The sequence below is a fragment of the Cryptosporangium phraense genome (genome assembly GCF_006912135.1).
In the GTDB taxonomy this organism is placed as follows: Bacteria; Actinomycetota; Actinomycetes; order Mycobacteriales; family Cryptosporangiaceae; genus Cryptosporangium; species Cryptosporangium phraense.
Genome location: NZ_VIRS01000002.1, coordinates 171,848 through 287,190, shown reverse-complemented (window position 1 = coordinate 287,190; position 115,343 = coordinate 171,848). Strand labels below are relative to the sequence as shown.

Below are 115,343 nucleotides of genomic sequence, written 5' to 3'. Positions count from 1 at the left end.
CGACCGCACCGCACCTCAACCGGGCTACCGTCGCGCCGATCCGCCGCTACGAATACGACCGCCCGGCGCGTCGGTCGACGTCGGCACGAAGGACCTCAGCACGATTCCCGACGGCGGCCACCGCGCGCCCAACCGTCAGAAGACCGCCAACGCCCGCCACCGCGATGCTCCCCCGCGCCTGGCTGGCACCCGGCCACCCGGCACCCGGCACCCGGCACCCGGCACCCGGCACCCGGCCGGGCCTACAGGACGTGGGTGGCGTTCTCCTCGGCGCGGAGGTCGGTCAGACGGTTCCGGTCGAGATTGGCACAGACCACTACCGAGGCCCCCACCGCCAACGGGGTCAACAACCAGTGGATCGGCTGCTCGAACGACGCCGCATCGACCAGCAAGCGGTCGCCGGCGCGCAGGCCGATCTGGTCGGCCACGCCGGCCGCGATGCTGCCCAGCTCGCGATAGGTCGTACCGCCGACGCTCGCCTCGTCGGTCCAGCGCAGCGGCGCGTAGGAGGGCAGGTCGGGGCTGTACCGCAGCACCTCGACGTCGTAGTCGAGATCGTCGACGACCTCGCGCCCCATCCCCAGCACGAAACAGTGGGTGGCCTCGGGAAGGTTCTCGAGGAAGCTCCGCCGCCGCTCCGCGCTGACGAACCGCGCATCCACCGGAGCGCCGTCGAGCAGGCCCGCGGTGGACCAGCCCTGGTACGACACCGACACCCCGGCGGCCCAGGCCCCGAGCAGCACACCGGCGGTCTGCCAGTGCGGCGGGAGCAGCACGGCCGCGGTGTCACCGACCTGCATCCGGCAGTCTTCGTGCAGCAGGCGGGCAGTGCGGGCGGCCCAGCCGGACAGCTCGCGGACCGACAGCTCGACCCGCTCACCGGTCGCGTCGTCGCGGTAGATCAGCATCGGTTGATCGACGGAAGCGGGTAAGACGGCGTCCGGCACCGCGAGCTCGTTCACGCCAGCAAGTTAGCGCAACGAGCGACGCTCGGCCGCGATATCCACAGCCGTCCGGACGAACGACGCGAGCGCCTTCGAGCGGTGCTGTTCGGGCCAGGCGAGTAGCACCGGCAGCTCGGGGGCGTCCGAGACCGGGACCGCGGCCACGTCCCGGCGCAGGTGGTGACCGGCCGAGATCGGCGCCAGGTGGATCCATCGGCCCAGGGCGACGAGCTGCGGCAACTCCCCCTGGCGAGGCACGGAGCCGTCGCCCGTCCACAGCGGGGTCGGTTGCGCGTGGACCTCGTCCATCGTGATCGACGGGCGTGCGGCCAGCGGGTGATCCTGCGCCACGACGAGGATCTGGCCCTCCCGGAACAGCTCCTCGCTGTCGAGGCCGGCCAGGTCCGGATCCTTCCCGTAGATCAGGGCGACGTCGCCGACGCCCGCGCGCAGCAGCCCGGCGTGCTCGCGGAAGCCGCAGGTGTGGAGGTCGACCGGGACGGCGTCGGGGGCGTGCTCGTACTCGCGGAGGACCTCGGCGAGCATCCCGCCGTCGGCGCCCGGCTTCAATACGAGTACCAGCCGAGGCTGGTCCGATCCGGCGCGACGGGCGCGGGCCACCGCCGCGGTCGACGCCTCGAGCAGCCGGCGCGCGTCCTCCAGCAGCACCTCGCCGGCCGCGGTGAGCAGGACGCCCCGGCTGGTGCGCTCGAACAACGGCACGCCGACGCGGTGCTCGATCGCCTTGATGGCCCGGGACAACGGCGGCTGCGCGATCCCGAGCCGAGCGGCCGCCCGCCCGAAATGACGCTCCTCCGCGACCGCGACGAAGTACGTCAGCTCGCGAACCTCCAGCGTCTCCATACCCCCACGGTAAGCGCCCCTGACCCGCCGTACTAGCGGCTGCTCGCCGACGAGCGTCGAGGCCGGCCCGGCTGCTGCCCGGTAACTCGCGATCTCCGCCGACCCGGTCGACCGCGCTGCTGCTCGGTGACTCCGATGGGCAGCCGGCCGCGACGGCGTCTCAGTCGCCGATCGATGTCAATCCTCCGGTGATGCGCTGGCCGCGGATCAGGCTCGACTGGCGCAGATCCCCAACGACATCGCCACCTAGCCACCCACCGGACTGCGCCAACGGCACAGACGTACCGAACGACCAGTTCACGCCGAGCTGATACCCGTACGGTATCGGCGCAGACCGAGAGTGGCATGGCGTCACCGGCGGCCCCGCACGAGGCTCGACGGCATGACGATCGCACTCATCACCGGCGGCAACAAGGGCCTCGGTAAAGCCGTCGCGGAGCAGTTGGGGCAGCAGAAGATCACCGTGATCCTCGGCTCCCGGGATGCCCGCCGCGGCGAAGAAGCCGCCGCCGACCTACGAACGAACGGCCTCGACGCCCACACCGTCGCGCTCGACGTCACCGACGAGTCCACGGTCCAGAGGGCCGCCGAGCACATCGACCAGACCTTCGGCGTGCTCGACGTCCTGATCAACAACGCCGGCATCTCCGGCTTCCGGGCCGGCCCGCCCAGCCAGGCCGACATGAAAACAGTCCGCGAGGTCTTCGACACGAACTTCCTCGGCGTCATCACGGTCACCAACGCGATGTTGCCGCTGCTGCGCCGCTCCGAGGCCGCCCGCATCGTCAACGTCAGCAGCCGGGTCGGCTCACTGACCCGGCATGCCGATCTGACCGACTACTTCGCCCGCTCCCCCGCCTCGTCGGCGTACGCCCCCTCGAAGACCGCGCTCAACATGCTGACCCTGCAGTACGCCAAGGAGCTGTTCAGCGAGGGCATCCTGGTCAACGCGGCCAACCCGGGCGCGATCGCGACGGATTTCGCGTCCGCCATGGGCTTGAAGCTGGACCGGACCGCCGCGGACGGCGCGCGGGTGATCGTGAAGCTCGCGACCCTCGGTCGCGACGGCTCCACCGGAGCCGTCTGGGACGACGACGGCCGGGTCCCGTGGTGACTCCTCAGCCGGTGAAGCCGGCCAGCGTCCGGAGCGCGGTCAGGAACGCCTCGCGCTGATCCGGCGGCAGGACCGCGAGGTACCGCTCCTCCTGCGCCTGGATCTCGGTCTGGACGGCATCCCGCAGCGACCGGCCGGCCGCGGTGATCGACAGCACCCGCGCCCGCCGGTCAGCGGGGTCCGGGGTCCTCTCGATCAGCCCGGCCGCCTGCAGCTCGTCGAGCACCGGGATCAGCCGGGTCTTGTCCGCGCCGATCGACTCGGCCAGCGCCGCCTGCGCCCGCACCGGCTCGTCGGCCAGGCGCAGCAGCACCGCGTACCCCCACATCGAGACGCCGTGCGCGGCCAGGATCGGCCGCTCGAGGGCGAGCAACCTCCGCCCGAGCGGCCCGAGCATCGCGGCGAGATCCGGGCGAGGCATGCGCCGAACATACCCGTTGACAAATCGTAATCGTCCGTAGATCGTAGGCGCGTGCCTATTAATCTCGAGAACGCCCGCGACTACGACTCCCACGCCGTCCACCTCAGCGTCGAGGTCGTCGACCGCGTCACCGCGGCCGACCTCGGCCGGAAGACCCCGTGCACCGACTGGGACCTCGGCGACCTGCTCGCCCACATGGCCACCCAGCACCGCGGGTTCGCCGCGTCCGTCCAGGGCGTCCCGGCCGACTGGACCGTGAGGCCGATCGGGAGCGACCCGGCCCGCGCCTACCGCACCGCCTCCGGCCAGGTCCTCGCGGCCTTCGCCGCCGTCTCCGACGGCGACCGGCCGTGCTCGCTTCCCGAGGTCTCCCCCGGCCCGCTCCCGGCCGCGCTCGCGATCGCGATCCACGCCGTCGACTACTTCGCCCACTCCTGGGACGTCGCCGCGACGCTGGGCCTCCCCTTCACGCCCGATGAGGACGTGGCCGACGCGCTCCTGCCGTTCGTCTCGTCCATTCCGGACGGCGAGCAGCGCACCGAAGCGGGCAGCGCCTTCGCTCCGGGGCTTCCGCCCGTCGAGGGCGACGCCCCGAGCGACCGCATTCTCCGCCTACTCGGACGCGACCCCGCTTGGCGCCCGTAGCGCTCGGTGGCGCCGGACGGGCTCAGATCCAGGAGTCGAACCACATCCGCGAGTGCCAGGACTCGTACGTGAGCTGCTCGCCGGTGTAGATCGGGTAGAAGTACGCGAACGTGACCGCGACGACCAGCAGATAGCTGGCCACCGCGACCGCGCCGACCAGGCGTCGGTCGCGGTCGGTGACCGGCTCCATCAGACGCACGCGGTCGGGCACCGCCTCGGTGCGCGGCAGCGCGCCCGGGCCGAGCACCATGCCCAGCCCCAGCGTGACCGCGAGTACCAGGAACGGCAGCGCGGGCAGCGTGTAGAAGAAGAACATCGTGCGGGTCGGGTAGAACGTCCACGGGATGATGCCGGCGCCCAGGCTCATCAGCAGGATCGCGCCCGCGCGCCAGTCGCGCCGGGCCAGCCAGCGCCAGCCGGTCATCACCAGCGCCGGGATGAACGCCCACCAGATCAGCGGGTTGCCCAGCGCGAGCACCTCGGCCGAGCAGTTCTCGGCGCCGCAGCCGCCGTCGCTGGAGTAGTAGTACGCGACCGGGCGACCGAGGAACAGCCAGCTCCACGGCGTGGACTGGTAGTCGTGCTTGGCGTGCAGGCCGGTGTGGAACTCGTACGCGTGCTTGTGGTACTCCCACAGGTTCCCGAGCGCCGACGGGAGCCAGGCCGGGCCGGGCCACGGGTCGCCGTGCCGGTTCCAGCCGTCGTCGGACAGGAACCAGCCGGTCCAGGTCGAGAGGTAGATCCCCAGCAGCAGCACGCCGCAGAGCACGAACCAGCCGGTCTCGCGGGCCAGCGTGTCGACGAACGGCCGCTCGACCCCGGCGGTGCGCCGCGCCTGCACGGCCCACCAGAACGCGATGCCGAACAGCGCGACGATGTACCAGGTCGCGCTCCACTTGACGCCGAGCGCGCAGGCCGCGCTGACCGCCATCGCGATCCGCCACCAGGGGACGCGGGTGCCCGCGGTGGCGGTGAGATCGGCGCCGGTTTCGGCCTTCCGCAGCAGCCAGGTGCGGGTCGAGTCGCGGTCGAGCAGCGCGCAGCCGAACGCGACGAGCAGCCAGAACATCAGGAAGATGTCGAGCAGCGCGACCCGGCTCATGACGAAGTGCAGCCCGTCGAGCGCCAGCAGCAGACCGGCGACGCAGCCGAGCAGCGTCGAGCCGAACATCCGCCGGGCGATGCGGGCCAGCAGCAGGACCGAGAGCGCTCCGATCAGCGCGGCCGAGATCCGCCAGCCGAGCGCGTTGTAGCCGTAGACGTGCTCACCCAGCGCGATCATCCACTTGCCCAGCGGCGGGTGGACGACGTACCCGGGGCCGTCGCCCTCCTTGTTGAGCTCGACGCCCGCCTGGAGCAGGTCGTGCGCCTCCTTGGCGTAGTAGACCTCGTCGAAGATCTTCGTGCCCGGCGTGCCCAGGCCGACCAGCCGCAACACCAGCGCGAGCAGCGCGACCAGCCCGGTCCACAGCCAGGACCAGGCCTGATCGGTGGGCAGACCCGTCGCCAATCGGTACCGCAGCGACGGCCGGGCAGCGGGCTTCTCGGCTGGCGGGTCAAGCGTTTCGGTCACGGCCACCCGCCGATCGTAGAGCGGCCGTACGACCGGGACGCGTACGGACCGAATACGGCGGGTACCCCAGGCGCTAGAACGGAACGCGATGAAGAGGTCACTAGGAGGAATCGGGTACGTTCTCCGTGAACAACGGCGGCCCGGAAGGGACGGTGCCATGCGGCGTCGCTTGACAGCGTTGATCGTGACGATCGGCGCGCTACTCGCCGTTGCTGCTCCGGCTCACGCCGCACCCGTTGCCGGCGTCAACGCCCAGGATCAGTCGTACTTACGCGGTGCCCACCAGGCCAACCTGGCCGCGATCGCGGCCGCGCGGATCGCGATCCGGAAGGCCACCGAGCAGGACACGCGTGATCTCGCCAACCGCTGGCTGACCGATCACACCAAGCTCGACAACGACCTGCGCCCGGTGGCCAAGAAACTCGGCGTCGACCTGCCCGCCCGTCCCGACACCACCCAGCAGGCGACGCTCAACCGCTATGAGCAGACCAGCGGTTCGTCGTTCGACGGGCTCTGGGTCACCACTCAGCGGCAGGGTCAGGCGTCCTATCGGCGGCTGATCGAGGCCGAGGTCACCAGCGGCCAGAACGCCGAGGTCAAGGCCCTGGCCCGGCAGGCGTCGCCGGTCGTGGCGGCCCACGCCGCTTCGCTCGACGACTCGGCGCCGGCCGTGGGTGCGGCTCCCGGGCAGGTCGACAGTGGGCGGGGCATCTCACCGGGCAACCGGCCGACGATCGCAGCGACGTTGGCGGCGATCGGGCTGGCTTTCCTGGTCGGCTCGGCCTGGCTCTGGCGTCGGCGCTCGGCCGGGCATCTCGAGTGAACGAGCTGCCCTCCCGGCGCTTCGTGTTACCGGAGCGCCCGCGGTTCCGGCTGCCCCGGCGGTTCCGGATTCCCAAGCCCGACCGGACCAGCCGCTGGCCCGCGTACCTGGGCCTCGGCACGGGCGTGGTGTGCCTGGCCGCGGCCGCGATCTACGCGCTCGTCCCGCCGCCGGCGCCGGCTCTGCCGTCCGAGGTCGGCGTCGTGCCCGGCCAGACCGCCGAGGCGCGGCCCGCCCCGTCGCCGCGGAAGGCGTCCGGGCCGGCCGTCGTCGTCCCGGCTGCGCCGGACGTCGCGCACCCCAAGCGTCTGGTGATCCCGGTGCTCGGGGTCGAGGCGAGCGTCGAGTCGGAGAAGCTCGACCCGGTCGGCGGGCTCACGTTGCCCGACAACCCGAAGCGGGTCGGTTGGTGGTCGGCCGGCGCCGGGCCGGGCTCCGGTTTCGGTTCGGTCGTTCTGGCCGGTCATGTGGACGATCGGGAGCTGGGGCCGGGGGCGCTCTACAAGATCGGATCGCTGTCGATCGGGGATCTGATCTGGGTCGACAGCACGGCCGGACGGCGGGCGTACCGCGTGGCGGCGCGGCGCGTCTACAAGAAGGCGCAGTTGCCGGGGGACGTGTTCGCTCAGTCGGTACCGGAGCGGTTGGTGCTGGTCACGTGCACCAGCCCGTACGACCGGAAGACCCAGACGTACGAGGCGAACGTGGTCGTGTACGCGTCCCCGGCGACGCTCTGACGTCGCCCCGCTGAGAGCAGCGAAGGCTTCAGCAGGCCATCGCCACCCTCCCTCGCGCGTTCTACGACTTGCGGTACCGGGCGTCGAAGAAGCAGTAGACGCCATAGCAGACGAACCCCAGCGCAACCAGCCACAGCAACACCGAACCGAACGGCTGCGAGGCGATCGTCTTCATCGCACCGTCCAACCCCGACGCCTTGTCCGGGTCGTAGCTCACCGCCGCCGCCACGACCAACGCCCCCACCACCGCATAAGCCGCCCCGATACCCATGTACCCGACCTGCCCGAACCGCTCGGCGGCGGTGCGCGCCTTGGCGTCGGCGTGGGTCAGATCCAGGTCCTCGCGGAACTTCTTCTTGAAGCCGTGCCAGATCACGAACGCCGCCCCGACGATGATCGCCACGCCGACGATGCCGACCAGCACCTGCCCGAACGGCTCGCCGAGCAGCTTCGCGGTGAAGGACTGCGTCTTGCTGCCGGTCTTGCCGCTACCCATCGCGAACTTGATCGCGTTGAAGGCCAGGAACGCGAACAGCACGCCCTCACCGGCGCTGATCACCCGCTTCTTCAGCCGACGCTTCCCGGCCGACGAGTGTCCCCAGATCGCCTCGGCGAACTGCCAGATCGCCAGCCCGATCAGCGCGACCGCGATGATCCACAGCAGAGCCGGACCGAACGGCTTCTCGGCCACCTCCTGCAGGGCGCCGTTCTTGTTCGCCTGCTCGCCGGAGTCACCGGTCGCGACCTGGATCGCCAGGAACGCGATCAACAGGTTCACGACGCCGTACGCGACCAGTCCGACACGACCGATCCGGGTGATCCAGTCGTTGCGGGCGGCGCGGCGTGCGGTATTGCTGGCGCGGTCTGCGGCTCCGCTCACCGACGCGGTCATGGGGGCCCTCCATCCGTGGCTGATACACAGATCAGTCACCGCTGGGAGCCTGCTCCAAACGCTCGTACACCGGGGGCGTCTCGTTCAACTGCCCCACTAGTTCCTCGAGGAGGTCCTCGAGCGCGACCACGGCCTCGCCCCGTTCGATCCGGACGAGCCCCAGGTGGGCCCCGTCCCGGCGCAGCGCCTCGACCGCGTCGGCGAGCGGCGCGTCGGCCGCGATCTCCGGCATCGTGCGCACGAGACGCTCCGGCAAGGTGCCGTCGAGCTCGTCGCGCGTAGCGTCCAAAAGGTCTTTGGCATGGACGTAGCCGGAGAATCCGGCCTCGCCCTCGACCGGGAACCGGGAGTAACCGGACGTGGCCACCAGTCGCTCGACCTCCCGGACGGTCGCGCCGTTCGGCACGACCTGCACCTGGTCGCCGACGAGCGCCACGTCGCCCGCGGTGCGGGCCTCCGACGAGAGGGTCCGGCTGAGCCGGGCCTCGGCGTCCTCGTCCAGGTATCCCTCGGCGCGCGACTCCGCGACCAGCTCCGTCACCTCTTCTCCGGTGTAGACGGTCTCGATCTCGTCGCGCGGGGTGATGCCGACGAGCCTGAGGACGCCGTTCGCGGTGGCGTTGAGTGCGACGACGAACGGCTTGGTGATCCGGCACCAGCCGACCATCGGCGGGCCGAGGATCAGCGCGGCGCGCACCGGACCGGCCAGCGCGATGTTCTTCGGCACCAGCTCGCCCAGCACCAGGTGCAGGTACGACACGATCGTCAGCGCGATCACGAACGCGATCGGGTGCACCATGCCCTCGGCCAGGCCGACCGCCTCCAGCGGCCCCTCGATGAGGTGCGCGACCGCCGGTTCGCCGGCCGCGCCGAGCCCGAGCGAGCAGAGCGAGACGCCGAGCTGCGCTCCGGCGAGCATCAGCGAGAGGTGTTCGACGCCGTAGAGCGCGGTCTTGGCCGGGCGCGAGCCGCGTTGGGCGAGCGGCTCGAGCTGGTCGCGCCGGGTCGTCACCAGCGCGAACTCGCCGCCGACGAAGAACGCGTTGCCGAGCACCAACGCGAGGGTCAGGAAGACCAGGCCGATGTCCATCGCGTCAGTCCTCCGTCGGCTCGTGCTCGGTTCGGGCCAGCCGCAGGGTGGCGATGCGGTGGGCGTCCATCTTCTCGACGGTCAGTTCCCAGCTCGCCGGGTCGATCGCGTCCTCGACCGTGACCGAGTCGCCCTGGGTCGGCACCTTGCCCGCGCGGTCGAGGAAGAGCCCGGCCAGCGTCTCGTACGGGCCGGACGGGACGTTGAAGCAGATCCGGGCCGCGGCCGCGTCGTCGCGCAGCAGGCCGGAGACCCGCCAGACGTCGTTGCCCAGCTTCACCAGGTCCGGCTCGGCCGGCCGGTCGTGCTCGTCGCGGACCTCGCCGACCAGTTCCTCGATCAGGTCCTCCAGCGTCACCACGCCGGCCAGCCCGCCGTACTCGTCGATCACGCCCGCGACCTGCAGCGGTTCCCGCCGGATCTGGCCCAGCGCCTCGTCCAGCTCCAGGGTCTCGGGGAGGACGCCGAGCGGCTCGATCACCTCCCGGATCGGCGTGTTGGCCCGCTCCTCCTCCGGGTAGCGGAAGACCGATTTCACATGGACGACGCCCAGCAGGTTGTCGAGCTGGTGCTCGAACACCGGGAAGCGCGAGAAGCCCGTGCTCCTGGAGCGTTCGACCAGGTCCTTGACGGTGCTGGTGACCGGGAGGGCCTCGATCTTCGTCCGCGGGGTGAGGACGTCGGCGACCGTGCGGTCGTCGAACGCGAGGGAACGGCGGACCAGCCGGGCCGTGCCGGGCGCGAGCGCACCGCGCTCGGCCGACGTGGTGACCAGCGAGCCGAGCTCGGCCCGGGAGCGGCCGGCGCCGAGTTCGTCGGTGGGTTCGATGCCGACCTTGCGCATCACCCAGTTCGCGGAGCCGTTCAGGGCCAGGATGATCGGCCGGAACGTGGCGCTGAACGCCCGCATGATCGGCGCGATGTAGTGCGCGGTGCGCAGCGGGGTCGCGACGGCCGCGTTCTTGGGGACGAGCTCGCCGAAGACGGTCTGGATCGCGGTGGCCAGGATGAGCGCGATGCCGTAGGAGACCGAGCTCCGCGTGCCTTCGGGCAGGCCGCCGAGCGCGGGCTCGACCAGCGCGCCGATCGCGGGCTCAGCCAGGTAGCCGAGCACCAGCGACGAGACCGTGATGCCGAGCTGGGAGCCCGAGAGCTGGAAGGAGAGCGTGCGCAGCGCCTTGAGAACGCGAACGTCCCGTTCGCTTCCGCCGTCGGCCAGCCGCTGGACGCGGGGCCGGTCGACGCTGGTGAGCGAGAACTCGGCCGCGACGAACACCGCGTTGGCGGCCAGGAAGACCAGAGCGGCGACCAGGGCGAGCGCGGTCACCGGCGGAAGTTTTCGGGGCTCATGGCTTCAGATGTTGCCGCATCCTGCGGTTCCACACCCGGGACGATGCGGGTCACAGTGACGCGGGACAACCTGTGCGCCACCTAGCCTGCCGACACGCCGGTCGGCCTGAGAGACTTGTTCGGTGGCCGCTGTCAGTTCGTTCTCCGATCGAGGAGGCAACCCGCAGGACGTGTTCGTCCGGCTCGGCGTCGCACTCCCCGGACTCGACCTGTTGTTCCGGACCGGCACCGGGGTGCCGGTGTGGTCGTACCCGGTGGATGCCGGCGAGGGTTTCGACCACTGGTTACGGCTGCGCCGCCTGCACGAACGCACCGGGCTCTACCCGTTCCTGGTCGGCCCGGGCGACGAGACCGCGGATCTGGCCTTCATGGCCGAGAACGACTGCGACCCCACCGCGGTGGAGCGGGGCCTGGCCATGGACGCCGGCCGCCGGCTCGCCGAACTGGCCGCGATGCAGAACACGATGTCGGTCGACGACGTAGTGAACTCGCCCGATCTCGACACGCAGCCGGCCGCGGAGCCCGAGTTCGTCTGGGACAAGCAGGAGACGCTGGTCGGCCTGATCCCGGCCCGGGCCGGGTACGAGGTGCCGGGTCTGCTGTCCTGGCAGGGTGCGGTGAACTGTGACCTGGACGGCGCCGATCACGTGGCCGTCCTGAAGCGTTGGCATGATCTGTTCGGGGCCCAGCTGGTGACGTTGTCGTTCGACATGCTGGAGCTGCTGGTGCCGTCGCCGCCGATGGATCCCCGGCAGGCGGCGGAGACGGCAGTGGAGCAGTACGCGTATTGCCCGGATGCCGTCGACCAGGGCGTGGGCTCGTTAGCGGCCCTGGCCGCGGGCCAGGTGCGCAGCCCGAGCTGGTACTTCTGGTGGGACTGACGCCCGCCTGTGGATGACACGGACGGGGCCGGTGAGCTCGGTTGTCCGGTGGTGGCGATAGCGCCGCCCGGAACCCGGAGCAGCGCGGTGCCTGGCCTTCGGCTACGTCGGGCGGAGGTGGCGGCGGACGAGATTCGTCCGGACCGGATCCCGACGACCGTGCCTCTCCGCACGGCCTGGGAGATCGCTCGCGAGCCGGAGCTCGTCGAGGCGGTCGTAGGCCTGGACGTTCTGCTCAGGCACCGCTACGTGCGTGCGTTGGATCTGGCGGCGCTGGCCGCCCGCCGGCCACGCAGCCGCGGGGCTCGCGCGATCGGGCTCGCCGACGGGCGGGCCGAGTCGCCCCAGGAGACCCGGACCCGGGTGCGGCTCGTTCTGGCCGGCCTGCCGAAGCCCGTCTCCCAATGCGTGATCCGCCGCGGAGGCACCTTCCTCGACAAACGGCGTTCAGGCTACTCGGCGGCGGAGGTTCCACCAGGTCATCAGCGGGTCCAGGGCGGCCAGCACGTTCGGGTACGTGCGCGACCAGGGCAGGATCTCGCCCACCGGTAGCACTCGCCACTCGTCGGAGTGGAGCCAGGTCAACTCACCGACGAGCACGGCCGACGCACGGGACGGGCCTCGCTCCCGGTGCGGGCCGTAGAGCAGCCAGCGGTCGTGGGCGACGCGCAGCGTCATCCAGCCCGGGGGCAGGAAGCCCGAGAACGGATCGGGCGGAGGGCTGGCCGACTCGGGGACAGGGAGGAAGTTGGCCGCGACGTCCATGCCCCTGATACGGACGCGGAACGTCCGCGGATCGACCAACCATCGCACAGTGGCACGAACCTCGAAGTCAGTCGAGCCAGTCCAGGATCACCGCCGCGGTCCACGACTGCTTGCGCGAGCCCAGGGCCTCGCCGGTCACCGGCTCGTAGTACTCGCTGAACGCGCCGTCGCCGACCAGCTTCAGCGTCTCGGCCCGCAGCCGCTCGGACTCGGCCGCGTACCCGTGCCGGGCGTGCGCCCAGCCGAACAGCCACGAGACGACCGGCCACTGCGGCCCGCGCCAGTACTCGCGCGACTTGAAGCCCTCGGAGTCCGGCGACACGGTCGGCGGCACCTTCGCCACCAGCGACGGGTGCCCGGCCCAGCGCGGCCCGTGCAGCTCGTCCAACAGCGCTCGCTCAGCGTCCGGAGAAAGACCGCCGGAGATCAACGGCGCGAAACCGGCGAGGGTCTCGACGTCGATCCAGGTGTTGGTGCGCCGGTCGAAGTCCCGGGCCAGCCCGGTCTCCGGCGAGCAGGACGCGGCGACGGCCGCGCGGGAGCGGGCCGCCCACATCCGCAGGTCAGCAACCTCGGATGCAGGCGCGCCGAAATCCGACCCGAGGTCCGCGAGCACGTCGGACGCGACCGCGAAGATCGCGCTGACGAACACGTCCGCGACCAGGAAGCTGCACGTGTCGTACACCTTGGCCGGGTCGTAGGACGCGCGGCGCATCTCCTCGATCAGCCACAGGTACCGGTCGTACTCGACATCCGTAGGACGCTCGGCGCCGTCCCGGACCAGCTCGCGGTCCAGGCGGACGTACGACGGCAGGTCGGGGCCGGGGACGACCGCGGAGTACGGGCGGTCCCAGCGCGGCGAGTTGTCCATCCCGGACTCCCAGCCGTGCACGACACCGATCAGCCCGGTGCCGGACGGGTCGCGGTACTCCGACAGCCAGGCGTGCCAGCGGTAGAGCGAGTCCCAGCAGTCGCGCACCAGCTGCTCACCGGCGAGACGGTCGGCCTCCGAGCCGCGACGCGCGACCTCGAGGATGCGCCCGACCGCGATCGCGTGCACCGGCGGCTGGCAGATGCCCGACGTGAGCGGGGCCGACGGCGCGGCCGACGACAGCTCAGCGGTCCCCCACCGGCCCGGACCGGGGAAGTACCCGCCCCGGTCGCCGTAGACGATGTGCGGGATCATGCCGTCGGCCCACTGGGCGGCCAGCAGCGTCCGGATCTCCTGGCCCGCCCGCTCGACGCCGAGGTGCGCGAGGCCGATCGAGATGAACGCGGCGTCCCAGCTCCACATGTGCGGGTAGAGCGCCGGCGCGGCGGTGACCATCGTGCCGATGTCGTTGCCGCGGAGCACGTCGGCGGCGCCCATGGCCAGGTCGGCTACGTCGAACGAGCGAGGGCGACGGAGGACTCGGGCCGTCGAGGCGGCGTCCGCTACGCCGAGGTTCTCGAGGGTGCCGCCCGCCCGGTTGTGGGCAGACAGCAGGGCAGGCAGGGCAGAAGGCCCGGCGGTCATGACAATCTCCAACGCGACGTCGATCGTTGTGGGCATCCCGGCCGACCCGGCGCATGGTTCGCGCAGGCACGGGGCAGCGGGCGTCGCGAACGACGCCGTGGCCGGATGTCGGGGGGCTCGTCCGGGGTTAGCCGGCTGCGGATGGAGCCACTCCCTTGCGTCGACGCGCAAGCCACTTGGTTGACATGTGGTGTTCGCGGTCGAGCAACAAGAACGTTACAGAGTTCGGGGCGCGCATGGCACGTCGGGCGTGTCCGTCAGCAGGTCGGACCGCACCAGCCTTTTTCCGTCGCGGGTTCGTCCGGCTGGTCATCTCCGCTGGACGGTCGGGTGGCTACCCGACGCCGTCCGCGTCGCCGGCGTTGCGCGGACGTGTCGCAGATCACTGTCATTCGACCGACCGCGTTCCACGCAGTGGACCGATCCGTCCTCGGACGGGGCCGCTGATCAGGACGAAGACCGTGGTCATGATCGCCAGGCAGTGGACGAACACCCACAGCGGGTGATCCGGCGCGGTGCCCGCGTCGAGGACCTGTTTGACGCAGTAGGCCTCGTAGCCGCTGATGCTGACCAGCAGCACGACCGGGACGAGGTTCGCGCCCCGCCAGATCCGGTAGACCAGGAACATCTGGAGCAGGTAACAGACCAGGGCGACGACCGAGTCGCGGGTGTCGGACGCGTAGTAGGCCAGCGAGTCGGCGCCGACGATGAGCAGGAGCAGCGTCCCGGGGCGCCGGAGCACCGCCATTGGTGCCGTCTGCATCGTCATGTCCTGCTTATCGGGGCGGGACGGGTGGATCAGAGGAACTCGCGCCGCTCGCAACGGTTCCGCAACCAGGCCGTCGCGATGGCCGCCTCGGCGAGCTGGAACCGCCGCACCTCGGGCGCGTACCACGGGGGCTCCTCGAGCCCGACCGTCACCAGGAACCCGGCGATCGCGGCCACCGTCGCGGTGATCGTCGCTGGGGCGACGTCCCTGGTCAGGGGATGTTTGCCGACGACGACGTCGAGGTCGGCGCCGGTCACCGTCGGGAGGAAGAAGAGGACGTCGAGCCAGGGCGCGCCGACGCTGGCGGACGGCCAGTCGACGAACCACACCCGGTCGTCGGTGAGCAGGATGTTGTCGGCGCGCAGGTCGCCGTGGAGCAGCGAGTCGCCGTCGGCGGCCACCGACCAGCCGGCCTCCAGGTTGGCGATCTCGTCCAGGTGTTCGATCGCCCAGTCGGCGAGATCGGCCGGGAGCGCGGCTCGAATACCCTCGCCGGCCCCGGCGGCCAGCGTTCGCCAGCCGGTGAGGTCGAACGCCCAGTCGGTCACGAACCGAGGTTCGCTCAGCGGGCTGGGGATGTCGGTCAGGGCGGCCAGCACCCGGTCGAGCTCGGGGCGCTTCCACGGCAGTGACGGCGGCCGGCCGCCCACGTCCGTGCTCGCCACCGCGACCCATCGGCCGTCGTCGTAGAAGCCGAGCAGACGCGGGGCCGGGACGCTCTCCGGAAGCACCGCGAGCACGCGGGCCTCGCGGCGCAACTTCTCGACCGTCCCGGCGCCGCGGTGAGCCCCGGCGGCCTTCAGGAACACCCGCCGGCCGTCGTCGAGCTGGACCCGGGACGCGAGCCCGGGCGTCAGTCCGAGCGGCGCGCTCCGGGCCTGCACGACGCGGGCACCGAGCGTCGCCTCGATGCCGGCCCGCACGTCGGCGGGGAGTTCGGACCAGGTCGGTCGCGGGCGGCTACGGCTGCCGGGGCCGGTGGCGGTCACCGCGCCATTCTCGCTGTAATACGGTTCGAGGGTGCCTCCCACCGGGACCGTCCCCCGCGCCCCGCAGATCGAGCCCGACGACCTCGAGCCGGCCGACAGCGCGCTCGACGACGAGATCGATCTCTACCGCAACCGCGTGACCGGCTCGTACGTCGGTGCGGCGGGCCGCGGCGAGATCGCCCAGGTGCACGCCGACGGCGCCGACTTCACCGGGACGAAGTTCGAGCCGATCGACCTGTCCGACGTCCGGATCGAGCGGTCGGACCTGGCCGGGGCGCGCTGGGAAGGCGCCTCGGCGCGCCGGGTCGAGATCAGCGATTCGCGGCTGATGGGGTTCCGGCTGATCGCGACGTTCGTCGAGGACGTGCTGATCACCGGCTGCCGGTGGGACGATGGCGGGCTGTACGTCCGGCGGGGCAAGGGCTCGGTGGTGTTCCGCGACTGCACGTTCTCCGGCACGACGCTGCGCGGAGACCTGTCCGGGGTCGTGTTCGACGGGTGCGACCTGAACGGCGCCGAGTTCGGCGCGGACGCGGCCCGCAAATGCGACCTGCGCACGTCCCGGATGATGGGCGCCCGCGGCCTGACCACGCTGCGGGGCGCGATCATCACCCCTGATCAGGCGCTGTCGATCGCCGACCTCCTGGCCGCCGAGCTGGGCTTCACGTTGGCCTAGGTCGCTAGGGTGTGCTGGTGACACAGCGAGGGCTCGTCATCGGGGAGGCCGTCGAGGTCGAGCTCCCGGTCGCCCGGCTGGCCACCCGGGCGGCCGCGATCGCGATCGACGCGACGATCCAGATCGTGATGGTGTTCTCGCTGGCCACGTTGCTCAGCGCCACCACGTCCCGGGCCAACGCGGCGGTGCAGGACACGCTCTCGGTGCTCCTGGTCGTGTTCGTCTTCGTGTTCTGGCCGATCGCGTTCGAGACGTTCAGCCGTGGTCGCAGCCCGGGCAAGTTCGCGCTCGGCCTGCGGGTGGTGCGCGACGACGGCGGCCCGATCCGGTTCCGGCACGCGGTGACCCGCGGGCTGATCGGCGTCGCGATCGAGTGGCCAGGGCTGTTGCTGCCGCCGCTGACCTGGATCTTCGGGTCGACGTGCATGCTGTTCTCGGCCCGCGGGAAGCGTCTGGGCGACCTCGCGGCCGGCACGATCGTCCTGGTGGAACGGCTGCCCGACCTGAGCAGGCGGCCGATCTTCATGCCCCCGGAGCTCGAGCGCTGGGCCCGCGACCTCGATCTGGCCGGCGTCGACGACGCGCTCGCGATGACGCTGCGCCAGTTCATCACCCGGGCACCGGGGATGCGCGCCGAGGCCCGGACCTCGCTCGAGCGGCGGCTGGCCGCCGAGGTGTACCGCAGCACGACGCCACCGCCTCCGCCGGGCACCCAGCCGCCGGCCTACCTGAAGGCGGTCGTCGCCGAGCGGCGCCGTCGCGAGGCCGAGCGCCTGGCCGCCCGCCGGGCGCTCGTCGCGCTCGGCGCCCCGGGCCTGCCGACGGGTGTGCCCGGTCAGGCGAACAGCGTGTCGCCCCAGTAACCGTCCCGGCTCAGCCCCGGCGGGCAGGCGAAGACCGCGCTGCCGACATGCTTCACGTACTCGTTCATCGCGTCGACGCGGGCCAGGTTCTGCTGGATCGGGATGAACTGCTTGCGCGGATCGCGCTGGTAGGCCAGGAAGAACAGCCCGGCGTCCAGGCGGCCGAGCCCGTCCGACCCGTCGACGAAGTTGTAGCCCCGGCGCAGCAGCCGGGCGCCCTGGTTGAAGTCCGGGTGAGCCAGGCGGGTGTGGGCGTTGTCGGCGATGACCGGCTCGGACGCGCCGGTCACGGTGTCGAACTCGAAGTCGTCGAATTCGGCGCTGTCGGCGTCCGCGCTCGTCTTGGGGGCGCCGGTGCCCTTGAAGCGGCCGAAGATCGCCTGCTGTTCGTCGAGCGAGGTGCGGTCCCAGGTCTCGATGTGCATCCGGATGCGCCGGGCGACCAGGTACGAGCCGTTGGCCATCCACGGCGTGCCGTCGGCGGCCCCGGCCCAGAGCTGCTGCTCGAGGAGCGAGGCGTCTTCTGCCTTCAGGTTCGCGGTGCCGTCCTTGAAGCCGAACAGGTTCCGCGGGGTGGCCTGGCCGCGGCTGGTGGAGGACGTGCGTCCGAAGCCCAGCTGGGACCAGCGGACGGCGACCGCGCCGAACCCGATCCGGGCCAGGTTGCGGACCGCGTGCACGGCCACCTGCGGGTCGTTCGCGCAGGCCTGGATCGCGATGTCCCCGCCCGACCGGGCCGCTTCCAGGTCGTCGCCCGGGAAGGCCGGAAGGTCGACGAGGGCGGCCGGACGCTTGGCGGCCAGGCCGAACCGGCGGTCGAACAGCGAGGGGCCGAACCCGATCGTCAGCGTCAGCTGGGAGGCGGGCAGGCCGAGCGCCTCGCCGGTGTCCTGCGGCGGCGCCTCGATCGGCCCGTCCACCGCGCCGAGCGCGCCCGCGGCTTCACCCGCGGTCATCCGCTCCGCGGCCTTCGTCCACTCCCGGAGCAGGTCGACGAGGTCCGCGCGGCTCTCGGTCGTGACGTCGAAGCTGACGAAGTGCAGCCGGTCCTGCGCCGGGGTGACGATGCCGGCCTGGTGGGTGCCCCGGAACGGGATCGCCGCGGCCGTGTCGCTGCCGCCCGACCGTGCGCCGGAGCGGGCGTCCGACACGACGTAGCCACCGGCCGCGGCCGCGCCGAGACCGGCGATTCCCACCGCACCGGCGCCCAGCAACCGTCGCCGGGAGAAGCCGCGCCGCGGCGGAGCGTCCGCAGGAGGCTTGATCGGGGGCGCCTCCGACGGCGGGGCCGCCGCCTCGCTGACCTCAGCGGCCGGACCGGCCGCACCGCGGCCTTCGGACGCGTCCATGCGCTCAGCCTCCGTTCGATCAGGCCGACGCCCCGGGCCGGTGGCCCGGGGCGTCGTGGTTCCTACTTCTGGGCGACGACCGCCGCGACCTGGCTCAGCGGCTCACTCAGCGCGTCGACCGCGGTCGCGAACTGCTTGATCTCGGCCTGGGTCAGGTCGGTGTAGAGCTTGAACCCGTCGTCGGTCGTCTGGGCGTCCAGGAGCTTCTGCACCGCGGCGAACCGGGTGTCGAGCTCCTTCACCAACGCGGGGTTCCGGTCCTCCAGCGTAGGCCGGAGCGCGGCGATCGCCGCCTTCGAGCCCTCGACGTTGGCCTGGAAGTCCCACAGGTCGGTGTGCGAGTAGCGGTCCTCCTCGCCGGTGATCTTGCCGGTCGCGACCTCGTCCAGCAGGCCCTTGGCGCCGTTGGCCAGCTCCAGCGGGGACAGCTTCACCGAGTTGGACTTGGTGACGACCTCCTGGACGTCCTTCAGCAGCTGGTCGGCGAGCGCGCCGTCCTTCGAGACGTCCTTGGTGACCCAGAGGTCCTTCTCGATGCGGTGGAACCCGGTCCACTCGGTACCCGGCTCGACGTCGTTCTCGCGGGCGTCGGTGCGCGGATCGAGGTCACCGAAGCTCTCGGCGACCGGCTCGATCCGCTCCCAGTAGGTGCGGGCGACCGGGAACAGCGCCTTGGCCTTCTCGATGTCGTTGGCCTTGACCGCGGCGACGAACTCGGTCGTCTTCGCGATCAGCGCGGTGGTCTGCGACTTCACGTACCGCTGGTAGCTCGCGGTGGCCTCGGCGAGCTGGGCGTCGGTGCCCAGCGACTCGCTGGCCCCGGTGACCTTGAGCGCCGTGCGCAGGCCGTCGCCCTTCATGCCCGGCTTGCAGGCTCCCTGGTACGAGCCGGCCGGCAGCTCGACGATCAGCTTGCGGGTCAGACCGGGGCCGATGTTCTCGACCTCGCCCATGATCCGGTCGCCCTCGGCGTACACGTAGAACTCGGTGACCTTCGAGCCGGTGTTCTTGATCTCGAACGTGCTGGTGCCGGCGTCGAGCTCGGTGTCTCCGAGCTTGCAGGACGTGTCGGTGGCGGCCACCGAGACCGGTCCGCCCTTCTTGTCGCCGGACGCCTTGTCGTCGGACGACGAGCCGCAGCCGGCCAGCGTGACGCCCACCAGGGCCAGGACGAGCACGGTGGAGGGTCTGGAAATCCGCATGTGGGGGTTGTCTCCTCGTTGGTCCGGCGGAGGCGCCGGCGGGGGGTGGGGGGTGCGGGGAGCGTCAGGAGGCGGGCGCGGGTTCGGGCGTCCGTTGCGCGGGCGTTTTCGCGCTGGGCCAGAGGAAGAACGTCAGCACGGGGACGAGGTACGCGACCCAGGCGATCGCCTGCAGCACCGTCGTCTGCGGCTGGAAGTTGAAGATGCCCTTGAGCAGGGTGCCGTACCAGGAGTCCGGCGGGATCTGCGCGCTGACGTCGAACGCCAGCGTGTTCAGGCCGGGCAGGATCTCGGCCTCCTGCAGGTCGTGGAAGCCGTAGGCGAAGATGCCCGCGGCGACGACGACCAGCAGCGCGCCGGTCCAGGTGAAGAACGTGCCGAGGTTGATGCGGACCGCGCCCTGGTAGAGCGCGAACGCGAGCACGACCGCGATCGCGATGCCGACCAGGAACCCGAGCAGCGGGCCGAGTTCGCTGTCGGCCTGCTGGGCGGCGCTGAAGAAGAACAGCGTGGTCTCGAGGCCCTCGCGGGCGACCGCGAGGAACGCCATGAACGCGACCGCGCCCGCGCCCATCGCGATCGCGGCCTCGAGCTTGTCGGTGAGCTCGGCCTTGAGGTGCCGGGCCGTACGCCGCATCCAGAAGATCATCCAGGTCACGAGCCCGACCGCGATGATCGAGAGGAACCCGCCTGCGAGTTCCTGCTGCTTGAACGTGTCGAGGCCGGTCACCGCGTAGGTGAGCAGCGCGCCGAACGCGACCGCGAGTACCACCGCGGCGCCGACGCCGACCCAGACCAGTGGGAGCCGGTTCCGACGGTCGGTCTTCACCAGGTAGGCGACGAGAATGCTGACGACGAGCGCCGCCTCGAGCCCCTCGCGGAGCCCGATCAGCAGGTTCGGGAAGAAGTAATCAAGCATCCTGACCTCACACCAAGGCAAGCCTTACCAGAGCACGGTAAGCCTTACCTAGGTGCATCCGTCAACCGGGTGTCCCCCCAGATGGTTGATTCTGTACGGCGTGGCGACGCGTTCTGGCCCGTGACGTGCGACGGAGGGTGCCGTTGGTCTGCGTGTGACCGAGACCTCGACACCCTCCTGACCGCACGCCCTGCTGTAGGCCGGACGGCGCCCAGCTGCCGATCCCGGCCTACCGCAACCCCGGCCAAACCCTTCCGGCAAACACGATGCCGCGTCGTCGAGGACTGTTGGTCGCTGTGGCGGGCCGCTGAGCCGTTCCCGGTCTCTCACACCACCGCCGCCCGCTGGGCCTCTCGCTACCGCCGGCTCGGTGCGGCCGGGATCGGCCGCGCCGCCGCCGGCGATTTGATCCACGTCGACATCAAGAAACTCGGCCGGATCCCCGACGGCGACGGGCACCGGGATCACTCACAAACGCCCCCGGCCCTACCGACGCGGCGCGTTCGCGCCCTGGCTGCACTTCTCCGATCACCGCCGCGGCCACACCGCCCTCGGCGGCCTGCCACCCGTCAGCTGCTCCACGAAGTGAGGTACGCGAGCTGGGTTTCGGTGAGTATGTCGAGGTTGACGTCTAGGGCGGCGAGTTTGAGGCGGGCTATTTCCCGGTCGATTCCCGGCGGAACCTCGAGGACCGCCGCCGGGAGCGCGCCGGGCTCGTTGCGCAGCAGCCACTCGGCCGAGAGCGCCTGGATGCCGAACGCGACGTCCATCACCGCCGCCGGGTGCCCCTCGGCCCCGGCCAGGTTGGCCACCCGCCCCTCGGCGACCAGCAGCAGCCGCCGCCCGTCTTCCTGCACGTACTCGTCGACGTGCGGACGCACCTCGAGGTGCCGGTCGATCGCGTTGGCGGCGAGCCAGGCGACGTCGATCTCGAGGTCGAAGTGCCCGGCGTTGGCCAGCACCGCGCCGTCTTTCATCAGCGCGAAGTGCTCGGCCCGGATCACGTCCCGGTTGCCGGTGACCGTGATGAAGACGTCGCCCAGCGGCGCGGCCTCGGCCATCGTCATCACGAGGTAGCCGGAGAGCGTCGCGTCCAGGGCCCGGCCCGGGTCGACCTCGGTGACGATGACCCGGGCACCGAGCCCGGTGAGCCGGGCGGCGACGCCCTGACCGCCGTACCCGAAGCCGGCCACGACGACGTTCGCGCCCGCCAGCAGCGTGTTCGTGCTGCGCAGCAACGCGTCGATCGTGGACTGGCCGGTGCCGATCCGGTTGTCGACGAGGTTCTTCGTCGGGGTGTCGGTGACCGCGACGACCGGGTACCGCAGCCCACCGGCGGACGCCATCGCCCGCAGCCGGACCACGCCGCTGGTCGTCTCCTCGCAGCCGCCCCGCAGCCCGGCGATCAGGTCCTGGTAGTCGGTGTGCAGCGCGGTGGCGAGGTCGCAGGCGTCGTCGAGGACCAGCTCCGGCGGGCGGGCCAGTACCGCGTCCAGGTGCTGGCGGTACGTGACGACGTCGGAGCGGTGCCGGGCGAACACGCTGACGCCGAACTCCGAGACGAGTGCGGCCGCCGTGTCGTCCTGGGTGGAGAGCGGGTTCGACGCGCAGAGCCGGATCTCGGCGCCACCGGCCTGCAGCGTGCGGACCAGGTTCGCGGTCTCGGCGGTGATGTTCAGGCAGGCGGCGATGCGGACGCCCTCGAACGGACGCTGGGCGGTGAACCGGTCGCGGATCGCGCGCAGGACCGGCATCGAGCGGTCGGCCCACTCGATGCGGTTGTGGCCGTGGGCGGCCAGCCCGAGGTCGGCGACGTCGTGCTGGATTCTCGGAGCGCTCACTGCGCGACCGCCTCGTCCGGCCGCCGCGAGCTGGCCGGAGACGCGACCTGGGCCGGTGGGGCAGGCGCGACGGAGTCCCCAGCCGGAGCCTCGGCCTCAGCCGGGCCTTCGGCCCGGGTGGGACCCTCGGCCGGAGCAGGGTCGAGCGGGACGGTGTCGGGACGCGTTCCGGGCCGGCGGACCAGCCAGAACGCCAGAACGGCGAGCAGCGCGACGCCGACCAGCTCGGTGAGCAGCGGGGCGAACGCCCCGAGCGGCGGCTTCCAACTCCCGCCGCGGATGTTGAAGCCGGACCCCAGCCCGTACTGGAACCGCGTCTGGACGAGCAGCAGCGCCCACAGGTGGAGCACCCCGGTCACGACCGCGACCCCGGGCACGACCCGGCCGACGCCGGTGTTCCCCAGCGCCCGATCGACGCGACGCAGCGCCACCGCCGCGAGCACCAGGCCGACCCCGAACGGCATGACGTACCGGCCGTGCTGCGACCAGCCGATGTTGCGCAGGTACGCGAACTCCAGCGCGGTCAGCGACAGGAACGACACCGCCAGAATGCCGACGAGCACCAGCGCGTGCCGACGCTTCACGACCAGCAGCGCCAGCCCGACGAGCGCGCCGACCAGCAGGTACCAGCTGATGATCGTCCAGCTCGGCAGCGTCGTCTCGCCGTAGCTGAACTGGCCGACGATCTGGTTGACCCAGAACGACATCCGGGTCAGCGAGAGCTGGCGCACCGCGTCCGACCAGGGAATCGACGAGGCGTCGTTGCCGACCGCCCCCTCGCTGTCGGACAGGCCGGCCAGCAGCATCCAGGCGATCGCGTACAGCCCGACGACCGCGCCGACCCCGAGCACCCACCAGACGTCGGGCCGGCGGACCAGCGACATCACCGCCACCCGCCGGGACAGCAGCAGGCAGGCGGCGAGGATCAGGATCAGCCAGATCGGCCCGAGCGCCCGCAGCACGAGCAGCAACGAGCCGGCCACCCCGGCCAGCACGACGAGCTGCCGGGTGAAGCGTTCGGTCAGCTCACCCTCGCGGGCCCGGAACAGCGTCAGCAGCGTCGTCCAGAGCAGGACGCCGGCCGCGATCTCCCAGCCGTTCGGGTTGATCGCGCCGTCGAGGTCGATCGCCATCGGCGTCGAGACGACGACGATGCCCGCGACCAGCAGCGGACGACGGCGGCGGACCGCGACCCAGACCGCGAGGCCGAGCATCACCGCGGCGCCGAGCGACGAGACGAGCCGGGCCGCGACGATGCCGGTGAGGTCGGGCGAGGCGACGAGCGGTAGGCCGACGATCGCGTAGTAGACCGGGTTGTACCGGCCGGCCGCGCTGGCGACCCGCTCGGACGTGCGGTCGTCGGGGGCGGGCGTCTGGCAGCTGGCCGCCGTGCGCTGTTTCCAGGCGCAGTCGAGGTCGCCGGGCAGGAGGCTGCGCGGTACGTCGAACCAGGCGCCGCCGCCGCGGATGGCGTCGGCCGGTTTCGCGTAGATCTGACCGCTGGCCGCGCCGTACGCGCGGACCAGGTGCTGGGACTCGTCGTAGGTGCCGTTGACCGGCAGCGCGAAGGCCCAACCGGCGCCCATCAAGAAGAACGAAGCCACGGCGAGGAGCAGTGCCCACCGGCCAGGGCCGGCCGCCTCCGAGCGTGGGGCGACCGCCGTTCCGGACCCGGCCACGACCTCATCCTCTCCGGCGAAGAACCCCTGCCCCGCCTCGTCTCGGACACACTAGTGGTCCGGTGCGACAGCCTCGCGCGCGGCGCGGCCTGTCGGTGCGGCGGGGCGGCTCTGAACCGGTTACGAGCGCGCCGTAGGCACGGTGGGCACCGTCGTCAGCGAGGACGCGTCCGACTCGACGGTGATCTCCTCGACCGCGGCGCGCGGCGTCCGCGTCAAGACGACCAGAGCGACGAGGAGGACGCCGCCGACGGCGGCGATCAACAGCGGGAGCTCCGGCCCGACCGCGGGCTGCCAGGAGCCGCGCAGCGCGCTGAGCGACTTCGTGCCCTGACCGACCTGGAAGCGGGTCATGACGACGGCGAGAGCCCAGACGTGCATCACGCCGGCGCCCGCCGCACAGATCATGACGAACCGTCGCGTGGCGACCTCACCCAGGCGCTGCTCCCAGCGGCGCAGACACCCGGCGAACAGCAGCACGCCGACGCCGAACGGCAGCACGTACCGGCTCTGCTGGCCCCAGCCGATGTGCGGGTAGTACAGCACCTCGAACCCGACCAGGAAAACGACGCTGGTGACGAACACGCCGAGGATCAGCGTCACCTGGCGCTTGGTGGCGAACAGCAGCGTCGGCACGATGATCAGGAACGCGAGCGCGTACCAGGCCACGATCAGGCTGTTCGGCGCCTGCACCTCGCCGTAGCTGAACCGCCCGATGATCTGGGCGGTCCACTGGGTCAGCCGGTCGCCGAGGATGTAGCTGATCCGGGCGACGACCGAGAGGTCCGGCGGGGTCGGTTCGGCCTCCGGGTTGTTGAGCACGCCGGAGACGAGCGTCCAGATGACGCCGTAGACGCCGGCGATCGCCACCCCGATGCCCACCGGCCGGAAGTCCCGGCGGCCGAGCAGCTCCTTCGTCCGGCCGGGGCGGGCCGCGGCCATGCAGGCGAGCACGGTGAGCCCGAGCAGCAGCGGGCCGAGCGTCCGGATCGAGACCAGGGTCGCGGCGCCGATCCCGGCCGCGATCAGCAACTGACCGGTGTAGCGGTCGCTGAGCTCACCGGCCCGGGCCCGGACCAGCGTCAGCAGGGCGGTCCAGGTCAGCACGCCGGCGGCGAGCTCCAGGCCGCTCGGGTTGATCGAGCCGGCCAGGTTCAGCATGTTCGGGGTGGCCGCGACGATCAGCGCGGCCAGCAACAGCGGGCTGCGACGGCGGACCGCGATCGTGACCGACGCCGCGAGCATCGCGGACACCAGCGCGCCGGAGATCAGCCGGCCGAGGACGATGCCGGCCATGTTCGGGCTGATCACCATCGGGAGGCCGACCGGCACGTAGTACAGCGGGTTGTACCGGCCCGCCGCGGTGGCCATCTCGGTCCGGCTCGGGTCGTCCGGCGGCCGCTGCAGGCAGGACGCCGGGAGCTCCCAGCGCTGCGCGCAGTCGGCGTTCACCGGCAGCAGGCTGCGCGGGACGCTGTACCAGGCCCCGCCGCCCCGGGCGGCCGCGACCGGCGCCGAGTACAGCTGCCCGCTGGCCGCGCCGTAGGCCCGGATGATGTGCTCGTCCTCGTCGTTCGTGCCGTTGGCCGGGAGCGCGAGCGCCCAACCGGCACTGACCAGGAAGAAAGCGGAGAAAGCCAACAGGAAGACGAGTCGGGAGCGGACCGGCCGGACGAGCCGGGGCGACCAGTTGTCTACGGATCCGAGCGACACAGAACCTCCTGGCGCTTCCGCGCCCGGTTACCCGTCGTCGGGACACCTCTTCTGAGATGCCCCGACGACGTTTTGAATGCTCATACCCCGGTACGGGGCACGTCATGCACCCGGTTCAGTACCGGTAGTGCTCCGGCTTGTACGGGCCCTCGACCGGGACGCCGATGTAGTCGGCCTGCTCCTTGTTCAGCTCGGTGAGCTTCACGCCGAGGGCGGCCAGGTGCAACCGGGCCACCTTCTCGTCCAGGTGCTTCGGGAGGACGTACACCTGCTTGTCGTACTCCGACGTCTTGGTGAACAGCTCGATCTGGGCGATCGTCTGGTTCGAGAAGCTGTTCGACATCACGAAGCTCGGGTGACCGGTCGCGTTGCCGAGGTTCAGCAGGCGCCCCTCGGACAGGACGATGATCGAGTGGCCGTCCTCGAAGACCCACTCGTCGACCTGCGGCTTGATGTTGTTCTTGACGACGCCCGGGGTCTTGGCCAGGCCGGCCATATCGATCTCGTTGTCGAAGTGGCCGATGTTGCCGACGATCGCCTGGTGCTTCATCTTGGCCATGTCGTCCGCCATGATGATGTCCTTGTTGCCGGTCGTCGTGACGAAGATGTCGGCGATGCCGACGACCTCGTCGAGCGTGGTGACCTGGTAGCCGTCCATCGCCGCCTGCAGCGCGCAGATCGGGTCGATCTCGGTGACGATGACCCGGGCGCCCTGGCCGCGGAGCGACTCGGCGCAGCCCTTGCCCACGTCGCCGTAGCCGAAGACGACCGCGACCTTGCCGCCGATCAGCACGTCGGTGGCCCGGTTGATGCCGTCGATCAGCGAGTGGCGGCAGCCGTACTTGTTGTCGAACTTGCTCTTGGTGACCGAGTCGTTGACGTTGATCGCCGGGAAGAGCAGCGTGCCGGCCTTGGCGAACTCGTACAGGCGGTGGACGCCGGTCGTGGTCTCCTCGGTGACGCCCTTGATGTCCTTGGCGACGTTCGTCCAGCGCTGCGGGTCTTCGGCCAGCGTGCGGTTGAGCAGCGTCAGGATGACGCCGAACTCCTCGCTCTCAGCGGTGGCCGGGTCGGGCGCGGAGCCGACCTTCTCGAACTCGACGCCCTTGTGCACGAGCAGCGTCACGTCGCCGCCGTCGTCCAGGATCATGTTCGGGCCCTGGCCGCCGGGCCAGGTGAGGATCTGCTCGGTGCACCACCAGTACTCCTCGAGCGTCTCGCCCTTCCAGGCGAAGACCGGGACGCCCTGCGGGTTCTCCGGGGTGCCGTTCGGGCCCACCGCGATGGCGGCGGCGGCGTGGTCCTGCGTCGAGAAGATGTTGCAGGAGGCCCAGCGCACCTCGGCGCCGAGCGCGACCAGCGTCTCGATGAGGACGGCGGTCTGGATCGTCATGTGCAGCGATCCGGTGACGCGCGCGCCGCGCAGCGGCTGCTCCGCTGCGAATTCCTTACGGATCGACATCAGGCCGGGCATCTCGTGCTCGGCGAGCTGGATCTCCTTGCGGCCGAACGCGGCCAGGGAGAGGTCGGCGACCTTGAACGGGAGCGTTCCCGCCGGGGCGTCGGTGACGGCTGTCATCAGTTCTCCTCGTGGTTCCGGTGCGCTCCAGGGCGCCTTTCGACGTCCTGGAGATCGACGACCGGGTACGTCCCAGTGTCGTCCGGTATGTCGACTATCGGGTAGGCCCCTGTAGGGGCGTCAACCGGGGCCGGGCGTGAGCGTTGGGCGACCGGGATCTCGGCCAGCAACTTCTGGTGCTTGTCGTATTCCCAGCGCAACCAGTCGTCAGCGGGGATGTCCGCCGGGGGAGCCGGCCGGGCCTCGAACCACTCGTCCAACGCCGCCCGCAGTTCCTCGTCGCGGCGCAGCCGCAGCGCGAAGCCGACGTCGGTGAGCCCGATGTCGAAGCTCTGCAGCAGCTCGCGCAGCGTCCGGAGACGTTGGAGCTCGGCCGGTCCGTACAGGCGGTACCCGCCGGCCGACCGCGGCGCGGCCACCAGCCCGACCTGTTCGATGTAGCGGAGCATCCGCGGTGACCACCCGGTGGTCTCCGCCGCCTCCTGGATCGTGAGCGTACTCATGGCCTTTTGAGGTTAGCAGTGTTCTGTGAAGGTTTCCGAATCGGCCGCAAAACGCAACCGAAGCGACGCGACAGACGTCAATAGACCGTCGGATGAGTCTGTTTCATGACAACGGCGGGGAACGTCCTCGGGCATCTGGCCCAAGGGTGAGAGACTCGAGGGGCGACCGGAGGCGAGGAACTGCATGTCCACGATCAGCGACGCCCTTCCGTATGGCTTACGGGACGACGCGTCGGTGCTCGCGGCCCTGCGCCAGGGTGACTCCCCCGCTGCGCCCGGTACCCGGGCCAGCTGGGCCGGCGGCTTCCGCCGCCACTCCAACGATGAGACCGACGGTATCTCGCGCGCCGGACTCGATGCCCTCTTCGACCGCTACCACCGTTGGCTGTTCGGTCTTTTCATGCGGACGCTCCGCGACGGCTCGCAGGCCACTTACGCGTTGGGGCAGACGCTCGGCAGCGTCGCGTCGGCCCGGCTGACCAGGCCGGAGCAACTGCGCACGGCGGTCGCCAGGGCCGCCTACGAGAGCGGGCTGCGAGCCGGCGGGCGAGCCCGCCGAGACTCCTCCACCGCGATTCTGGTCGGGATCATGGACTCCGGCAGCGATGGTGAGCTCCGGCGCCTGGTGTGGCGAGCGATGGAGTCGCTGAGCCACCGCGAGCGCCTGCTGTTCGAGCTCGAGTGGCACGACCTGCTGGCCGAGCGCGACCTACTCACCGTGATCGGTGGGCGTCATCCGCTCACGGTGCTGAATCGTTCGAGGGACCGCATCCGGGCGACGCTGACCACCGCGGTGGCGGTCTGGTACGGGTCGGAGAGGTGCACCGACCTGCGTCGTCTCGTCCGGCATGCGGGCGCCGCGGAGGGCCGTCCGGGCGCGATGCGCGGGGTGATCGAGAGGCATTTGTACGGGTCGCGGTCGGAGCCGCCGTGTGAGGTCTGCCGGGACAATCAGGACACGTATGCGCTGACCGTGCTCGGCGAGGCGTTGCCGGTTTTCGGGGTGCCTTCGGGGTTGCGGGCCGAGGTGGTGGAGGTTGCTCTCGAGTACCGGCGGGGGTTGCGGCCGGGGTATGGGGCGGTGGCTCGGGTGGGGTCGGTGTCTCTGGCCGCGGGGGCCGATGCCGCCGGAGCCGGATCCGTGGCTGCCTTGGGAAGCGAGATAGGCGTCGGGGGAATCGGGGCGGCCGGATCCGAGTCGGCCGCCGGGACGGCTGCAGGCGCCGACTCGGGTGCCGCCGCGCGGGCGGGTGCCGTTGCGCAGGCGGGTGATGCCGCGCAGGCCGGTGGTGCCGCGCAGGCGGGTGCCGTTGTGCAGGCGGATGGCGCCGCTTCGTCGGATGGCGGTCACGCGGATGCCGCCGATCGGGCGGATGCCGCAGGTCCGATCGTGGCCGCCGACGATGCTGCCGCTCCGGCGCGCGCGGCGGAGATCGCCGCTGCCGCGCTGGCCGCCGCCGCGGCCTATGCCGCAGACACCGCGGCCGCCGCCCGGCTGGCTGCCGCGGAGGCCGCGGCAGCGCGAGCAGCTGCAGCCGAGGCCGCAGCGAAACGGGCAAAGGTGGCCCGTGGCGGCCGGCGTCGCCCGGCAGGCGCGAGCATCACAGACGAGTTCGCCACGACCCAGCCGCGGATCCCAGCAGAAGAGCCGGCCGCCCCCACAGACTTCGCGACGACGCAGCCCCGCGCTTCCGCCGCAGAACCGGCCGCGGGCGCAAACGCTGCCAAGACACAGCCGCGCATCCCCGCGAGCGATCCGGCTGCGGAAGCAGACCTCGCCACCACACAACCGAGCGTCTCCGCAGGCGAGCTGATCGCGGACGCAGATTCGAGACCGGCCTCCGCCGCGGACCGTGCACCCACAGCCGGCGGCCCGCCCGTCGCCGAAGATGCGCCGCCCGCGCCAGACGACGGCAAGACCGGACCCACACCGGCACCGATCAGCAGCCTCGCCGCAGCCTTGATGAACGGCCGCACCGGCGCCACAGCCGACGACCTCGGCCTGGTCAGCAGCACGCCGAACACCAGCGCCGCCACCCAGGCAGCCGAAATGAGCTCGGTAGCGGGAACCGACGCACCAACCGAAACGAGCGAGGTAGCCAGCCTCGGCGCCGACGCCAATGGCGCGAACGCGGGCGCCACCGCGACGGGCGCCACCGCGACGGGCGCCACCGCGACGGGCGTCAAAGCGCCGGGCGGCGCAGCGGCGAGCAGTGCAGCGGCGAGCGGTGCAGCGGTAGGCGACTCCGAGGCAGACAGCTCGATCGCCAGCGAACGCAACATCGGCGAGGCTGGATCTGCGCTCGACACCGCTGGCGCAGTCGGTACGGCCGGGGCCGACCCAGGCCCGGCCGCACCAGCCTTCAGCACCCCTGACGCGGGTGCCCTCGCCGGGAGCAACCCCGACGCGGCCGGATCAGCCATCGGCACCCCCGACCCGGTCGGCGCCGCCGACGCTTCCGCAGGCAGCGGCGCCAGGCGTTCTGCGGGCAGCGCCGCCAGTGTTTCCGCAGGCAGCGGCGCTAGTAGTTCCGCGGGCAGCGGCAGGGCCACAAGCGCGCCTGGCACGGGTGGAAGCGCTACGCACGACCCCGACGCAGGCAAGGTGGCCGGAAGCGACCCCGCCGCGGCCGGATCGACGCTCGCCGGGCCCAGCGCGGCCACGAGCAGCGCCGGTGGCTCGGCAGAAAGCGGCGCGGGCGGCCCGGGAATGGGCATGGTCAGCGGCGCTGGCATAGGCGCAGCAGCCGGGAACGAGCCCGGCGCGGCCGGGTCGACACTCGACGGTCCTGGCACAGCCGGATCGACACTCGGCGAGCCCGGCGCGGCCGGATCGACACTCGGCGAGCCCGGCGCGGCCGGATCGACACTCGGCGGGCCCAGCGCGGCCGCGAGCGGCGCCGGAGGTTCGGCCGGCACCGGTAGCGGCGCGGGCGGCGCTGGGATCGGCGGCGTCGGCAGCGGGCCGAACACGGGAGCTAGCGCGCCCGGCATGGGCGGAAACGCTGCCGGCGGGCCCGGCGCGAATGGGATGGTCGGGGGCGATCTCGGCGCGGCCGGGGTGGCGCTCGGTGGGCCCGGCGTCGGCGGAGGCAGCGCTGCTGGGCACGCGGCCGGCGGCTCGAGTGGTTCGGGGATCGGCGGCTCCGCCGGCGAGCCCGGCGCGGGCGGAATGGCAGGGGGCGACCCCGGCGCGGTCGGCACAGCGCTCGGTGGGTCCGGCGTGGGCGGAGGCAGCGCTGGCGGGCACGCGGCCGGCGGCCCGAGTGGTCCAGGGATCGGCGGCTCCGCCGGCGAGCCCGGCGCGGGTGGGGTGGTCGGGAGTGACCCCGGTGCGATGGGATCGGCGCTGGGTGGGCTTGGGGGCGGCGGACATGCTGCCGGTGGGTCCGGCTCGGGCGTGAGCGGTGGGGCCGGCATCGCTGGGGGTGGCCCCGGGATAGGTGGCGGCTCGGTCGCGAGCTTGCCTGGGATCAGTGGTAGCTCTGCGAGTGGGTCCGGCGGGGGCGGGGTCAGCGGGCCTGGCATCGACGGCTCGGCCGGTAGTGCGCCCGGTGCGGCCGGTGGCGCAACCGGTGCGCCTGGGATGGGTGGCTCCGCGGTCGGCACGTCTGGTGCAAGCGGATCCTCCGTCGGCGCATCCGGTGCGGGCGGCTCTGCGGCCAGCGCGTCCGGTGCGGGCGGCTCTGCGGCCAGCGCGCCGCAGGGCGTCGGCTTCGCGCTGGGCGTCGGCTCTGCGGACGGTGCTGCGGGCGGGGCAGCGGCTGGTCATGGCGCTCGGGGTGCGCAGGGCTCTGGCGGTGAGTCTGCTGAGTCGGGCGGCTCCTTGGCTTCCGAGGGCTTGGGTGACGGGGCGGAGGAGATCACGGCTTCGCACGGGGTGCTTTCATTTGGCACTCCGGGTCCCGAGCGGGCTCATGCGGACTTCTCCAACGGGGCGCGGTCGGGGTCTCCCTGGGGGGCTCCCGAGGAACTGCCGCCGGTGCGGACGTTCGCTTCGGTTGTGCCTGCGGCGCCTTCTCGGCGGCGGCGTCTTGCCGCCTACGCTTCCGCGGCCGCTGCTGCTTTGATCTTCGGGTTCGGCGCGGTTTGGGTGATCGAGAACCAAGCCGCTGAGGACCACACCGACGTGCTGGCCGCCGTGAGTCCGTCTACCAGCGACGGGACCACCGTGGGCGGGCCTTCTCGGAAAGCTACCGCTCCGGGTAGCAACACCGGGGGGAACGACCAGGGCAACTATGCGGTCGACCTGGACGGGAACAACGAGCCGGCTCCTATGCCTCGGCCTACTACTCCGTCGGCGTCGCCCAAGCCCTCGGCGTCTAGCCCTAGTCCTTCGGCGTCCAAGCCCTCGTCGGCTCCGCCGAGCAGTGACTCTCCCGAGCCGACCGAGTCTCCGGACGATCCGACCGACGTTCCTACCGACAAGCCGACTACGCCGCAGGACGATCCGACTCCGCCGACGCAGGAACCGCCGCCGTCACCGACGGTCCCTCGGTCCAGCCCGGCGACGATCCTGATCCCGGCCTAACACCCTCCAGGCCGCCACCGCGCCATCCGGCCACGCCACCGCGCCACCCGGCCACGCCCACCGCGCCACCCGGCCACGCCATCTCCGCCCCGGGCGCCCGACCACTGGCCGCCACCGTGGCCCGGCCCGTGCTCCGGCCCGGCCCGTGCTCCGGCCCCGACCCAGGCCCGGCTCAGGCCCAGGCCCGGCCCAGGCCCGGCCCAGGCCCGGCCCAGGCCCGGCCCGGGCGCCGGCCCCGGCACTCCCGCCCGTCCCGAACTCCCAGCCAGCCAGAACCAAGCCCACCGAAACCCCGGCCGCCGAGCCCCCCGGCCGACCCACCACCCCGGCCACCCCAAAAAAGAAAAACCCCTACAACCCCGTCGTCGCCTGAAAAACGGTCCCGGTCCCGGTCAGCCTCACCGTCGGGTGGCCAGCCGACACATACCCCGCCTGCCCCCCACCCAACGAAACGACCTCTCCCCCGTCCGAGACCTCAACCGCCCCCTCGAGCACGAAAACGATCCGCGGCCCGGACCCGCTCAACTCCGCCTCCCCGCCCGCCTCCGAGAGCACGACCTGCGTCAGCGAGAACTCCGGCACCGGCGGGCTCCACGTCCGCACCCCCGGCGACGGCGACGAGAACGGGAACGGTTCCGCCGCAGACGCCTCGAACCGCACCACCCGCAACAACTCCGGCACGTCGATGTGCTTCGGCGTCAACCCTCCGCGCAGGACGTTGTCCGAGCACGCCATGATCTCGACGCCCACCCCGTGCAGATACGCGTGCAGCACCCCGGCCGGCAGGAAAACAGCCTCCCCCGGCACCAGCGACAACTGGTTCAGCAGCAGCGCCAGCACGACGCCGATGTCCCCCGGGTACTGCGCCGCCAGCGACACCGCCAACGAGTAGTCGTCCCCCGACGCCGACCCGCACGCGGCCGCGAACGAGTCGGCCACCTGCGAAGCGTCCGCAAGAGAAAAGAGGCCGGCCACGAACGCACGCAGGTCGCCGTCGGCCCGGAGGGAATCGACGAGCGCGCGCAGCGCGGGAATGTCCTGCACCACCGGGGCGAGCACCTCGACCGACCGGGCCACCGGCCGGAACCCGCACAACGCGGAGAACGGGGTCACCGCGCAGATCAGTTCCGGCTTGTGGTGCGGGTCGACGTAGCTGCGGCGGGGGTCACCGACCGGAACACCGGACTCCTCGGCCAGGGCAAACCCGGCCCGGGCCTGCTCCTCCGACGGATGCGCCTGCAGAGACAGGGGCGTCTCCGCGGCCAGCAGCTTCATCAGGAACGGCAGCCGCGCGCCGAGCGCGTCGGCCACCTCCGACCCCAGCTCACCGGCCGGGTCAGCCGCGACGACCTCGTCCAGCGGGCCCCGGAAAACCCGGGACGGCGCGGACGGGTGACCGCCCATCCACAGCTCGGCCTCCGGCTCCGGACTCGGAACCGGCCGACCCTGCACCCCGGCGATCGCCGACGTCGAACCCCAGGCGTAGTTCCGGACGGGGTTAGTGAGCAGCTCCATGATCCTCCGACAGAGCCTTCGCCTTGCTCGCGTGGTAGATGTCGGGTTCCAGGTAGATCACCCGGGCGATCGGCACCGCTTCGCGGATGCGCGACTCGGCCGCGTCGATCGCGTCGGCGACCTTGGCCGCGGTGTCGTCGTGGTGCACCGCGATCTTGGCCGCGACCAGGAGTTCTTCCGGCCCGAGGTAGAGCGTCTTCATGTGGATGATGCCCTCGACCGTGTCCCGGTCGGACCGGATCGCGGTCTCGATCCGCTGCAAATCCTCCGGATTCGCTCCCTCGCCGAGCAGCAGGCTCTGCGTCTCCATCGCCAGGAAGACGGCGACGACGACGAGCAGCAGGCCGATCGCGAGCGTGCCGATGCCGTCCCACACGCCGTTGTCGGTGAAGAGCGTGAGCACGACGCCGAACAGCGCGAACACCAGACCGAGCAGGGCCGCCGTGTCTTCCAGCAGCACCACCGGCAGCTCGGGCGCCTTGGCCCGGCGGATGAACCGGATCAGCGAGGCCGACCCGCGTGTCTTGTTCGTCTCGCGCATCGCGGTCATGAATGAGTAGCCCTCGAGGCAGATCGCGATCACCAGGACGGTGACCGGGACCCACTGCCAGGACTCGATCGCCTCCGGGTGCCTGATCTTGTGGTAGCCCTCGTACAGCGCGAACAACCCGCCGACGCTGAACAGCACGATCGAGACGATGAACGCGTAGATGTAGCGCTCGCGGCCGTACCCGAACGGGTGCTCGGGCGTCGCCGGCTTCTTGGCCCGACGTCCGCCGATGAGCAGCAGCAGCTGGTTGCCGGAGTCGGCCACCGAGTGGATCGACTCGGCCAGCATCGACGACGAGCCGGTGAGCAGCCAGGCCACCAGCTTCGTCAGGGCGATGCCGAGGTTCGCGGTGAGCGCCGCGATGATCGCCCTGGTACCGCCTTCAGCGCTCACGCGTTCGTCCGTTCCTTCAGCTCGGAGACGGCGCGGACCGCGATCGGGTCGAGGCCGTGCAGCAGGGCCAGGTAGACCGACGCGAAGTCGGGCACGGCGATCAGCGATGCGAGCCGCTCGAGCTCGGAACCGCCCTCGGCGGTCAGCACGCTGACGCCGATCCCGCGCTCGCGGGCCAGGTCTTCGATCGCGTTCGCGCGGGCCGCGTCCACCTCGGACTCGCTGTCGTCGCGCAGCAGCACCAACCGCAGCTTGGTCGAGCCGGCCGAGTCGACCCGGTCGGCGAAGAAGTCGTCGGCGTCGTCGGCGAGCGAGCCGAACACGCCGTCGATCAGACCGACCCGGCCCCGACCGGCCTCGATCAGGTTGCCGGCGATGGCGGGGTACCTGGCGTTGGCGGCGAGCTGGTCGGCGAACCGGTTCGCGGCCACGGTGGCCAGCGCCGACGTGCCCCACACGACCGGGATCGTGTTCGCGAGCTCGATCGCCAGCGACTTGCCTTCGTTGACGAACGACTCGGCGGTCGGGCGGCAGCGGTCGGCGTCGTTGTCGAGCCGGGTCGCGGTCTCGGCGAAGTCGGCCTCGGCGACCTGGCACATCCCGAGCGCGCGCCCGGCCAGCAGCACCGGCGCGGCCAGCGACCAGAACGCCACCCGGGCCGGGCGTCGCCTGGGCACCGGCACGAACAGCGCGCGAGCGCGCTCGGCCATCGACTGCAGCTCGCTGTCGGGTGCACCGATTGCGACCAGGCGCGCTCCGCGGTGCATGGCCGCCTCGGCGGCGGCCAGCGCCTCCGGGCTTCGTCCGGACGCCGAGACGGCGATGACGACGTCGGCCGCGCCGACCCAGCCCGGGACGCCCCGGCTGCGGTGCAGGATCACGGGGACGGGGCAGCGCGGACCGGCGACGGCGTTGAGCACGTCTCCGGTGCGGGCCGCGGTGCCGACGCCGGCCACCACCAGCGCGCGCGGCCGGATCTCCTCGGAGAGGACGTGCAGACCGGCCTCGGCGGCCAGCGACACGGCCTCACGCAGCTGCGGGCCCGCGCCGGCCGCGGCCCGGAGCATCTCGGCCGGGTCGGCGTCGGAGAGGACGTCGGTGTCGTCGAGGCGGGTCTCGTCGATCTGAGCGGTCACTGCGATTCCCCCCGGTGACGAGCCTCGTCCAGCAGCAGCACCGGGATGCCGTCCCGGATCGGATACGACCGGTCGCAGACCGTGCAGGCCAGCTCGCCCGCCTCCTCGTCCAGGCGCAGCGGTGCGTGGTCGTCGCTGGGGCAGGCCAGGATCTCGAGAAGTGCCGAATCGACGGTCACGATGCCTCCGGGGTAGAGCGGACCAGTGCCAACACCTGGTCGCGGATCTCGGCCATGCGTTCTTCGGTGGCCGCTTCGACGTTCAAGCGGAGCAGGGGCTCGGTGTTGGACGCCCGTAGGTTGAACCAGGAGCCGTCGCCGAGACTCAGCGTCGTGCCGTCGAGTTCATCGAGCTCGGCCTCCGGGAAAGCCGCCACGACCTGCGCGACGGCGGCTCCCTGGTCGTCCACAACGGAGTTGATCTCGCCCGACGCGACGTACCGCTCGTAGTCGGCTCCGAGCGACGACAGTGGCTGGTCGCTCTCGCCCAGCGCGGCCAGGACGTGCATCGCGGCCAGCATGCCGGTGTCGGCGCGCCAGAAATCGCGGAAGTAGTAGTGCGCCGAGTGCTCGCCGCCGAACACCGCGCCGGTCTCGGCCATCTGGGCCTTGATGAACGAGTGCCCCACCCGGGTGCGCACCGGGTTGCCGCCGTGCTCGCGGACGATCTCCGGCACCGCGCGTGACGTGATCAGGTTGTGGATGATCGTCGCGCCCGGGTTCTTGGCCAGTTCGCGCACGGCCACCAGCGCGGTGATCGCGCTCGGGCTGACCGGTGCGCCTCGCTCGTCCACCACGAAGCAGCGGTCGGCGTCGCCGTCGAACGCGAGGCCGATGTCGGCCTTGTGCTCGACGACCGCCTTCTGCAGGTCGACGAGGTTGGCCGGGTCGAGCGGGTTGGCCTCGTGGTTCGGGAAGTCGCCGTCGAGCTCGAAGTAGAGCGGGACGATCTCGAGCGGCAGCCCTTCGCCCAGCACCACCGGCACCGTGTAGCCACCCATGCCGTTGCCGGCGTCGACGACGACCTTCAACGGCCGGATACCGCGCAGATCGACGAGCGAGCGCAGGTAGTGCGCGTACTCGCTCAGCAGATCGACCGAGGAGATGTCACCGGTGGTCTCCGCTGCGGGCGCGCCCGCAGCGAGAATGCGCTCGGCCGACTCCCGGATCGCGGCCAACCCGGTCGCCTGCCCGATCGGCGACGCCCCGGCCCGGCACATCTTGATCCCGTTGTATTTGGCCGGATTGTGGCTCGCGGTGAACATCGCACCCGGCAGGTTCAGGTGCCCGGACGCGAAGTAGAGCAGGTCGGTGGAGCCGAGACCGGCCTCGACGACCGAGACGCCCTGGCTCATCGCCCCCTCGGCGAACGCCCGGGACAGCGGCACCGAGCTCTCGCGCATGTCGTAGGCGGTGACCAGCCGGGAACCGCCCTCGTCCGCGATCAGCCCGGCGAACGCGGCCCCCAATGCCCGGGCCACGTCCTCACTGAACGGATCCGGCACCACGCCCCGGACGTCGTATGCCTTGACCAGGCCGGACAGGTCATGGGAAGACACGGCGCCCGCTCCTTCGATGTGATGCGTTGGAGAGGAGCCTAGCCGGGGCCTGCTCAGCGCGGATTGGGTAGGGCGCGCAGATGACCCCGCCGCCCGGCCGGGGGCGAACCCTCGCTCGGGTTGGGCGCGGCCGGGCGTGCCGCCTCGCGCACCGCGTCGGCCAGCGCGGCCAGGTCGTCGCTGCTCGGCGGGGGTGCGGCCCAGTCGCCCTCGGCCCGGACGAGGTCCCAGCCCTTGGGGGCGGTGAGCCGCTCGGCGTGACCGTCGCACAGGTCGTAGGTGTGCGGTTCGTGCGAGACGGCGAGCGGACCGATCACCGCGGTGGACTCCGCGTAGACGTAGGTCAACGTCGCCACCGCAGGCTGAGAGCAGCCATTCTTCGAGCAGCGCCGTTGAGACCTCACGGCGGAACGGTATCGGGCGGCGGGCTCCTGCGCCAACGGTCGGGGCCGGTGTCGAGGGTGTGTCGCGCTACGAACGCATTATTCTGCTGCCATGGCCACCCCCGCCGAGCACCGGCGCCGACCCGGTACGTCCCGCCGTGATCGGCGCGGGCGAGGCATGCGCGGTCGCCTGGTGCCGGCCACCGTCCCGCTCTCCCGCAGCCGGGCGCAGATCTTCGACGACCTGGTGCTGGACGCGGTCGAGCACCTGGAGCCCCGGTGGGCCACCCAGTTGCGTGACGTCGAGTTCGCGGTGGAGGACGTGCCGCCGGAGCTGCCGTCGTACGACTCCGACGTGCTCGAGGACGGCAACGTGCCGCTCGCCCGGTTGCTGCCGGGGCGCGACGGCGGCCGGGGACGCAGCACTCCCCCGCGGATCGTCGTGTACCGGCGTCCGCTCGAGGCCCGGGCCTACGACCGCGACGATCTCGCCGATCTGGTGCACGACGTCGTCGTCGAGCAGGTCGCGAACCTGCTCGGCCTCGACCCGGACGACGTGGACCCGCCCGGCCACTGACCCCGAACAGGGGTCTTGCGGCGATCTCGCCCACACCCCGGTCCCGCGGGTTTCATCATGTAACTCGCTGGGGGACCGCTTTTCGAAGTACCGGGGGTCAGGCATGGCTTCGGCGCCGTATCACGGGCGGCACGAGGTGGCACGGCGGACGGTCGCGTCCCGTCGTCGTCCGCGCCGCTGGCCGATGGTGGCGCTGATCGTCGCGTCGGGCGCGCTGGCCTACCTGGGTGCGCGGCTGGCCGGGCCGTTCGCGTCGCCGGCTCCGGACCGGTTCGAGTCGGCGCTGATCGCCGACGGCTACTCGGCCACCCCGAACGCGGTCGCGTCGATCCAGGTCGCGGCCTGGACCGCGGTGCGCGGGACGTCCGGCGTCGTGGCCGCGCGCGAGCTGATGGTGCTGACCTCGGTCGTGACCGTGCTGCTGACCGCGGCGCTGGTCCGCCGGTTCGGGCTGAGCGTCCCGGCGACCGTGCTGGCCGCGGTGGTGACGGCCGCGCTGCCCTGGGCGCTCGACGCCCACCGGCTGGTCGCGCCGGTGAACCTGGCCGTGCCCTGGCTGCTCGGGGCGGCGCTGTTCGCCAGCCCGAACGCCCGCCGCCGGGTGGCCGCCGCGCCCGCGCTGCTCTGCCTGGTGATCGCCGCGCTGACCGCGCCGCTGGTCGTCCCGTTCGCGGTGACCGCGGTCGCGGTGCTGCTGGCCGGCCGGGACATCGGCATCGGCTGGCCCCGGGCGGCCCGGGTGGTCGCGGTCGCGCTGCTCGCGGTCTTCGCGGTGGCGACGCTGGTCGCGTCGCTCGGGCGCCAGCCCGCGGGCGAGATCGAGCCGACCGCCGTGGACCTGGTCGCGGTGGCCGCGGTCGCGGTCGGCGCCGGGTTCGGCACGGTGGCGCGCTGGCTCCGGCCGTTCTCGCTGGTCGTGTTCCTGAGCGTCGTCGCCGCCGTGCTCTCGGCTCCGAACCGGACCCCGCTGCTGCTGATCGCGCTGCCCGCCGCGGCCGTCGTCCTCGGGGCCGCGTTCGACGCCGCCGCCGAGGCGGTCGGCGTCCTCCGGCGCGGGTTCCGGACCGCGGCCGCGGCCACGGTGCTGGTCCTCGTCGGTGGATCGCTGATGCTCGCGGTGCCGTCCGCCCAGGCGCGCACGCCGGACGGTCCGGCCGAGGCGGTCGCCTGGGCCCGCGGCCAGGCCGGTTCGGCGTTGCTGCTGGTCGACGACCCGGTCTGGATCGCCGCCCGCGACGGCCTTCCGGATCCGGCGCGCGTCCTGCGCTACCGGGACGCCGACCGGGTCGGTGGTGCGACGACCGCGCTGCTGCTCGGGTCGCCTCCGGCGCCCGGCTCGCCCCCGGCCGCCGAGGCCGCCTGGCGCCGGTCGGTGCCGCTCGCCCGCTTCGACCGGACCGAGGTCCGGCTCCTCGTGACGTCGGTCCCCGCCTACGAGCACGCTTTCGCGGACGACCTCCAGAGCCGACGTGCGGCCGCGCGCGCGTTGCTGGCGTCACGCGCGATCGTCGCCCCGGCCGGTCTGGCGAACGGCGACGTCGACGGGCGCCTGCTGACCGTGCTGACGTACCTGGCCGGCGGGCACCGCTTCACGCTGGCCGAGCTGCCGTCGGTGCCCGGCGAGATCGGCCCGTACAGCGTGCGCCGGTACGCGCGGATCACCGCGTTCGACGGCGACCGGGTCGCGGCCGGCACACCGGGAGCCGGAGCGCTGCGTCAGTGGGTGCAGGCGCAGTTGCCGCCGTTCCGCCCCGAGGTCACAGCCGACGCGGACGGGATGACGCTGGGGTATCCGGCGCCGAGCCCGCTCGGGCTGCTGTCTTAGCGGGCGATCCGCTCCATCAGCTGGGCGGCGATCTCCAGGAGGCCCAGCTCGGCGTCGGTGAGGTCGTCGAGGGCGGCTTCGAGCCAGGCGTCGCGGTGGGCCATGTCGGCGCGGAGCGCCTCCCGGCCTTCGACGGTGAGGTGCAGCACCCAGGCCCGGCGGTCGGTCTCGCTTCGGACGCGGAGGACGAGACCGTCGGCCTCGAGGTCGGCGAAGACGCGGGTGAGGGACTGGGGTTGCTGGTGCTCGGCGGCGGCGATCGCGCCCGGGGTGGTGGGGCCGTTGCGGTACAGGGAAGCGAGCACGGCGATCTTGTTGCCGCTGAGGGCGGAGGGTGGGCGTTCGACTCGCAGGCGCCGGGCCAGGCGGGTGACGCCCCGCCGGATCGTGACGATCTGGTCCTGGGTCGGGTTGGCCATTTTCGTACGCTATCACTTAGCGAAATTGCTGCTGGTCGCATAAAGCTCGCCTAAACTCCTAAGGGATGCGTATCAAGTCTGCGGTCGTGTTGCTCGGCGGAGCGCTGGGGGCGTTCGCGTCGGCGTTGCCGATCGATGCGGCGGTCGGGACGCACGGGGCGTTGCCGGTGCTCGCGGTCGTGCTCGCGCTGTCGTTCGGCCGGGCCGAGCGGGGTGCGGATCTTCGGCGGCGGCTCGTGGGGATCGCCGCGGTTCCGGTCGTGGCGGTGGTGGCCGGGGCGGTCGGGGCCCTGCTCCGGGTGGTGCCGGTGGTGGGAGCGGCGCTGTTCGTGGGAGGGCTGGCCGGGGCGGTCTGGCTCCGGCGGTACGGCCCGCGCGGTGCCCTGGCCGGCCGGCTGCTGACGCTCCCCCTGGTAGCGATGATCGTCGTCCCGGTGCCATTGGCCGTCCCGCCCGGACGACCGCTCTGGCCGACCGCCCTGGCCGCCGCCGCGGTCGCCCTCCTGGCCGCCGCCTGGGCCACGGCCACGTCGCTGGCCGCCGACCGGCTGGCCGAGCGGCGCCGCCGCCCGCCGGCCCCAGCGACCGCCGTCGGCGCGAGCCTGGCCACCGGCCCCATCGCGGGCCCGGCCACCGGCCCCACCGGCGGGGCGGGGCCCGCGCGCGGGCGTCGGAGCGAGATGCGGCCGATCCCGTCGACCCGGATGGCGATCCAGTTGGCGGTCGCGCTGGTCGGGGCCTTCGTGCTGGGGCGCGTGCTCACGCCCGGACACGGCACCTGGGCCGTGCTGACGGCGTTCCTCGTCAGCAGCGGCAACCGCGGCCGGGGTGACGTCGTCTGGAAAGGCATCCTGCGCCTCGGCGGCGCAGCCGGCGGCACCATCCTCGCCACGCTCCTGAGCCAGGCCTTCTCCCCCGGCGACCCGCTCGCGATCGCCGCGATCTTCGCGCTGCTCGGCGTCGCCGCCTGGCTCCGCGACTACAGCTACGCCTACTGGGCCGCCGGCGTCACCGGCGCCCTGGCGATCCTCTACGCCTACTACGGCGAATCCGGTCCGGAGGTGCTGGCCGCCCGGCTGATCGGCATCCTCGCCGGCGCGCTGCTGGCGATCGGAGCGGCCTGGTTCGTCCTCCCGGTCCGGACGTCCGCCGTCGCCCGCCGCCGCACCGCCGACGCACTGGCCGCCCTCGGCGAGACCATGGCCGCCCTCCGTAGCGACCCCAGAACTCCCCACGCCAACTGGGAAGAGGCGCTGGACGGCCTGAACGCCCTGGCCCCACCGCTCAGAGCCCTGCGGACCCTCCGACCCACCCCGCTGGCCGACGCGATCGACGCCCTGAACGCCTGCCGGGAACCGGTGCGCACGCTCGTCGACGCGGCCGGAGACGTGTACGACCGAGCACCGCTCCGGCGGGAGGTCGGAGCGGTGCGGTCGTCGATCGGTGGTGTCCGGCGCACTCTCGCCGGACGTCCGGACCCGGACGCGGCCCCCACACCCCCTGGTGGCCCGTCACACCCGGTCGAGACTCTCGAACTCGGCGCCGCGCTCGCAGCGCTCGGCGCACACCTCGGAACGATCAGAGCCGTCTGGAGCCAGGGCTCCCTACGACGCGCACTCTGACGGAAGAGGCGAAGCGGTCAGACGACCCGCTTCTTCAGCTTGCGTCGCTCGCGCTCCGACAGACCGCCCCAGATGCCGAAGCGTTCGTCGTGCGCCAACGCGTATTCCAAGCACTCCGCCTTGACCTCGCACCCGGTGCAGATGCGCTTGGCCTCGCGGGTCGAACCGCCCTTCTCCGGAAAGAACGCTTCCGGATCCGTCTGCGCGCAGAGCGCGCGGTCCTGCCACTCCGGTGCCTCACCGACCTCAAGACCGGTGATCACTTCTGCGGCCACTTCCGTGCCTCCTCCACTCGTACGCCGGCCGCGCGGCTGGCGCGTCGAACCCCCTGTGGAAGGCGATATGAGCTATCCCCAATGGGAATTACACGCGTGTAATGCCGGTCGCGTCAAGAGACAAATTGACCTGATATGCGTATTTTTATCACGTGTCAGGCTGGGTGAGCGAACCCACCCCGGCAAAAAGGGTCGAAGTATCGCCGAGCGGGAACACCCGTTACCGCAATTTGCAGGGATCTCTTCCCCCTCCAGCGTCCCAACCGTGGGCAACCGGCTAACCGCGACCGCCGTTTACCAAATCTGGCAAACAGGGATATTGTGCCCCTATCGCCAGCATGGGGGGTGCGGGGTGGATCGTCCGACAAGTGGCTACTGGCCCAGCGGGGAGACCGCGCTGGCCGCGCCCGACCGGATCGCCGCCGTCGAGCGGGCGGCCGCGTCGGCGTCCCGGTGCCTGGCCGACCAGCTCGCCCGGCTCGTGGCCGAGGCCTGCGGCGCTCCGAACGCGCTGATCTCGCTGGTCGGGGTGCAGCGCCAGGCCGTGCTCGGGTCGTTCGGGGCCGGCCGTACCGGAGCCGGTCCGGCCCAGATCGCCGCCGAGCGGTCGCTCTGCGAGGCCGTGGTCGCGGCCGGGATCCCGATCATCGTCGGCGACGCCACCCAGGACCGCCGGTTCGCCGAGACGGCCGCGGTCCGCAAGCACGGGCTGGGGTCGTACGTCGGATTCCCGATCCGTGACGCGGACGAGATGGTCGTCGGCGTTCTCGCGATCGGTGACCACCTCCCCCGCGAGTGGTCGGCCCGGCAGCTGACGGTCATCGACGACGCCGCCCAGCTCTTCACCGCCGGGCTGGCGGGCGAGATCGACCGGCACAGCCGTACCACTGCCGCCGCACCGGAGACGATCCCCGACACGATCGAGGAGATCGACGAGCTCACCGACGGCCTCGGCGAGCTGCACGCGTTCACCGGCGCCCTGCTCACCAGCCTGCAGACCGGGGTCGCGGCCTGCGACCGGGACGGCAACCTGATCGTCTTCAACCAGGCGATGCGCCAGATGCTCGGGCACACCGACGACGACTCCGCGCTGCAGCCGGACGACTGGCCGTCGGCGATGCACCTCTACCACCCCGATCGCCGCCCGTTCGCCGCCGACGACGTCCCGCTGCGCCGGGCCCTGCGCGGCGAGCGCCTCCGCGACGTCGACGTGCTCGTGCTGGCGCCCGGGCGACGTCCCCGGGTGCTGTCGGTCAACGGCCAGCCGATCGTGGACGCGGCCGGCGACCGGGTCGGGGCGGTGATCACCGCCGAGGACATCACGCACCGGCGCCGGGCCGAGCAGCTCCAGGCCTGCGAACTGGCCGCTGCCCAGGCCCTGGTCGACACGCCCTCGCTGCCGGTCGCGGCGGGCAACGCGCTGGCCGCGATCGGCGAGTGCCTGCACTGGCCGCACGCCGAGCTGTGGCTGGCCGACGAGCTGTCGGGTTCGCTGACCGCGACCGCCCGCTGGGACCAGCCCGGTCGGGCCCCGATCCCGCGACTTCCGGACTCCGTCGTCGACACGGATGCCGGGCTCGTCCACACGGTCTGGAAGACCGGCGCACCGCTCTGGGTGGCCGACATCGCGTCCGGGCCGCTGGCCGACCCGATGGCGGCCGGCTGCGGGCTGCACGCGGCGCTGGCCGTGCCGGTGCGCAGCGGCGAGCGGACGACCGGCGTCCTGACGTTCTTCTCGGCCCACGCCGAGGAGCCGGAGAGCTCGCTGATCTCGGTCCTGATCGGCATCGCGGCCCAGATCGGCCAGCACCTCGAGCGCCGTCGCGCGGAGAGCTACGCGGCCCGCCTGGCGCGCTCCGAGGAGGAGTACATCGCGCTGGTCGGCCACGAGCTGCGCACCCCGCTCACGTCGATCTCGGCCTACACCGAGCTGCTCAAGGAGTCCGAGGAGGACGAGACGATCGGCAGCGTCCGCCCGCTGCTCGACGTCGTCGAACGCAACACCCGGCTGCTGCTGAACATCGTCGAGAACCTGCTCGACCTGGCCGCGCTGGACTCCGGGCACACGATGCTCGAGCTGGTGCCCACCGACCTGGCCACGATCGTCCGGGAGGCGATCGAGGCCTACCGGCCGATGGCCGACGAGCAGGGGGTCACGCTGCGGTCCGACCTGCCCACCGAGGCGCCGCTGGTCGCCGACCCGGAACGCCTGCGCCAGGCCGTCGACCATCTCGTCGACAACGCGGTGCGGTACAGCCCCGATGGCGGGCAGGTCGACGTCGGACTGGACCTGGGCGGCGGAGCGCTCGCGCTGAGCGTGGCCGACAGCGGGATCGGGATCCCGGTCAGCGAGCTGGAGCTGGTGACGCGGCGGCTGCGCCGCGGAACGCGGAGCACCGAGCGGAAGATCCGCGGCACCGGGCTGGGCCTGGCCATCGCGACGACGGTGCTGGCCAGGCACGGCGGGACGCTGACCCTGCAGTCGCAGGGCGAGCAGGGCACCACGGCCACTGCTCGCCTGCCGCTACGTCCGCCGCCGGCCGCTACGCCAGAGTGAGCGTCGGGCGGGACGGCACCTCGCCGTAGGTGGTGGTCCGCTGCCGGACCGGCCGGCCGGCCGCCGCGGCCATCGCGGTGAGTTCCTCGACGCTGCGCTCGCTGCCGTTCTCCGACCCGGCCATCCGGCTGATCGTCTCCTCCATCAGCGTGCCGCCGACGTCGTCCGCACCACCCTGGAGGATCTGGGTCGCGCCGGTGTCGCCGAGCTTCACCCACGAGCACTGGATGTGGTCGATCCGGCCGTGGAACGCCAGCCGGGCCAGCGCGTGCACCGCGCGGTTCTGGGCCGCGGTCGGCCCCGGCCGGGCGATGCCGGCCAGGTAGATCGGCGCGTTGTGGTGGACGAACGGCAGCGGCACGAACTCGGTGAATCCGCCGGTCTCGTCCTGGATGGCGGCCAGCGTGCGGAAGTGGCCGAGCCAGTGCCCGGAGTGGTCGACGTGCCCGTACATCATCGTCGACGAAGAGCGGATGCCCAGCTTGTGCGCGGTCTTGACGATCTCGATCCACTCGGCCGCGGGCAGCTTGCCCTTGGTGAGCACCCAGCGGACCTCGTCGTCGAGGATCTCGGCCGCGGTGCCGGGGATCGTGTCGAGCCCGGCCTCCTTCATCATGACCAGCCAGTCGTGCACCGACAGGTTGGCCTTGGCCGACGCGGTGGCGATCTCCATCGGCGAGAACGCGTGCACGTGCATGCCCGGCACCCGCTGCTTGACCGCGCGGACCAGGTCGGCGTAGCCGCGTCCGGACAGCTCCGGGTCGATTCCGCCCTGCATGCACACCTCGGTCGCGCCGACCGTCCAGGCCTCGGCGGCCCGGTCGGCGACCTCCTCGTGGGAGAGGCGGTAGGCGTCGGCGTCGGTCCGGCGCTGGGCGAACGCGCAGAACCGGCAGCCGACGTAGCAGACGTTGGTGAAGTTGATGTTCCGGTTCACCACGTAGGTGATCGCGTCACCGTTGACCTCCCTGCGCAGGTCGTCGGCGAGCTTGGTCAGGGTGTCGAGGGCTGCGCCCTCGGCCGCGAACAGCGCCAGCATCGCGTCGGTGTTGGCCTCGTCGAGCAGTGCCGCCGGGTTCTCGGCGGCGATGCTCAAGCCCTTGCGGACGTCGTCCCGCAGGCGCTCCGGCGCGCGCTGTGGGCCTTTCTCGACGTGTTCGGCGACGGCCTCCCAGTCGCCGTAGACGGTCGAGAAGTCGGTGCGGCGATCGTCGGTGCGGCCGGTCGTGTCGATCGTCGTGCCCAGGTCGGCCCGGCCCATCGTCTCCAGCAGGGCCGGGTCGGGCTCCTGCCAGGGACGGCCCTCGGGCACGGCGTCCTCGTTGGCCAGGCCGGTCTCCGGGTCCATCAGGGCCCGGACGTGCCCGGCCACCCGGGGGTCGATCCAGGGCTCGCCGGCCAGCGCGTACTTGGCGTGGGCGGTGAGCCGTTCCCTGAGCGTGAACCCGGCGTTCTGCGTCCGGCGGGCGAGCTCGTCGATCTGCGGCCAGGGGCGCTCGGGGTTGACGTGGTCCGGGGTCACCGGCGAGACGCCACCCCAGTCGTCGATGCCGGCCCGGAGCAGCAGCGCGTACTCGTCGGTCGTGCCGGCCGCCTCGGGGGTGTGCAGGTCGTCGATGAGGTTCGGCGGGGCCTGCAGGCGCATCTTCGGGCCGAGCACCAACCGGGCGGTGGCCACGGTGGCCAGGAAGTCCTCGAAGTCGGCGTCGGGCTCGTTGCGCATCGCGGTGTCGGGCTTGGCACGGAAGTTCTGGATGATGACTTCCTGGATGTGCCCGTACTCGCGGGCCGACGCCCGGATCGCGAACAGCGACTCGGCCCGCTCCTGGTGGGTCTCGCCGATGCCGACCAGGATGCCGGTCGTGAACGGGACGCCGACCCGGCCGGCGTCGGTGAGGGCCCGGAGGCGGACCGCGGGCTCCTTGTCGGGCGAGCCGTAGTGCGGACCGCCCGGCTCGCTCCACAGCCGGGTGGCGGTGGTCTCGAGCATCATGCCCATGCTCGGCGCGACCGGCTTGAGCCGCTGCAGCTCGGCCCAGCTCATCACGCCCGGATTGAGGTGCGGGAGCAGGCCGGTCTCTTCCAGCACCGCGATCGCGCAGGCCCGGACGTAGTCGAGTGTGGACGCGTACCCGCGCGAATCGAGCCACTCGCGGGCGGCCGGCCAGCGCTCCTCGGGCCGGTCGCCCAGCGTGAACAGGGCTTCCTTGCAGCCCTGCTCGGCACCCGCCTTCGCGATCGCCACCACTTCGTCGCGATCGAGGAACGTGTGCGGAACCTTGTGCGGGACCGTCGCGAAGGTGCAGTAGTGACAGCGGTCGCGGCAGAGCCGCGTGACCGGGATGAAGACCTTGCGGGAGTACGTGACGATTCCCGGACGCCCGGCGTCGACCAGGCCCGCGTCGCGGACCCGGGACGCGATCGTCAGGAGCTCGTCCAGGTGCTCGCCCCGGGCCGAGAGCAGCGTGGCGGCCTCGCCCGGGTCGAGGCTGACGCCGTCCCGGGCGCGGCGCAGCGCGCGCTTGAGTCCTCGGTCGTCGGGAGTGGTAGCGACGCGCGTGACCTCGACCATGACGGCCACCTTATGTCGCTGCGCAGCCGGTTGAACCGGAGGCTGTTGTGGCGCGGGTTACCTCTCGTCGGTGCGGTGACGGCCCTGGTCGGGCGGGAGGAGGTCGTTGACGTTCACGACGTTGGTCTCCTGGGCGTCCGGGCTGCCGGCCGGCGGGGTCGGGTAGCCGCTCGTCGGGTGGGCCGCGCCCGGGTAGCCGCCCGGCTGACCGGGGGCGGACTGGTAGCCGCCGTAGGGCGCGCCGGAGGCGGGCTGGCTCGGAGCTGCGGGGCCGGACGTCGGGGCCGGGTTCGGCCACTGCCCGGGCTGGGGCTGAGCGGGCTGGCCGGGTTGGCCGGGCCAGGCGGGCTGGGCGGACCAGCTGTTCGTGGGCTGGCCGGGCTGGGTCACGCCCGGCTGGCCCGGCTGGCCCGGCTGGCCCGGCTGGCCCGGCTGGGGCGAGCCGGGCTGACCCCAGCTGCCGCCCGGCTGCGGCCAGCTCGGCTGACCGCCGTGGGGTGCTTCGGAACCGGGCTGGCCGTAGCCGGGCTGACCGCCGTAGGGGACGCCGGAGCTCGGCTGGCCGCCGTAGGGCACGCCCGATGCGGGCTGGGCCGGGGCGCCGTACGGGCCGCCGGAGCTCGGCTGGGCCGGCTGGCCGTAGGTGCCGGGCTGAGGCTGGCCGGGCTGGCCGGGCTGGGGCTGGCCGGGCTGGCCGGGCTGGCCGGGCTGGGGCTGGCCGGGCTGGCCCGGGTAGGCGCCGGGCTGGCCGTAGGGCGCGGCCGGACGGGAGCCGGTGTCGCTGCCGTCGCCGGGGGCCTCACCGTACGGCCCGCCCGGGTAGCCGCCGGGACCGTAGCCGGCCGGGCCGGCGGCCGGGCGGGGAGCCGGGCGCGTGACCAGCATCGTCCGCACCGCGTAGAACAAGCCGCCGACGACGAGGATCTCCCACCCGACGCCGTCGAGGAAGTTGATGAACCGGGACTCCCAGCCGAACCCGGCGACGAACCCGCCCAGGATCGAGATCAGCCCGAAGAGCGCGGAGAACCCGAGCTCGACGACCGCGGCGAGCGTCACCATCGGCGCGAGCGACTCGCGCGCCGGCTGCAGCACCACGACCAGCAGGATCGCCAGCACCGGCAGCAGGAACGGGACGATCCCGATGAAACCGCCGCGAGCCGCGGACAGTCGATCGGAGAAGTCACCGCCCAGGATCACGACGGCGAGCAGCTGGACCAGCAGCAGGAAACCGTTGACCCCAACGAGCAGCAGCGCGAGCGGCCCACGTAGCTGCTGGAACAGAGTCCGGGCAGGCGTTTCGGCCTCGGTGGACGACACGGTCCCTCCTTCATCGGGCGTGGTCTCCGTTTACCCACTTGTGCGTCCGTCAGCCTGGCACATCCCGGCCACGACGTGCGAGGGGGCGCCGGGCCGGGGCCTGGGCGGATCTTGTCGGGCCGGTGCGCAACGATGGGGTCATGCGCATCGTCGTACTCGCCGGGGGCATCGGCGGAGCCCGCTTCCTGCAGGGCGTCCGGGCCTGGGACCAGAACGCCGAGATCACCGCGGTGGTGAACACCGCGGACGACGTCACCCTGCACGGCCTGCGGATCTGTACCGACCTCGACAGCGTCATGTACACGCTCGGCGGTGGTCACGACGAGGAACGCGGCTGGGGTCGCACCGGCGAGACCTGGGCGGTCAAGGACGAGCTGGCCGAGTACGGCGCGGAACCGACCTGGTTCGGGCTCGGCGACAAGGACATCGCCACCCACCTCGTGCGCACCCGGATGCTCGACGCGGGCTATCCGCTGTCCGCGGTCACCGACGCGCTGTGCGACCGCTGGAAGCCCGGCGTCCGGCTGCTGCCGATGACCGACGACCGGGTCGAGACGCACGTGGTGCTGGCCGAGGAGCTCGAGGGCGCCGGGGTGCGGCGGCGGGCGGTGCACTTCCAGGAGTGGTGGGTGCGGTACCGGGCGTCGTTGAAGGCCGATCGGTTCGTGCAGGTGGGGATCGAGGACGCCAAGCCGGCGCCGGGTGTGCTCGAGGCGATCGCGGCCGCGGATCTGATTCTGTTCGCGCCGAGCAACCCGGTGGTGAGCATCGACACGATCCTCGGGGTGCCGGGCATCCGGGCCGGGCTGGCGGCCGCGTCGGCGAAGGTCGTGGGGGTGTCGCCGATCATCGGCGGGGCGCCGGTGCGGGGGATGGCCGAGAAGTGTCTGCCGGTGGTGGGGGTCGAGGTGTCGGCGTCCGGGGTCGGGGCGCACTACGGGGCCCGGGCGTACGGGGGGTTGCTCGACGGCTGGCTGGTCGACGAGACCGACGCGGGAACCGTTCTGTTCGGCGCCGACGTGCGGGCGGTGCCGCTCTGGATGACTGATCCCGAGACCACGGCCCGAACGATGGTGTCCGAAGCCGCCGCGATCGGAGGAATCGGCCGTGAGTGACGCCGGGGCGGGGGCGGCCGGGGCCGGGCAGCCGGGTGCCGGGCAGCCGGGGGCCTCCTTGGGCTCCGGCGTCGGGCCGGCGCCGATGGCGCCGCCGGCCGGTGGTGCCGGGGCGCGGGCGGACGACGTTCGGGTCCTTCCGGTGCCCGGGCTGCCCGAGGTGACTCCCGGCACCGACCTCGCGGCGCTCCTCGCTGGGGCGGCTCCGTGGTTGGTGGACGGAGACGTGCTGGTCGTGACCAGCAAGATCGTCAGCAAGGCGGAGGGGCGCCTGGTCCCGGTCGGCGCCGACCGCGAGGCGACCCGCGAGGCCGCGATCGCCGCCGAGACCACGGCCGTGGTAGCCACCCGCGGCCGCACCCAGATCGTCCGCACCCGCCAGGGCCTGGTGCTGGCCTCGGCCGGCGTCGATACGTCCAACGTGCACCAGGACGTCGTCGCGCTATTGCCGGAAGACTCCGACGCCTCCGCCCGCGCGCTCCGGGCCGGGTTGAAGCGCCGCCTCGGCGTCGACGTCGGCGTCATCGTCAGCGACACGATGGGCCGCCCGTGGCGGGTCGGCGTCGCCGACGTGGCGATCGGCGCGGCCGGCCTGCGCCCGCTTCGCGACCTCCGCGGACAGACCGACGGCCACGGCAACGACCTGGCGATGACCGTCGTCGCCGACTCCGACCAGATCGCCGCCGCGGCCGAACTCGTCAAGGGCAAGAGCGGCGGGGTGCCGGTCGCGGTGGTCCGCGGGGTCGCGTCGCTGGTCGACGTCGGCGGCGACGACGGCCCGGGCGCGGCCGCGCTGGTCCGGGTGCTCGAGGAAGACATGTTCGCGCTCGGCACCGCCGAGGCCAGGGCACTGGGCCGCAGTGAGGCGATCGCGATGCGCCGCTCGGTCCGGGCGTTCACCACCGACCCGGTCGACCCGGCCGCGATCGCCCGCGCGGTGGCCACCGCGGTCACCGCGCCGGCCCCGCACCACACCACCCCGTGGCGGTTCGTCCACGTCGCGTCGGAAGACGTCCGCAAGAGGCTGTTGACCGGGATGCGCGAGGCGTGGGCTGCCGACCTGCGCAACGACGGGTTCGACGAGGCGGCCATCGGCCGCCGTCTGCGCCGCGGCGACCTCCTCTGGGAGGCGCCCGCCCTGGTGGTGCCGGTGCTGGCCCTCGACGGCGCACACGCGTATCCGGACGCCCGGCGGGCGGCCAGCGAGCGGGCGATGTTCCAGGTGGCGATGGGCGCGGGCGTGCAGAACTTCCTCGTCGCGCTGGCGACCGAGGGCATCGGCTCGTGCTGGGTGTCGTCGACGATGTTCTGCGCCGACCTGGTGCGGGCCGAGCTCGATCTGCCGGAGAACTGGCACCCGATGGGCTCGGTGGCCGTCGGTTACGCGGCCGAGGAGCCCCGCCCGCGCCCACCCCGGGACGCCAGCTCGTTCCTGCTCACGCGCTAAAACGACCGGTAGTCGCGGGGCGAGAAGCGCGGGCCCCGGCGCGGTGGGCGGGCCGCCGGGCCCACCTCCACCAGGCGGATCGCCCGGGCCCGATGGGGCGCGTAGGGGGCCAGCACCTCGAGCATCCCGGCGTCGTCGAGCTTGCGGCCGACCAACGCCCAGCCGACCACGTTGGGCAGGTGGTAGTCGCCGACGCTGACCGCGTCGGCGCCGGACATCGCCCGCTGCACCGCCTCGGCGGCCGTCCACGGACCGATCCCGGGCAGCGTGCACAGGATCCGCACGGCCTCCGCCACCGAGCCGGTGACCAGCTGGTCGAGCCGAGCGGCCACCGTCGCCGCGGCCCGGATCGCCCGCCGCCGGGACACGTCGACGCCGGCCTTGTGCCACTCCCAGTCAGGGATCGCCAGCCAGTCGGCCGGGTACGGGGCCACCGCCATCCCGGCCGGAGCCGGCCCCGGGGCCGGCGACCCGAACCGCCAGACCAGCTCCCGCCACGAGCGCCGGGCCTCGATGCCGGTCACCTTCTGCTCCAGCACAGCCACCGAGACCTGGTCGAACAGCAGATGCGTGGCCGGGAACCGGAGCCCGCCACCGCAGATCCGCCAGGCCTCCGACAGCACCGGGTGCGGCGCCGCTTCCAGGACGTCCAGGAAGTCGTCGACCACATCGGAGGCGCAGAGCAGCGACGGCAGGTGTTCGAGCAGCCAGGCCGCGCCCGGGCCCCAGGCCTCGGCCTCGACCCGGTCGGTGCGGCGCAGCCGCAGGGTGCCCGGGCCGTCGGGAGTGGGGGCGGTGCGCCAGAGCGCGCCGTCGGCCAGCCGCTGGGTCGGGTCACCCTTCCCGCGGGCCAGGTGCCCGAGCGACCGGCGGATGTCGAGCGGGAAGTCCGGCCGCCACTCACGGGTGAGTGGGGCCGGACCGACCACGGAATCAGCAGAGATTGCCGGCACCCTTGCTCTTCAACGCCTCGACCAGCGACTTGACCTCCTGGGCGCGGTCGCGCGGGCACACCAGGAGCGCGTCCGGGGTGTCGACGACGACGACGTCACGCATGCCGAGCAGCGCGACCGTGCGACTCGAGCCCGGCACGATCATCGCGCCGCTGGTGTCGATCGTGATGATGCGGTCGTGCGCGCCGACCACCGTGTTGCCCTCGTCGTCCGGCTCCAGCACCGCGCCGAGCGTGTCCCAGTCGCCGAGGTCGTTCCAGCCGAACGCGGCCGGGACGACCGCGACGTTGCCGCGGGCGGCCGCGCCCTCCATCACGCCGTGGTCGACCGAGATCTTCGGCAGCCGGGGCCAGACCTCGGCCAGCACCTCGTCGCGGCGGGGCAGGTCCCACGACTCGCAGATCTTCATCAGCCCGCTGTGCAGGTCGGGCAGCTGCCGTTCGACCTCGCCGAGCAGCGCGTCGGCCCGCCAGACGAACATGCCGGCGTTCCAGACGTACTCGCCGGAGTCGAGGTAACCCTGGGCCACCTCGGCCGACGGCTTCTCCTTGAACTCCAGCACCGCGCGGGCCCCGGTGGCCAGGTGATCGCCGCAGCGGATGTAGCCGTAGCCGACCTCGGGGCCGGTCGGCGTGATGCCGATGCAGACCAGCTTGCCGTCCGCGGCCGTCTCGATCGCGGTGCGAACGGTGTTCACGAAAGTGCGCACGTCACGGACCACGTGGTCGGCGGCGAACGACCCCATGACCGCGTCGGGGTCCTTGCGGTGGATCAGCGCGGCGGCCAGCGCGATCGCGGGCCCGGACTCGCGCGGGCCGGGCTCGACGACGATGTTCGACGCCGGCACCTCGGGAAGTTGGCGGGCGACGGCGGCCGCGTGGGCGGCACCGGTGACCACGAACGTGTCACCGGGCAGCGAGACGTACTTCAGCCGGTCGACGGTCTCCTGGATCAGCGTGCGGTCGCCGCCGGTCAACGGGTGGAGGAACTTGGGGTGGCCTGCGCGGGACAGCGGCCAGAGCCGCGTACCGCTACCGCCTGCGGGGATGACGGGGTAGAAAGCGCTCATCAGGCAACCTCCGGGTGGGGGTCGTCGATGGCAGCCATCATGCGCTGGCTGCCACAGCTCTGGTGAAGCTGGCCAGGTGCGCCTCGGCCGAGGCGTCCCAGGAGAACTCCAGCGATCGGGTACGCCCCGCCTCACCGAGGTGCGCACGTCGGTCATGGTCGTCGAGCAGAGCGGCCAGGTCGGTGCCGATCTGGTCGGCGTCCTCGCTGGTGTAGGCGACCGCCTCACCGCCGACCTCGGGCAGCGAGAGGCGGGGCGTCGTCAGGACGCAGGCGCCGCAGGCCATCGCCTCCAGCACCGGCAGGCCGAAGCCCTCGCCGTGGCTGGGGTAGGCGACGACGATCGCCCCGCCGAGGTAGCCGGGCAGGTCGGCGTAGCGCAGGTAGCCGGGGCGGATCAGCCGCAGGTGCGGCGGGATCTCCTCGATCGCGGTGTCGATCTCTTCGTCGTGCCCCGAGCCGCCGGCGATGACCAGCGCGGGCGGTGCCTCGCGGTGCTCGCAGGCCCGGGCCCAGCCGCGGATCAGGTTCGGGACGTTCTTGCGGGGCTCCTGCGCCCCGAGGAACGCGACGTAGCTGGCCTGGCCGATGCCGAGGCGGGCGCGCACCCGCGCGCACTCCGCCTCGTCGGGCACGTGGAAGATCCGCGGGTCGACGCCGTGGTAGGCGACGTCGAGCTTGGTGGGGTCGGCGTCGAGCAGGCGGATCAGCTCGTCCCGGGTCGCCTTGCTCGGCACGATCACCCGCGACGCCCGGCGCATGGCCGTGCGGGTGGCCGACCGGAAGAACGCGCCCTTGCCCTTGTCGTAGTGACGGGGGTCGGTGAAGAACGTGGCGTCGTGCACGGTGACGACCACCGGGCACGAGACCCGCAGCGGCTGGGTGTAGTGCGGCGAGTGCACGACGTCGGCGTTCACGTGCTGGGCAACCAGCGGCAGGCCGGTCTGCTCCCAGGCCAGCCGGGCCGGGCGGTGGGCCACCGCGGCCGGGGCCGGGATCACCGTGGCGGCCGGAACGAGCCGGCCGTAACGCTCCGCATCGGCCCGCTGGCAGACGACTGCCAGATCGGCACCGGCTCGCCCGAGGGCTGGTAGCAGCCCGTCGACGTACCGACCGACGCCGCCGCGGTCCGCGGGGACCGCCGTGGCGTCGACAAGGACTCGGGGGCCGTTGCCACCTGTCACCAGTTGTCTCCTCGTCGACCTGTTCGTCACACCAGGTTGCCGACTTGCGCCTGTTAGCCGGGGTCGGCCGTGACCCCGTTCACGGAGGACCTACCCGGCCGCCCGCGCTGTAGAGCGTACGCCCGAGTGGCACCCGTCACCGCACGGTCGGCCCCGTCCGGCTGGGCGGATGAGGGCGCCCCGTCCGGATAGTGACACGTTCCTCCGCTGTCCGGTTACGGAGCGACTGGATCAATTCATCACACCGTTGCCGGACGGTTTCCTGGGGCTTCACCCAAATGCGGACGGTGACCGCCGGGGGTTCCCCGACGGCCACCGTATCGAAGTCGCTTACTTCGTGAACCCGATGTAGGTGCTCTTCAGGTTGAGGTTCACGCGGAACTGCGTACCGGTGACGGTCACCGTCGTCGACTTGCCGCCGGCGACCGTGCCGTACAGCTTGATCGACTCGGCCCGGCCGCCCCACTTGCCCGCTCCGGTGCGGTCGGTGACCTGGATCGCGGTGACCGCGGTCAGGCCGGCCGAGCCGTCCGCCGCCGCCAGCTGGGCCGGCGTCAGCACGACGCTCCAGTTCGTGGCCGACGACGCAGCGGCCAGCGTGTACGGGTCGGCCTTGGCCGGCAGGTAGCTGACGTTGCCGGACGCGGTGTACCCGCCGCTGTCGGACGAGAACTCGGCGCTGATGACCTTGCCGCCGACCGTCAGGACCTGGCCCGCGGTGGCCGCGATCGCCGCGTTGGTGGCGGCGGTCTCCGAGAGCGCGCCGTCCCAGCACTGGTTGGCCTGGGTGTCGATCACGTCGTAGTAGCGGCTCGAGCTGATCTTCGCGGTCGCGTAGGTCCGCGCGGCCAGCGTCTGCGCCTGCAGGGCCGCGGCCGGCCAGCTCGACGGCATCTCCGAGGCGACGACGCCCTGAAGGTACGTGTCGATCGGCATGTTCGCCGTGTAGTGCGCGGTGTTGTCGGCGACCGAGGCGGTCAGCGACCCGGTGAACGTGACGCTGCTGCCGCCCCGGCAGTCGGTCTTGGGCGTGCTGTAGTTGAGCTTGAGCGTCTTCGGACCGCTGAACGTCACCGGGGCGGCGAGCGTGTAGGTGGTCTTCCAGACCGAGCCGACCTTCTCACCGATCAGGTAGTTCGCGCCGCTGCGGGCGACCCGCCAGGCCGCCTTGGCCGGCAGCGCGACCTTGGTGCCCTTGGCGTCGGTCGCGACGACGCCGCTGACCGTGGTGCCGGTCGTCGGGACGAGCGCGAAGAAGCCGTTGTCGATCGCCGACAGGCGGACCCGCAGCGACGGGTTGCCCTTGGCGGTCAGCGTCGAGCCCGGGTAGTAGAAGCCGACGATCTGGGCCGCGGTGAGGCCCTGGAGGGCGGCGCCCTTCGCTCCGTACTGGCTCAGGCCGCGGCCGTGGCCGCTGCCCGCGCCGAAGATCGTGAGGCCGGCGGCCGGCACCGCGGTGGCGCCGACCGGCAGCGCCGGGGTGACGGGAGCGGTGACGGCGGCGACCGGCTTCGCCGTCGTGGTCGGCGTCGGCTTCGGGGTGGTGGGCTTGGCCACCGGCTTGGTGGGCTTGGCCACCGGCTTGGTGGGCTTGGCTACCGGCTTGGTGGACGTGGTGGGCTTGGCGACCACCGGGTTGGCGACGACGGCGCCGAGCTTGTACGACGAGACCAGGGCCTTGGCCCGGGTACGGACCCAGTCCAGGATCGCCAGGCCGTACGTACCGGGGCACGCGGTCGAGCTGGTGCTCTGGTGCGGGTAGATCGTCGGGAGCGTGACCGTGACCTTGGTCTTGAACTTCGTCGACGGGCCGCCGGTCAGCGCGGTCGTGCCGACCGGGCTCACCTTGGCGGTGCCGAGCTTGAACGCGGAGTAACGGGCGACGGCCTCCTTGGCCGCGGCCGACACGGCGACCTTGGTGTGGTCGCCGATGATGCCGATCCCGCTGGTCCCGGTGTTGAAGCCGCCGGCGTGCGCGCCGACGACCGCCCGGGTGAGGCCGCCGTAGCGTCCCTCCCAGACCCGGCCGAAACGGTCGATCAGCACGTTGTAGCCCACGTCGCCGTACTTCTCGGTGACGGCCATGTAGTAGTAGATCGAGCGGATGATCGCCGGGACCTGCTCGGCCGTGTAGCCGTTCGCGGTCGCGGTGTGGTGCACGACGATCGCGTTCACCTTCGGCGCGTAGGCCGGCGTCCACTTCATGTACGCGGGGTCCGCGCCCCAGGCGGCGCGGCTGTAGATCTTGACGACGCCGTTGCCGTACGCGGTCGGGGCGGGCACCGCGGTCGTGGCCGGAGCACCGGCCGGGGTCAGCGGGTCGGACTGGGCCACCTCGCCGGACTGGGCGACCTCGTCGCCGGACGGAACGGCGGCCGCGGCGGCGTCGGACGCGACCGTGCCCGGGTCGATCAGATCGACCTTGACGTCGACCGGCTGACGGCCGGAGACCGTGGTGACGACGACCTCGGCGGTCACCGCCTCGCCGGTCCAGATCAGGCCAGGGCCCTCCCGGACGTCCAGCGGCACCGCGTTGGTGCCGTTGCGGTCGTCGTTCTCGCCGTTGCCCGCCGTCGTCCACGTCGACCAGGCGGCGGACGCCGACGAACGGGTGCGGACCGCGACGCTGACCTTGCCGAGCGACGGGTCGCGCTCCCAGGTGACGCCGACGGCGGAGAACGAACCGGAGACGATCCGGCGCAGCACGCGCGGCTCGTCGGTGGCGTCGACCGCAGCGGCCGCGGCGGCGGCGGTGAACGCCAGCGGGACGCCGGCGGGCTGGATCGAGGCGACGGACGCACCCGGGGCGGGCCGGTCGGCGCTGCCGAGCGCGAGCGTGCGGACCGCGACCTTGGCCGGGGTGCCGGAGCCCTGGACCGTGCTGCCGTCGGCGACCGCGGCGGCGGTCTGCTGAGCGGCCGACGGAGCAGCCGGCGCAGCCGGAGCGGCCGGACCGGCCGGGGCCGCCGGGGCCACGGCGGCGGAGGCGTGCTCGGCAGCCGAGCCGGCCTGCGGGAGCGCGGTGGCCGGGGCCAGAGCGAAGCCGCCGGCGACCGCCGCGACGACCGTGGCCGGAAGGGCCAGGGCCCACCGGCGCGCTGTCGTGTGTCGAGCCATGAAGCTGATCCCCCGCGTTGTCTGAGCTACGGCCTGAGGCGTGGATTTCGCGTCCACGACCACGCCGTCGGCGGGTTCGGTTGCGGGTTGAGTGGGGGTGCCGCCGCGCAACCCGGGCCCTCCCGGCGTGCAACGATGCGGCAACCAACCGAGCGAGAAGGGCCGGATTCAGGCATGGAGACACCCGATGGGGCGCTGCGGAAGGCGCTCGCCGACGACCCCGGTCGGCCGCTGATCACGATGTACGACGACCGCACCGGGGAGCGGGTCGAGCTCTCGGTGGCGACCGTCGACAACTGGGTGTCGAAGACCGCGAACCTCCTCCAGGAGGCCGACGCCGCCACCGCCGCGGTGCTGCTGCCCGCGCACTGGCAGACCGCCGTCGTCCTGCTCGGCTGCTGGCGGGCCGGGGTCGCGGTCGGGTACTCCCCGGTGCCCGGGAACGGTCCCGATGCGGACGTCGTCTTCGTCGCCGCCGATCGCGCCGACGAAGCCCCGGCGGCGGACGAGGTGTGGGCGCTGTCGCTGGCCCCGCTGGCCGCGCCGCTCCGCGAGGTGCCGCCGGGCGCGCTGGACTACGCGGTCGAGGTGCGCGGGCACGGCGACCGGTTCACGCCGTACGCCCCGCTCGATCCGGGCGCGCCGGGCCTGATCGCGGGCGACTCGCTGGCCGAGCTCGGGGCCGCGGGACGCGCCCGGGCCGCCGACCTGGGACTGGAGCCCGGCGGGCGGCTGCTGGTCACCACCGACGAGAAGGACCAGCCGTCGCCGGTCGACTGGCTGCTCGCGCCGGTGGTCGCCGGGGCCGGCCTGGTGCTGGTGCGCCACCCCGACCCGGCCCGGATCGACCATCTGGCCGAGACCGAGCGGGTGACCGTCCGCCTCTGAACGACAGAACCCCGGCTCGCGGTTGCGAGCCGGGGTCCCTGTGCTGGATTTGAAGGAGGCGCCGGGGGCTCCACCCCCTGGGGAGGATCGAGTGGAGTATCCGACACCCCTCCGAACCGTGTCGCCGAAGCGTCTACCGCGTGCCGCGGTTACTGCCTCCGGCAGAACCGGCTAATAAGTCGCCGTCGCGGACCCGGGTGATCCCGGATCGTGAACGGCGCCTCCTCGAGCCGGCGTCGTGCTCCGTCGTGCACGACGGGCGGGACCGGACGTTGCGTACGGAGGTCTCGCCCGCAAGACGTCCCCGGGGACCGGAAACATCGGCGGAGCCCGGCATCACGGCACGTCGGTGCCGCGTGGCCGATGGCGCTGGCGACTCAGCCATCGACAACGTTGCGACCAACGGCTGTGCCATGCCACCCCCTTCCGTGCGTCCAGATATATGGACATAACGTGTCTATCACGTTCAGATGCCGCAATGGAAGTTTTGGGGCACTCTGCACCCAATTGCAACTCTAGAACTCATTGGCACCTGCGCTGGGTGGCCCGGCGTCCCTAGACTCAGCGCGTGAAGCTCTCGGTGCTGATGCCCGTCTTCAACGAGGAACGCACGGTCGCGGCCGCGGTCAAGCGGGTCCTCGACGTGCAGTACCCGTGCGAGGTCGAACTCGTCGTCGTCGACGACGGTAGCCGCGACCGCACGGCGGCCGCACTGGCCGGGCTCAGCGACCAGCGCCTGGTCGTGAGCTCGCACCCGCTCAACCGCGGGAAGGGCGCCGCCGTCCGCACCGCGGCCGGCCTGGCCACCGGCGACTACGTCGTCGTCTGCGACGCCGACCTGGAGTACGCCCCGGAAGACATTCCCAAGCTCGTGCAACCGGTGCTCGCCGGCGACGCCGACGTCGTGTTCGGCACCCGGACGTTCGGCTCGCACGCGTCGTACTCGTACTGGTACGTGCTGGGCAACCGCGGCGTCACGACGGCCTGCAACGTGCTGTTCAACTGCTACCTGACCGACCTCGAGACCGGCTTCAAGCTGATGCCGAGGTCGCTCTACCTCTCGCTCGACATCCGCGAGCCGGGCTTCGGCATGGAGGCCGAGGTCGCGGCCAAGCTGCTCAAGCGCGGTATCCGCCCGTACGAGGTGCCGGTCAACTACCGCGCCCGGGGGCGGGCCGAGGGCAAGAAGATCACCTGGCGGGACGGCGTCGAGGCGGTCTGGATCCTCGGCAAGATCCGCGCCGGCGGCCGGTGACGTTCTCGGTTCTCGGCCGGGACCCGGTGACCGGGGAACTGGGCGTCGGGGTGGCGTCCTGCGTGCTCGCGGTCGGGCGGGCGGTGCCGTGGGGCCGGGCCGGCGTCGGGGTCGTCGTCACCCAGTCGCAGCCGCGCCGCGGCTACGGCCCGCACGCGCTGGCCGGCCTCGAGGCCGGGGTGCCGGTGCGTACGGTGCTCTCGACGTTGCTCGGACGCGACTCCGGGGCGGCCGGGCGCCAGGTGGCGGTGCTGGCCGGGGACGGTTCGGTCGCGGTCCACACCGGCGACGACTGCCTGGCCACCGCGGGCGACCGCTACGGCGACGGCTGGAGCGTCCAGGGCAACCTGCTCCGCTCCCCCGGCGTCCTGGACGCGATGGCGGACGCGTGGGTCCGGAGCGCGGCCCCGGTGGCCGAGCGGCTGCTGACCGTGCTGGAGGCCGGCGAGGCCGCCGGTGGTGACCTGCGCGGCCGCCAGTCGGCGTCGCTGCTGGTCGTCGGCGGACGGCGGGTGGCCGAGCCGTGGGACGCGGTCACCGTCGATCTGCGGGTCGATCACGCCGAGAACCCGCTGGCCCAGCTCCGGCAGTTGCTGGCGATGCAGCGCGCGTACGAGGACGGCGACAGCGCGGCGCTGGCCGAACTGGCCCCGGACAGCACCCGGGCCGTCCACGCCGCCCTCGACGCGGCCCGGCGCGGCGACCTCGACGGCGCCCGGGCCGCGCTGGCCGAGCTGCGCCGGAATCCGGAATGGGAGCGATGGTTGCGCTCTGGGGCAATGGCCGGGCGATTTCCGCACCTCACGCAGTTGCTCGACTGAGCCGGGTCCCTTGACCCACGTTCGGCCATCGACAACGCTGATGGTGCTGACGTGACCTGATGGCCCGGCCCCGGGGAGACCTGATGCGGCACTTCGGAAGCCTGGTTCTCGCCCTGGTGCTCGCGCCGCTGGCCTGGGTCGCGATCGGGTTCGGTACCAATCATCTGATTCGCGGCACCGTGGCGTTACAGAACTCCACCGACAGTGACAAATACATCGGTGTGGGGCTGCTGGCGTTCGCTGGTATCGCGCTGGGCGTGCTGCTCGTGACGCGGCTGTCGCCGGTCGGTCCGTTGATCGCCGGCATCGGATATCTGGCCGCGTCGGCGCTGGGGCTGTCGGCGACCTCGCCGATCTACGACCTGGGCAAGGGGACGCTCAGCGCGGCGAACCAGCAGGCGCTGGTGTTCCCGGTGGCCAGCGGTTATCTGTGGCTCGCCGGGGTGCTGCTGGTGATGACCGTGGTGGTGCCGTCGCGGTGGAGGAAGAAGACCCCGCCGCCGCCCCCGGTTCCGTCGCCCGACCGTCGCCTTCCGCTGGGGACCCAGCCCGGCCAGCCGCCGTACGGACCGGGCGGGCCAGGCGGACCTGGAGCCCCGGGCGGACCGGGTGCGCCGGGTGGGCCCGGCGGACCGGGTGGGCCTGGCGGACCGGGTGGGCCTGGCGCGCCCGGGGCGCCGGTGGGAGCGGGTGCGCCCGGCCAGCAGCCGCCCGGGGTGTACGGGTCGCCGCCGAACTACGACCCGCCGCCCAGCTACGACCCTCCGCCGAGCTACCACGCGCCCTCGGCCCCGAACTTCGACGACACCCCGGCGCCGCAGCAGACGAAGCCGTTCCCGGCGAACTACGGGCCGTCGACGTACGGCAGCAGCCAGTACTCCGACCGGGCCCCGGAGACTCCCGGCTCGGCCCAGTTCCCGTCGGCGTCGCCCTACCCCGGCAGCCCGGGCAACGTCGGCACGCAGTATCCGGCGTCGACCTACCCGTCGGCCTACTCCGCACCGGAGGCGCCGCAGGCGCCCCAGCCACCGCAGTCCCAGCAGCCGGGCCCGACGAGCTACGCCCCGACGGTCTACGGCCGCACCCGCACCCCGGACGACGAGCCACCGGACGCCGAGGACCCGCAGGAGACCCGGCGGCTCTAGCCGGCCGACCCCGGGAGCCACTCGCCGAGCTTCGCGCGGACCTGCGGGTCCGAGAAGAACGCGGTGTGCACGACCGCGTCGGCCGACGGCACCAGGTACGGGTCGCTCACCCGGTAGGCGTCGGCGTCGTAGACGCCCTGGGTGGGCACGACCAGGTCGTTCCCGGCGCCGAAGAACGGGTCGACGAGCGCGTTGAGCGCGGCCAGCTTCAGGTTGCCGCCCGCCGGCGTGAAGTCGGACGCGATCGCCCGCACGGCGCCCGCCCGGCCCTGCGCACCGGCCCCGAACGACCGGTTGGCCGCGGCGACCGCCGGGTTGCCGGGATCCATCGCGGTCAGGCCGGACAGCCCGGAGAAGACGCCGGTCGCGATCTGCTTCACGAGCTCGATCACCGCCTGCACGGTGGCCGTGGCGGGCTCGTCGGGCAGCAGCGAGAACAGGTTGCTGAAGACGTCGATCAGCGTCGTCCAGCGCTTCGGCGAGGCCAGCACCGTGCCGTTGTTCGGGGTCCCGACGTGAATCAAGCGCCGGACGTCGGGAGCCGGGACCCCCGCCGCCGCGGCGACGTCGGGGTCGGCGATCTGCCTCCCCACCAACCCACCCCGGGAATGCGTCAGCAAGTCGAGCGTCACCGGCCGGTCACGCGGTAACCGGTCGAGGAACCAGGACGCGTTGACAGCCGGGTCGACGTGCAGGGTCGGGTGGTCGAAGCCGAGCACCCGCCCGTCGTAGCGGGCGATCAGCTCGGGGAGCCCGGGACCGCCGACGCCGGGCCGGGACAACCCGTCGAACCCGCCCCGGATCGTGCTGAACGTGCCGTGCACCAGCACCAGGAACGGCTGGTCGGCGAGTTCGGCCAGCCGGGTGGCGTCCACCCCGCCGGGCTCGGGCACCGACCCGACGTCGTCCGGCGTCAGCAGGCGGAGCGCGTGCGGCCGGTTCCGGTCTTCCCACCAGCCGACCGCGACCTGCCCGGCCGCCGCGGCGGCCGATTCGATCGGGAACCGGATCAGGTGCAGGACCTTGCGGATGCCGATGCCGAGCAGGCCTCGGCGACCGTCGCCGGTACCCGGATCCTCGGTCTGCGGTTCGACCGGGATGCGGAACACCTGATCGAGCCCGCCCCGCGTCGGAGCGACGCCGAGCGTTGCGGCCGGGGGCGGCCCGCCGTCGGCGATCGCGGCCGCGGTGGCCAGCGTGTCGACGTCCACGTGCCAGCGCATCAGCCCGGCCGCGTCGACCTCCAGCACGACCTGGCCCTCGTCCGGATCCGGCGACGGCACCGACATCTCGACGTACGCCGACTCGTCGGTGATGCCCCGGGCCAGTCCGCTCGCGCCGGGCGCGACCGTGACGTCCTCCATCGGGACGGTGAGCACCGGCCGCATGCCTGCGGCCTCGACGACCGGCCCGAGCTTCTCGCCGACCCCGTCGCTCTCGGCCAGCACCGCGGTGAGTCCACCGGGCGCCACCGCACGCACCGGGGCCCCGGCGGTCGCGGCCGGCCGCACGTCCACGGTCGCGCTCAGGCCGACGGATCGCAGCCGCACCCCGTACGGCATCTCCACTTCACCGTCGCGTTCGAGCTCAGGCACCGTCGACCCGTCCTCTCCACACCACCCGTAGCCGAGGATGACCAAAATAGACATAGGCCAGAACCGTCGGGCCGCCGGTGCCGCGCGTCCGGTAGAGGTACTCGGCCGGCGACTCGCCGGACCAGACCGCCGGGTAGAAGCCTTCCGCGACCGTGCGCGCGGCGTCGTCGTCGACCTTCCACAGCGGAGCGACGACCGCCCCCGCGCCGAGGCCGATCAACGCGGCCGCCAAGCCCGCCGGCTCGCCGAGCGCCTGCTGGCCCTGCCCTACCTGGCAGGCGTTGAGGAACGTCAGGCGGATCGGGCTGCGCCCGACCCCGCGCACCGACACCGGGCTGAGCCAGGTCCGGTCCTGCATCAGCAGGCCGTCCTGGCTTCCGTTGACGTCGAACTGACCGTGCAGTGCGACGTGCAGGACGTCGACGCGAGGCCGCCCGGCCAAGGCCTGCAGAATCGGCTGGGCCAGTGCCTCGACCGGAACCGCGGCGTAGCGGGTGACCAGGCCGGCGGACTCGGCCTCGGCCTGGGGCAACCGCAGCCGCCCGTCGTAGCGACCGCCGACCACCGCCATGGCCGAGAGATCGAGCCGGGACGGCGGGGCCGGGGTCCGCTGGTGCTCGGAGTAGGTCCAGCGGCCGAGCACGCTCTGGGCGCCGAGCACGTCCGGGCGGTCGGGGTTCCAGGGGGCGTCGACGATCGCCAGCTCCCACGGGATGTGCGGCTCCCAGCTGGCGAGCAGAACGGTGGGTGGGGAGGGATGGCAGCGGTCGGCGACCGCCCGGAGCGCGGTCCAGAACTCGGGCGGCATCGCGTCTCGGATGAGGTAGCCGATGCCGCGCAGGTACTCGTCCCGGTCGGGAGCGCCCGCCGAGCCGGGCGGGACGCCCGGGCCGGGAGCGGCGGAGCCGGGCGCGGCCGCCGAGCCGGGCGTGGCGGGGCCGGGCGCTGGGGCGGAGCCGGGGGCGAGGCCGGCGGGGGCGGGGGCGGTTCGGTCGTCGATGCCGCGCATCGTCCGGCGGGCCCAGTCGGCGTTGGCCTGGCCGGTCAGTACGCGGATCGGGCCGGGCGGCAGCGGGACACCGTGGTGGGGTGAGCGCAGGTACCAGACCAGCCGGTTGCCCGCGGTGTCGTTGCCCGGGGCGACGATCACTTCGAGGTCGGGCTGAGCGTCCGGGTCGGTCGGCAGCACCCAGTCGACCCCTGGCGCCTGTCCTGCCGGGGGCGCGAGCGGTGCCGAGGGCGGCATCGGGGGTGGCATCGGCGCCCGAGCGCGGGCGGCGGGCGGCGGAACCTGGGCGAAGCCGACGGCGCTCGCCGGGCCGGCCGCGCTAACCGGGCCAGCGGCGCCGGCGGCGCTTGGCGGGGCGGCGGCGTACGGCGGGGCGGAAGGGGCCGGGGGCGGGGTGGAAGGGGCCGGGGGCGGGGTGGAAGGGGCCGGGGGCGGGGTGGCGATGCGGATCGTCCGGGACGCGACGCCGATGATCTGGCCGTCGACGGTGAAGACCGCTTGTAACGCCCGTTCCGGCAGGAAGTCGGGGCCGGCCGCGGCGACCAGCCGCACCAGCGCGTACGGATACGGGTCGCCGTCGTGGACCAGGAGCTGGTGACTCAGCCCCTCACCGAGCACGCGGAAGCCTTCCGCGAAGACCTGGATGCCCAACGTGAACGGGTCCGACGACACCGAGAGCGGGGACGAGATCGCGCCGACCTGGGGTGAGGCGCCGAGCCCGACGAAGACGTGGAACTCGACCTCCGGCGGGACGGTGTCCGGGGCGTCGAGCCGGGCGTACACGGTCCGAGTGCTGTCCGCGACCGGTGACGGCGGCGAGGTCCGGTCCGGAGTGGTGCGAGCCGGCGGCGCGTGGGCCGCGCCAGGCGGAGCCGAGATCGGCGGGACGGAGGTCGGCGGGGCCGAGGTCGGCGGGGCTGAGGTCGGCCGGGCGGACGTCGGCGGGGCGGACGTCGGCGGGGCTGAAGGCGGCGGGGCTGAAGGCGGCGGGGCGGACGTCGGCGGGGCGGACGTCGGCGGGGTGCGGCGCGGCTTGGTCCGGCGGGGCCACCCAAACCGCCGCCGCGGCCGATCCGGGGGCGGCGCTGCGCGCGGCGGCTCCGCGGACGGCGGGCCGAACGGCTGCGAGGGGTAGGCCGGCGGGGCCTGGTACGTCGGCGCCGACGAAGGGGGCGCCGCATACGGCGGCGCGGACGACGGGGGCGCCGCGTTCGGAGGCGCCGCGTTCGGAGGCGCCGCGTTCGGAGGCGCCGCGTTCGGAGGCGCCGCGTTCGGAGGCGCCGCGTTCGGAGGCGCCGCGTTCGGGGGCGCCGCGTTCGGGGGCGCCGCGTTTGGCGGCGCGGAGTACGGCGGCGCGGAGTATGGCGGAGCCGCGTACGGCGGCGCGGCGTACGGCGGCTGCACCGCCGGCGGCGCGGGAGACGACGTCGGCGGCGGGGCGGAATTCGTCCCTCCGCCCCGTTCCCCGTACGGCGAGCCCGTCGTCGGCGTGACCGGGCCGTCTCCGAGCGCGAACAGCCGAGCCAGCGCCGCATAGGGCTCGTCGCGCCGGTCCCCGGTCGGCTCGACATCCGGCGGCACCCCGGTCAGCGCCGGTGCCGCTTCCTGCAGCTGCACCCACGCCACCCGCCCCCGCCGCGGCAGCACCGGCACGATCACGGCCAGCAGGTGCCGCAGCGGCGACTGCGCCAGCTCCCGGCCGACCGCCGCCTCGATGTCCGGCGCCCACGTCGCCGCCAGCGCCTCCGCCACTTCGGCCGGCGACCGCGGTGGCGGCCCGGCGGCGTCCGGCTCAGTGACGTCCGCGACCGGAAGGGAGAGCCCGGACCGGGCCGCAGCCCGGACCACGTCGGGACCGACCGGGACATACCGCAGCACGACAGCCGCGGACTCGCGGACGACCGGGTCGGGATCACCCAACGCGGCGAGCACCATCTCGAGGTCGGAGACCGACAGCACCGAGTCAGTGTGCGACAACCGGACGCGGCCGCGGGATCACTTCAAGAGCTGGCGTGGCCTGACGATTCGGTTGATCCGGTTCGTGATCGTCGACAGTGGCCGCCGGCGGTGCGACCACCTCGTCGGCGCGATGCGGTTCGCGAGATTGCCGCAAGCCGGTAAATACCGAACGAAGCTTCCGTGACGAAAAATCCCATTGGTCCTGGTAAAAGATGAACACGAGCCTTAACGCTCATTAAGTTGTTCTGACTCTAGCGGTCGGGGAGAGTAGTTCAGCGTGCGGCATGGTAGGCACCACCTATGCTCGTACGGTTGAAGCGACCCGGACGGCCCCTGCACCCCGCCCGGCCCCAATAGAGCTGACCCGGTGGGTCTTGCCACAGGAGGAAGCACGCGTGTCGGAATCGATCCCCCAACGACCTCGCCTCACCGTTCTCGGCACGGGTTATCTAGGGGCCACCCACGCCGTCTCGATGGCCGAACTCGGCTACGAAGTGCTCGGTGTCGACGTCGATGAGTCCAAGATCACCAAACTCGCGGACGGCCAGGTGCCGTTCCACGAGCCCGGCCTGGACGAGATGCTCCGTCGCAATCTCTCGACCGGCCGGCTGCGCTTCACGACCTCGTACGCCGAAGCCGCAGAATTCGGCGACGTGCACTTCGTCTGCGTCGGAACGCCCCAGAAGGCGGGTTCGATGGCCGCGGACATGCGGTACGTCGAATCGGCCGTGGTCTCGCTCGCGCCGCACCTGACGCGCAAGGCGCTGGTCGTCGGCAAGTCCACGGTGCCGGTGGGCACCGCGGAATGGGTCGAGGAGCTCGTCGCGCAGCACGCGCCCGCCGGCCTCGGCGTCGAGGTGGCGTGGAACCCGGAGTTCCTGCGCGAGGGCTTCGCGGTCGAGGACACGCTGCGGCCCGACCGGCTCGTGTTCGGCGTCAAGAGCGAGTGGGCCCAGCAGATGCTGGAGGCCACCTACAAGGGCGTCTACGAGCTCGGCGTGGCCGAAGACCGCGAGGTCCCGACCGTCGTCACCGACTTCCCGACCGCGGAGCTGGTGAAGGTCGCGGCCAACTCGTACCTGGCCACGAAGATCTCGTTCATCAACGCGATGGCCGAGGTCTCCGAGGTCGCGGGGGCGGACGTCACCCAGCTCGCCCGGGCGATCGGCTACGACGTCCGGATCGGCAACAAGTTCCTGCGGGCCGGCGTCGGCTTCGGCGGCGGCTGCCTGCCGAAGGACATCCGGGCCTTCCAGGCCCGGGCCGACGAGCTCGGCGTCGGGCACGCGCTGCGGTTCCTCAACGAGGTCGACCAGATCAACGACCGTCGTCGGGAGAAGGCCGTCTCGCTGACGGAGGAGCTCGTCGGCGGTTCGCTCGACGGGGCCCGGGTCGGTGTGCTCGGCGCCACGTTCAAGCCTAATTCGGACGATGTGCGCGACTCGCCGGCCGTGGCGGTCACGCGTCGGCTGGCCGAGGCGGGTGCGCAGGTCACCGTCTACGACCCGCAGGGCATCGACAACGCGCGCCGGGCGCTGCCGACCGTGGCCTACGCCACCTCGGCGCTCGACGCGATCCGGGACGCCGACGCGGTGGTCGTGCTGACCGAGTGGGAAGAGTTCCGGCACGCCGACCCGGTGACGCTGGGCAACGCCGTCGCGCACAAGCGCGTGGTCGATGGTCGCAACTGCCTCGACCCGGCTGTGTGGCGCGCCGCCGGCTGGGAGTACCGGGGCATGGGCCGCGCCTGAGTTCCCCAACGTACGTCGAGGCCCGGGCCGGTGGCCCGGGCCTCGACGTACGTTGGGGGCATGCACAGCTCAGCCGACGACATCCGAAAGCTGTTGGCCGCGAAGACGTGGGCGTTCGTGGGGCTCACCGACACGCCGTACCGCACCGTGTACCAGATGGCGGCGTTCCTGCAGCGCAACGGCGTGAAGATCGTGCCGGTGAACCCGCGGGCGGAAGCCGTGCTGGGTGAAGAGGGCCACACGTCCGTGCCGCCGGGCGTCGACGTGGTCGGTATCTACCGCCGCTCCCAGTTCGTCGGGCCGCACGTCGACGAGGCGATCGAGGCCGGCGCCTCCGGCGTGTGGACGCCGCTCGACGTGGTCGACGAGGAGGCGGCCGGGCGGGCCGTGGACGCCGGGCTCACGGTCGTGATGGACCACTGCCCCAAGATCGAGTGGCCCGCCTACGGTCCCACCGCCTAACGGCGTACTCCCGAATTTGTCGGCGCTCGTGGGGGCAGCGCGTAAGCGCCCCATCGCTAAGATCAGCCGTGCGCTGTTCCTAGCGGGCAAATCTGGCGGTCCTGTTCCGGGTGACGATCGTGCTTTCGCCAAGTCGGCGCAGACACTCATCCAGCATCCGGGGGGATCAAATGCTCCGACGCGTTCCCTTGTTCACCATCATTGCGTTACTGCTGGTCGCAGCCGTAAGAACACCGGCTGACGCCGCAACTGCGCCGAGCGGCGTGCCCGGCGTGGACGTCTCTAATTACCAAGGCTCGGTCAATTGGGCAGCCGTCCGTAATGCGGGCGTCCGATGGACCTATATTCTCGCCACCGACGGTCTCAACACTCCCAATCGACGCTATTTCGCAGGTCAGTACAACGGTGCGTTCAACGCCGGAATCATCCGCGGTTCGTACCACTACGCGCGGTTCAGCGTGTCTGACGGAACCACTCAGGCGCGGTACTTCGTGATGCACGGCGGTGGCTGGTCGCCCGACGGCATGACGCTACCCGGTGCACTCGACCTGGAAGGTCGTTGTGGTGCCGACCCGGCGTCGACCCGGCGGTGGATCGCGCAGTTCCTCAACGAGTACCGCCGTACCACCCGGCGCGATGCGGTCATCTACACCACGCCGAACTGGTGGGCTACCTGTGTCGGGAGCTGGCCGCAGGTCACCTCCCGCTTCCCGCTCTGGATCTCGAACACGAGGACGACCCGGCCCCGCGTTCCGTCCGGCTGGGGCTACTACACGATGTGGCAGTGGGTCCATGGCGAAGACGGCGGCCGCGTCAGTGGGGTAACCGGTGGCGTCGACCAGAACGTGTTCAACGGAACGGTCAACCGGCTGCAGGCCTTCGCCCGCGGCTGAGCCGATCCGGCCATCGGTGGGCGGTCGAGCCGTCCACCGATGGCGATCGTCAGCTGAGTTCCTTCTGCAGGGCCGCGTCCTTGGTGGCGACCAGGGCGCGGAGGTCGTCCTGGAACGTCTGCATCTTCGACCGCAGCTCGTCGTCGGCGGCGGCCAGGATCCGGACGGCCAGGAGCCCGGCGTTGCGGGCGCCGCCGATGCTCACGGTGGCCACCGGGACGCCGGCCGGCATCTGGACGATCGAGAGCAGCGAGTCCATGCCGTCCAGGTGCTTCAGCGGCACCGGGACGCCGATCACCGGCAGCGGCGTCATCGACGCGACCATCCCCGGCAAATGGGCCGCTCCACCGGCCCCGGCGATGATGACGCGAAGGCCCCGGGCGGCCGCTGACTCGGCGTAGTCGAGCATCGCCTTCGGGGTTCGGTGAGCCGAGACGACCCGCACTTCGTGCGAGACCCCGAACTCGGTCAGGGCCTCGGCCGCCGCCTTCATCGTGGGCCAGTCCGAATCGCTGCCCATGATCAAACCGACGGTCACGAATCTTCTCCCTCTCGCAGCCAGTGCACGGCCCGCCGGGCCCGGCGGCGAACCTCGTCCAGATCGTCGCCGAGCGCGGTCACGTGCCCGACCTTCCGCCCGGGGCGGAGTTCCTTGCCGTACAGGTGCACCTTGACGCCCGGCTCGGCCGCCATCATGTGGTGGATCCGCTCGTCCAGCGTCATCTGCGCCGGTGGCTTGTCGTGGCCGCCCTTCGGATACTCGCCGGGCCTCGGGGGCGTCACGTCGCCGCCCAGCAGGTTCGCCATCACGACGTACGGGGCCGTCAGCCCGGTGGCGCCGAGCGGATAGTCGAGGACCGCCCGCAGGTGCTGCTCGAACTGGGACGTCCGGGAGCCCTCGATCGTCCAGTGCGCCGAGTTGTGCGGACGCATGGCCAGCTCGTTCACGACGATCCCGGACGCCGTCTCGAACAGCTCGACCGCCAACACCCCGACGACGCCCAGCTCGGCGGCGAGCCGGATCGCCAGCTCCTGGGCCTCGATCGCCAGGTCTTCCGACAGCCCCGGCGCCGGCGCGACGACCTCGACGTTGATGCCGTCCCGCTGCACGGTCTCGACGACCGGCCAGGCGGCCACCTGCCCGAACGGCGACCGGGCGACGACCGCGGCCAGCTCCCGCACCAGCGGTACCCGCTCCTCGACGATCAGCGGGGTACCGGCGTTGAGCAGTTCCTGCACCTGGTCCGCGGAGTCGATCATCCAGACGCCACGGCCGTCGTAGCCGCCCCGAGCGGCCTTCAGCACGGCGGGAAACCCGAATCGCTCCACGTCCGCGACCGACGTGACCGGCGCCCAGCGCGGTATCGGCGCGCCCAGCTCGGCCAACCGCGACCGCATCACCTGCTTGTCTTGCGCGTGGATCAGCGCGTCCGGCCCCGGGTAGACCGTGACGCCGTCGGCGACCAGCGCGCGCAGGTGCTCCGGCGGCACGTGCTCGTGGTCGAACGTCACGACCTCGGAGCCGGCCGCGAGCTTGCGGAGCGCGGCCAGGTCGGTGTGGTCGCCGATCAGGACGTCGGACGCGACGAGCGCGGCACCGTCGTCGGGGTGGGCGGCGAGGAGGCGCAGTGACTGCCCGAGGGCGATCGCGGCTTGGTGGGTCATCCGGGCGAGTTGGCCGGCGCCCACCATGCCGACTACCGGGAGTCCGGTACGGGGGTGCATGACCGAAAGGCTAACCGGCGGGCCGGTCGAACCGGGGACGCCCTCCAGCCGTGCCCAGATCATGCACGACCTTGCCCCGCGAGCAGCGCGGAACGACGGCGCATATCCTCGATCGGTGAACTTCGTCCGCCGTCTCCGCGACCGCTGGCACGCGCTGATCAAGGAGCTCACGAAGTTCGGCATCATCGGCGTCGTCAACACCGTGCTGGACTTCGCGGTCTGGAACGCGGTGCTGTCGATCGGCCCGATCAAGGCGCAGGTCGTCTCGACCGTGATCTCGGCCACGTCGTCGTACTTCATGAACCGGCACTGGACGTTCCGGCACCGGGCCCGGTCCGGTCTGCGTCGCGAGTACCTGCTGTTCTTCGTCTTCAACGCGATCGGGCTCGTGATCACCGCGGGCATCCTCGGCATCGCGTCGTACGTGTTCCACGTCGAGCACGTGGCCGCGTTGAACGTGGTCAAGCTGTTCGCGATCGCGGTCGCCACCGCGTTCCGGTTCTGGGCCTACCGGCGCTGGGTGTTCCTGCACCCGGAGGACACGCTCTACGAGCCGGACCGGGCCACCATCTGACCAATGACTCATGGTGACGTGCATCGAGTCTCTATCGTGGCGCACGTGACTTTGTTGGCGAAGGTTCGCGCCGGCCGCGACGGGCTCTTCAAGCAGCTGGCGTCGTTCGGCGTGATCGGCGCGGTGAACTTCGTGGTCGACACCGCGATCTTCAACCTGCTGTTCGTGATCGGTCCGGTGAAGGCGCAGATCGTGGCCACGACCGTGGCGACGACGCTGGCGTACTTCGCGAACCGCCACTGGACGTTCCGCAAGCACGAGCGGTCCGGGCTGCGGCGCGAGTACACGCTGTTCTTCGCGCTCAACGGGGTCGGGCTGGCGATCACCGCGGCGATCGTCGGGGTCGCGAAGTACGGCTTCGATCTGCACGATCAGCTGGCGCTGAACATCGTGCGGCTGTTCGCGGTCGGCGTCGCGACGCTGTTCCGGTTCTGGTCCTACAAGCGCTTCGTGTTCGGCGACGTCGTCGTTCCGGCCGAGGACGTGGCGGTGGCCGCGGTCGCGGCCGCGCCGCCGGAGTCCGCCGAGGCCCTCGTCGACGAGCTGGAGACCACGGCCGAGGCCGCCGTGCCCGCCCCGCGGGAAGACCGCGAGGCGGCCCGCGCCGAGGGCTAGTCGCTCTCGAACTCGTCTTCGAACTCGTCGAGGTCCAGCCGCTCTTCGAGCAGCTCGTAGATCACCGCGTGGACGTGGGCGACGCGCGGGACGTTCTGCACCACGATGACGTCCCGGTCGGCGCCCAGTTCGACGTAGAGCGTGCCGCAGCCCAGCATCCGCTCCAGCAGCGTCTGCTCGAACGACACGTCGTCGATCCGGCCGAGCGGGATGTCCCGTCCGTACCGGGCCAGCACGCCGGAGCGCAGCAGCAGACGCCGATCGGTGACGGTGAGCGTCGTCGTGAGCCAGTGCAGCACCGGCCGGGTCGCCGTCGCCAGCAGCACCACCGCCGCCACCGCGACGACGCCCCACCGGGTCGACGACTGCGACACGACGACGACGAGCAGCCCGGCCAGCCCCACCACGACGACGATGATCACCGCGGGCCGGACCAGCACCCGCACGTGCGGGTGCCGATGGACGAGTACTTCCTCGGACCCGAGCAATGACACTGCCATCGGCGTCTCTCCGGACTAATCCGACAAAACGAATGCGTCGGTACTCGACCTCGCGCCCGGCAGGCTAGAGCATGTCGAGGACCAGCGGGGGGAGCTTCATGCGGCGACACGGCATCACGATCATCGGGGTAGGGCTGGCACTCGTCGGCCTGGTCACGGGCTGCAGCAGTGACGACAGCCCGGAAAGCGCGGCTCCCACGACGTCGGAATCGAGTGCCGTGACCGCGGCCACGACGGCGGCGAGCCCGATGAGCGGAGCCGCGGCCACCGACGCGGCGATCACGCTGAGCGCGCCGGCCAACGGCGCGACCGTCGGTCGCAGCTTCGTCGTCCGTGGGTCGGGCGTGGCGTTCGAAGGGACGCTGCTCTGGAGCCTGGACGGGCCGGGCGAGCCGATCACCGGCTACGCGAGCGCGGGCAGCACCCAGAAGCAGCCGTTCCAGTTCACGGTCGAGGCCCGGGAGGCCGGGACCTACAAGCTCACGGTCTACCGCGAGTCGGCCGCCGACGGCGCCCGCACCGACGTGGTCGAGCACACGATCACGGTCAGGTAGGTTCCCCGGGCCCGTCGACGATCAGGATCAGGCGCTTGGCGACGTCGGCCGGGTCGAGGCGGCCGTCGGCCACCGCGGCGCAGAGCGAGTCGTGGTCGGGCAGGTCGAGCGATCGGGCCAGCATCGAGAGCGGCCGGTCGTGGGCGAGCACGCGGCCCTCGACGGCCAGCGCGGCCGCGATGTCACGCCGGCCGTTCTCGATCGAGACCTCGGAGACGTCTTCGGCGAACCAGCGGCGGATCTGGATCTGGGCCTGCGGGCTCTTCGCGAACCGCAGCCACTCCTCGCTCGGCCCCGAATACTCGGACGGCGACGTGAGGACTTCCACTACGTCGCCGTCGGAGAGGGGCCGGGCCAGCGGTACCAGCTGGCCGTTCACCTTGGTGCCGATGCACCGGTCGCCGAGGTGGGTGGAGACCGCGTAGGCGAAGTCGACCGGGGTCGCGTTCTCGGGCAGGCTGATCGCCCGGCCGTTCGGCGTGAACACCATGACCTCGTGGTCGGCCAGGCCGGAGCGCAGCGAGTCCATGAACTCGCCCGGCTCGGCGGCGTCGCCCTCCCAGTCGAGCACCCGCTGCAGCCACTCGAGCTCGGCCGCCGCGTCGCCGACGCGGTCGCGACCGAAGCGGTGCAGCGCGGCGATGCCGTACTCGGCGACCCGGTTCATGCCCTCGGTGCGGATCAGCACGTCACAGCGGCCGTCGGGCGCGATCACCGTCGTGTGCAACGACTGGTACATGTTGAACTTGGGGACGCCGATGTGGTCCTTGAACCGGCCCGGGATCGGGTGCCAGCGCCCGTGGATGATGCCCAGCGCCGCGTAGCAGTCGGTCGGCTCACCCTCGATGACGACGACGAGCCGGTCGGCGCCGATGAAGTCGTCGGGCGCGTTGGGCGTCTTGTTGATCTGTTTCCAGACCGACTTCAGGTGACGCTCGCGCCAGGTGACCGTGGCCTTGATCCGGGCCCCGCGCAGCTCGGCGGCCGCACCCTCGACCAGGTCGTCGAGGTACTTCCGGCGCTCGGCCATCCGGGATTCGACCCGGCGCTCGACCTCGAGGTAGGCGTCCGGATGCAGGATGCGGAAGACGAGGTCTTCCAGCTCGCGCTTGAGCTTGTGGATGCCCAGCCGGCCGGCCAGCGGGATCAGGACCTCGTTGGTCGCGCGCGCGATGCGCTGCTGCGACGGGCCCGACTTGAAGCCGAGCGTCCGCATGTTGTGGACGCGGTCGGCGAGCTTGATCACCAGGACGCGTGGGTCGCGGCCGGCGGTGACGATCATCTTGCGGTTGGTCTCGGCCTCGGCCGCCGCGGTGCCGAAGCGGACCTTGTCGAGCTTGGTGAGCCCGTCGACCAGGAGCGCGACCTCGTCGCCGAAGTCGGCGCGGAGCTGGTCGAGCGTGTACTGGGTGTCTTCGACCGTGTCGTGCAGGATCGCGGCGACCAGCGCGGTGGTGTCCATGCCCAGCTCGGCGCAGATCTCGGTGACCGCGAGCGGGTGCGTGATGTACGGGTCGCCGCTCTTGCGCATCTGACCGCGGTGAGCACGCTCCGCGATCGTGTAGGCCCGGCGGAGTACCTCGACGTCGGCCTTGGGGTGCACGGTGCGGTGCAGCCCGAGGAGCGTGTGCAGCGGGTCGTCGTCTCGCGGATTTGCTGTTCCGCGCAGGAGAGCCCGGAAGGCTCTGACCGGCCCCCCCGTTACCGTTCCGCCGGTTTCCGCGTCAGTTGACGCGCGCCGACCGAGCGGCTGAGTCGGATTCGACCCGAACGGGGTGGCCTCGGCGCTCATGCCTCGGCCCGCCCAGGACAGCAGCGGCCATTTGACGCCCAGCCGTTGTCAACGAGATGCGTCGACATAGTGAGCGATCACCCCCAGTCGGTCGCCGAGACAGGAAAGCGAGATGTACCGATGGTATGCGGCCAAACAGCCCTTTGGGGCCCCCGGTGGGGCGTCCGATCCGATGCGGCGGCTCCGGATGGGCCGTTAGGCCGAGCCCGGCTAACTAGTTGATCTCGCTGGGGCTTGCGTGTCGATGTGTTTCCGATATATCGTTAGTGCATCGGTACTACATCTACACAGGAGGCACTCATGTACCGCACACCTCATGAGCACCGCGGCCGTGGCCGTGGTCGGCATGGTTTCTTTCCCGGTTTCGGCGGTCCGCCGCCGTTTCCGCCCGGGGGTCCGGGCTTCGGTCCGGGGGGTCCGGGTTTCGGTGGTCCGTTCGGCCCGCACGGCCGGGGCGGGCGTCGGGGCCGGCGTGGCAACGTCCGCGCCGCTGTTCTGGTCCTGCTCCGCGAGCGGCCGATGCACGGTTACGAGATGATCGGCGAGATCGCCGAGCGCAGTAACGGAATGTGGCGGCCGAGCCCGGGCTCGCTCTACCCCGCTCTCCAGCTGATGGAGGACGAGGGGCTGGTCACGATCGAGGAGACCGACGGGAAGCGTCTCGTCTCGCTCACCGACAGTGGCCGCGCCGAGGCCGACGCGCTGGCCGAGCAGCCGGCTCCGTGGGCGCAGGCGTCCGAGGGCGTCGAGCAGAGCGTGATCGACCTGCACCAGGCGATCGGCCCGGTGGTCCAGGCCGCCGGCCAGGTGGCCCAGGTAGGCACGGAGGAGCAGCGGCAGAAGGCGGTGGAGATCCTCACCGAGGCCCGCCGTCGCCTGTACGGCCTGCTCGCCGAGTCGGAGTGATCAGACAGCGAAGGCCCGCGCAGTTGTGCGCGGGCCTTCGTGCTGTTTCAGATGAGCCGCCGGTCGACGGCCCACCTGGAGAGTTCGTAGCGGTTGCTCATCTGGAGTTTGCGGAGGACGGACGACACGTGCGTCTCTACCGTCTTGACGCTGATGAACAGCTCCGACGCGATCTCTTTGTACGCGTAGCCGCGGGCGAGTAAACGGAGCACCTCGCGCTCGCGGTTCGTCAGCAGGTCGAGCTCCGGATCCCGCACCACGGTCTCCGGCCGCTGCGTGAACGCGTCCAGCACGAACCCGGCCAGCCGCGGCGAGAACACCGCGTCCCCGTCGGCGACCCGCTTCACCGCGTCGGCCAGTTCGTCCGCCGCGATCGTCTTGGTCACGTAGCCCCGGGCTCCGGCCCGGATCAGACCGATCACGTCCTCGGCCGCGTCCGACACGCTCAGAGCCAAGAACTTCACCTGCGGCAACGTCGGACGGATGGCCTCGAGGACGGCTCGGCCACCACCATCAGGCATATGGACGTCGAGCAGCACGACGTCGGGGGTGAGCGCGGTGATCACCGACACCGCCTGGGGCACCGTACTGGCCTCCCCCACGACCTCGACCGATCCACCGAGCTCGGCCCGGACCCCGGCCCGGAACATCCCGTGGTCGTCGACCAGGACGACCCGGACCCGGGCGTCAGTTGGCGTCGTCATGTCAGTCACCGTTCGTGCGTTTCATCGTCAGCCGGACCTCGGTACCGCTGCCCGGGCTGCTCCGGATCTCTGCCTTACCACCGTGCCGCTCCATCCGGCCGAGGATCGAGCCGCGCACGCCGTGCCGGTCGTCGTCCACGTCCTTCGGGTCGAAGCCCCGGCCGCGGTCCCGGATGAAAACGCTGACCTGGTCGGGCTCGATCTCGGCGTACAGCGACACGGACGCTACCCCGGCGTGCTTGCCCGCGTTGACCAAAGCCTCGCGGGACGCCTGGACCAGCGCGGTCAGCCCCGGGTCGAGCGCACAGTCGCCGACGACGACCGCGTCGACGCTCACCGCGAACGCGTCCTCGACCTCGGCCGCGGCCTCCTCCAGGGCGGCCCCGATCCGCTCGGCCGCGGACGCGGTCGGCTTGTACAGCCAGTTGCGCAGCGAGCGCTCCTGACCGCGGGCCAGCCGGGCCACCTCGCGCGGGTCGGCCGACCGGCGCTGGATCAGCGCCAGCGTGTGCAGCACCTGGTCGTGGACCATCGCCGCGATCTCGGCCCGCTCCTGCGAGCGGATGCGCTCGCTGCGCTCGGCGCGCAGCTCGATGATGATCTGCGCCAGCCAGGGCGCCAGCACCAGAGCGACGCCGGCCAGCAGCACGCCGCCGAACAGCAGACCGTCGCGGACCGACTCCCACTCGCCGGAGAAGACGAGGAAGCCGACCAGCCCGACCATCACCAGGACGCCGCCACCGAGCAGCCGGACCGCCATCATTCCGCGGCCACCGGCCAGCACCGGCCCGAGCCACGGCACCTGCGGCGCGGCCGCGACCCAGCGCTGCCGCTGGACCGGGTCGGCCCGGCGCCAGACCAGCGCGGCCCCGACCGCGACGACGCCCAGACACCAGACCAGCACCAGCTGGCTGTTCCCGCCGACGCCGAGCAGCACGACGATGATGCCCAGGCCGAACACGACGAACGCGACCAGCTGCCCGGTGTCGCGGCGGCGGCCGCGCTGCTCGGCGGCCGGGTCGATCGCCAGCACGGCCCAGAACACCGCGTAGAGCACCGCACCGAGGCCGCCGAACGCCAGCAGCACGAGGAACACGAGCCGGACGACGAGCGGCCGGGCGCCGACGTGCTCGGCGATACCGGACGCGACTCCGCCGAGCACGCGGTCGTCGGTCCGCCGGTAGAGCCGGCGGATCGGCACGCCGGAGGCCGTCGACAGGCCCGACTCGACGAACCCGGGCGGGGCCGCCGGGGCGCCGGGAACGGTGACGCCGGTGGCCGCGCGGGTCGCGGCGGCGGCCACCTTGCGGGCGGCGGCCGCGGCCCGCTCGGCCGCCGCGCCGTGCGTGGCCAGGTGGCGGGCCGAGGCTTTCTCGGCGTTGCGGCGGGCCGCGTCGGAGTGCTTGGCGGCGATCCGGGCGGCGGCCTCGCGCATCTCTTCCGCGGAGCGGGTGCGCTCGGCGGCGGCCTGCTGGGCCGCGGCGAGGTACTGCGCGGCCAGACGCTGCGCGTCGGCATAGGGCGCGTCGGCGTACGGGGGCTCCGCGTACGGCGCGTCGGCGTACGCGGCAGTGGGCGTGGACTGGGGCGCGGGAGGGGCCTCGGCGGGGCCGGCGCCGGGCCCGCGGTGGGCTGGCGTAGTGATCGTTCCTCCCGGGTTCACAGGTTGACGTCTCCGATCGTCACATCAACCGGGCTCGCTGACCACGGGGAGCTTCCCCGAGATCCCGGCCCCGGGCGAATCAGGGTCCGGTCAGGGTCGTGCCCGATGGTCCGGGAGCCTCCCGGCCGAGAGTATCGATGCCATGGACAGCCTCGACCCCCATCGCGAGCCAACGCCGGAAACCGGCTCCACCTCGCCCAGCGGCTCCGCCGCGGCGTCGGACTCCGCATCAGCCGGGTCGACGCCGTCCGCCGGGCCCACGCCCCCGTCCGCCGGGCCGACTCCGCCCTCGGGACCGACTCCTCCGCCGCCGGGTGGTGGCGCACCGCCGCCTCCGGGCGCGCCCTGGGGCGCCGGGCCCGGGCACGGGTCCGCCTGGAACCGGTACCGGTCGCTGACGCGGACGAAGCAGGGGAAGGTCATCGCCGGGGTGTGCGCCGGACTCGGCCGCACCACCGGGACCGACCCGATCCTGTTCCGGGTCATCCTCACCGTGCTGGTGTTCTTCGGCGGCGTCGGTGCGCTGCTCTACCTGGTGGCGTGGATCGTGTTGCCGGTGGACGACGAGCCCGCTTCGCCGCTGGAGTCGCTGCTCGGACGCGGGCGCTCCGGGACCTCGCCGGCCGCGACCGTCGGGCTGATCGCGCTGGCCGCGATCGTGCTCGTCGCGTCGTTCTCGAACGGGCTCCCGTCGACGCTGCTGCTCGCGGCCTGCCTCATCGGAGGGATGATGCTGCTCCGACGCACCGGCCAGCACCACAGCTACCCGCCGGCCCCGGTCGGCGCGACCGCCGCCGGCCCAGGCAGCTACCCCCCACCCCCCGGCTGGCCCCCCGCCCCCGGCGGCCCGACCGCCCCCGGCGGCCCCGGCGGCCCCGGCGGGGGTGGACCTGGCGGGGGTGGACCTGGCGGGGGCGGATCGCCGACCGCGCCGAGCGGCGCGATCTTCGGTGCTGACCCCGGCAACGCCCCGACCGACCCGACCGTCCCCTCCGCGCCCTCCAGCGCCGACGTGAGCGACCCCACGGCCCCGTCGGGCCCCGAACCGACCGGCACCGCATCCGCGACCACCGGCGCCGCATCCGCGACCACCGGCACCGCATCCACGGCCACCGGCACCGCATCCAAGGCCACCGGCAGCTGGGCCGCCGCCGGCGCCCCGGCCGGCTCCCCGGCCGACGCCCCGGTCACCGCGCCGATCCCCCCGTCGGCTCCCGAGCCCCCGTCCTACGGCCCGTCGGCCGAGGCGCCCGCCTACGGCGCGCCCGCCGGAGCCCCGGGCTACGCCCCCGCCTCCGGAGTCCCGTCGTCCGGAGCCCCGCCCTACGGCCCGGCCGCCTGCGGCGCCCCGAGCCACGGCACCCCGACCTACGGCACCCCGACCTACGGCACCCCCGGCAACAACGGCCCCGCCTACGGCACCCCGAACTACGGCGCCCCGAACTACGGCGCCCCGAACTACGGCACCCCCGGCTACAACGCGACCGCCTACGGCGCCCCGGGCTACGGCACGCAGTACGCCGACCCCTACACGCCCCCGTTCGCGCCCTACGGCCCGTACGGCCCCCAGGGCGGCCCGGCCATGCCCCCGGTCGTCCCGCCGTACCCGCCCACCGGACGCAAGGCCAAGCGCAAGAGGGAGCGCTCGATCCTCGGCCGGCTGACGATCTCCGTAGCCTGCCTGGCGATCGTCGTGCTGCTGATCATCAGCTCGGCCGGCGTACACATCCCGTTCGCCGCGTTCGTCGCCCTCGCCCTGGGGATCATCGCCGCCGGCCTGCTCGTCGGCACCTGGTTCGGGCGGGCCCGCTGGCTGATCCCGATCGGCGTGGTCCTCACCCTCCTGCTGGGCATCGGCGCGGCCGCCGAGAACTCCGACGGCGGCCCGAACGGCCGCCGGGACGTCAGCTACGCGCCGCTCGCGATCGAGCAGGTCCTGCCCCGCTACGAGGTGGGCGCCGGCGACTTCGACCTCGACCTCAGCAACATCGACTTCACCGGCGTCACCCGGACGATCGACATCAACACCGGCTTCGGCGACACGAAGATCACGCTCCCGCCGGACGTCGACGTCACGGTCGACTACGACATGGGCGCCGGCGACGCCCAGATCTTCGACCACCGCGACAACGGTGTGGGCCTGGACGGCAGCTACTCCGACTACGGTGCGAACGGGGCGGACGCCAGCGACCTCAAGCTGGTCATCCACCACGGCGCCGGTGACCTGGAGGTCGTTCGATGAAGCGGCACCCCGTCGACAGCGTCTCGCTGGTCTTCGCGCTGCTGTTCACCGCCGCGGTGGCCTGGTGGGGCGTCGCGATGATCAGCAGCGACCCGCTGCACGTCCCGGCCGCGTGGATCGGCGCCAGCCTGCTGCTGATCATCGGGCTCGTCGGGCTGATCAGCGCGCTGCGTCCGCAACGTCAGCAGGTCGAGTCTCCGCTGACGGTGCCGCCGGCGCCGCAGCCGGCGCTGCACGAGCCGGACCCGTACAACGATCCGTTCCTCGCGTCGATGCAGCTCCCGCGCGTCGACGGCGTCCTCGACGCGGACGCGATCGCCGCGGCCTACCGCGAGGCCGGCTTCGAGGATCCCGCTCACGCCGGCCCGGCTTCGCCGACCGGCACCGCGGTCCTCGACCGTCCGTCCGAATCCACTCCGGACGAGGAGAAGGCGGACGCCGAAGCGTCGGCCATCGAATCCGGCGACGACGAGGCAGCGACCGCGGACCTGCCGGTGCACGAGCCGACGGACGGGAACACGAAGCGGCTGCCGGCCGACCGGGACGGAGGCGCAGCCTCATGATCGCGGTGCTGCTCACCGGCATACTCGGGCTCTGCGCGCTGGCCGCGGTGATCCGCGTCGACACCGCTCCGCCGACCGAGCGCTGACCGACCGACCAGCCGGACGCGGCCTCGGCAATATGCTGGGGCCGCGTCCGGCTGTTGGGGTTCGGACGGAAAAGCCGACACGCAGGGTGAGTTATGGCAGACCACGCAGATTTCCCCCGGCCGGACGCCGGCCCGCTCGCACTGTCCGACCGCGCCGTCGGGCCGGTGGCCGCGAAGGCGCTGACCGCCGAGGTCGCCCGGCACCCCGGGCCGAAGACCGTCCTCGTGGTCGGCGTGACCAGCGGCGATACGGTGGTCGACCGGGTTCTCGGCGTGATCATGCCGAACGACCAGGTCATCGTCGTCGCCGACGGGCCGGTCGACGACCTGCTGGGCAGCGACGAGACGTTCGCCGGCCGGGTGACCGTGCGGAAAGATCTGCCCGCCGAGCTGCCCACGCCGGTCGACGTCGCGGTCGTCGCGCGGCCGGCGCTGCACCCGACCGTCGTCGACCGGATCCGGCCGCTGCTGGCCGCGGACGGCGTCCTGACCGTGGCCACCGACGCGACCGCGAGCGACCCGCTCTCCGGGGTGGTGGACGATCACGCGGTGCGCACCGACCGGGTGTTCCGGTCGTTCCCGCCGCTGCGGGTGCACCAGCTGCGGTTCACGCCGGCGACGCCGCACCTGGCCGCCCGGCTGGGCCCGGCGGAGGTGCCGAGCCACGTCGCGGTCACCAAGCGGATGGGGATCGACTCGAACGGCGTCGCGTTCGGCGGGCTCGCGCTGGGCGCGGCGGCGCTGACGAAGCTGGTGCGTCCGCGGTCGAAGGCCTGGCTGGTGCCGGCCGCGCTGGCGCTGCCGGTGGCCGCGTTCTTCCGCGACCCGCGCCGGATCGTGCCCGACGACCCGCAGGCCGTCGTGTCGTCGGCCGACGGCAAGGTGCTCGCGGTCGAGCGGCTGACCGACACCCGGTTCGGCACCGACGAGTGGCTGCGGATCTCGGTGTTCCTGTCCGTGCTCGACGTGCACGTGAACCGGTCGCCGGTGGCCGGGCGGGTCGTGTCGGTGCTCCGCGAGGAGGGCGGGTACGCGAACGCGATGACCGCGGCCGCGGAGCACAACGTGGCCTGCTACACGGTGCTCGAGACCGTGCACGGGCGGGTCGTCGTGGCCCAGCGGTCGGGGTTGATCGCCCGGCGGATCGTCAACCGGGCCGGGGTCGGGGCGCTGCTCGCCAAGGGCGAGCGGTACGGCCTGATCCGCTTCGGCTCCCGCACCGACGTATACCTCCCGGCCACGGCCGCCGAGCCCCTGGTCTCCCCGGGCGAGCGGGTAGTGGGCGGCGAGACGGTCCTGGCCCGCTGGACCTAGAACACGAAAAGGGCGGCCCCCGTCGAGGGGCCGCCCTTTTTGCTGCCTAGACGGCGGCGATACCGCGCTTCTGGCGGGCCCAGAGTAGGGGGCCGCTGAGCAGGTACGCGCCGACCAGGAGGCCCAGCGTCGTCGTCGGGTCGAGCGCCACCGCAACCGCACCGACCGGCAACAGCCACTTCGGCACCCGCCTGAGCGCCCCGATCTTCAGGTACGGGAACGAGCTCACCATCGCGATCGCCAGCGCGGCCACGAACAGCGGAGCCGCCCACCGGCCGGCGTCCGGGCGCACCAGCACCGCGATCACCGCGATCGCCGCGGCGATCGTCGTCGGCACGCCGGAGAAGAACCGGCCGTTCTTCGGCGACACGTTGAAGCGGGCCAGCCGGATCGCCGCGCACACCGCGATCAGTGCGCACGCCACCCCGGCCACCGCGGTCGGGCTCGGCCCGGTGAGCCACGCGAACACCACGACCGGCGTCGCGATGCCGAACGAGCACATATCGGCGAGCGAGTCCATCTGCGCCCCGAACGGCGTCGAAACGCCGAACAGCCGGGCCAGCGCGCCGTCGGCGCCGTCGAACAGGACGCACCCGAGCAGCACGGCCGCGGCGATGCGCACCTCGCCGTGCAGGACGGCGAAGATCGCGGCCAGGCCGAGCATCAGGCTCGCCAGCGTGCACGACTGCACCAGCGCGAACTGGCAGCGACGGGCGATCGTCTTCTCCCCGGTCAGCAGCGGGGCTGCCTGCGGTGCCTCGGCCGCGAGCCGCTCAGCGGTGGTCTCGGAGGCCGGACGGGTCCGGCGCCGACGAACCGCAACTCCGTGCACCGGGTCACCCACCCGCTGAGACTCCCCATCGGGCCAGGTGAGCGTGGTGTAAGGACCGACCGGCTGCATCTCGTCGGCGCCGGGCGGACCGCCCGCGTCGACCCCGCCGCGCCGCCTCACCAGCACGCGACGAGCGAATGTGCCGCCGCGGCGGAGTCCTCGACTCCACCGACGGCCAGCCGGACGGGGACGGCCTGAACTGCGCCGCCATGGTCTCGCTTGCACCCCGAATTCCTCCTGGGCATCAGCCGGCTTCGAAGGCGCCGCCGATCCGTGCGACGGGCCTAGTCCCGAACTAGCGGACGTACATTCGCATACACGTCTCGCCGCGTTCAGATGTTCGACCAGAAAGTATGTGTTCCCCGTCGAGTCGCCGCCCAAGCGGAAGAGCCCCCAAATGGGGCCACTACGCGATCCGATCCCCCGTACGGACCCTGGACTGAACGGCAGCACCGCAGCTCATCCGTGTGCGGCTCGGTCTACGGTACCCCACCTGAGCCACTTCAGTGAGACTGCTCACAGTCCGCTTCGGGCCCCCCGAACAGGGGTAGTTACTCCCACTCGATCGTGCCCGGGGGCTTGCTCGTCACGTCGAGCACTACCCGGTTGACCTCTGCAACTTCGTTCGTGATGCGGGTGGAGATCCGCGACAGCACGTCGAACGGCACCCGGGCCCAGTCCGCGGTCATCGCGTCCTCGCTGGTGACCGGACGCAGCACGATCGGGTGCCCGTACGTCCGCCCGTCGCCTTGGACGCCGACGCTGCGGACGTCGGCCAGCAGGACCACCGGACACTGCCAGATGCTGCGGTCGAGCCCGGCCGCGGACATCTCCTCGCGGACGATCGCGTCGGCCTGCCGGAGCAGGTCGAGGCGCTCGGCGGTGACCTCGCCGATGATCCGGATCGAGAGCCCGGGGCCCGGGAACGGCTGCCGCCAGACGATCGCCTCGGGCAGGCCGAGCTCCAGGCCGACCTGGCGGACCTCGTCCTTGAACAGCGTCCGCAGCGGCTCGATCAGCGAGAACTGCAGGTCTTCCGGGAGCCCGCCGACGTTGTGGTGGCTCTTGATGTTCGCGGTTCCGGTGCCGCCCCCGGACTCCACCACGTCCGGGTAGAGCGTGCCCTGCACCAGGAACTCGATCGTCTCGCCGTGCTCGCCGGCCTCGGCGATCAGCTCGCGCTCGGCGGCCTCGAACGTCCGGATGAACTCCCGGCCGACGATCTTCCGCTTCTGCTCGGGGTCGGTGACGCCGGCGAGCTCGCGGAGGAACTGCTCCTGCGCGTCGACGACCTTGAGCTTGATGCCGGTGGAGGCGACGTAGTCCTTCTCGACCTGCTCGGCCTCGCCATCGCGCAACAGTCCGTGGTCGACGAAGACGCAGGTCAGCTGGTCGCCGACGGCCTCGTGGACGAGCGCGGCGGCCACCGCGGAGTCGACGCCGCCGGACAGCCCGCAGATCACCCGCTTGGTGCCGACCCGCTGCTTGATGTCGGCGACCTGATCGGCGATGACGTTGCCCATCGTCCAGTCGGGGCTGATCTTCGCGACCTCGTAGAGGAAGCGCTCGAGCATCTTCTGGCCCTGGGCGGTGTGGAGCACCTCGGGGTGGAACTGGACCCCGGCGAAGCCGCGGTCGGTGTTCTCGAACGCGGCGACCGGGGCGCCCGCGGTCGCGGCCGTGACCAGGAAGCCGTCCGGGGCCTGGGAGACCGCGTCGCCGTGGCTCATCCAGACGTCCTGCTCGGTCGGCAGACCGGCGAAGACGACGCCGGGGTCGAGGACCGTGAGCTTGGTGCCGCCGTACTCGCGGTTGCCGGTGTGGGCGACGGTGCCGCCGAGGGCCTGGGCCATGGCCTGGAAGCCGTAGCAGATGCCGAAGACCGGGACGCCGGCGTCGAACATCGTCGAGTCGACGCCCGGAGCGCCGTCGGCGTAGACGCTCGACGGGCCGCCGGACAGGATGATCGCCGCGGGCCGGCGCGCGAGCATCTCCTCGACCGGCATCGTGTGCGGCACGATCTCCGAGTAGACCTTCGCTTCCCGGATCCGGCGGGCGATGAGCTGCGCGTACTGCGCACCGAAGTCGACGACAAGCACCGGGGGCGGAACACTCATAAGACGCAAGCGTAGTGCGCCCCACTACCCCACAGGGAATCGCGCTAGCTAGTGGCCGGTGGGGCATTCCGCGGGAGGCGGAGGGCGGCTTCGGCGTGCGGGGGCACGGACGGGTTCCGGGGCGGGATCGGCTCCAGGCGTCGGTACGGCGCACCCGGCGCCGGACGCGGATCGGGCTCGCCGCGGTTCGGCCAGAACGCCATCGCCCGCTCGGCCTGGGCGGTGATCGACAGCGACGGGTTCACGCCGAGGTTCGCCGACAGCGCCGCCCCGTCCACCACGTGCAGCCCCGGATATCCGTAGACCCGGTGGTACGGGTCCACGACCCCGGTCTCGGGCGAATCGCCGATCGCGCACCCACCGATGAAGTGCGCGGTCATCGGCACGTCGAACGCCTCGACCAGCGTCCCGCCGGCCATGCCCCCGATGCGCTCGGCCGTCCGCCGGGTGGCCTCATGCCCCAGCGGCAGATACGTCGGGTTCGGCGCCCCGTGGCCCTGCCGGGTCGTCATCCGTCGTCGTCCGAACAGACCGCGCTTGGTGTACGTCGTCAGTGAATTGTCGACCGACTGCATCACGAGCAGGATGATCGTCCTCTCCGACCATCGCCTCAGCCACAGGATGTGGCGCGCCTTCCCGACGTTGCGCACCATCTCCCGGAGCCACCCGACCCACCGGGGCTTCCCCGGCGGCGGGAGCACGGTCGTGAGCAGGCCCATGAAGTTGCTCCCCCGGCCGTACCGGACCGGCTCGATGTGCGTCTGGGAGTCGGGGTGGAACGACGACGTGATCGCGACCCCGTCGGCGAAGTTCTCCCCCTCCTCCACGCGCAGACGATTCGCTCCGAGCAACGCCTCCGAATTGGTCCGGGCCAGCACCCCGAGCCGGGGCGACAACCCCGGCAGATGGCCGGCGTCCCGGGAGAAGTGGAGCAGCCGCTGGGTCCCCAGCGCCGACGCGGCCACGACCACCTGCGACGCCGTGAACGTCCGCCGCTCCCGACGTCCGGTCCGTACCGTGTCGACGGCGTAGCCGCCGGTCGGCAGGGGCCGGATCGCCGTCGCCGTGGTGAGCGGGAAGACGACCGCCCCGCCGGCCTCGGCCAGATGCAGGTAGTTCTTGACCAGCGTGTTCTTCGCGTTGTGCCGGCATCCGGTCATGCACTCGCCGCAATGCGTGCACCCGGTCCGCACCGGCCCGGCCCCGCCGAAGTACGGATCCGGCACCGACACACCGGGCGTCCCCAGGAACACCCCCACCGGCGTCGGGTGGAACGTGTCCTCCACCCCCATTTCGGATGCCACCGCCTGCATCACCCGGTCGGCCGGGGTCATCCGCGGGTACCGGACGACGCCCAGCATGCGCGACGCCTGGTCGTAGAACGGCGCCAGCTCGGCCTTCCAGTCGGTGATGTGCCGCCACTGGGGATCGTCGTAGAAGGCCTGCGGCGGCTCGTACAGCGTGTTCGCGTACACCAGCGAACCCCCGCCGACCCCGGCCCCGGCCAGCACCAGCACGTCGCGGAGCAGCGTGATCCGCTGGATCCCGTAGCACCCGAGCCACGGCGCCCACAGATACCGGCGCACGTCCCACGACGACCGCGGGAACTCGTCGTCGGCGAACCGGCGTCCGGCCTCGAGGACCGCGACCCGGTACCCCTTCTCGGTCAGCCGCAGCGCGCTGACGCTACCGCCGAACCCGGACCCCACCACCACGACGTCGAAGTGATCCACTCCGGAACCGTGACATCAGCCAATGGTGGAGTCAACCCTAGATGCACCGCCGGGACGTCCTGGGCCTCCAGAGCGCCGAAGAACCGCCCGATCAGCGCCCGTCCGTATCCCTGGCCCTGATGTGACGGCAGCAGGTCGATGTGGAAGTGCGCCGGGTACGGCTCGAGCTCCGGCAGCAGCATCCGCTCGGGGTCGTGCAGGATCCGCACCAGCGGGTCGTCGGTGAGCGGCCAGCGCTCGGCCACCGACGGCAGCCACTCGCCCCGGAACCGCTTCACGAACGCCGGCGTGTCGGCCGTCCCGATGACGTACCCGACGGCCCGCTCGCCGTCGTCCAGGACGAACGCCAGCGTCGGGTCGAACGCGACGTACGGATCGGCGAACGCGGTCGGGAAGATCGACGGATCGGGGTACCTGCCCCGCGCGTCACCGCCCGCGTCCGCCGTGCGGACGCAGACGTCACGCAGCGCGTCCAGATCGGCGTCCCCCTAGGGACGGATCTCAGCGTGCGACAACCAGATCGACCTTCTGGAAGGCCTTCACGTCCGAATAGCCGGTCTTGGCCATCGCGCGGCGGAGGCCGCCGAACAGGTTCAGCGACCCGTTCGGGTCGTCGGCCGGGCCGTCGACGACGGTCGCCAGGCTTCCCAGCGGCCACTCCGACGGCGAGGGGACGTAGGCGCCGCGGGGCAGCTTCGGGTGCGACGCCATCGGGTGCCACCAGGCACCACCGGCGGGCGCCTCGGCCGCCACCGACAGCGGCTGGCCGAGCATCACCGCGTCGGCGCCGCAGGCGATCGCCCGGGCGATGTCACCCGAGGTCTGGAGCTCGCCGTCGGCGATCACGTGGACGTACCGGCCGCCGGTCTCGTCCAGGTAGTCGCGCCGGGCGGCGGCCGCGTCGGAGATCGCGGTGGCCATCGGCACCCGGATGCCGAGCACCTGGTCTTCGGTGGCCCACTTGTCGGCCCCGGTGCCGACGATGACGCCGGCCGCGCCGGTGCGCATCAGGTGCAGCGCGGTCTGGTAGTTCGCGCAGCCGCCGACGATCACCGGCACGTCGAGGTCGGCGATGAACTGCTTGAGGTTCAGCGTCGGCCCGGACGTGGTGACGTGCTCGGCCGAGACGACCGCGCCCTGGATGACCAGCAGATCGACGCCGGCCGCGATCGCCTCGAGCGCGAGCTCCAGCGTGTGCTGGGGCGAGATTCGGATCGCGGTGGTGACGCCGCCGTCGCGCATCACCCGGATCCGCTCGCTGATCAGCTCGTGCTTGATCGGCTCCGCGTACGCCTCCTGCAGACGCCGGGTGCGGCGCGACGCGTCCGGGAGCGAGGCCAGCTCCTCGAGGATCTTGGTCGGGTCGTCGTAGCGGCTCCAGAGCCCCTCGGCGTTCAGGACTCCGAGCCCGCCGAGCCGGCCCACCTCGACCGCGGTCTGCGGGCTCATCGTCGCGTCGGAGGGGCTCGCGACCAGGGGCAGGTCGAACCGGAACGCGTCGATCTGCCAGGCCAGCGACGTGTCGTTCACGTCCCTGGTGCGGCGCGATGGCACGATCGCGACCTCGTCCAGGTGGTAGGCGCGGCGGGCGTTCTTGCCCATCCCGATCTCGACCGACATGTTCAAAGCGAGCCCCTTAGCCGCGCCGTCAAAACACCAACCTTATTCGGAGCTACTTGCGGCTCGCGTAGTTGGGCGCCTCGACCGTCATCTGGATGTCGTGCGGGTGGCTCTCTTTGAGGCCCGCCGACGTGATGCGGACGAAGCGGCCACGCTGCTGCAGATCCGGCACCGTGCGCGCGCCGACGTAGAACATCGACTGACGCAGGCCACCGACCAGCTGGTGCGCCACCGCGGCCAGCGGGCCCCGGTAGGGCACCTGGCCCTCGATGCCCTCGGGCACCAGCTTCTCGTCGGAGGCGACGTCGTCCTGGAAGTACCGGTCCTTGGAGAACGACTGCTGCCGGCCCCGGCTCTGCATCGCGCCCAGCGAGCCCATGCCCCGGTACGTCTTGAACTGCTTGCCGTTGATGAACTGCAGCTCGCCCGGGCTCTCCTCGACGCCGGCCAGCAGCGAGCCGAGCATCACCGTGTCGGCCCCGGCCACCAGCGCCTTGGCGATGTCACCGGAGTACTGCAGGCCGCCGTCGCCGATCACCGGGACGCCGGCCGCCCTGCCCGCCCTGGCCGCCTCGAAGATCGCGGTCACCTGCGGGACGCCGACCCCGGCCACCACCCGGGTGGTGCAGATCGAGCCCGGCCCGACGCCGACCTTGATCGCGTCCGCGCCCGCGTCGATGAGCGCCTGCGCGCCCTCCTTGGTGGCGACGTTGCCGCCGATGACCTGGGCCCGGGTGTCGGCCTTGACCCGCCGGATCATCTCGCTGACCGCCCGGTTGTGACCGTGCGCGGTGTCGACGACGATGATGTCGCAGCCCGCGTCGACCAGCGACCGCGCCCGCTTGTAGGCGTCTTCCCCGACGCCCACCGCCGCCGCCACCACGAGCCGGCCGTCCGCGTCCTTGGTGGACAGCGGGAACTGGTCTTTCTTGACGAAGTCCTTGTGCGTGATCAGCCCGCAGAGCCGGTTCTCCGAGTCGACCAGCGGCAGCTTCTCGACCTTGTTCGCGCGCAGCAGCCGCAGGGCCTCGTCCGGGTCGACGCCGACCGGGGCGGTGATCAGCGGCATCGCGGTCATCACGTCACGGACGCGACGGCCCGGGTCGGTCTCGAAGCGCATGTCACGGTTGGTGACGATGCCGACGAGGATCCCGTCGGCGTCCACGACCGGCAGACCGGAGATGCGGTACCGGCCGCAGGCCCGGTCGACGTCGGCCAGCGTGTCGTCCGGCGAGCAGGTCACCGGGTTGGAGACCATGCCGGACTCCGACCGCTTGACCTTGTCGACCTCGGCCGTCTGATCGTCGATCGAGAGGTTGCGGTGCAGCACCCCGACGCCACCCTGGCGGGCCATCGCGACCGCCATCCGGGCCTCGGTGACCGTGTCCATCGCGCTGGAGAGCAGCGGGATCCGGACCGAGATCTCCCGGGTCAACCGGGCTGTGGTGTCGACCTCGCTGGGCATCATGTCCGACTCGCCGGGCAGCAGCAGCACGTCGTCGAACGTCAGCGCGGTGGGGGCAAAGAGTTCGGCCAGGGAGTCCGGTACGGCAAAGACATCAACCTCAGGCAGCATGCCTCATCGTAGCCGCCGGGCGCGGTCACCCGATGTCCCCGTCCGGGGCACGCGTGGGGCTGCTGAGACCAGGGCAAACTCCCGAGAAATGCTGAATCGGTGCTGCTCGCGCCGGTTCGGAGCATTGGAGTACACGCGGCACATCGAGTGGTAGACCTCACGTCCGTGACCCCCGTATCGGTACGGCGCGTGTTCGGAGCACTTCTCGCTGTCGGCCTCGCCCTCGGGTTGTCCGCGCCGGTTTCGGCCGCGCCCGTGACGGGCGTCCGCACTGTGACGATCACCTCGTTCGACGGCACGCCGATCGTCGTCAACCTCTTCCCGGCCACCGGCCGGAGAGCACCGTCGGTGCTCGTCGGTCCGGGCTGGGGGTCGCCCGGGGAGACGAACCCGGCCTCGCCGACGGTCGCCGGGCTGACCGGCGCCGGGTACAACGTCGTCACCTGGGATCCGCGCGGCTTCGGCCGGTCCGGCGGGTCGGCCTCGGTGGACTACTACCGGTACGAGGGCCGGGACATGCAGGTGCTGATCAGCTGGCTCGCGAAGCAGCCCGAGGCCCAACTCGACCGACCCGGCGACCCGCGCGTCGGCATGGCCGGTGGCAGCTACGGCGGTGGCATCCAGTTCGTCACCGCGGCCCTCGACCGCCGGGTCGACGCGATCGTCCCCACGATCGCCTGGAACTCGCTGGTCGACAGCCTGTACCCGAACCGGACGTCGAAGACCGGCTGGGGCAACCTGCTCTGCGCGGCCGGCTCCGCCGGCACCAACCGGCTCGCCCCCGAGGTGCAGCGGACGTGCGCGCTGGGCCTGACCGGCAGCCTGCCGGACGCCTCGCTGGAGGCCTGGTGGCGTGACCACGGCCCGGCCGGCCGCCTGATCGGCCGCGTCCGCGTCCCCACGATGATCGTGCAGGGCACGGTCGACACGCTCTTCCCGCTGCGGGAGGGCATCGCCAACTACAACGCCATTCGGACGTCCGGCACGCCGGTGAAGATGGTGTGGTTCTGTGGTGGGCACGGCGTGTGCAACACCCCGTCCGGGGCCGCCGGTCACGTCGAGGCGCTGACCGTGGCCTGGTTCGACCGGTACCTGAAGCGGGTTCGGTCGGCGAAGACCGGGCCGGGCTTCGAGTACGTGGACGAGTCCGGGGTCTGGCGGGGGGCGCCGTCCTACCCGCTGCGTGGGGCGCGTTCGGTGTCTTCGTCCGGATCGGGGACGCTGGCGTTCAGCCCGGCCGACACGTCCGGCACCGACATCGCGGCGGCGCCGGCGGTGAACGCGGTGCGGATCGCCGGGCCGGCCGCCACCGGACGTCAGGTGGTCGGATCCCCGGCGTTGTCGCTGACGTACCGGGCCACCGGCGACGCCCCGCGGACGTCGCTCTACGCGCAGGTCGTCGACACCGGGCGGAAGCTGGTCGCGGGCAACTTCGCGACGGCCGTGCCGATCGCCCTGGACGGCCGGACGCACACGGTGTCGGTGCCGCTCGGAGCACTGGCCTGGGACGCCGGCGCCCTGACCCTGGAGATCACCGGCGGTTCGCGTCTCTATTTCCCGCAACGGGCCACCGGCACCGTGACGCTCCGCGCCCGAGTGACCTATCTGGTAACGGTGCCTGCACACAGCGTTAGTTCTTGAGTCAGGTGATCGAAAACCCCTCCCAGCGTCGTGTCAAGGGGGAAGGCGCGGGGAAGGTCGTACGGCTACGGTGGGATCGTGCAGGACGAACCGCTAGACCCGTTCGCGGGTGATCCGACCGACCCGACGTCAGCGCTGGACGACGACGGGCCCGGTCGCGGTGGGGTGCAACCGTTGACCGCCGAAGAGCGGCAGGACGTTCTCGACGACCTGGCCGATCTCGACGTCTACGAGGCGCTGTTGACCGCGCGGGACATCCGCGGCCTGGTCGTCGACTGCGAAGACTGCCGGGTGCCGCACTATTTCGCCTGGGATCTGCTGCGGGCGAATTTGCGTCATCTGCTGGTGGCGGGGCGCACGCGCGTACACGAGCCGGCGTTCGATCCGGACCCGAGTGAGTACGTGACCTGGGAGTATGCCCGCGGCTACGCCGACGGTATGCAGGACGCGGTCGACGACGCCGACGAGGCCTGAGCTACTCGCCGGCGCTAGCAGGCTCAGCCCGTGGTGGCTGGGGCTTCGGCTGCGGACTGGTCCGTGCCCGGGTTCGCCGGGGCCGGGTCCGAGGGCGCTGGGTCCGTGGCCGGATCGGTCGGAGTGGCCGGGTCGGTCGGGTCCGTGGGCTCGGTCGGCGTCGTCGGGTCTGTCGTCGCCGGCGGGGGCTGCTGGGTCGGGCCCTGGGACTGGGTCGGGTTCGCGGGCGTGCCCGTCGACGCGGCGGTCGAGGGGGACGTCGACTGGGGGTTGTTGCGTCCGCCGCGGGTGTGGCGCTGCCACTTGGAGCGGGTTGACGCACCTGTGCTCGGGTTGTCGGACGCACCCGGGCTGGGCGCGTCGGTGACGTTGCCGTCCGGGTCCGCGATACCGGGCATCGCGGACGTCGTGTCGTTGATGTCGTCGGCCAGGGCGTCGGCCTCGTCGGAGCCGTCGCGGACGTGGTTGTCGAGCTTGTCTCGGGCCTCGGCCAGGTAACGGCGGGCCGCGTCCGTGTCGCCGCGCTGCATGGCCTCGCGGGCCTTCTGGAGCGACGCGTGCGCCTCTTCGCTGGCCACTATCGACTTCGCGCGGTCGGCGTAGACGACCCGGCTGATCGGCCAGAGCGTGTCGCCCGGGTGCGCAGTGGCGGCGGCGGCGACGCTGCCGGCCGAGCCGGCGGCGATGATCGCGGCGGTCGCGGCGACGGCCACGACGACGCGGTCGTACTTCCGGCGCCTCGGGCGACGACCGACCAGCGACGAGACCCCGGGGTCGGCGTTCTCGCCGTTGTTCCCGTCGAACGTCGCGACCGGATGCTCGGGCGACCCGAAGTCCTGCGTCGGTTCGTCGACCGGAGAGCCCGGCAGCTCGGACGACGGGCGGGCGTACCCGGCCGCGACGAACGCCGAGCGGGCGGCCTCGTCGATACGGTCGGGCTCGGTGAACAGCGGCAGCGGCGTCGTCTCGTCGCCGAAGCCGAAGCCGGCGCCAGAGTCGAAACCGGACCCGTTCACCCGGGGCAGCGTCTCGGTCGTGGCCAGCGCCAGGTGAGTGTCCGGAACGGACAGCGGCGGCAGGCCCTCGTCGACGTCGTCGCGCCAGCCGGTGATCAGGCGGGCGGTGACGTCGGCCCGGTAGCTGGCCGGTAGCTCGCCCCGGCCCAGCGCGTCGAGCAGGGCGTCGTCGCGCAGGATCGCGTCGTCGGACTCGTCGTCGTACCAGGAGGGGGCGCTCATGCCGTCTCCCGGACCGGGTCGATCGTCCGGCGCAGCCGGTTGAGCGCGCGGTGCTGGGTGACCCGCACGGAACCGGCGCTCATGCCGAGCGCCTGGCCGGTCTCCTCGGCCGTCAGCCCGACGGCGATACGCAGCAGCAGCACGTCGCGGTGGGCGGGGGGCAGCGTGTCGAGCAGGTCACGCATCCGGCGCGATGAGTCCGCGTCGATCGCGAACCCTTCCGGGCCACCGCCCGGGGCCGCCGTGTCGGGCACCGTCTGCACTGGAACGCCGAGCTCGCGGGCTGCGACGCGGTGCGCGTCCGTCACTTTGTTGGCAGCGATGCGGAACAGGAACGCCGTGAAGGGGCGTCCCTGGTCGCGATAACGAGGCAGCGCGTGCAACACCGCGAGACACACCTCCTGCGCTACGTCGTCGGCCGTCGTATAGGTACCGCCACCGGCTCGGCCCAGCCGGGCGCGGCAGTAGCGCACCACCATCGGCTGCACCTGCCGGAGCAGCTCCGCCGTGGCCGCCGCATCGGACTGCGCCGCCCGGGCTGCCAGCGTGTCCAACTCGACCCGCTCCCCGGTCATCGTCGCCCTGTCGGCGTACTGCAGGCCACGGTTCCTGACCGTAGCCTGCCAGCGAACCCCGCGGGCGGCACCTGTCCGCACGGCCCAATCGCATCCCCCGGACGGACGAGGCCACCTGGCCCGGAGAGAGAGGTCAATCCGCAGGTCAGAGGGGGATAACTCAAGTTCTCAACTACTTCGTCGGGCCGCCGACATTCGTCAACCGGGATGGTTGCAGAGCGTAGCGGACGGAGGGTTCGGCGACACTGAGTAATGTCGACATAACACTTCGGACGGTCCGGAAACTGCCCAGGTCGGTATTTCACCCCGCATTGCGCGCCCGGCCAATCCACCTTCCGGTCAAGGATCGCCGCCAGCCGCTCGACCGATCGGTCCCCCGCCGCGGTCGCGTCGGTCACACGACTCGAATCGATTCGACGCAACCCCGTGCCAAGCCTCCCCACTTCGACGCAAGATCGATGCAAATCGTGGGGCTGAACGCGTTTCCTGGTCCTCACCAGGGGAATTAGCAGCAGCGTCGCACCGCAACAGCAGTATCTGGAGGACCCCATGGCCGACGTCCGCCGCCTACCCGGGCCGAACACTGATGTATGGGACTGGCAACTCGAGGGGTCGTGCCGCGGTCTCGACAGCGCCCTGTTCTTCCACCCCGACAACGAACGCGGCCCGTCCCGGGCGCGACGCGAGTCCGCGGCCAAGGCCATCTGCGCCGGCTGTCCGGTCGTCGAGCCGTGCCGTCAGCACGCGCTCGCGGTGCGTGAGCCGTACGGGGTGTGGGGTGGCCTGTCGGAGGCCGAGCGCAACCAGCTGCTCGGCACCGGCCGCGGCGACGCGATCGACCCGCCGGTCGAGGCCGTCGAGACCGTGAAGATCGTGCGTACGTTCTAGTTACCCGAGCGTGTGCACTCCTCGGGGCGGCCGGCGCGGTTCGCCGCTCGGCCCCTCTGCTGCGGTGGTTCGCCGAAAATCGTAAGAAAAAGGCCGGTGGGGAAGCCCCACCGGCCTTCATCGTGCCAACGGTCAGAAACCCGGGCCGTGGCTGTGCGAGTGGCCGTGGCCACCGTGGGAGTGAGCCGCAGGCTCCTCCTCGGCCGGCTTCTCGACGACCAGGCTCTCGGTCGTGAGCAGCAGACCGGCGATCGACGCGGCGTTGGCGAGCGCGTTGCGCGTCACCTTCACCGGGTCGACGACGCCCTGGGCGACCAGGTCGCCGTACTCGCCGGTGGCCGCGTTGAGGCCGGAGCCGACGGGCAGCTCGGCGACCTTGGAGACCACGACGCCGCCCTCGAGGCCGGCGTTCTCGGCGATGTTGCGCAGCGGGTAGGAGAGCGCCGCGCGGACGATCGACACACCGGTCGCCTCGTCGCCGACCAGGCCGAGGTTGCCCTCGAGGGCCGGGCCCGCGTGCACGAGAGCGGTGCCGCCACCAGCGACGATACCCTCTTCGACGGCCGCCTTGGTCGCCGAGATGGCGTCCTCGATGCGGTGCTTCTTCTCCTTGAGCTCGACCTCGGTGGCCGCGCCCACGCGGATCACGCTGACGCCGCCGGAGAGCTTGGCCAGGCGCTCCTGGAGCTTCTCGCGGTCCCAGTCGGAGTCGGACGCCTCGATCTCGTTCTTGATCTGGGCGATCCGACCGGCCAGGCCCTCGGCCGAGCCGCCACCGTCGACGATCGTCGTGTTGTCCTTGGTGACCGTGACGCGGCGGGCGGTGCCCAGTACGTCCAGGCCGACCTGGTCGAGCTTGAGACCGATCTCCGGGGCGACGACCTGCGCGCCGGTCAGCTCGGCGATGTCGCCCAGCATGGCCTTGCGACGGTCACCGAAGCCGGGCGCCTTGACCGCGACGACCGTGAAGGTCTTGCGGATCGAGTTGACGACCAGCGTGGAGAGCGCCTCACCATCGACGTCTTCCGCGATGATCAGCAGCGGCTTCTTCGCCTCGACGACCTTCTCCAGCAGCGGGAGCAGGTCGGTGATCGACGAGATCTTCTCGGTGGTGACGAGGATGCGGGCATCCTCGAGAACCGCCTCGAGGCTCTCGGTGTCGGTCGCGAAGTAGGGCGAGATGTAGCCCTTGTCGATCTGCAGACCCTCGGTGACCTCGAGCTCGGTCTCCATGGCCGAGGACTCCTCGACGGTGATGACACCGTCGCTGCCCACGACGTCCATGGCCTCGGCGATCAGGTTGCCGATCGTGGCGTCCTGGGCCGAGATCGTCGCGACGTGCGCGATCGACTGCTTGGACTCGACCGGGATGGCCTTCTCCAGCAGCGCCGCGTTCACCGCGTCGACCGCGGCCTGGATGCCCCGGCGGACCGCGATCGGGTTCGCGCCCGCGGCGACGTTGCGGAGGCCCTCGCGGACCAGCGCCTGCGCCAGCACGGTCGCGGTGGTGGTGCCGTCACCAGCGACGTCGTTCGTCTTGGTGGCGACCTCCTTGGCGAGCTGGGCGCCGAGGTTCTCGTACGGGTCGGTCAGCTCGACCTCACGCGCGATGGTGACACCATCGTTGGTGATCGTCGGGCTGCCGAACTTCTTGTCGAGGACCACGTTGCGGCCCTTCGGGCCGAGCGTGATCTTGACGACGTCAGCGAGCGCGTCGACGCCGCGCTCGAGCCCCTTCCGGGCGTCGTCGGAGAAGGAAAGTGTCTTCGCCATCTTTGGGCAGTCCCTATCTTGTCGGTCTAAAGACGTGAGCCCCGGTGGCGGTTGACCGCGACCGGGGCGTACGCCTTAAGACAGCGCTTACTTCTCGACGACCGCGAGAACGTCGCGGGCCGAAAGCAGCAGGTACTCCTCGCCGGCGTACTTGACCTCGGTGCCGCCGTACTTCGAGTAGATGACGGTGTCGCCGACCTTCACGTCCACCGGAACGCGGGCGCCCTTGTCGTCCACCCGGCCCGGGCCGACGGCGAGGACGGTGCCCTCCTGGGGCTTCTCCTTGGCGGTGTCCGGGATGACGATGCCGGAAGCGGTCGTCGTCTCGGCCTCGTTCGCCTGGACCAGAATGCGGTCCTCGAGCGGACGGATGGTGACCTTGGTAGCGGTCGTCACGTCTTTGTCCTCCCCCTTCGTGGGGTGCAAACCGTTGCAATCCACCGGTGCTTCACGGGGCGGCTCGCCGTCGCGGGGATCAAGACGCCCTCGTGCACGAGTTGGCACACTCGAAGGTCGAGTGCTAACCCGAACCCTAGCAGTCTCTGGCACTCCGTCAAGCCGAGTGCCAACGGGTGTTTGAACTGCTCAGGGCGAGGGATGAGTCATCCGGTTCTCGCGAACTTTCTCAATCTTTCTCGTAGACGTGCCGTGGCCCGGGCGTATAGTTGCCGGGAGCGATCAGGTGATTACTTTCGGTACACACGAGGTGCGAGGAAGTTCACGAACAGTTGACGCGGTTACTCTTCCCGATATCGGGGCGGCGAGGAAGAGTTGGCCATAGCGGTGGCACCAGCCAGGGCCCCCAATGGAGGAGCAGGGCGATGCAGGCTCACATCGGCGACCGGGTACACGTCCACGGATACTCGACCGGGTCGCCCGATCTCTGGGGTGAAGTGCTCGAAGTCCGGGGCACCCAGGGCCAGCCGCCGTACCTCGTCGCGTTCAACGACGGTCACCAGGGGCTGATCTTCCCCGGGCCGGACGCGGTCATCGAGCACACCGCCGTTCGGCGCTGAGCTTTTCCGGGCATAGGCCCGGCATGGGACGCATCCGGGTCGGTACTGCCTCGTGGACCGACAAGACACTGATCGCGTCCGGCTGGTACCCCGAGGGCGTCGAGTCCGCCGCGGAGCGGCTCGGGTACTACGCCTCGCAGTTCGACCTCGTCGAGGTCGACTCGACCTATTACTCGCCGCCGGCCGAGAACACGGCCGCGCTGTGGGCATCGCGCACGCCGGCCGGTTTCACGTTCAACGTGAAAGCGTTCTCCCTGCTGACGCAGCATCCGACGCGGCCGGCGTCGTTGTACAAGGACCTGCGGCCGTCTTCTTCTTCGACGAAGAACCTCTACCTGCACGATCTGGACGATTCCGTGGTGGACGAGGTGTGGGAGCGGTTCCTCGCGGCCCTGCAGCCGTTGCGGGACGCCGGCAAGCTCGGCGCGCTGCTGTTCCAGTTCCCGCAGTGGTTCCCGATCGGGCGCCGGAATCGCGAGTACATCCTCCAGGTTCGCGAGCGCTGCGGGGCGGATCGGATCTGCGTGGAGTTCCGGAACAAGACGTGGCTGTCTTCGGAAAACCAAGAGTCGACGCTCGGGTTCCTGACCGACTACCAGGTGCCGTACGTGGTCGTGGACATGCCGCAGGGGCACGCGAGCTCGGTGCCGCCCATCGTGGCCGCGACCGCGGACCTGGCCGTGGTGCGGTTCCACGGGCACAGCGACAAGTGGACGAGCAAGGACATCCACGAGAAGTTCGGGTACCTGTACTCGGAGAAGGAAATGGAGGAGTGGGCGCCGAAGATCCGGGACCTGCCGGCCAAGGAGACCCACGTCCTGATGAACAACTGCTACTCGGACTACGCGCAGCGGAACGCGGCCCAGTTGGTGGACCTACTGGCGTGAGGTTCGGGCGCGGATGAACTGGGCGGCCCGGTCGAGGGCCGCGTCCGCCTCGTCGAGGACGCCCTCGAAGGTCTGGAACACGTGCGGCACGTCGCCGGTGACGTCGAGGATCACGTCGACGCCGGCTGCGGCGGCTCGGGCGGCGAACCGGACCGAGTCGTCGAGCAGGACCTCGTTGGTGCCGACCTGCAGCAGGACGGGCGGCAGGCCGGTGAGGTCGCCGACCACGGCCGGGCTCACCCACGGGTGCCGGGGGTCCTGACCGGCCAGGTGGTAGCGGCTCAGGCGCTGGAGGCCGGCGCGGGTGAACAGCGGATCCACGCCCTCCTTGGTGGTCATGCTCTCGCCGGTGCGGGTCGCGTCCAGGCCCGGGGAGAACGCGACTACGCCGGCCGGCCGGGGTAGTCCTTCGTCGCGGGCGACGATCGCGGTGATCACGGCCAGGCCGCCTCCGGCCGAGTCCCCGGCCAGAACGATCGGTTCGCCTTCGGCCACGAGCGCGCGGTAGGCCGCTACCGCGTCCTCGATCGCGGCCGGGAACGGGTGCTCGGGCGCCAGCCGGTAGTCGAGCGACACCGCGCGCAGGCCGGTGCGTCGGACCAGCGCGGACGTGAGCCGCTGCGCGGTGGCCGGGGAGCCGACGATCCAGGATCCGCCGTGGAAGTACAGGATCGTGCCGCCCGCCCCGGCCCATTCCAGCGCTGGACGGCCGCCCAGCTCGAGGGCCGGGAGCGCGGCCGGCGCGGCTCCGGCGAACGCCTCGAACGCGGCCCGCATCTGAGCCGGCTCGGCCGACACGTCGAACGGGTACGCCCGCAGCTGGGCGTCGATCGCGGCTCGCTGTTCGGCGGTCATGCTAGCCTCCGAGTTCTTTCCAGGGAATGAACTTCCTTCCGTGGAATGTACTTCTGAGGAAGCAGAGTGGCAACGTGACCGATCTCCCCCACGTCTTCTCGGATCTCGTCCGGGCCGAGACGCGGCTCTACAACGGCGTCGACGCGCGGCTGCGGAACGAACACGGCCTGGCCGCGTCCCAGTACCTGTTCCTGCGGGCGATCAACGACATGGACAAATGCCGGGTGAACGACCTGGCCCGGGCGATCGCGATCACGGTCGGGGCGGTCAGCAAGGGCGTCGACCGGCTGGAGGCGGCCGGGTGGGTGAGTCGCCGGCCCAACCCGGAGAACCGGCGCTCGTCGCTCCTGGAGGTGACGCCGGCCGGGCGCGTCAAGCTCGAGGCGGCCACCGTGACGTTCCAGGACGCCCTGGAGAAGTGGCTCGACAACCCCGCGATCGAGCAACTCGCGGCCTCACTGGCCGTGCTCCGGGGCGAGTTGGAGGCCGCGGACGTCGGGCGCCCGATCGGCTGAGGAGCCAGCGGGCTATTACGTGCCTAATTGGCCGCAAATCCGGTTAGCTGAACGGTATGAACCGGAGGATCAGGGCGTATCGCCGGGCCATGGCGCTGGTGGCGGTTGTGGTGGTGGCGGCTTCGTGCAGTTCCGAGTCGGGTGACGGTGGTGCGGGTTCCACGCCCCAGGCGGTGGCACCATCCCCACCCCCGGCGCCCGCTGAGCTTCCGCTCGGCGGGCGGACGATCTTCCCGGCCTACCGGGTCGTCGCGTACTACGGCAGCACCGGCGGCGGCACGCTGGGCGTCCTCGGCGAGGCTCCCCCGGACCAGATCGTCCCCCGGCTGCGCGCCGCCGCCGCCCCCTTCGCCACGCCGGAGCGCCCCGTCCAGATCGCGTTCGAGCTGATCGTCCGGGTCGCCGACCGGCACCCCGGCCCGCACGGCATCTACAGCCACAGCATCAAGCCGTCGGTGATCCGCGAGTACGTCGCGGCCGCCGAGCGCGCCAAGGCCCTGATCGTGCTCGACGTCCAGCCCGGGCGGCTGAGCTTCCCGGACGCGATCGAGCCGTACCGCTGGGCGCTGGAGCACCCGAACGTCGGGATCGCGCTCGACCCGGAGTGGCGCGTCGGCTACGGCCAGGTCCCGGGCCAGGTCGTCGGGCAGGTGTCGGCGGCCGAGGTCAACCAGGCGTCCGCGTACGTCGCCGACATCGTCCGCGACCACGACCTGCCGGAGAAGCTGTTCCTGCTGCACCAGTTCCGGCGCCGGATGCTGCCCGACGTCGAAGACATCGTGCCGCGCGAGGGCCTGGCGATGGTGCAGCACGTCGACGGCTTCGGGAACCGCACCGAGAAGGACGCGACCTACGCCGCAGTGCGGCGTCCCGAGCAGTTCCACCTCGGCTACAAGCTCTTCTACGACGAGGACGTGGCCCGCTACCAGCCGTCCGAGGTGCTGGCGTTCTCCCAGCCCCCGGAGTACGTCAGTTATCAGTGACGGCGGCGCGGGTGCGGCGGGACCTGCTGGCCCGCTCCCCAGCCCAGCGCCCGCACGGTCGTCGTCGTCTGGGTCAGAGCCCGATCTTCGTCCGCCTCCAGGCGCGAGTACGCGTCGTCGCGGATCTTGATCGCGGCCATCAGCAGCGTGTCGTCCGACCTTCGCGGCGACGGCGTCGCCTCCAGGACCTCGACCGCCTCGGCCGCAGCCTCGGCCGCCTCCTCGACCCGCCCGATCGCCCCCATCGTCGCGCTGGCCGCGGCCAGCGACCGGGCCAGGTCGGGCAGGTGCGGGTTCGGGTCGACGGCGGCCAGGTGACGCCGGATCTCGATCGCCTCGGCGACCGGCGAGAGCGCGTCGTCCGGACGCCCCAGCCGCACCAGCCGGTTGCCCAGGTTGTGCAGCGAGAGGGCGAGCTCGGACAGGTACGAGTCCTCGGTCTCGGCCAGCCGCCGGTACACCTCGACGGCCTCCTCGACCGGCGTCAGCGCCTCCTGCTGCCGGCCGGCCTCGGCCAGCCGGATCCCGAGGTTGTTGAGCGACGCGGCCAGGTTCGGCAGGTACGCGGTCGAGTTCGACGCGACGAGCCGACGGTAGACCGACACGGCTTCTTCGGCCGGCTCCAGCGCCTCCAGCCGGCGACCGGTCTCGGCGAGCCGGTTGCCGAGGTTGTTCAGCGCCAGCGCCAGTTGCGAGAGGTGCCCCACCGAGTCGGCCGCGACCAGCCGCCGGTACACGGCGACGGCCTCCTCGGCCGGCTCGATCGACTCCTCCCAGCGCTCCAGGTCGGCCAGCGTGATGCTGAGGTTCATCAGCGAGAACGCCAGCTCCGGCTGGTACGTCGCCCGGTCGATGACGGCCAGCCGCCGGCAGACCGCGACCGCCTCCTCCACCGGGTCCAGTGCCGCGTCGCGCCGGCCGACCTCGGTGAGCCGGATTCCGAGCGTGTTCAGCGCCGTCGCCAGCTCCGGCAGGTAGCTGACCGAGTCCTGCGCGGCCAGCCGCCGGTACGCGACCACGGCCTCCTCGGCCGGCGGTAGAGCCTCGTCCGGACGCCCGGCGTCGGCCAGCGCGGTGCTGAGCAGGTCGAGCGACATCGCCAGGTCGGGCAGGTACGTCGAGTCCGACATAGCCAGCCCGCGCTGCACCGCGACCGCGTCCTCGGCCGGCTGCAGCGCGTCCTCGGTATGACCCAGCGCGGACAGCCGGATGCCCAGGTTGTTCAGGCAGCGGGCGTACTCGCTGAGCTGCTCGGGAGTCCCGTCGTGACCCGGGTAGGCGGCCGCGACCAGTCGCTCCGACAGCGCGGCGGCGATCGTCGCCCGGCTCGGCGTGTAGCCGATCGAGAGCACCAGCGAGTCGAGCTGCTGCACGGTCTCGGCCGGCACCCCGTCGACGGCCAGCAGGTCGCCGATCGCCTTCGTGTAGCGCTCCGGGGCCAGCAGCGTCAGCGGCTGCGCGTAGCGGTGCGGCGCGGTCTGCAGCAGCCACGGCAGCGACACGCTGATCCGGTTCTTCGCCCGCTCCTGCCGCCGGGACGGCGTCGGCGCCGACAGGCAGCGGATCAGTGCGGACGCCGCGTGCAGCGCGGCCAGTGGATCGAGCTCTCCGCAGATGTCGGAGATGACCGCCGACCACTCCGGATCGGCCAGGCTCCCGGCCAGATCGAGCAGGTGCGCGTCGGCCAGCCGGGCCGGGCGCGGCGGCGACCAGCCCGCTTCGGCGGTGCCCCGGTAGAGCCGGGCGAGCGCCATCGCGACGTCGGCCCGTCGGTCCGGGGGCACCTGCCAGGGCGCGGGGACGGTACGCAACGCCCGGACGGCCGCCTCCGGGCTCGCCGCGGGCAGCAGCGAGACGACGGCCATCGCCCAGTCGCGCTGACCGTCCTCGATCGCGCAGCCGGCCGCCGTGAGCACGGCCGAGACCTGCCGCCGCTCGTACGCCAGCACTCCGGCGACCGGGTCCGGCCCGCCACCGTCCCGGCGCGTGTGACGTCGGAGGGCCGGCGCGGTCGCGTCGAGAACGCGCAGGGCGGCGTCCGCATAGAAGTCGAGGGTGGTGGGCCAGAGGCCCGCCGGGGGCGGGGAGGTCAGCCGCTCGAGGTCGGCCCTGGGCAGGACGCCGTCGGAGACGGCGCGGTTCGCGAACGCGGCGACGGCCGCGCGCCAGACCGCGGTCGCCTCGGCCGAGCCGAGCTGGGACGGCAGCGAACCGAGCGACACGGGATTCGGGGAGACCCAGGACCGCAGCCGGTGGGCCTCGGAGAGGTCGGTGAACCAGCCGTCGGGCGAGCGGGCCAGCAGCAGGACGCGGATCCACGGAGCGGCGTCGTACTCGTCGATCGTGGCCAGCAGCTCGCCGACCAGCGGACCGACCGACTCGGCCTGGTCGACGACGAGCAGCGTCGGCGTGCGCAGGCGGGCCACCGACCGGATGCCGGCGATCACCTCACCGGCCCGGCGCAACTCCTGCTCCCAGTGCGGGCGGTCCGGGCCGGTGTACTCGAGGTCGTCGAGCGTGATCGAGCGCCAGTTGGCCGGCGGCAGGTGCACGAAACCGGCCAGCCAGCCCTGGGCCTCGAGCCGGGCGCAGACCTGCTGGGCGGCGTGCGTCTTGCCCTGGCCGCCGGCTCCGCAGAGCAGCCGGAGGACCGGTCCGCGGTCGGCCTGCGTCGCCCAGGCGACGAGGTCGTCGACCTCGGGCCGGGGCTGCGTCGGGACGATCCGCGCCTCCGGGCGCAGCCATTCCGACGCCAGGCCGACGGGCACGACCGCGGTCGGGGCGAACAGCAGCCCGCGGGCCTCGGCGAGCGTCTCGGGGACCGGGAGCGCGGAGCGGACCTGGTCGCGGAGCTCGATCTCGGTGCCGGCCGGGGTGGGTGCGGGCTCGGGCTCGGTGGGGGTGCTGGAGCCGCTCTCGATGGCCAGGAGGCCGCCGAAGCCCTGGACCCCGCCGGCGCCGTAGTCCTCGGCGCGGTAGCCGGGGTAGCCGGGGTAGTGGTAGTCGGGCTCGTGGTAGTGGGGCTCTTCGTAGCTCGAGCCGAACGTGGGGTCGCTGTAGACCGGGTACCGCGGGTCGTAGTCGTCGTGGAGCTGCTCGTAGACGCCGGTCCGGTAGCCGGGGTCGTACGCCGGGGAGCCCGGGCCGTGCCCCGACGGGGCGTCCCAGGCCGCTTCCAGGTCGTGGTACCGGCGGCCGTACTCGCTCGGGTCCCCGTAGCCCAGATAGCCGCCGTAGCCCGGCTCCTCCTGCTGCTGTTCGCGCCGTCGCCGGGCGGCCCTGCGCCCGACCGGCGGTTTGTCCACGCCCTCGGCCCGGATGTCGTACTCGACCCATCCGCGCGACGCCCGCCGACCATCAGCCACTGCTGGTTCCCATGGCTCTCTCGGCTCCTTCGGCTCCCCAGGCTCAGGCAGCGTCATGAGCACCGTCGCTCGCCACCGACTCTTTCGCATCACGCGGGTGGGACCGCCTCGGTTCAACGGGATTCCCAGGTTCTCGGTTTCGGCCGGGCTCGTGTGAGGATGGGCGGCCGTGGAGGTTTCGGACGTCTCGGCACTGCGCTCCCCGGCCGGGGTGGCGGCGCTGGAGGCCGCCGCCGTCGGTGGTGACCCGCTTGCGCTGGCCACTCGGCTCCGCGCGGCCGGCCACGACCCGCACCTGGTCTCGCTCGCGCTCACCCAACAGCGGCTACGCCGCTCGGCCGCGGCCAAGCTCGGCCCGGACTCGGCCGCGATGTTCTTCACTGCGGACGCCGCTGAGCAAGCCACTCGCCGGTCGGTGTCCGCCCGCCGGGCCGCGCGGCTGGCCGGCAGCGGTGCGCGACGGGTCGTCGATCTCGGGTGCGGGGCCGGGGCGGATCTCATCGCGCTGGCGCGGGCCGGGCTGGACGTGACCGGCGTCGAGCGGGACCCGGTGACCGCGGCGGTCGCGGCGGCCAACGTCGACGCGTTGGGATTGTCGGCGCGGGTCATCTGCGCTGAGGCGGCCTCGGTCGACCTGTCCGGGTACGACGCGGCGTTCTGTGATCCGGCTCGGCGGGCCGGTGGGCGCCGGGTGTTCGATCCGGACGCTTACTCGCCGCCGTGGTCGTTCGTGTTGGCCCTGGCCGAGCGGATACCGCGGACCGTGGTGAAGGTGGCGCCGGGGATCGATCACTCCCGGGTGCCGGTGGGGGCCGAGGCGGAGTGGGTGTCGGAGCGGGGGGATGTGGTGGAGGCGGCGATCTGGTTCGGGCCGCTGGCGCGCGTGCCGCGCCGAGCGACGCTGTTGCCCGGCGCGGGCGGGGCTTCCGCGGGCGGGGCTTCCGCGGGCGGGGCCGAATTGACCGGGAGTGGCGAGCGGGAGGCTGCTTGCGGGGAGATCGGGCGGTTCCTGTACGACCCGGATGGGGCGGTGGTTCGGGCGCATCTCGTGGCGGAGCTGGCCGATCTGGTCGGGGGGCGGCTGGTCGATCCGTCGATCGCTTACCTGACCGGCGACGAACTGCGAGCCATGCCGTTCGCGCGGGCGTACGCGATCGAGGCCGTGCTGCCGTTCGGGGTGAAGAGGCTGCGGGCGGAGCTGGCCCGGCGGGGCGTCGGGCGGGCCGAGATCAAGAAGCGGGGTACCGCGGTGACGCCGGAGCAGTTGCGGCCGCAGCTGAGGTTGTCCGGGCCGAACGCGATCACGATCGTGCTGACCCGGGTGGCCGGTGCGCCGATCGCGGTGCTGTGTCAGCCGGTGTGACGGTACGGTGCCGGGCGTGATGAGGCGCGTCGCGGTGGGGTTGTTCGCGGTGGCGCTCGTCGTGGGGGCTTACGACGCGTGGCAGTGGGTCGGGGCGGTCGACGAGTTTTCTTGTGGTGGGTATCTGCTGCATCGGGACTGGGCGTTCGGGTCGTGGTTGATACCGGGTGTGGTGGGGTTGGGCGCGTGCTGGGTGTTGCGCCGGCCGATGCCGTGGGCCGGCCCGGCCGGGGTCGTCTTGCTGGGGGTGTCGCTGGTCTGGTGGGCGATCAGTGCGGCGGTCGGGCCGACGAATGCGATCGTGCGGTCGTCCGAGGAGCTGGTGTTGCCGGGTGACGCGCCGCGGGCGGGTGAGGTGGTGGCGTGTGTGACGGCTAGCTCGCCGGCTCCGTCGATGGAGCGGCCGTTCGCGTTGGTGGCGCTGTTCGGGATGGTCGCTTGCGTGGTGGCGATCGCCGCCGAGGTCCTGTCGCGCTACGGCGCCGGCGCAGCCGCGTCTGAGGCGGCCGACGCTTCGGCCGCGGGTGGGCCGGGGGTGGGTGGGCGGCGGACCGCGGGGGTGGTTGCGGCCTGGCGTGGGGTGGCGTTGGGGGTGGTGGGTGTGGGGCTGGCCTGGGCCTCGTTCGCGGCGGACGGGATGCTGCCGTCGCTGGCGGCGGTGTGCGCGCTGGTGGCGTGCGCGGTGTGCCTGCTGGCCGGCGGTGGCGCCGGGTGGTCGGGTCCGGTGGCCACCGTGCTGATCGGGCCGGCGCTGGCGGCGATCGTGCTGGGTGAGACCGACGGCCTGCTCACGGTGCTGCTGGGCGTGGCCGCCGGACTCGTCGGCTCGGTGCTCTACAACCGGCGCTCGCCCGAGACCACCGAGACGAACAGCGAGGCGTAACGCTTCGCGTCGACGTCGAGCGCCACGTCGACGACCGGCGCCGGGTGGTGCCGGTGCGGATCCCAGTCCTTGTCGCTCGCGCTGCGCCGGTCGACGACCGTGCGTCCGCGCGTGTACCGCCCCTCGAGCTCGACCCGGACCTCCAGCTCCTCGGTGCTCAGCCCGTCCGGCGCGATCACCGACGCGACCGCCCCGGCGTCGCCGATCTCGGCCGAGTCCAGCTCGCCGTTCATCCGGAACAGCAGCAGCTTCCCGGCCAGCCGGGCCGAGGGCACGTCGGACTCCGCCATCGCGGCCGCGTCCGCCTCGCCGACCCGCACCGAGTAGAAGACGTCGAGCCCGTACATCGTCACCGGCACGCCGGCGCCGAATACGATCGCCGCCGCCTCGGGGTCGGCGAACACGTTGAACTCGGCCGCCGCGGTCACGTTGCCGCCGTTGACCGCGCCACCCATCAGCACGATCCGCTCGATCTTCGGCCGGAGCTCGGGGTAGCTCCGCAGCAGCAGCGCGATGTTCGTCATCGGCGCCAGCGGGATCAGCGTCACCGGGGTCTCGGCCTGACGCAGCAGGTCGCGGATGAGCTCGACCGCGTGCCGCTCGTCGAGGCGGCGGCTCGACGGCGGGAGCCCGATGTCGGCCAGGCCGTCGGAGCCGTGGACGTGTTCGGCGGTCTGGGTTGCGTCTGACTCAGTGAGGTGCGGGGGGTCGATCAGCGGGCGGCTCGCGCCAGCGGCGACCGGCAGGTCGGCCGGGGCCCCGGCGACGTCGAGAACCCGCAGCGTGTTGGCGACGACCGGCTCGAGCCCGGTATTGCCCGCCACACAGGTCACGCCGAGCACGTCCAGCTCGGGCGACCCCACCGCCAGCAACAGCGCCAGCGCGTCGTCGACGCCGGTGTCGACGTCGAGGATCACCGGTCGACCGGTGAGAAGTCCCATGAGTGCGCCTCCCGTCGGAGCCAGTGCGTGGGCGGGGCGGCGAGCGGCACCGGGGCCGACCGCCACCGGGAGATCACCACGAGGCGGTTGTCGGCCGACGTGAAGACCTCGGAGCTGATGTGGTCCAGGTTCCGCTCCAGCTCGGGCACCGCGACCGCGCAGGCCCAGTCGACCAGGTCCTGGTGCGCCTCCGGGTGCGCCGCCATCTCCACCATGCGGACGATCACGCCATGACCACTTCGGTGACCGGAAGCGAGGAATCCGCGGGCAGGTCCAGCGGAGAAGGCGCGACCCCGGCCGCGACCAGACGCGAGCCCAGCGCGGCCACCATGGCCCCGTTGTCGGTGCACAGCTTCGGCCGCGGGACCCGCAGCTGGATGCCGGCCTTCTCGCAGCGGTCGGCGGCCAGCGACCGCAGCCGCGAGTTCGCCGCGACCCCGCCGCCGATCAGCAGCGTCTCGACCCCGCGCTGCTGGCACGCGTCGATCGCCTTCGCGGTCAGCACGTCGGCGACCGCCTCCTGGAACGACGCGGCGACGTCGGCCACCGGTACCGGCTCTCCGTTGCGCTGCCGGGTCTCCACCCAGCGGGCGACCGCGGTCTTCAGGCCCGAGAACGAGTAGTCGAACCGGTGCTCGGCGAAGTCGCGCGGCCCGGTCAGCCCGCGGGGGAACGCGATCGCCGCCGGGTCGCCCTCGCGCGCGGCCTTGTCGATCGGCGGCCCGCCCGGGAACGGCAGCCCGAGCACCCGCGCCACCTTGTCGAACGCCTCCCCGGCGGCGTCGTCGATCGTCGCGCCGAGCGCCTCGACGTCGCCGGTCAGGTCGTCGACCATCAGCAGTGAGGAGTGTCCGCCGGACACCAGCATCGCGATCGCGGGTTCGGGCAGCGGCCCGTGCTCCAGCGTGTCGACCGCGACGTGCGCGGCCAGGTGGTTGACGCCGTACAGCGGCTTGCCCAGGGCCAGCGCGTACGCCTTGGCCGCGGCCACGCCCACCAGCAGCGCACCGGCCAGCCCGGGCCCGGCGGTCACCGCGATAGCGTCCACATCGGTGAGAGCAACCCCGGCGTCGGCGAGCGCGCGATGAACGGTGGGGACCATCGCCTCGAGGTGCGCCCGGCTCGCGACCTCAGGCACCACCCCACCGAACCGGGCGTGCTGGTCGACGCTCGACGCGACCGCGTCGGCGAGCAGGTCGTAGCCGCGCACGATGCCGACGCCGGTCTCGTCGCAGGACGTCTCGATGCCGAGCACCAGTGGCTCGTCCTTCACGTCATCTCCCATCGCATGACCACCGCGTCGGTGTTGCTGGGCTGGTAGTAACCGCGTCGCAGCCCGATGGCCTCGAACCCGCGGCGAGCGTACAGCCGCTGAGCGGGTGCGTTGTCGGCCCGAACCTCGAGCAGCACCTGCCGGGCGCCCCGCCGGACCGCTTCTTCCAGCAGCTCGTCGAGCATCTTCCGGCCCAGGCCGGCGCCCTGCCGGTCGCGCCGCACCGCGATGTTCTGCACCCAGGCGTCCTCCGGACCGTAGACGCAGAGCCCGGCGTAGCCGATGACCTCGTCGTTCTCCAGCGCGACCCGGTACCAGCGGGTGTCGGCCTGGGCCAGCTCGGACCAGAACATGCCCGCTGACCACTCTTCGTCGCCGAACAGGTCGCGCTCGAGCGGAGCGATCTCCTCGATGTGCCACCAGCGCATCGGGGCCAGGGTCACGTGAGGACCGATTTCGCCGTGCCGGGCTCGACCGCGTCGGGGCGGCGCAGGTAGAGCGGGGTGAGGGGCTCGGACGGGGCCTTGCCCAGGACCCGGTCGGTGGCTCGCCGGGCCAGGCCGGCCACCGTCGGGTAGAGCGGCTCCCCGGTGGGGAGTCCGAGCTGCTCGGCGTAGAGCGCGGCTCCGCTGCCGACCGCGGTCAGCTCGTCCGGCGCGGACCGCTCGGCCGACTCGGACGGCTCGGACGGCTCGGACCGCTCGGTCGTGAGGCGGGCCTGGAGGTCCGCCGGTTTCGCGACGTCGGGCCCGGTGACGCGGACGCCGTCGGCGTCGTAGATCGCCCAGTAGACCTCGCGCCGGCGCGCGTCGGTAGCGACCAGCAGGGGGCGACCGGGCTCGGCCAGGCCGTCGAGCGAGCAGACCGGGTAGGCCGGAATCCCCAGCGCATCCGAGAGCGAGGCCGCGGTCACCAGCCCGACGCGCAGCCCGGTGAACGGCCCAGGCCCCACCCCGGCCACGATCGCGCCCAGATCTTCGGCCCTTACGCTTGCCGAACTGAACGCCGCAGCGATGCTGGGTGCCAGCGTTTCGCCGTGCCGCTTGGCGTCGACGACGATGTGCTCAGAGCGCACCGTGTAGGCCTGGTCCGAGTACTCGACGATTCCGACGGTCACGGCGGCGGTAGCGGTATCGACAACGAGAGCCAGCACGCGCCAACTCTAGTTGGTTGCTGGTCGAACGCGATCCTGCCGCCCGTCCGCGGCCGCCGACCGAGCGGGTTGGACGACGACATGTGCCGCTGGAGGCGGGGTCGGGGCTCGGTCGGCTGCTACCCGCGGTTGCTGCGGGCCCCACGGTTCCGTTCAAGACCGGCAGGGCCGCAACACGCCCCGGGCGCGACTTCGCGGATGCGTATGCCACCGTTGGCCGGCTCGCTGCCGCGGCCGAGCCTGAAGTGGCCCCATCTGGGGCGCGAGCATCTCTTCCTGCGTGCGCCGAAGGACGGACCCCATTGCGCGGAGCCGCATTCGCGTTCGCGCACTAGCGCCCGCAACACTCAACCGCCGTCGCGGTCTCGCCGAACTGATGCGGCCCACGGATGCCTCCGAGCACAGGCGACCCGGGCGTGACCGTCGCCAGACCGACGGACAGTGCCCGATGCCCACCGTTGTCGGCCAACCGGCTACCCGACCACAGGTACAACCGCCCAACGACCCGGACGCAGCGCACACCGCCGCTGGCCCAGCTCCGCGCTGCCGCCGAACGCCATCCGGCCCACCCCATGCCGCAGCCAGAGGCCACCACCAGCCCAACACCACATCCGCACGCCATCACTGACTCAGCACCCCGCCTGACCCAGCACCCCGTCCCAGCCAGGCGCCGCCGCCCACCAGCACCTGACCGCACCCGGATGCCATCGCCGACCCAGCACCGCAACCGAAGGCCGCTGCTGGCCCAGCAGCGCTTCGCAGCCAGCCGCCGCCCCGGCCAGCACCGCAACCCGATGCCACCACTGACCCACCAGCCCACCGCAGCCCGGGCGCCGCCGCCTTACCACCACCGGACCACCGCCGAATGCCACCACCAGCCCAGCACCGCAACCGAAAGCCACCGCCAGCCCACCAGCGCTTCGCAGCCAGCCGCCGCCCCGGCCAGCACCGCAACCCGATGCCACCACTGACCCAGCACCGCACCCCAGCCAGCCGCCGCCCCGGCCAGCACCACAGCCCGATGCCACCGCCGACCCAGCACCGCACCCCAGCCAGGCGCCACCCCGGCCAGCACCGAACCGCAGCCAGATTCACCCCGGCCCAGCACCGCAGCCGGATGCGGCCCCGGCCCAGCAGCGCGCCGCAGCCAGGCGCCGCCGCATTGCCAGTCCGGGCTCGCAGCCGGAGGCCCGCACCGGCCCGAGCCCCGCACCCAGATGCCACCCCTGGCCCAACTGCGCACCGCGCGCCGGCTGGCCAGTATCGGGCCGCAGCCGGCGGCCGCTGCTAGCCTCGCGCCGTGCGCAGCCGGGCGCCGCGACTGGCCTCGCGCCGTGCGCAGCCGGGCGCCGCGACTGGCCTCGCGCCGTGCGCAGCCGGGCGCCGCGACTGGCCTCGCGCTGGTGCGGGCGAGTGTCATCGCCAGGCTGGGGTCGGAAGCGCGCGCCGGTTGCTCGGCTCGTGGTCGACGGCACCATCTCCCACCGCGGCGGGCTCCCCGATTCACATATCGTTTGTCGAATTGGTCAACTTACCTGACCAGGTAGTCAGGAAAGTTGACCAATCCGCAGAACCAATACTGTCGGCGCGGGCCGGGCGGGCGGCGCCGCTCGCTGGATAGATCGCGTGGGTCGTGCGTGACGCGTCGTCGCCGGCCCGCGGATGAACTCGGCCACCTGCCCGCGTGACCGCAACGGCTGACCGCACCCCACCACACCGCACCCCACCCCACCGCACCCCGCCCCACCGCACCCCGCCCACAGCACCCCGCCCACCGCACCCCGCCCACAGCACCCCGCCATACAGCACCCGCCGCACCGCGACGGCAGCCTTCCGCCCGATCGCGGGAACACAGCACCGCTCCGGAGCCGGACAGCACACACCTCCCAGCGTCGCCAGCGATACGCGGCTCGGTGCGCCGCTTCCGCGCGGCTCGTTGGACGGACGGCCTTCAGATGAGTGGGATCGATGACGCTTCGAAGACCGGCCCGCGGCCAGGCGGATCAACAGCCGCCATTGCCCGGCATTGGTGGCCACCGTCGGACACGGGTAGCCAGCGCTGAGGCGGCCGCTCAACGGTTCGTGCTCACCCGCGGATGCGGCTGCTCGCCTGCCTCCCCGGCCGCGACGGCAGATCACCCCGCTCCGGCGGCGACTGCGTCTCATCGACCACTGCGCCTCCCCCTTGGATTGGTCAAGAAGTAGCAACGTCGTCGTCGCCTCTGGCACCCGAGACACTGCTCGTTCCCCACGCCGGCGGCGACAAGGCCCATGAACAAGCCCCCGCACCCCCACGCTCACCCGATAACTACGTGACGATTGGTAGCAATGTGCCCCCAGATGGGGGCCGTACGGCCACTGGCGCTTGATCGCCTGTGCGACAACTGTGTCCGGTAAGCGACAGTGTTTGCGTCGGCATCGGCACACCCGGAACGTCGTCGGCGCAGCATGCTGGGGTTGAATCGGGGCCGGTGAAGAGCCCAATGACGACCGGAGAAGAGCGGAACTAGCATGAGTTACGACCCGAACCAGCCCTACGGGCAGCCGAACGACCCGTATGGGCAGCCGGCCAACCCGTACGGCCAGCCGTCGTCGGGGTCTCCGTACAACCAGCCCCAGTCGGGCTCTCCGTACAACCAGCCCCAGTCCGGGTCTCCCTACGACCAGCCCGGCTCCGGCGGCCCCTACGGCCAGCCGTCGTCCGGCGTTCCGTACGGCCAGCCCCCGCAGAACCCGACCGCGCCGTTACCCCCGGGCGACCCGTACGCGAACCCGAGCGGTGGCGCCTACGGCAACCCGAGCGCCGGGGCCTATGGCGCCGACCCGTACGCCGCTCCGGCCGACCCGTACGGGAACCCGCAGCCGGCCTACGGCGCCCCGGGTGGCGGCTTCCCGCCGCCGGCCCCGCCGAAGAAGAGCAAGACCGGCTGGATCGTCGGCGGAATCGTCGGCGTGGTCGTCATCATCATCCTGGTCTGCAGCATCGGCACCTGGCTCGTCTCGAAGAGCGACGACAGCGACACCGCGACCCCGAAGCCCAGCGGCACCGTGTCCGCGCCGTCGACGGCCGGCGCCTCGCCGTCCACGCCGGAGTCGACCGGTCCGTCGATCGACACCAGCCGTCCCGAGGTCCGCCCGGCCGGCGCGCCGTTCAGCACCCGTCTGCCGGAGGGCTTCCAGGAGGTCAAGGCTCCGAGCTCGGAGACGACGGGCAAGAGCAGCGAGTACACCGCGGCGATGGCGACGTCGGCGAGCGAGCAGAACGACTTCCTGATCCTCGACTCGTACACGCTGCCCGCCGACACCAGCACGATCAGCGAATCGCAGCTCGAGACCGAGTTCGACAACCTGGTGACGCAGATCAAGCAGGACCCGTCGACCCGGCAGAACGTGACCTACAACGGCTTCAAGGGCTTCTTCTACCAGTTCGACTTCGGGTCGGCGAAGGCCTACAGCTACTTCATGTTCAACAAGACCCGTGAGATCCAGGTCCGTTGCCAGTGGGCCGACCAGGAATCACAGATCAAGACCGGCTGCGACTACGTCCTCAACACCCTCACGATCGACTAACGGCTGGATCACGGAACGGCAACCCGGTTCCGTAGCAGGGAAAACCCCTGCACCATCGACCCCGATACCGAGCGCCGCCGACTAACCCCCAGTCGGCGGCGCTCGTGTCTCACCTACTCCCCGAACTGCGTCTTCAGCTCCCGCTTGAGGACCTTGCCCGACGGCCCGAGCGGGAACGCCTCGACGAACTCGACGATCCGCGGGTACTTGTGCCCGGCCAGGTGCGTCTTCGACCAGGCGACGATCTCCTCCTTGTCGGGAGTGGACCCCGGAGCCGGCACGATCACCGCGCACACCTCCTCGCCGTGCGTCGGGTGCGGCACCGCGATCACCGCGACCTGGGCGACGTCGGGGTGGCGCATCAGCACCTCCTCGACCTCCCGCGGGTACACGTTGAACCCGCCGCGCAGGACCATGTCCTTCTTGCGGTCGACGATCGTGATGTAGCCGTCCTCGTCCTTGGTTCCGAGGTCACCGGTGCGGAACCAGCGGTCGACGATCGCCTCGGCGGTCGCGTCGGGCCGGTTCAGGTAGCCCTTCATGATGTTGTGGCCGCGGATCACGATCTCGCCCAGCTCGCCGACCGGCAGCAGCTCGATCCGCTCTTCGATCTCGGCCCGCGCGATCTCCGCGTCCACCCCCCAGATCGGCCGCCCGACCGTGCCCGGCTTGGTCGTCCACCCCTTCTGGTTGAACGTGGCGACCGGCGACGTCTCGGTCAGGCCGTATCCCTCGTAGACCGGGATCTCGAAGACCCGCTCGAACTCCTCCAGCACCGACAGCAGCAGCGAGGCGCCGCCGGAGATCGCCAGCCGCAGCGGCGGCTTCTCATCCGACTCGGACTGGCGGATCGCATCGAGCAGCGCCATGTACATCGTCGGCACCGCGATGAAGTTGGTGACCTTCTCCTTGATCATCAGCTGCAGCGCGCCCGGCCCGTCGAAGCGGGGCATCAGGACCAGCGTGCCGCCGGCCCGGAACGTCACGTTCAGCGACACGGTCTGCCCGAACGAGTGGAACAGCGGCAGACAGCCGAGCACGACGTCGTCGGGGCTGGTGTCGAATGACGAGATCACGCTGGTGTCGACGTTCATCACGATGTTGAGGTGCGTCAGCATCGCGCCCTTGGGCTTCCCGGTGGTGCCCGAGGTGTAGAGGATGACCGCCACGTCGTCCGGCTCCGCCTGCTCGTAGGCCGGGATCGGTTCGGTCTGCTGGGCGATCTCGTCGATACGAAGGGCGTCG

At 72.1% G+C, this 115,343-nt stretch carries 99 protein-coding genes and 1 pseudogene (1 of these 100 cut by a window edge); 40 read left to right on the top strand and 60 right to left on the bottom strand.

Annotated features, from left to right (window positions below):
- Positions 1 to 242: 242 nt before the first annotated feature.
- Complete coding sequence (locus tag FL583_RS03635) at positions 243 to 962, bottom strand: TIGR03089 family protein (protein WP_205751812.1); 720 nt, start codon at positions 960 to 962, stop codon at positions 243 to 245.
- 9 nt (positions 963 to 971) lie between these two features.
- Positions 972 to 1,808, bottom strand: a complete 837-nt coding sequence (locus FL583_RS03630) for a LysR family transcriptional regulator (RefSeq protein ID WP_170323467.1) — start codon at positions 1,806 to 1,808, stop codon at positions 972 to 974.
- Positions 1,809 to 2,190: 382 nt separating this feature from the next.
- Here FL583_RS03630 and FL583_RS03625 point away from each other — a divergent pair, with 382 nt between their 5' ends.
- Positions 2,191 to 2,922 (top strand): SDR family oxidoreductase, encoded by a 732-nt coding sequence (locus tag FL583_RS03625; protein ID WP_142703006.1) that lies wholly within the window; start codon positions 2,191 to 2,193, stop codon positions 2,920 to 2,922.
- A gap of 4 nt (positions 2,923 to 2,926) precedes the next feature.
- On the opposite strand, the gene FL583_RS03620 is transcribed toward FL583_RS03625, so the two are convergent.
- Positions 2,927 to 3,343, bottom strand: a complete 417-nt coding sequence (locus FL583_RS03620) for a MarR family winged helix-turn-helix transcriptional regulator (RefSeq protein WP_142703005.1) — start codon at positions 3,341 to 3,343, stop codon at positions 2,927 to 2,929.
- Between the two features lie 51 nt (positions 3,344 to 3,394).
- On the opposite strand from FL583_RS03620, the gene FL583_RS03615 reads away from it, so the two are divergent.
- Positions 3,395 to 3,988 (top strand): TIGR03086 family metal-binding protein, encoded by a 594-nt coding sequence (locus FL583_RS03615; RefSeq protein WP_142703004.1) that lies wholly within the window; start codon positions 3,395 to 3,397, stop codon positions 3,986 to 3,988.
- 22 nt (positions 3,989 to 4,010) lie between these two features.
- Here FL583_RS03615 and FL583_RS03610 read toward each other — a convergent pair whose 3' ends face one another.
- Positions 4,011 to 5,567 carry a dolichyl-phosphate-mannose--protein mannosyltransferase gene (locus tag FL583_RS03610; protein ID WP_205751811.1) on the bottom strand — a complete coding sequence of 519 codons (1,557 nt, stop codon included), beginning with the start codon at positions 5,565 to 5,567 and terminating at the stop codon, positions 4,011 to 4,013.
- Between the two features lie 151 nt (positions 5,568 to 5,718).
- On the opposite strand from FL583_RS03610, the gene FL583_RS03605 reads away from it, so the two are divergent.
- Both FL583_RS03605 and FL583_RS03600 read left to right on the top strand, forming a co-directional pair.
- Positions 5,719 to 6,384 (top strand): DUF4142 domain-containing protein, encoded by a 666-nt coding sequence (locus FL583_RS03605; RefSeq protein WP_170323466.1) that lies wholly within the window; start codon positions 5,719 to 5,721, stop codon positions 6,382 to 6,384.
- Positions 6,381 to 7,121 (top strand): class F sortase, encoded by a 741-nt coding sequence (locus tag FL583_RS03600; RefSeq protein WP_170323465.1) that lies wholly within the window; start codon positions 6,381 to 6,383, stop codon positions 7,119 to 7,121. Before FL583_RS03605 ends, FL583_RS03600 begins: the two co-directional genes overlap by 4 nt.
- Before the next feature lie 61 nt (positions 7,122 to 7,182).
- On the opposite strand, the gene FL583_RS03595 is transcribed toward FL583_RS03600, so the two are convergent.
- The 3 genes from FL583_RS03595 to FL583_RS03585 are packed head-to-tail and all read right to left on the bottom strand — an operon-like array spanning position 7,183 to position 10,430.
- Positions 7,183 to 8,013, bottom strand: coding sequence for a DUF1206 domain-containing protein (locus tag FL583_RS03595; RefSeq protein WP_142703000.1), 831 nt, complete (start codon positions 8,011 to 8,013; stop codon positions 7,183 to 7,185).
- A gap of 31 nt (positions 8,014 to 8,044) precedes the next feature.
- Positions 8,045 to 9,103: a hemolysin family protein gene (locus FL583_RS03590; RefSeq protein WP_142702999.1), complete on the bottom strand. Its 1,059-nt coding sequence runs from the start codon at positions 9,101 to 9,103 to the stop codon at positions 8,045 to 8,047.
- A gap of 4 nt (positions 9,104 to 9,107) precedes the next feature.
- Positions 9,108 to 10,430, bottom strand: coding sequence for a hemolysin family protein (locus FL583_RS03585; protein WP_142702998.1), 1,323 nt, complete (start codon positions 10,428 to 10,430; stop codon positions 9,108 to 9,110).
- 145 nt (positions 10,431 to 10,575) lie between these two features.
- On the opposite strand from FL583_RS03585, the gene FL583_RS03580 reads away from it, so the two are divergent.
- Positions 10,576 to 11,334 (top strand): DUF4253 domain-containing protein, encoded by a 759-nt coding sequence (locus tag FL583_RS03580; protein ID WP_142702997.1) that lies wholly within the window; start codon positions 10,576 to 10,578, stop codon positions 11,332 to 11,334.
- 447 nt (positions 11,335 to 11,781) lie between these two features.
- On the opposite strand, the gene FL583_RS03575 is transcribed toward FL583_RS03580, so the two are convergent.
- The 4 genes from FL583_RS03575 to FL583_RS03560 form a co-directional block, all read right to left on the bottom strand.
- Complete coding sequence (locus FL583_RS03575; RefSeq protein ID WP_142702996.1) at positions 11,782 to 12,099, bottom strand: hypothetical protein; 318 nt, start codon at positions 12,097 to 12,099, stop codon at positions 11,782 to 11,784.
- A gap of 67 nt (positions 12,100 to 12,166) precedes the next feature.
- Positions 12,167 to 13,651, bottom strand: coding sequence for a glucosylglycerate hydrolase (gene ggh / locus FL583_RS03570; protein WP_240746564.1), 1,485 nt, complete (start codon positions 13,649 to 13,651; stop codon positions 12,167 to 12,169).
- Between the two features lie 352 nt (positions 13,652 to 14,003).
- Positions 14,004 to 14,378 carry a hypothetical protein gene (locus FL583_RS03565; RefSeq protein ID WP_142702995.1) on the bottom strand — a complete coding sequence of 125 codons (375 nt, stop codon included), beginning with the start codon at positions 14,376 to 14,378 and terminating at the stop codon, positions 14,004 to 14,006.
- Between the two features lie 35 nt (positions 14,379 to 14,413).
- Positions 14,414 to 15,373 carry a phosphotransferase family protein gene (locus FL583_RS03560; RefSeq protein ID WP_142702994.1) on the bottom strand — a complete coding sequence of 320 codons (960 nt, stop codon included), beginning with the start codon at positions 15,371 to 15,373 and terminating at the stop codon, positions 14,414 to 14,416.
- Between the two features lie 31 nt (positions 15,374 to 15,404).
- Between FL583_RS03560 and FL583_RS03555 the strand changes: the two genes are divergently transcribed.
- Both FL583_RS03555 and FL583_RS03550 read left to right on the top strand, forming a co-directional pair.
- Entirely contained in the window at positions 15,405 to 16,049 is a 645-nt protein-coding gene (locus FL583_RS03555) for a pentapeptide repeat-containing protein (RefSeq protein ID WP_142702993.1), read from the top strand.
- A gap of 17 nt (positions 16,050 to 16,066) precedes the next feature.
- Positions 16,067 to 16,912, top strand: coding sequence for an RDD family protein (locus FL583_RS03550; RefSeq protein WP_170323464.1), 846 nt, complete (start codon positions 16,067 to 16,069; stop codon positions 16,910 to 16,912).
- Here FL583_RS03550 and efeB read toward each other — a convergent pair.
- The 3 genes from efeB to efeU form a co-directional block, all read right to left on the bottom strand.
- Complete coding sequence (gene efeB, locus FL583_RS03545) at positions 16,885 to 18,261, bottom strand: iron uptake transporter deferrochelatase/peroxidase subunit (RefSeq protein ID WP_142702991.1); 1,377 nt, start codon at positions 18,259 to 18,261, stop codon at positions 16,885 to 16,887. The genes FL583_RS03550 and efeB overlap by 28 nt on opposite strands.
- 62 nt (positions 18,262 to 18,323) lie before the next feature.
- Positions 18,324 to 19,463 carry an iron uptake system protein EfeO gene (efeO, locus tag FL583_RS03540; protein WP_142702990.1) on the bottom strand — a complete coding sequence of 380 codons (1,140 nt, stop codon included), beginning with the start codon at positions 19,461 to 19,463 and terminating at the stop codon, positions 18,324 to 18,326.
- Positions 19,464 to 19,527: 64 nt separating this feature from the next.
- Positions 19,528 to 20,382 (bottom strand): iron uptake transporter permease EfeU, encoded by an 855-nt coding sequence (efeU, locus tag FL583_RS03535; RefSeq protein ID WP_142702989.1) that lies wholly within the window; start codon positions 20,380 to 20,382, stop codon positions 19,528 to 19,530.
- A gap of 177 nt (positions 20,383 to 20,559) precedes the next feature.
- On the opposite strand from efeU, the pseudogene FL583_RS03530 reads away from it, so the two are divergent.
- Positions 20,560 to 20,844 (top strand): annotated as a pseudogene (locus FL583_RS03530) (hypothetical protein); the annotation flags it as partial.
- Positions 20,845 to 20,951: 107 nt separating this feature from the next.
- On the opposite strand, the gene FL583_RS03525 reads toward FL583_RS03530, so the two are convergent.
- The 5 genes from FL583_RS03525 to FL583_RS03505 form a co-directional block, all read right to left on the bottom strand.
- A complete protein-coding gene (locus tag FL583_RS03525) occupies positions 20,952 to 22,223 on the bottom strand; it encodes an adenosylhomocysteinase (RefSeq protein WP_170323463.1) in 1,272 nt (423 codons plus the stop codon).
- A complete protein-coding gene (locus FL583_RS42260; protein ID WP_142702988.1) occupies positions 22,220 to 23,902 on the bottom strand; it encodes a DUF2142 domain-containing protein in 1,683 nt (560 codons plus the stop codon). Before FL583_RS42260 ends, FL583_RS03525 begins: the two co-directional genes overlap by 4 nt.
- A 120-nt stretch (positions 23,903 to 24,022) precedes the next feature.
- Complete coding sequence (locus tag FL583_RS03515; RefSeq protein ID WP_142702987.1) at positions 24,023 to 25,615, bottom strand: DUF2142 domain-containing protein; 1,593 nt, start codon at positions 25,613 to 25,615, stop codon at positions 24,023 to 24,025.
- Positions 25,616 to 25,730: 115 nt separating this feature from the next.
- Positions 25,731 to 27,194, bottom strand: coding sequence for an adenosylhomocysteinase (gene ahcY, locus FL583_RS03510; protein ID WP_142702986.1), 1,464 nt, complete (start codon positions 27,192 to 27,194; stop codon positions 25,731 to 25,733).
- Positions 27,194 to 27,697 (bottom strand): MerR family transcriptional regulator, encoded by a 504-nt coding sequence (locus FL583_RS03505; RefSeq protein ID WP_142702985.1) that lies wholly within the window; start codon positions 27,695 to 27,697, stop codon positions 27,194 to 27,196. Before FL583_RS03505 ends, ahcY begins: the two co-directional genes overlap by 1 nt.
- A 184-nt stretch (positions 27,698 to 27,881) precedes the next feature.
- Here FL583_RS03505 and FL583_RS03500 point away from each other — a divergent pair, with 184 nt between their 5' ends.
- Entirely contained in the window at positions 27,882 to 32,228 is a 4,347-nt protein-coding gene (locus FL583_RS03500) for a hypothetical protein (protein WP_142702984.1), read from the top strand.
- 351 nt (positions 32,229 to 32,579) lie between these two features.
- Here the strand turns inward: FL583_RS03500 and manA are convergent, their stop codons facing one another.
- The 6 genes from manA to FL583_RS03470 are packed head-to-tail and all read right to left on the bottom strand — an operon-like array spanning position 32,580 to position 37,784.
- On the bottom strand, positions 32,580 to 33,743 hold the full coding sequence (gene manA, locus FL583_RS03495) for a mannose-6-phosphate isomerase, class I (RefSeq protein WP_142702983.1): 1,164 nt from the start codon (positions 33,741 to 33,743) through the stop codon (positions 32,580 to 32,582).
- Positions 33,727 to 34,686, bottom strand: a complete 960-nt coding sequence (locus tag FL583_RS03490; RefSeq protein WP_142702982.1) for a cation diffusion facilitator family transporter — start codon at positions 34,684 to 34,686, stop codon at positions 33,727 to 33,729. The genes manA and FL583_RS03490 overlap by 17 nt, the downstream gene beginning before the upstream one ends.
- Entirely contained in the window at positions 34,683 to 35,822 is a 1,140-nt protein-coding gene (locus FL583_RS03485) for an SIS domain-containing protein (protein WP_205751810.1), read from the bottom strand. The genes FL583_RS03490 and FL583_RS03485 overlap by 4 nt, the downstream gene beginning before the upstream one ends.
- Positions 35,819 to 36,001, bottom strand: coding sequence for a Trm112 family protein (locus tag FL583_RS03480; protein ID WP_170323462.1), 183 nt, complete (start codon positions 35,999 to 36,001; stop codon positions 35,819 to 35,821). Before FL583_RS03480 ends, FL583_RS03485 begins: the two co-directional genes overlap by 4 nt.
- The gene (locus tag FL583_RS03475) at positions 35,998 to 37,380 is read right to left on the bottom strand and encodes a phosphomannomutase/phosphoglucomutase (RefSeq protein WP_142702980.1); all 1,383 of its coding nucleotides are present in this window, start codon (positions 37,378 to 37,380) and stop codon (positions 35,998 to 36,000) included. The genes FL583_RS03480 and FL583_RS03475 overlap by 4 nt, the downstream gene beginning before the upstream one ends.
- Positions 37,381 to 37,433: 53 nt before the next feature.
- Positions 37,434 to 37,784: a DUF3499 domain-containing protein gene (locus tag FL583_RS03470; protein ID WP_142702979.1), complete on the bottom strand. Its 351-nt coding sequence runs from the start codon at positions 37,782 to 37,784 to the stop codon at positions 37,434 to 37,436.
- A 91-nt stretch (positions 37,785 to 37,875) separates the two neighbouring features.
- Between FL583_RS03470 and FL583_RS03465 the strand changes: the two genes are divergently transcribed.
- Positions 37,876 to 38,340 carry a metallopeptidase family protein gene (locus FL583_RS03465; RefSeq protein ID WP_142702978.1) on the top strand — a complete coding sequence of 155 codons (465 nt, stop codon included), beginning with the start codon at positions 37,876 to 37,878 and terminating at the stop codon, positions 38,338 to 38,340.
- A 103-nt stretch (positions 38,341 to 38,443) separates the two neighbouring features.
- Entirely contained in the window at positions 38,444 to 40,165 is a 1,722-nt protein-coding gene (locus FL583_RS03460; RefSeq protein WP_142702977.1) for a hypothetical protein, read from the top strand.
- On the opposite strand, the gene FL583_RS03455 is transcribed toward FL583_RS03460, so the two are convergent.
- The gene (locus FL583_RS03455; RefSeq protein WP_142702976.1) at positions 40,162 to 40,584 is read right to left on the bottom strand and encodes a MarR family winged helix-turn-helix transcriptional regulator; all 423 of its coding nucleotides are present in this window, start codon (positions 40,582 to 40,584) and stop codon (positions 40,162 to 40,164) included. The two genes, FL583_RS03460 and FL583_RS03455, sit on opposite strands and share 4 nt — an antisense overlap.
- 65 nt (positions 40,585 to 40,649) lie before the next feature.
- Here FL583_RS03455 and FL583_RS03450 point away from each other — a divergent pair, with 65 nt between their 5' ends.
- Positions 40,650 to 42,206 (top strand): FUSC family protein, encoded by a 1,557-nt coding sequence (locus FL583_RS03450; RefSeq protein ID WP_142702975.1) that lies wholly within the window; start codon positions 40,650 to 40,652, stop codon positions 42,204 to 42,206.
- Positions 42,207 to 42,223: 17 nt separating this feature from the next.
- Here FL583_RS03450 and FL583_RS03445 read toward each other — a convergent pair whose 3' ends face one another.
- Positions 42,224 to 42,481, bottom strand: coding sequence for a WhiB family transcriptional regulator (locus tag FL583_RS03445; RefSeq protein ID WP_142702974.1), 258 nt, complete (start codon positions 42,479 to 42,481; stop codon positions 42,224 to 42,226).
- A 352-nt stretch (positions 42,482 to 42,833) separates the two neighbouring features.
- On the opposite strand from FL583_RS03445, the gene FL583_RS03440 reads away from it, so the two are divergent.
- On the top strand, positions 42,834 to 45,038 hold the full coding sequence (locus FL583_RS03440) for an ATP-binding protein (protein WP_170323461.1): 2,205 nt from the start codon (positions 42,834 to 42,836) through the stop codon (positions 45,036 to 45,038).
- Here the strand turns inward: FL583_RS03440 and FL583_RS03435 are convergent.
- Both FL583_RS03435 and FL583_RS03430 read right to left on the bottom strand, forming a co-directional pair.
- Positions 45,025 to 47,610, bottom strand: coding sequence for a bifunctional FO biosynthesis protein CofGH (locus FL583_RS03435; RefSeq protein ID WP_142702972.1), 2,586 nt, complete (start codon positions 47,608 to 47,610; stop codon positions 45,025 to 45,027). The genes FL583_RS03440 and FL583_RS03435 overlap by 14 nt on opposite strands.
- 57 nt (positions 47,611 to 47,667) lie before the next feature.
- Positions 47,668 to 48,927, bottom strand: coding sequence for a hypothetical protein (locus FL583_RS03430; RefSeq protein WP_142702971.1), 1,260 nt, complete (start codon positions 48,925 to 48,927; stop codon positions 47,668 to 47,670).
- Positions 48,928 to 49,067: 140 nt separating this feature from the next.
- Between FL583_RS03430 and cofD the strand changes: the two genes are divergently transcribed.
- Both cofD and FL583_RS03420 read left to right on the top strand, forming a co-directional pair.
- On the top strand, positions 49,068 to 50,042 hold the full coding sequence (gene cofD, locus FL583_RS03425) for a 2-phospho-L-lactate transferase (protein ID WP_142702970.1): 975 nt from the start codon (positions 49,068 to 49,070) through the stop codon (positions 50,040 to 50,042).
- Between the two features lie 85 nt (positions 50,043 to 50,127).
- Positions 50,128 to 51,489 (top strand): coenzyme F420-0:L-glutamate ligase, encoded by a 1,362-nt coding sequence (locus FL583_RS03420; RefSeq protein WP_142703199.1) that lies wholly within the window; start codon positions 50,128 to 50,130, stop codon positions 51,487 to 51,489.
- Here FL583_RS03420 and FL583_RS03415 read toward each other — a convergent pair.
- From FL583_RS03415 to FL583_RS03400, 4 genes are all read right to left on the bottom strand, one after another.
- Complete coding sequence (locus tag FL583_RS03415; RefSeq protein WP_142702969.1) at positions 51,486 to 52,418, bottom strand: DNA-3-methyladenine glycosylase family protein; 933 nt, start codon at positions 52,416 to 52,418, stop codon at positions 51,486 to 51,488. The genes FL583_RS03420 and FL583_RS03415 overlap by 4 nt on opposite strands.
- Before the next feature lie 4 nt (positions 52,419 to 52,422).
- Positions 52,423 to 53,511, bottom strand: coding sequence for a mannose-1-phosphate guanylyltransferase (locus tag FL583_RS03410; protein WP_142702968.1), 1,089 nt, complete (start codon positions 53,509 to 53,511; stop codon positions 52,423 to 52,425).
- A 37-nt stretch (positions 53,512 to 53,548) separates the two neighbouring features.
- Positions 53,549 to 54,694 (bottom strand): glycosyltransferase family 4 protein, encoded by a 1,146-nt coding sequence (locus FL583_RS03405; RefSeq protein ID WP_142702967.1) that lies wholly within the window; start codon positions 54,692 to 54,694, stop codon positions 53,549 to 53,551.
- 330 nt (positions 54,695 to 55,024) lie between these two features.
- The gene (locus FL583_RS03400) at positions 55,025 to 57,811 is read right to left on the bottom strand and encodes a SpoIID/LytB domain-containing protein (protein WP_142702966.1); all 2,787 of its coding nucleotides are present in this window, start codon (positions 57,809 to 57,811) and stop codon (positions 55,025 to 55,027) included.
- A 174-nt stretch (positions 57,812 to 57,985) separates the two neighbouring features.
- Between FL583_RS03400 and FL583_RS03395 the strand changes: the two genes are divergently transcribed.
- The 4 genes from FL583_RS03395 to FL583_RS41390 all read left to right on the top strand — a co-directional run bounded on the left by FL583_RS03395 (position 57,986) and on the right by FL583_RS41390 (position 61,920).
- A complete protein-coding gene (locus tag FL583_RS03395; RefSeq protein ID WP_142702965.1) occupies positions 57,986 to 58,699 on the top strand; it encodes a TIGR03089 family protein in 714 nt (237 codons plus the stop codon).
- A 568-nt stretch (positions 58,700 to 59,267) separates the two neighbouring features.
- Positions 59,268 to 59,954 carry a glycosyltransferase family 2 protein gene (locus FL583_RS03390; RefSeq protein ID WP_142702964.1) on the top strand — a complete coding sequence of 229 codons (687 nt, stop codon included), beginning with the start codon at positions 59,268 to 59,270 and terminating at the stop codon, positions 59,952 to 59,954.
- Entirely contained in the window at positions 59,951 to 60,775 is an 825-nt protein-coding gene (locus FL583_RS03385) for a DUF1028 domain-containing protein (protein ID WP_142702963.1), read from the top strand. Before FL583_RS03390 ends, FL583_RS03385 begins: the two co-directional genes overlap by 4 nt.
- 83 nt (positions 60,776 to 60,858) lie before the next feature.
- Positions 60,859 to 61,920, top strand: a complete 1,062-nt coding sequence (locus FL583_RS41390) for a hypothetical protein (RefSeq protein WP_240746561.1) — start codon at positions 60,859 to 60,861, stop codon at positions 61,918 to 61,920.
- On the opposite strand, the gene FL583_RS03375 is transcribed toward FL583_RS41390, so the two are convergent.
- From FL583_RS03375 to FL583_RS03350, 3 genes are read right to left on the bottom strand one after another with little or no spacing between them, the layout of a single operon-like run.
- A complete protein-coding gene (locus FL583_RS03375; protein WP_142702962.1) occupies positions 61,917 to 63,569 on the bottom strand; it encodes a DUF7379 domain-containing protein in 1,653 nt (550 codons plus the stop codon). The genes FL583_RS41390 and FL583_RS03375 overlap by 4 nt on opposite strands.
- Positions 63,508 to 66,483, bottom strand: a complete 2,976-nt coding sequence (locus FL583_RS42255) for a CHAT domain-containing protein (protein ID WP_170323460.1) — start codon at positions 66,481 to 66,483, stop codon at positions 63,508 to 63,510. The genes FL583_RS03375 and FL583_RS42255 overlap by 62 nt, the downstream gene beginning before the upstream one ends.
- A gap of 4 nt (positions 66,484 to 66,487) precedes the next feature.
- Positions 66,488 to 66,703: a hypothetical protein gene (locus FL583_RS03350; protein ID WP_142702958.1), complete on the bottom strand. Its 216-nt coding sequence runs from the start codon at positions 66,701 to 66,703 to the stop codon at positions 66,488 to 66,490.
- Between the two features lie 64 nt (positions 66,704 to 66,767).
- Between FL583_RS03350 and FL583_RS03345 the strand changes: the two genes are divergently transcribed.
- The 3 genes from FL583_RS03345 to FL583_RS03335 all read left to right on the top strand — a co-directional run bounded on the left by FL583_RS03345 (position 66,768) and on the right by FL583_RS03335 (position 69,589).
- Positions 66,768 to 68,234 (top strand): UDP-glucose dehydrogenase family protein, encoded by a 1,467-nt coding sequence (locus tag FL583_RS03345; RefSeq protein WP_142702957.1) that lies wholly within the window; start codon positions 66,768 to 66,770, stop codon positions 68,232 to 68,234.
- Between the two features lie 60 nt (positions 68,235 to 68,294).
- The gene (locus FL583_RS03340) at positions 68,295 to 68,696 is read left to right on the top strand and encodes a CoA-binding protein (protein WP_142702956.1); all 402 of its coding nucleotides are present in this window, start codon (positions 68,295 to 68,297) and stop codon (positions 68,694 to 68,696) included.
- A gap of 188 nt (positions 68,697 to 68,884) precedes the next feature.
- Positions 68,885 to 69,589, top strand: a complete 705-nt coding sequence (locus tag FL583_RS03335) for a GH25 family lysozyme (RefSeq protein WP_205751809.1) — start codon at positions 68,885 to 68,887, stop codon at positions 69,587 to 69,589.
- Between the two features lie 49 nt (positions 69,590 to 69,638).
- Here FL583_RS03335 and purE read toward each other — a convergent pair whose 3' ends face one another.
- Together purE and FL583_RS03325 are read right to left on the bottom strand one after the other, a co-directional pair.
- Positions 69,639 to 70,109, bottom strand: coding sequence for a 5-(carboxyamino)imidazole ribonucleotide mutase (purE, locus tag FL583_RS03330; protein WP_142703197.1), 471 nt, complete (start codon positions 70,107 to 70,109; stop codon positions 69,639 to 69,641).
- Between the two features lie 14 nt (positions 70,110 to 70,123).
- Positions 70,124 to 71,314: a 5-(carboxyamino)imidazole ribonucleotide synthase gene (locus FL583_RS03325; protein ID WP_142702955.1), complete on the bottom strand. Its 1,191-nt coding sequence runs from the start codon at positions 71,312 to 71,314 to the stop codon at positions 70,124 to 70,126.
- Between the two features lie 115 nt (positions 71,315 to 71,429).
- Here FL583_RS03325 and FL583_RS03320 point away from each other — a divergent pair, with 115 nt between their 5' ends.
- Both FL583_RS03320 and FL583_RS03315 read left to right on the top strand, forming a co-directional pair.
- Positions 71,430 to 71,888 carry a GtrA family protein gene (locus FL583_RS03320; RefSeq protein ID WP_170323459.1) on the top strand — a complete coding sequence of 153 codons (459 nt, stop codon included), beginning with the start codon at positions 71,430 to 71,432 and terminating at the stop codon, positions 71,886 to 71,888.
- Positions 71,889 to 71,933: 45 nt separating this feature from the next.
- The gene (locus FL583_RS03315) at positions 71,934 to 72,503 is read left to right on the top strand and encodes a GtrA family protein (protein ID WP_170323458.1); all 570 of its coding nucleotides are present in this window, start codon (positions 71,934 to 71,936) and stop codon (positions 72,501 to 72,503) included.
- Here FL583_RS03315 and FL583_RS03310 read toward each other — a convergent pair.
- Positions 72,500 to 73,003: a PH domain-containing protein gene (locus FL583_RS03310; RefSeq protein WP_142702952.1), complete on the bottom strand. Its 504-nt coding sequence runs from the start codon at positions 73,001 to 73,003 to the stop codon at positions 72,500 to 72,502. The genes FL583_RS03315 and FL583_RS03310 overlap by 4 nt on opposite strands.
- A 98-nt stretch (positions 73,004 to 73,101) precedes the next feature.
- On the opposite strand from FL583_RS03310, the gene FL583_RS03305 reads away from it, so the two are divergent.
- On the top strand, positions 73,102 to 73,557 hold the full coding sequence (locus tag FL583_RS03305) for a Gmad2 immunoglobulin-like domain-containing protein (RefSeq protein ID WP_170323457.1): 456 nt from the start codon (positions 73,102 to 73,104) through the stop codon (positions 73,555 to 73,557).
- Here the strand turns inward: FL583_RS03305 and FL583_RS03300 are convergent.
- Positions 73,550 to 75,160, bottom strand: coding sequence for a RelA/SpoT family protein (locus FL583_RS03300; protein ID WP_170323456.1), 1,611 nt, complete (start codon positions 75,158 to 75,160; stop codon positions 73,550 to 73,552). The genes FL583_RS03305 and FL583_RS03300 overlap by 8 nt on opposite strands.
- A 489-nt stretch (positions 75,161 to 75,649) precedes the next feature.
- Between FL583_RS03300 and FL583_RS42250 the strand changes: the two genes are divergently transcribed.
- Positions 75,650 to 76,255 carry a PadR family transcriptional regulator gene (locus FL583_RS42250; RefSeq protein WP_142702949.1) on the top strand — a complete coding sequence of 202 codons (606 nt, stop codon included), beginning with the start codon at positions 75,650 to 75,652 and terminating at the stop codon, positions 76,253 to 76,255.
- A 47-nt stretch (positions 76,256 to 76,302) separates the two neighbouring features.
- Here the strand turns inward: FL583_RS42250 and FL583_RS03290 are convergent, their stop codons facing one another.
- Both FL583_RS03290 and FL583_RS03285 read right to left on the bottom strand, forming a co-directional pair.
- Entirely contained in the window at positions 76,303 to 76,959 is a 657-nt protein-coding gene (locus FL583_RS03290; protein ID WP_142702948.1) for a response regulator, read from the bottom strand.
- Between the two features lies 1 nt (position 76,960).
- The gene (locus tag FL583_RS03285) at positions 76,961 to 78,160 is read right to left on the bottom strand and encodes an ATP-binding protein (protein ID WP_420843113.1); all 1,200 of its coding nucleotides are present in this window, start codon (positions 78,158 to 78,160) and stop codon (positions 76,961 to 76,963) included.
- A 604-nt stretch (positions 78,161 to 78,764) separates the two neighbouring features.
- Between FL583_RS03285 and FL583_RS42245 the strand changes: the two genes are divergently transcribed.
- The 3 genes from FL583_RS42245 (at position 78,765) to FL583_RS03270 (ending at position 82,827) form a co-directional block, all read left to right on the top strand.
- Positions 78,765 to 80,864 (top strand): PspC domain-containing protein, encoded by a 2,100-nt coding sequence (locus FL583_RS42245; protein WP_142702947.1) that lies wholly within the window; start codon positions 78,765 to 78,767, stop codon positions 80,862 to 80,864.
- Positions 80,861 to 81,427: a hypothetical protein gene (locus FL583_RS03275; RefSeq protein ID WP_142702946.1), complete on the top strand. Its 567-nt coding sequence runs from the start codon at positions 80,861 to 80,863 to the stop codon at positions 81,425 to 81,427. Before FL583_RS42245 ends, FL583_RS03275 begins: the two co-directional genes overlap by 4 nt.
- Before the next feature lie 179 nt (positions 81,428 to 81,606).
- Positions 81,607 to 82,827, top strand: a complete 1,221-nt coding sequence (locus tag FL583_RS03270; protein ID WP_142702945.1) for a phosphatidylserine decarboxylase — start codon at positions 81,607 to 81,609, stop codon at positions 82,825 to 82,827.
- 46 nt (positions 82,828 to 82,873) lie between these two features.
- Here FL583_RS03270 and FL583_RS03265 read toward each other — a convergent pair whose 3' ends face one another.
- The 4 genes from FL583_RS03265 to FL583_RS03250 form a co-directional block, all read right to left on the bottom strand.
- Complete coding sequence (locus FL583_RS03265; protein WP_142702944.1) at positions 82,874 to 83,884, bottom strand: CDP-alcohol phosphatidyltransferase family protein; 1,011 nt, start codon at positions 83,882 to 83,884, stop codon at positions 82,874 to 82,876.
- Between the two features lie 326 nt (positions 83,885 to 84,210).
- The gene (gene guaA, locus FL583_RS03260; RefSeq protein ID WP_142702943.1) at positions 84,211 to 85,776 is read right to left on the bottom strand and encodes a glutamine-hydrolyzing GMP synthase; all 1,566 of its coding nucleotides are present in this window, start codon (positions 85,774 to 85,776) and stop codon (positions 84,211 to 84,213) included.
- A gap of 44 nt (positions 85,777 to 85,820) precedes the next feature.
- Positions 85,821 to 87,509, bottom strand: a complete 1,689-nt coding sequence (locus tag FL583_RS03255; protein ID WP_205751805.1) for a GMC family oxidoreductase — start codon at positions 87,507 to 87,509, stop codon at positions 85,821 to 85,823.
- Positions 87,443 to 87,787, bottom strand: coding sequence for a GNAT family protein (locus tag FL583_RS03250; RefSeq protein WP_142702942.1), 345 nt, complete (start codon positions 87,785 to 87,787; stop codon positions 87,443 to 87,445). Before FL583_RS03250 ends, FL583_RS03255 begins: the two co-directional genes overlap by 67 nt.
- A gap of 10 nt (positions 87,788 to 87,797) precedes the next feature.
- Here FL583_RS03250 and FL583_RS03245 point away from each other — a divergent pair, with 10 nt between their 5' ends.
- Positions 87,798 to 88,001 (top strand): hypothetical protein, encoded by a 204-nt coding sequence (locus FL583_RS03245; RefSeq protein WP_142702941.1) that lies wholly within the window; start codon positions 87,798 to 87,800, stop codon positions 87,999 to 88,001.
- Positions 88,002 to 88,010: 9 nt separating this feature from the next.
- Here the strand turns inward: FL583_RS03245 and FL583_RS03240 are convergent, their stop codons facing one another.
- Together FL583_RS03240 and guaB are read right to left on the bottom strand one after the other, a co-directional pair.
- Positions 88,011 to 89,129 (bottom strand): GuaB3 family IMP dehydrogenase-related protein, encoded by a 1,119-nt coding sequence (locus tag FL583_RS03240; protein WP_205751804.1) that lies wholly within the window; start codon positions 89,127 to 89,129, stop codon positions 88,011 to 88,013.
- Between the two features lie 52 nt (positions 89,130 to 89,181).
- Positions 89,182 to 90,705, bottom strand: coding sequence for an IMP dehydrogenase (gene guaB, locus FL583_RS03235; RefSeq protein WP_142702939.1), 1,524 nt, complete (start codon positions 90,703 to 90,705; stop codon positions 89,182 to 89,184).
- Between the two features lie 273 nt (positions 90,706 to 90,978).
- Here guaB and FL583_RS03230 point away from each other — a divergent pair, with 273 nt between their 5' ends.
- Together FL583_RS03230 and FL583_RS03225 are read left to right on the top strand one after the other, a co-directional pair.
- Positions 90,979 to 92,346: an alpha/beta hydrolase family protein gene (locus FL583_RS03230; protein WP_170323454.1), complete on the top strand. Its 1,368-nt coding sequence runs from the start codon at positions 90,979 to 90,981 to the stop codon at positions 92,344 to 92,346.
- A gap of 78 nt (positions 92,347 to 92,424) precedes the next feature.
- Entirely contained in the window at positions 92,425 to 92,820 is a 396-nt protein-coding gene (locus FL583_RS03225; protein WP_142702937.1) for a DUF5319 family protein, read from the top strand.
- A 23-nt stretch (positions 92,821 to 92,843) separates the two neighbouring features.
- Here the strand turns inward: FL583_RS03225 and FL583_RS03220 are convergent, their stop codons facing one another.
- Together FL583_RS03220 and shbA are read right to left on the bottom strand one after the other, a co-directional pair.
- Positions 92,844 to 94,058, bottom strand: coding sequence for a hypothetical protein (locus FL583_RS03220; protein ID WP_142702936.1), 1,215 nt, complete (start codon positions 94,056 to 94,058; stop codon positions 92,844 to 92,846).
- Positions 94,055 to 94,633, bottom strand: a complete 579-nt coding sequence (gene shbA / locus FL583_RS03215; protein ID WP_142702935.1) for an RNA polymerase sigma factor ShbA — start codon at positions 94,631 to 94,633, stop codon at positions 94,055 to 94,057. The genes FL583_RS03220 and shbA overlap by 4 nt, the downstream gene beginning before the upstream one ends.
- Positions 94,634 to 95,182: 549 nt before the next feature.
- On the opposite strand from shbA, the gene FL583_RS03210 reads away from it, so the two are divergent.
- Positions 95,183 to 95,521 carry a WhiB family transcriptional regulator gene (locus FL583_RS03210; RefSeq protein WP_142702934.1) on the top strand — a complete coding sequence of 113 codons (339 nt, stop codon included), beginning with the start codon at positions 95,183 to 95,185 and terminating at the stop codon, positions 95,519 to 95,521.
- 132 nt (positions 95,522 to 95,653) lie between these two features.
- On the opposite strand, the gene groL is transcribed toward FL583_RS03210, so the two are convergent.
- Positions 95,654 to 97,294, bottom strand: coding sequence for a chaperonin GroEL (gene groL, locus FL583_RS03205; RefSeq protein WP_142702933.1), 1,641 nt, complete (start codon positions 97,292 to 97,294; stop codon positions 95,654 to 95,656).
- A gap of 87 nt (positions 97,295 to 97,381) precedes the next feature.
- Complete coding sequence (gene groES / locus FL583_RS03200) at positions 97,382 to 97,690, bottom strand: co-chaperone GroES (RefSeq protein ID WP_142702932.1); 309 nt, start codon at positions 97,688 to 97,690, stop codon at positions 97,382 to 97,384.
- A 425-nt stretch (positions 97,691 to 98,115) separates the two neighbouring features.
- Here groES and FL583_RS03195 point away from each other — a divergent pair, with 425 nt between their 5' ends.
- Complete coding sequence (locus FL583_RS03195) at positions 98,116 to 98,310, top strand: DUF1918 domain-containing protein (protein ID WP_142702931.1); 195 nt, start codon at positions 98,116 to 98,118, stop codon at positions 98,308 to 98,310.
- A gap of 23 nt (positions 98,311 to 98,333) precedes the next feature.
- Positions 98,334 to 99,197, top strand: a complete 864-nt coding sequence (locus FL583_RS03190) for a DUF72 domain-containing protein (RefSeq protein ID WP_142702930.1) — start codon at positions 98,334 to 98,336, stop codon at positions 99,195 to 99,197.
- Here the strand turns inward: FL583_RS03190 and FL583_RS03185 are convergent.
- Complete coding sequence (locus FL583_RS03185) at positions 99,186 to 100,052, bottom strand: alpha/beta hydrolase (protein ID WP_142702929.1); 867 nt, start codon at positions 100,050 to 100,052, stop codon at positions 99,186 to 99,188. The two genes, FL583_RS03190 and FL583_RS03185, sit on opposite strands and share 12 nt — an antisense overlap.
- Before the next feature lie 74 nt (positions 100,053 to 100,126).
- On the opposite strand from FL583_RS03185, the gene FL583_RS03180 reads away from it, so the two are divergent.
- A complete protein-coding gene (locus FL583_RS03180) occupies positions 100,127 to 100,567 on the top strand; it encodes a MarR family winged helix-turn-helix transcriptional regulator (RefSeq protein ID WP_205751803.1) in 441 nt (146 codons plus the stop codon).
- A gap of 89 nt (positions 100,568 to 100,656) precedes the next feature.
- Positions 100,657 to 101,550 (top strand): hypothetical protein, encoded by an 894-nt coding sequence (locus FL583_RS03175; protein ID WP_142702927.1) that lies wholly within the window; start codon positions 100,657 to 100,659, stop codon positions 101,548 to 101,550.
- Here the strand turns inward: FL583_RS03175 and FL583_RS03170 are convergent.
- Positions 101,544 to 104,915, bottom strand: coding sequence for a tetratricopeptide repeat protein (locus FL583_RS03170; RefSeq protein ID WP_142702926.1), 3,372 nt, complete (start codon positions 104,913 to 104,915; stop codon positions 101,544 to 101,546). The two genes, FL583_RS03175 and FL583_RS03170, sit on opposite strands and share 7 nt — an antisense overlap.
- Before the next feature lie 169 nt (positions 104,916 to 105,084).
- Between FL583_RS03170 and FL583_RS03165 the strand changes: the two genes are divergently transcribed.
- Entirely contained in the window at positions 105,085 to 106,278 is a 1,194-nt protein-coding gene (locus FL583_RS03165; protein ID WP_142702925.1) for a class I SAM-dependent methyltransferase, read from the top strand.
- A gap of 16 nt (positions 106,279 to 106,294) precedes the next feature.
- A complete protein-coding gene (locus FL583_RS39900; RefSeq protein ID WP_170323453.1) occupies positions 106,295 to 107,161 on the top strand; it encodes a hypothetical protein in 867 nt (288 codons plus the stop codon).
- Here the strand turns inward: FL583_RS39900 and FL583_RS03155 are convergent.
- The 5 genes from FL583_RS03155 to tsaB are packed head-to-tail and all read right to left on the bottom strand — an operon-like array spanning position 107,113 to position 110,528.
- Positions 107,113 to 108,102 carry a nucleoside hydrolase gene (locus FL583_RS03155; RefSeq protein WP_142702923.1) on the bottom strand — a complete coding sequence of 330 codons (990 nt, stop codon included), beginning with the start codon at positions 108,100 to 108,102 and terminating at the stop codon, positions 107,113 to 107,115. The two genes, FL583_RS39900 and FL583_RS03155, sit on opposite strands and share 49 nt — an antisense overlap.
- Positions 108,075 to 108,329, bottom strand: coding sequence for a hypothetical protein (locus tag FL583_RS03150; RefSeq protein WP_142702922.1), 255 nt, complete (start codon positions 108,327 to 108,329; stop codon positions 108,075 to 108,077). Before FL583_RS03150 ends, FL583_RS03155 begins: the two co-directional genes overlap by 28 nt.
- Positions 108,326 to 109,375 (bottom strand): tRNA (adenosine(37)-N6)-threonylcarbamoyltransferase complex transferase subunit TsaD, encoded by a 1,050-nt coding sequence (gene tsaD / locus FL583_RS03145; protein ID WP_142702921.1) that lies wholly within the window; start codon positions 109,373 to 109,375, stop codon positions 108,326 to 108,328. Before tsaD ends, FL583_RS03150 begins: the two co-directional genes overlap by 4 nt.
- On the bottom strand, positions 109,372 to 109,803 hold the full coding sequence (gene rimI, locus FL583_RS03140; RefSeq protein ID WP_142703194.1) for a ribosomal protein S18-alanine N-acetyltransferase: 432 nt from the start codon (positions 109,801 to 109,803) through the stop codon (positions 109,372 to 109,374). Before rimI ends, tsaD begins: the two co-directional genes overlap by 4 nt.
- Positions 109,804 to 109,814: 11 nt before the next feature.
- Positions 109,815 to 110,528 carry a tRNA (adenosine(37)-N6)-threonylcarbamoyltransferase complex dimerization subunit type 1 TsaB gene (gene tsaB, locus FL583_RS03135; protein ID WP_142702920.1) on the bottom strand — a complete coding sequence of 238 codons (714 nt, stop codon included), beginning with the start codon at positions 110,526 to 110,528 and terminating at the stop codon, positions 109,815 to 109,817.
- Positions 110,529 to 113,039: 2,511 nt separating this feature from the next.
- Between tsaB and FL583_RS03130 the strand changes: the two genes are divergently transcribed.
- Complete coding sequence (locus FL583_RS03130) at positions 113,040 to 114,098, top strand: chromosomal replication initiator protein DnaA (protein WP_142702919.1); 1,059 nt, start codon at positions 113,040 to 113,042, stop codon at positions 114,096 to 114,098.
- Between the two features lie 113 nt (positions 114,099 to 114,211).
- Here the strand turns inward: FL583_RS03130 and FL583_RS03125 are convergent, their stop codons facing one another.
- Positions 114,212 to 115,343, bottom strand: the 3' portion of a protein-coding gene (locus FL583_RS03125) for a long-chain-fatty-acid--CoA ligase (protein WP_142702918.1). The gene runs 407 nt beyond the window's last position; 1,132 of the gene's 1,539 nt are visible here — the last part of the coding sequence; the start codon falls outside the window, past its right edge — the gene reads right to left on this strand; its stop codon occupies positions 114,212 to 114,214.

Bases quoted from the DNA above. Each gene is read 5' to 3' on its own strand.
- FL583_RS03630 (WP_170323467.1), bottom strand. From the start codon at position 1,808: ATGGAGACGCTGGAGGTTCGCGAGCTGACGTACTTCGTCGCGGTCGCG.
- FL583_RS03625 (WP_142703006.1), top strand. From the start codon at position 2,191: ATGACGATCGCACTCATCACCGGCGGCAACAAGGGCCTCGGTAAAGCC.
- FL583_RS03620 (WP_142703005.1), bottom strand. From the start codon at position 3,343: ATGCCTCGCCCGGATCTCGCCGCGATGCTCGGGCCGCTCGGGCGGAGG.
- FL583_RS03605 (WP_170323466.1), top strand. From the start codon at position 5,719: ATGCGGCGTCGCTTGACAGCGTTGATCGTGACGATCGGCGCGCTACTC.
- FL583_RS03595 (WP_142703000.1), bottom strand. From the start codon at position 8,013: ATGACCGCGTCGGTGAGCGGAGCCGCAGACCGCGCCAGCAATACCGCA.
- FL583_RS03590 (WP_142702999.1), bottom strand. From the start codon at position 9,103: ATGGACATCGGCCTGGTCTTCCTGACCCTCGCGTTGGTGCTCGGCAAC.
- FL583_RS03575 (WP_142702996.1), bottom strand. From the start codon at position 12,099: ATGGACGTCGCGGCCAACTTCCTCCCTGTCCCCGAGTCGGCCAGCCCT.
- ggh (WP_240746564.1), bottom strand. From the start codon at position 13,651: ATGCCCACAACGATCGACGTCGCGTTGGAGATTGTCATGACCGCCGGG.
- FL583_RS03565 (WP_142702995.1), bottom strand. From the start codon at position 14,378: ATGCAGACGGCACCAATGGCGGTGCTCCGGCGCCCCGGGACGCTGCTC.
- efeB (WP_142702991.1), bottom strand. From the start codon at position 18,261: ATGGACGCGTCCGAAGGCCGCGGTGCGGCCGGTCCGGCCGCTGAGGTC.
- efeO (WP_142702990.1), bottom strand. From the start codon at position 19,463: ATGCGGATTTCCAGACCCTCCACCGTGCTCGTCCTGGCCCTGGTGGGC.
- efeU (WP_142702989.1), bottom strand. From the start codon at position 20,382: ATGCTTGATTACTTCTTCCCGAACCTGCTGATCGGGCTCCGCGAGGGG.
- ahcY (WP_142702986.1), bottom strand. From the start codon at position 27,194: ATGACAGCCGTCACCGACGCCCCGGCGGGAACGCTCCCGTTCAAGGTC.
- FL583_RS03505 (WP_142702985.1), bottom strand. From the start codon at position 27,697: ATGAGTACGCTCACGATCCAGGAGGCGGCGGAGACCACCGGGTGGTCA.
- FL583_RS03500 (WP_142702984.1), top strand. From the start codon at position 27,882: ATGTCCACGATCAGCGACGCCCTTCCGTATGGCTTACGGGACGACGCG.
- manA (WP_142702983.1), bottom strand. From the start codon at position 33,743: ATGGAGCTGCTCACTAACCCCGTCCGGAACTACGCCTGGGGTTCGACG.
- FL583_RS03465 (WP_142702978.1), top strand. From the start codon at position 37,876: ATGGCCACCCCCGCCGAGCACCGGCGCCGACCCGGTACGTCCCGCCGT.
- FL583_RS03460 (WP_142702977.1), top strand. From the start codon at position 38,444: ATGGCTTCGGCGCCGTATCACGGGCGGCACGAGGTGGCACGGCGGACG.
- FL583_RS03455 (WP_142702976.1), bottom strand. From the start codon at position 40,584: ATGGCCAACCCGACCCAGGACCAGATCGTCACGATCCGGCGGGGCGTC.
- FL583_RS03450 (WP_142702975.1), top strand. From the start codon at position 40,650: ATGCGTATCAAGTCTGCGGTCGTGTTGCTCGGCGGAGCGCTGGGGGCG.
- FL583_RS03435 (WP_142702972.1), bottom strand. From the start codon at position 47,610: ATGGTCGAGGTCACGCGCGTCGCTACCACTCCCGACGACCGAGGACTC.
- cofD (WP_142702970.1), top strand. From the start codon at position 49,068: ATGCGCATCGTCGTACTCGCCGGGGGCATCGGCGGAGCCCGCTTCCTG.
- FL583_RS03420 (WP_142703199.1), top strand. From the start codon at position 50,128: ATGGCGCCGCCGGCCGGTGGTGCCGGGGCGCGGGCGGACGACGTTCGG.
- FL583_RS03410 (WP_142702968.1), bottom strand. From the start codon at position 53,511: ATGAGCGCTTTCTACCCCGTCATCCCCGCAGGCGGTAGCGGTACGCGG.
- FL583_RS03400 (WP_142702966.1), bottom strand. From the start codon at position 57,811: ATGGCTCGACACACGACAGCGCGCCGGTGGGCCCTGGCCCTTCCGGCC.
- FL583_RS03395 (WP_142702965.1), top strand. From the start codon at position 57,986: ATGGAGACACCCGATGGGGCGCTGCGGAAGGCGCTCGCCGACGACCCC.
- FL583_RS41390 (WP_240746561.1), top strand. From the start codon at position 60,859: ATGCGGCACTTCGGAAGCCTGGTTCTCGCCCTGGTGCTCGCGCCGCTG.
- FL583_RS03375 (WP_142702962.1), bottom strand. From the start codon at position 63,569: ATGTCTATTTTGGTCATCCTCGGCTACGGGTGGTGTGGAGAGGACGGG.
- FL583_RS03345 (WP_142702957.1), top strand. From the start codon at position 66,768: ATGGTAGGCACCACCTATGCTCGTACGGTTGAAGCGACCCGGACGGCC.
- FL583_RS03340 (WP_142702956.1), top strand. From the start codon at position 68,295: ATGCACAGCTCAGCCGACGACATCCGAAAGCTGTTGGCCGCGAAGACG.
- purE (WP_142703197.1), bottom strand. From the start codon at position 70,109: ATGGGCAGCGATTCGGACTGGCCCACGATGAAGGCGGCGGCCGAGGCC.
- FL583_RS03325 (WP_142702955.1), bottom strand. From the start codon at position 71,314: ATGCACCCCCGTACCGGACTCCCGGTAGTCGGCATGGTGGGCGCCGGC.
- FL583_RS03310 (WP_142702952.1), bottom strand. From the start codon at position 73,003: ATGGCAGTGTCATTGCTCGGGTCCGAGGAAGTACTCGTCCATCGGCAC.
- FL583_RS03305 (WP_170323457.1), top strand. From the start codon at position 73,102: ATGCGGCGACACGGCATCACGATCATCGGGGTAGGGCTGGCACTCGTC.
- FL583_RS42250 (WP_142702949.1), top strand. From the start codon at position 75,650: ATGTACCGCACACCTCATGAGCACCGCGGCCGTGGCCGTGGTCGGCAT.
- FL583_RS03290 (WP_142702948.1), bottom strand. From the start codon at position 76,959: ATGACGACGCCAACTGACGCCCGGGTCCGGGTCGTCCTGGTCGACGAC.
- FL583_RS42245 (WP_142702947.1), top strand. From the start codon at position 78,765: ATGGACAGCCTCGACCCCCATCGCGAGCCAACGCCGGAAACCGGCTCC.
- FL583_RS03275 (WP_142702946.1), top strand. From the start codon at position 80,861: ATGAAGCGGCACCCCGTCGACAGCGTCTCGCTGGTCTTCGCGCTGCTG.
- FL583_RS03270 (WP_142702945.1), top strand. From the start codon at position 81,607: ATGGCAGACCACGCAGATTTCCCCCGGCCGGACGCCGGCCCGCTCGCA.
- guaA (WP_142702943.1), bottom strand. From the start codon at position 85,776: ATGAGTGTTCCGCCCCCGGTGCTTGTCGTCGACTTCGGTGCGCAGTAC.
- FL583_RS03240 (WP_205751804.1), bottom strand. From the start codon at position 89,129: ATGTCGGTCGAGATCGGGATGGGCAAGAACGCCCGCCGCGCCTACCAC.
- guaB (WP_142702939.1), bottom strand. From the start codon at position 90,705: ATGCTGCCTGAGGTTGATGTCTTTGCCGTACCGGACTCCCTGGCCGAA.
- FL583_RS03220 (WP_142702936.1), bottom strand. From the start codon at position 94,058: ATGAGCGCCCCCTCCTGGTACGACGACGAGTCCGACGACGCGATCCTG.
- shbA (WP_142702935.1), bottom strand. From the start codon at position 94,633: ATGACCGGGGAGCGGGTCGAGTTGGACACGCTGGCAGCCCGGGCGGCG.
- FL583_RS03210 (WP_142702934.1), top strand. From the start codon at position 95,183: ATGGCCGACGTCCGCCGCCTACCCGGGCCGAACACTGATGTATGGGAC.
- groL (WP_142702933.1), bottom strand. From the start codon at position 97,294: ATGGCGAAGACACTTTCCTTCTCCGACGACGCCCGGAAGGGGCTCGAG.
- FL583_RS03195 (WP_142702931.1), top strand. From the start codon at position 98,116: ATGCAGGCTCACATCGGCGACCGGGTACACGTCCACGGATACTCGACC.
- FL583_RS03190 (WP_142702930.1), top strand. From the start codon at position 98,334: ATGGGACGCATCCGGGTCGGTACTGCCTCGTGGACCGACAAGACACTG.
- FL583_RS03185 (WP_142702929.1), bottom strand. From the start codon at position 100,052: ATGACCGCCGAACAGCGAGCCGCGATCGACGCCCAGCTGCGGGCGTAC.
- FL583_RS03175 (WP_142702927.1), top strand. From the start codon at position 100,657: ATGGCGCTGGTGGCGGTTGTGGTGGTGGCGGCTTCGTGCAGTTCCGAG.
- FL583_RS03155 (WP_142702923.1), bottom strand. From the start codon at position 108,102: ATGGGACTTCTCACCGGTCGACCGGTGATCCTCGACGTCGACACCGGC.
- rimI (WP_142703194.1), bottom strand. From the start codon at position 109,803: ATGCGCTGGTGGCACATCGAGGAGATCGCTCCGCTCGAGCGCGACCTG.
- FL583_RS03130 (WP_142702919.1), top strand. From the start codon at position 113,040: ATGAGTTACGACCCGAACCAGCCCTACGGGCAGCCGAACGACCCGTAT.